Annotated in this window: 80 protein-coding genes, 1 tRNA gene, 1 pseudogene and 1 riboswitch (1 of these 83 cut by a window edge); of the genes and pseudogenes, 41 read left to right on the top strand and 41 right to left on the bottom strand. The window is 56.0% G+C overall.

Going from position 1 to position 85,691, the window contains the following annotated elements:
- Positions 1–98 precede the first annotated feature (98 nt).
- From E3U32_RS14775 to pnuC, 3 genes are all read left to right on the top strand, one after another.
- Positions 99–174 (top strand) — tRNA-Lys (locus E3U32_RS14775).
- A 189-nt stretch (positions 175–363) separates the two neighbouring features.
- The gene (nadA, locus tag E3U32_RS14770; RefSeq protein ID WP_134349386.1) at positions 364–1,407 is read left to right on the top strand and encodes a quinolinate synthase NadA; all 1,044 of its coding nucleotides are present in this window, start codon (positions 364–366) and stop codon (positions 1,405–1,407) included.
- Between the two features lie 22 nt (positions 1,408–1,429).
- Entirely contained in the window at positions 1,430–2,149 is a 720-nt protein-coding gene (gene pnuC / locus E3U32_RS14765) for a nicotinamide riboside transporter PnuC (protein WP_134349385.1), read from the top strand.
- Here the strand turns inward: pnuC and zitB are convergent.
- Positions 2,146–3,084 carry a CDF family zinc transporter ZitB gene (gene zitB / locus E3U32_RS14760; protein ID WP_134349384.1) on the bottom strand — a complete coding sequence of 313 codons (939 nt, stop codon included), beginning with the start codon at positions 3,082–3,084 and terminating at the stop codon, positions 2,146–2,148. The genes pnuC and zitB overlap by 4 nt on opposite strands.
- 105 nt (positions 3,085–3,189) lie before the next feature.
- Positions 3,190–3,570, bottom strand: coding sequence for a protein YbgS (locus tag E3U32_RS14755; protein ID WP_134349398.1), 381 nt, complete (start codon positions 3,568–3,570; stop codon positions 3,190–3,192).
- 304 nt (positions 3,571–3,874) lie between these two features.
- Between E3U32_RS14755 and aroG the strand changes: the two genes are divergently transcribed.
- Entirely contained in the window at positions 3,875–4,927 is a 1,053-nt protein-coding gene (aroG, locus tag E3U32_RS14750; protein WP_134349383.1) for a 3-deoxy-7-phosphoheptulonate synthase AroG, read from the top strand.
- A 58-nt stretch (positions 4,928–4,985) separates the two neighbouring features.
- Here aroG and gpmA read toward each other — a convergent pair whose 3' ends face one another.
- The 7 genes from gpmA to modE all read right to left on the bottom strand — a co-directional run bounded on the left by gpmA (position 4,986) and on the right by modE (position 12,733).
- Positions 4,986–5,738, bottom strand: a complete 753-nt coding sequence (gene gpmA / locus E3U32_RS14745) for a 2,3-diphosphoglycerate-dependent phosphoglycerate mutase (RefSeq protein WP_023310804.1) — start codon at positions 5,736–5,738, stop codon at positions 4,986–4,988.
- A 206-nt stretch (positions 5,739–5,944) separates the two neighbouring features.
- Positions 5,945–6,985, bottom strand: a complete 1,041-nt coding sequence (gene galM / locus E3U32_RS14740; protein ID WP_134349382.1) for a galactose-1-epimerase — start codon at positions 6,983–6,985, stop codon at positions 5,945–5,947.
- Entirely contained in the window at positions 6,979–8,127 is a 1,149-nt protein-coding gene (gene galK / locus E3U32_RS14735; RefSeq protein WP_134349381.1) for a galactokinase, read from the bottom strand. Before galK ends, galM begins: the two co-directional genes overlap by 7 nt.
- 3 nt (positions 8,128–8,130) lie before the next feature.
- Positions 8,131–9,177: a galactose-1-phosphate uridylyltransferase gene (gene galT, locus E3U32_RS14730; protein WP_134349380.1), complete on the bottom strand. Its 1,047-nt coding sequence runs from the start codon at positions 9,175–9,177 to the stop codon at positions 8,131–8,133.
- Between the two features lie 9 nt (positions 9,178–9,186).
- Positions 9,187–10,203, bottom strand: coding sequence for a UDP-glucose 4-epimerase GalE (gene galE / locus E3U32_RS14725; RefSeq protein WP_126544206.1), 1,017 nt, complete (start codon positions 10,201–10,203; stop codon positions 9,187–9,189).
- Positions 10,204–10,404: 201 nt separating this feature from the next.
- A complete protein-coding gene (gene modF, locus E3U32_RS14720) occupies positions 10,405–11,877 on the bottom strand; it encodes a molybdate ABC transporter ATP-binding protein ModF (protein ID WP_134349379.1) in 1,473 nt (490 codons plus the stop codon).
- 67 nt (positions 11,878–11,944) lie between these two features.
- Complete coding sequence (modE, locus tag E3U32_RS14715; protein ID WP_134349378.1) at positions 11,945–12,733, bottom strand: molybdenum-dependent transcriptional regulator; 789 nt, start codon at positions 12,731–12,733, stop codon at positions 11,945–11,947.
- Between the two features lie 127 nt (positions 12,734–12,860).
- On the opposite strand from modE, the gene E3U32_RS14710 reads away from it, so the two are divergent.
- The 4 genes from E3U32_RS14710 to modC all read left to right on the top strand — a co-directional run bounded on the left by E3U32_RS14710 (position 12,861) and on the right by modC (position 15,712).
- Positions 12,861–13,010 (top strand): AcrZ family multidrug efflux pump-associated protein, encoded by a 150-nt coding sequence (locus E3U32_RS14710; RefSeq protein ID WP_008501118.1) that lies wholly within the window; start codon positions 12,861–12,863, stop codon positions 13,008–13,010.
- Positions 13,011–13,188: 178 nt separating this feature from the next.
- Positions 13,189–13,962, top strand: coding sequence for a molybdate ABC transporter substrate-binding protein (gene modA / locus E3U32_RS14705; RefSeq protein WP_134349377.1), 774 nt, complete (start codon positions 13,189–13,191; stop codon positions 13,960–13,962).
- The gene (gene modB, locus E3U32_RS14700; protein ID WP_023326931.1) at positions 13,962–14,651 is read left to right on the top strand and encodes a molybdate ABC transporter permease subunit; all 690 of its coding nucleotides are present in this window, start codon (positions 13,962–13,964) and stop codon (positions 14,649–14,651) included. Before modA ends, modB begins: the two co-directional genes overlap by 1 nt.
- A gap of 2 nt (positions 14,652–14,653) precedes the next feature.
- Entirely contained in the window at positions 14,654–15,712 is a 1,059-nt protein-coding gene (gene modC / locus E3U32_RS14695; protein WP_134349376.1) for a molybdenum ABC transporter ATP-binding protein ModC, read from the top strand.
- Here the strand turns inward: modC and E3U32_RS14690 are convergent, their stop codons facing one another.
- A complete protein-coding gene (locus tag E3U32_RS14690; protein WP_134349375.1) occupies positions 15,713–16,531 on the bottom strand; it encodes a pyridoxal phosphatase in 819 nt (272 codons plus the stop codon).
- Positions 16,532–16,671: 140 nt separating this feature from the next.
- On the opposite strand from E3U32_RS14690, the gene pgl reads away from it, so the two are divergent.
- Positions 16,672–17,667 (top strand): 6-phosphogluconolactonase, encoded by a 996-nt coding sequence (gene pgl / locus E3U32_RS14685; RefSeq protein ID WP_134349374.1) that lies wholly within the window; start codon positions 16,672–16,674, stop codon positions 17,665–17,667.
- A gap of 90 nt (positions 17,668–17,757) precedes the next feature.
- Here pgl and E3U32_RS14680 read toward each other — a convergent pair whose 3' ends face one another.
- On the bottom strand, positions 17,758–19,041 hold the full coding sequence (locus E3U32_RS14680) for a putative acyl-CoA thioester hydrolase (RefSeq protein WP_047347046.1): 1,284 nt from the start codon (positions 19,039–19,041) through the stop codon (positions 17,758–17,760).
- A 226-nt stretch (positions 19,042–19,267) separates the two neighbouring features.
- Between E3U32_RS14680 and hutI the strand changes: the two genes are divergently transcribed.
- From hutI to hutH, 5 genes are all read left to right on the top strand, one after another.
- Positions 19,268–20,491, top strand: a complete 1,224-nt coding sequence (hutI, locus tag E3U32_RS14675; RefSeq protein WP_134349373.1) for an imidazolonepropionase — start codon at positions 19,268–19,270, stop codon at positions 20,489–20,491.
- Positions 20,488–21,426, top strand: coding sequence for a formimidoylglutamase (gene hutG, locus E3U32_RS14670; RefSeq protein WP_134349372.1), 939 nt, complete (start codon positions 20,488–20,490; stop codon positions 21,424–21,426). Before hutI ends, hutG begins: the two co-directional genes overlap by 4 nt.
- 19 nt (positions 21,427–21,445) lie before the next feature.
- Entirely contained in the window at positions 21,446–22,180 is a 735-nt protein-coding gene (locus E3U32_RS14665; protein WP_134349397.1) for a histidine utilization repressor, read from the top strand.
- A 126-nt stretch (positions 22,181–22,306) separates the two neighbouring features.
- Positions 22,307–23,992 (top strand): urocanate hydratase, encoded by a 1,686-nt coding sequence (hutU, locus tag E3U32_RS14660; RefSeq protein WP_134349371.1) that lies wholly within the window; start codon positions 22,307–22,309, stop codon positions 23,990–23,992.
- Complete coding sequence (gene hutH / locus E3U32_RS14655; protein ID WP_134349370.1) at positions 23,992–25,512, top strand: histidine ammonia-lyase; 1,521 nt, start codon at positions 23,992–23,994, stop codon at positions 25,510–25,512. The genes hutU and hutH overlap by 1 nt, the downstream gene beginning before the upstream one ends.
- Before the next feature lie 84 nt (positions 25,513–25,596).
- On the opposite strand, the gene E3U32_RS14650 is transcribed toward hutH, so the two are convergent.
- A complete protein-coding gene (locus E3U32_RS14650) occupies positions 25,597–26,073 on the bottom strand; it encodes a kinase inhibitor (protein WP_047347040.1) in 477 nt (158 codons plus the stop codon).
- 48 nt (positions 26,074–26,121) lie between these two features.
- Complete coding sequence (gene bioA, locus E3U32_RS14645) at positions 26,122–27,411, bottom strand: adenosylmethionine--8-amino-7-oxononanoate transaminase (RefSeq protein WP_435659346.1); 1,290 nt, start codon at positions 27,409–27,411, stop codon at positions 26,122–26,124.
- 86 nt (positions 27,412–27,497) lie between these two features.
- On the opposite strand from bioA, the gene bioB reads away from it, so the two are divergent.
- The 4 genes from bioB to bioD are packed head-to-tail and all read left to right on the top strand — an operon-like array spanning position 27,498 to position 31,125.
- Positions 27,498–28,538 carry a biotin synthase BioB gene (bioB, locus tag E3U32_RS14640; protein WP_134349368.1) on the top strand — a complete coding sequence of 347 codons (1,041 nt, stop codon included), beginning with the start codon at positions 27,498–27,500 and terminating at the stop codon, positions 28,536–28,538.
- Entirely contained in the window at positions 28,535–29,692 is a 1,158-nt protein-coding gene (bioF, locus tag E3U32_RS14635) for an 8-amino-7-oxononanoate synthase (protein ID WP_134349367.1), read from the top strand. The genes bioB and bioF overlap by 4 nt, the downstream gene beginning before the upstream one ends.
- Entirely contained in the window at positions 29,676–30,431 is a 756-nt protein-coding gene (gene bioC / locus E3U32_RS14630; protein ID WP_134349366.1) for a malonyl-ACP O-methyltransferase BioC, read from the top strand. The genes bioF and bioC overlap by 17 nt, the downstream gene beginning before the upstream one ends.
- Complete coding sequence (gene bioD, locus E3U32_RS14625; RefSeq protein ID WP_166790944.1) at positions 30,424–31,125, top strand: dethiobiotin synthase; 702 nt, start codon at positions 30,424–30,426, stop codon at positions 31,123–31,125. The genes bioC and bioD overlap by 8 nt, the downstream gene beginning before the upstream one ends.
- Here the strand turns inward: bioD and E3U32_RS14620 are convergent.
- Positions 31,088–31,810, bottom strand: coding sequence for an ABC transporter ATP-binding protein (locus E3U32_RS14620; RefSeq protein ID WP_134349364.1), 723 nt, complete (start codon positions 31,808–31,810; stop codon positions 31,088–31,090). The genes bioD and E3U32_RS14620 overlap by 38 nt on opposite strands.
- A gap of 751 nt (positions 31,811–32,561) precedes the next feature.
- Between E3U32_RS14620 and uvrB the strand changes: the two genes are divergently transcribed.
- Positions 32,562–34,577, top strand: a complete 2,016-nt coding sequence (uvrB, locus tag E3U32_RS14615) for an excinuclease ABC subunit UvrB (protein WP_134349363.1) — start codon at positions 32,562–32,564, stop codon at positions 34,575–34,577.
- A gap of 86 nt (positions 34,578–34,663) precedes the next feature.
- Here uvrB and yvcK read toward each other — a convergent pair whose 3' ends face one another.
- Positions 34,664–35,572, bottom strand: coding sequence for a uridine diphosphate-N-acetylglucosamine-binding protein YvcK (yvcK, locus tag E3U32_RS14610; RefSeq protein ID WP_134349362.1), 909 nt, complete (start codon positions 35,570–35,572; stop codon positions 34,664–34,666).
- 226 nt (positions 35,573–35,798) lie between these two features.
- Positions 35,799–35,933: riboswitch (molybdenum cofactor riboswitch) on the top strand.
- On the opposite strand from yvcK, the gene moaA reads away from it, so the two are divergent.
- The 6 genes from moaA (at position 35,921) to E3U32_RS14575 (ending at position 39,400) form a co-directional block, all read left to right on the top strand.
- Positions 35,921–36,910, top strand: a complete 990-nt coding sequence (moaA, locus tag E3U32_RS14600; RefSeq protein ID WP_134349360.1) for a GTP 3',8-cyclase MoaA — start codon at positions 35,921–35,923, stop codon at positions 36,908–36,910. (Overlaps the previous riboswitch by 13 nt.)
- Before the next feature lie 24 nt (positions 36,911–36,934).
- Positions 36,935–37,447, top strand: a complete 513-nt coding sequence (moaB, locus tag E3U32_RS14595; protein ID WP_134349359.1) for a molybdenum cofactor biosynthesis protein B — start codon at positions 36,935–36,937, stop codon at positions 37,445–37,447.
- A gap of 3 nt (positions 37,448–37,450) precedes the next feature.
- Positions 37,451–37,936 (top strand): cyclic pyranopterin monophosphate synthase MoaC, encoded by a 486-nt coding sequence (moaC, locus tag E3U32_RS14590; protein ID WP_049008689.1) that lies wholly within the window; start codon positions 37,451–37,453, stop codon positions 37,934–37,936.
- Entirely contained in the window at positions 37,929–38,174 is a 246-nt protein-coding gene (gene moaD / locus E3U32_RS14585; RefSeq protein ID WP_134349358.1) for a molybdopterin synthase sulfur carrier subunit, read from the top strand. Before moaC ends, moaD begins: the two co-directional genes overlap by 8 nt.
- Before the next feature lies 1 nt (position 38,175).
- Positions 38,176–38,628 carry a molybdopterin synthase catalytic subunit MoaE gene (moaE, locus tag E3U32_RS14580; RefSeq protein WP_134349357.1) on the top strand — a complete coding sequence of 151 codons (453 nt, stop codon included), beginning with the start codon at positions 38,176–38,178 and terminating at the stop codon, positions 38,626–38,628.
- 64 nt (positions 38,629–38,692) lie between these two features.
- The gene (locus E3U32_RS14575) at positions 38,693–39,400 is read left to right on the top strand and encodes a Bax inhibitor-1/YccA family protein (RefSeq protein ID WP_063430017.1); all 708 of its coding nucleotides are present in this window, start codon (positions 38,693–38,695) and stop codon (positions 39,398–39,400) included.
- Between the two features lie 89 nt (positions 39,401–39,489).
- Here E3U32_RS14575 and E3U32_RS14570 read toward each other — a convergent pair whose 3' ends face one another.
- Genes E3U32_RS14570 through E3U32_RS14560 form a run of 3 tightly spaced genes read right to left on the bottom strand, consistent with a single transcriptional unit; the run spans position 39,490 to position 42,448 of the window.
- Positions 39,490–40,452, bottom strand: coding sequence for a lysylphosphatidylglycerol synthase domain-containing protein (locus E3U32_RS14570; RefSeq protein WP_134349356.1), 963 nt, complete (start codon positions 40,450–40,452; stop codon positions 39,490–39,492).
- The gene (clsB, locus tag E3U32_RS14565; RefSeq protein ID WP_134349355.1) at positions 40,452–41,690 is read right to left on the bottom strand and encodes a cardiolipin synthase ClsB; all 1,239 of its coding nucleotides are present in this window, start codon (positions 41,688–41,690) and stop codon (positions 40,452–40,454) included. The genes E3U32_RS14570 and clsB overlap by 1 nt, the downstream gene beginning before the upstream one ends.
- Positions 41,687–42,448 (bottom strand): endonuclease/exonuclease/phosphatase family protein, encoded by a 762-nt coding sequence (locus E3U32_RS14560; RefSeq protein WP_134349354.1) that lies wholly within the window; start codon positions 42,446–42,448, stop codon positions 41,687–41,689. Before E3U32_RS14560 ends, clsB begins: the two co-directional genes overlap by 4 nt.
- Before the next feature lie 133 nt (positions 42,449–42,581).
- Between E3U32_RS14560 and E3U32_RS14555 the strand changes: the two genes are divergently transcribed.
- Positions 42,582–42,992 (top strand): YbhQ family protein, encoded by a 411-nt coding sequence (locus E3U32_RS14555; RefSeq protein ID WP_014883088.1) that lies wholly within the window; start codon positions 42,582–42,584, stop codon positions 42,990–42,992.
- Here the strand turns inward: E3U32_RS14555 and E3U32_RS14550 are convergent.
- The 5 genes from E3U32_RS14550 to cecR are packed head-to-tail and all read right to left on the bottom strand — an operon-like array spanning position 42,954 to position 48,642.
- The gene (locus tag E3U32_RS14550; RefSeq protein WP_039261395.1) at positions 42,954–44,060 is read right to left on the bottom strand and encodes an ABC transporter permease; all 1,107 of its coding nucleotides are present in this window, start codon (positions 44,058–44,060) and stop codon (positions 42,954–42,956) included. The genes E3U32_RS14555 and E3U32_RS14550 overlap by 39 nt on opposite strands.
- A gap of 57 nt (positions 44,061–44,117) precedes the next feature.
- A complete protein-coding gene (locus tag E3U32_RS14545) occupies positions 44,118–45,251 on the bottom strand; it encodes an ABC transporter permease (protein WP_134349353.1) in 1,134 nt (377 codons plus the stop codon).
- The gene (locus E3U32_RS14540) at positions 45,244–46,980 is read right to left on the bottom strand and encodes an ATP-binding cassette domain-containing protein (protein WP_134349352.1); all 1,737 of its coding nucleotides are present in this window, start codon (positions 46,978–46,980) and stop codon (positions 45,244–45,246) included. Before E3U32_RS14540 ends, E3U32_RS14545 begins: the two co-directional genes overlap by 8 nt.
- Positions 46,973–47,968 carry a secretion protein HlyD gene (gene hlyD / locus E3U32_RS14535; RefSeq protein ID WP_134349351.1) on the bottom strand — a complete coding sequence of 332 codons (996 nt, stop codon included), beginning with the start codon at positions 47,966–47,968 and terminating at the stop codon, positions 46,973–46,975. The genes E3U32_RS14540 and hlyD overlap by 8 nt, the downstream gene beginning before the upstream one ends.
- Positions 47,965–48,642: a transcriptional regulator CecR gene (cecR, locus tag E3U32_RS14530; RefSeq protein WP_134349350.1), complete on the bottom strand. Its 678-nt coding sequence runs from the start codon at positions 48,640–48,642 to the stop codon at positions 47,965–47,967. Before cecR ends, hlyD begins: the two co-directional genes overlap by 4 nt.
- Positions 48,643–48,847: 205 nt before the next feature.
- Between cecR and rhlE the strand changes: the two genes are divergently transcribed.
- Positions 48,848–50,233, top strand: a complete 1,386-nt coding sequence (gene rhlE / locus E3U32_RS14525) for an ATP-dependent RNA helicase RhlE (protein WP_134349349.1) — start codon at positions 48,848–48,850, stop codon at positions 50,231–50,233.
- 97 nt (positions 50,234–50,330) lie between these two features.
- Positions 50,331–52,507, top strand: a pseudogene (gene dinG / locus E3U32_RS14520) (ATP-dependent DNA helicase DinG).
- On the opposite strand, the gene E3U32_RS14515 reads toward dinG, so the two are convergent.
- Genes E3U32_RS14515 through E3U32_RS14495 form a run of 5 tightly spaced genes read right to left on the bottom strand, consistent with a single transcriptional unit; the run spans position 52,494 to position 57,844 of the window.
- Positions 52,494–52,973, bottom strand: coding sequence for a fimbrial protein (locus tag E3U32_RS14515; RefSeq protein WP_407057607.1), 480 nt, complete (start codon positions 52,971–52,973; stop codon positions 52,494–52,496). The pseudogene dinG and the gene E3U32_RS14515 overlap by 14 nt on opposite strands.
- A 28-nt stretch (positions 52,974–53,001) precedes the next feature.
- Positions 53,002–53,982 (bottom strand): fimbrial protein, encoded by a 981-nt coding sequence (locus E3U32_RS14510; protein WP_134349347.1) that lies wholly within the window; start codon positions 53,980–53,982, stop codon positions 53,002–53,004.
- A gap of 23 nt (positions 53,983–54,005) precedes the next feature.
- Positions 54,006–56,549, bottom strand: a complete 2,544-nt coding sequence (locus E3U32_RS14505; protein ID WP_166790943.1) for a fimbria/pilus outer membrane usher protein — start codon at positions 56,547–56,549, stop codon at positions 54,006–54,008.
- Positions 56,550–56,575: 26 nt separating this feature from the next.
- Positions 56,576–57,250, bottom strand: coding sequence for a fimbrial biogenesis chaperone (locus E3U32_RS14500; protein ID WP_134349346.1), 675 nt, complete (start codon positions 57,248–57,250; stop codon positions 56,576–56,578).
- A 60-nt stretch (positions 57,251–57,310) separates the two neighbouring features.
- Positions 57,311–57,844 (bottom strand): fimbrial protein, encoded by a 534-nt coding sequence (locus E3U32_RS14495; RefSeq protein ID WP_134349345.1) that lies wholly within the window; start codon positions 57,842–57,844, stop codon positions 57,311–57,313.
- 223 nt (positions 57,845–58,067) lie between these two features.
- On the opposite strand from E3U32_RS14495, the gene ybiB reads away from it, so the two are divergent.
- The gene (ybiB, locus tag E3U32_RS14490; RefSeq protein WP_134349344.1) at positions 58,068–59,030 is read left to right on the top strand and encodes a DNA-binding protein YbiB; all 963 of its coding nucleotides are present in this window, start codon (positions 58,068–58,070) and stop codon (positions 59,028–59,030) included.
- Between the two features lie 117 nt (positions 59,031–59,147).
- Here ybiB and ybiJ read toward each other — a convergent pair whose 3' ends face one another.
- The 3 genes from ybiJ to mcbA all read right to left on the bottom strand — a co-directional run bounded on the left by ybiJ (position 59,148) and on the right by mcbA (position 60,349).
- A complete protein-coding gene (ybiJ, locus tag E3U32_RS14485) occupies positions 59,148–59,408 on the bottom strand; it encodes a DUF1471 family protein YbiJ (RefSeq protein WP_047347013.1) in 261 nt (86 codons plus the stop codon).
- Between the two features lie 285 nt (positions 59,409–59,693).
- Positions 59,694–59,960: a DksA/TraR family C4-type zinc finger protein gene (locus E3U32_RS14480; RefSeq protein ID WP_134349343.1), complete on the bottom strand. Its 267-nt coding sequence runs from the start codon at positions 59,958–59,960 to the stop codon at positions 59,694–59,696.
- Positions 59,961–60,082: 122 nt separating this feature from the next.
- Positions 60,083–60,349: a DUF1471 family periplasmic protein McbA gene (gene mcbA, locus E3U32_RS14475; protein ID WP_134349342.1), complete on the bottom strand. Its 267-nt coding sequence runs from the start codon at positions 60,347–60,349 to the stop codon at positions 60,083–60,085.
- 243 nt (positions 60,350–60,592) lie between these two features.
- On the opposite strand from mcbA, the gene rlmF reads away from it, so the two are divergent.
- Positions 60,593–61,504, top strand: coding sequence for a 23S rRNA (adenine(1618)-N(6))-methyltransferase RlmF (gene rlmF / locus E3U32_RS14470; protein WP_166790942.1), 912 nt, complete (start codon positions 60,593–60,595; stop codon positions 61,502–61,504).
- A 45-nt stretch (positions 61,505–61,549) separates the two neighbouring features.
- On the opposite strand, the gene ybiO is transcribed toward rlmF, so the two are convergent.
- The 6 genes from ybiO to rhtA all read right to left on the bottom strand — a co-directional run bounded on the left by ybiO (position 61,550) and on the right by rhtA (position 68,147).
- Positions 61,550–63,763, bottom strand: coding sequence for a mechanosensitive channel protein (gene ybiO / locus E3U32_RS14465; protein WP_134349340.1), 2,214 nt, complete (start codon positions 63,761–63,763; stop codon positions 61,550–61,552).
- Positions 63,764–63,887: 124 nt separating this feature from the next.
- Positions 63,888–64,610 carry a glutamine ABC transporter ATP-binding protein GlnQ gene (gene glnQ, locus E3U32_RS14460; protein ID WP_134349339.1) on the bottom strand — a complete coding sequence of 241 codons (723 nt, stop codon included), beginning with the start codon at positions 64,608–64,610 and terminating at the stop codon, positions 63,888–63,890.
- On the bottom strand, positions 64,607–65,266 hold the full coding sequence (gene glnP / locus E3U32_RS14455) for a glutamine ABC transporter permease GlnP (protein ID WP_010428919.1): 660 nt from the start codon (positions 65,264–65,266) through the stop codon (positions 64,607–64,609). Before glnP ends, glnQ begins: the two co-directional genes overlap by 4 nt.
- 84 nt (positions 65,267–65,350) lie before the next feature.
- Complete coding sequence (glnH, locus tag E3U32_RS14450) at positions 65,351–66,094, bottom strand: glutamine ABC transporter substrate-binding protein GlnH (RefSeq protein ID WP_023310880.1); 744 nt, start codon at positions 66,092–66,094, stop codon at positions 65,351–65,353.
- 362 nt (positions 66,095–66,456) lie between these two features.
- A complete protein-coding gene (gene dps / locus E3U32_RS14445) occupies positions 66,457–66,960 on the bottom strand; it encodes a DNA starvation/stationary phase protection protein Dps (protein WP_134349338.1) in 504 nt (167 codons plus the stop codon).
- Positions 66,961–67,259: 299 nt separating this feature from the next.
- Positions 67,260–68,147: a threonine/homoserine exporter RhtA gene (rhtA, locus tag E3U32_RS14440; protein ID WP_134349337.1), complete on the bottom strand. Its 888-nt coding sequence runs from the start codon at positions 68,145–68,147 to the stop codon at positions 67,260–67,262.
- A 354-nt stretch (positions 68,148–68,501) separates the two neighbouring features.
- Between rhtA and ompX the strand changes: the two genes are divergently transcribed.
- Positions 68,502–69,020, top strand: a complete 519-nt coding sequence (gene ompX, locus E3U32_RS14435; protein WP_024908709.1) for an outer membrane protein OmpX — start codon at positions 68,502–68,504, stop codon at positions 69,018–69,020.
- Positions 69,021–69,111: 91 nt separating this feature from the next.
- On the opposite strand, the gene E3U32_RS14430 is transcribed toward ompX, so the two are convergent.
- Together E3U32_RS14430 and mntS are read right to left on the bottom strand one after the other, a co-directional pair.
- Positions 69,112–70,695 carry a phosphoethanolamine transferase gene (locus E3U32_RS14430; RefSeq protein ID WP_134349336.1) on the bottom strand — a complete coding sequence of 528 codons (1,584 nt, stop codon included), beginning with the start codon at positions 70,693–70,695 and terminating at the stop codon, positions 69,112–69,114.
- Between the two features lie 282 nt (positions 70,696–70,977).
- Positions 70,978–71,106 (bottom strand): manganase accumulation protein MntS, encoded by a 129-nt coding sequence (gene mntS / locus E3U32_RS14425; RefSeq protein ID WP_014831181.1) that lies wholly within the window; start codon positions 71,104–71,106, stop codon positions 70,978–70,980.
- A gap of 183 nt (positions 71,107–71,289) precedes the next feature.
- Here mntS and mntR point away from each other — a divergent pair, with 183 nt between their 5' ends.
- From mntR to E3U32_RS14380, 9 genes are all read left to right on the top strand, one after another.
- On the top strand, positions 71,290–71,763 hold the full coding sequence (mntR, locus tag E3U32_RS14420) for a manganese-binding transcriptional regulator MntR (protein ID WP_134349335.1): 474 nt from the start codon (positions 71,290–71,292) through the stop codon (positions 71,761–71,763).
- Entirely contained in the window at positions 71,760–72,869 is a 1,110-nt protein-coding gene (locus E3U32_RS14415; RefSeq protein WP_134349334.1) for an anion transporter, read from the top strand. The genes mntR and E3U32_RS14415 overlap by 4 nt, the downstream gene beginning before the upstream one ends.
- 101 nt (positions 72,870–72,970) lie before the next feature.
- Positions 72,971–74,065, top strand: coding sequence for an HlyD family secretion protein (locus E3U32_RS14410; protein ID WP_134349333.1), 1,095 nt, complete (start codon positions 72,971–72,973; stop codon positions 74,063–74,065).
- Positions 74,062–75,633 carry a DHA2 family efflux MFS transporter permease subunit gene (locus E3U32_RS14405; protein WP_134349332.1) on the top strand — a complete coding sequence of 524 codons (1,572 nt, stop codon included), beginning with the start codon at positions 74,062–74,064 and terminating at the stop codon, positions 75,631–75,633. Before E3U32_RS14410 ends, E3U32_RS14405 begins: the two co-directional genes overlap by 4 nt.
- On the top strand, positions 75,633–77,156 hold the full coding sequence (locus tag E3U32_RS14400) for an efflux transporter outer membrane subunit (protein WP_134349331.1): 1,524 nt from the start codon (positions 75,633–75,635) through the stop codon (positions 77,154–77,156). The genes E3U32_RS14405 and E3U32_RS14400 overlap by 1 nt, the downstream gene beginning before the upstream one ends.
- Positions 77,157–77,260: 104 nt before the next feature.
- Positions 77,261–78,301, top strand: coding sequence for an aldo/keto reductase (locus E3U32_RS14395; protein WP_134349330.1), 1,041 nt, complete (start codon positions 77,261–77,263; stop codon positions 78,299–78,301).
- Between the two features lie 147 nt (positions 78,302–78,448).
- Positions 78,449–79,825 carry a glycoside hydrolase family 1 protein gene (locus E3U32_RS14390; RefSeq protein ID WP_134349329.1) on the top strand — a complete coding sequence of 459 codons (1,377 nt, stop codon included), beginning with the start codon at positions 78,449–78,451 and terminating at the stop codon, positions 79,823–79,825.
- A 51-nt stretch (positions 79,826–79,876) separates the two neighbouring features.
- Entirely contained in the window at positions 79,877–81,199 is a 1,323-nt protein-coding gene (locus E3U32_RS14385; protein ID WP_134349328.1) for a PTS sugar transporter subunit IIC, read from the top strand.
- A 15-nt stretch (positions 81,200–81,214) separates the two neighbouring features.
- A complete protein-coding gene (locus E3U32_RS14380; RefSeq protein ID WP_134349327.1) occupies positions 81,215–81,931 on the top strand; it encodes a GntR family transcriptional regulator in 717 nt (238 codons plus the stop codon).
- An 8-nt stretch (positions 81,932–81,939) separates the two neighbouring features.
- On the opposite strand, the gene E3U32_RS14375 is transcribed toward E3U32_RS14380, so the two are convergent.
- Both E3U32_RS14375 and ldtB read right to left on the bottom strand, forming a co-directional pair.
- Positions 81,940–82,749, bottom strand: coding sequence for a glycosyltransferase (locus E3U32_RS14375; protein ID WP_134349326.1), 810 nt, complete (start codon positions 82,747–82,749; stop codon positions 81,940–81,942).
- A gap of 243 nt (positions 82,750–82,992) precedes the next feature.
- The gene (gene ldtB / locus E3U32_RS14370) at positions 82,993–83,913 is read right to left on the bottom strand and encodes a L,D-transpeptidase (RefSeq protein ID WP_134349325.1); all 921 of its coding nucleotides are present in this window, start codon (positions 83,911–83,913) and stop codon (positions 82,993–82,995) included.
- Between the two features lie 223 nt (positions 83,914–84,136).
- Between ldtB and E3U32_RS14365 the strand changes: the two genes are divergently transcribed.
- Positions 84,137–85,691 carry the 5' portion of an ABC-F family ATPase gene (locus E3U32_RS14365; RefSeq protein WP_134349324.1) on the top strand. Its footprint extends 41 nt past the window's final position, so 1,555 of the gene's 1,596 nt are visible here — the first part of the coding sequence; the start codon lies at positions 84,137–84,139; its stop codon lies beyond the right edge, outside the window.

Raw genomic sequence — 85,691 nt, 5'->3', positions numbered from 1 at the left:
GTCGTTAGCTCAGTTGGTAGAGCAGTTGACTTTTAATCAATTGGTCGCAGGTTCGAATCCTGCACGACCCACCACTTCGAAGAAAAAAATCCCGCAAGGGGTCGTTAGCTCAGTTGGTAGAGCAGTTGACTTTTAATCAATTGGTCGCAGGTTCGAATCCTGCACGACCCACCAGTGTAAAAAAGCGCCCTAAAGGCGCTTTTTTGCTATCTGCGACAACAAATGCTCCGCACATCTATTCCCGGTGACTTTTCACTCCAGATTCGCTATCTTGTTTAGTATACAAAACACAATTGCCGTGCGTTTTGCTATGTCAGGCAAAAGAAAGGCAATATTGTTAAGCCAGTAAAACGAGAAGCCATAATGAGCGTGATGTTTGATTCTGAAGCCGCAATCTATCCGTTTCCGCCAAAACCTGTCCCGCTGAGCCGGGATGAAAAGCAATTCTACCGCGAAAAGATCAAGCGTCTTCTTAAAGAGCGAGATGCGGTGATGGTGGCGCATTACTACACCGATCCGGAAATTCAGCAGCTGGCGGAAGAGACCGGGGGGTGTATTTCTGACTCACTGGAGATGGCGCGCTTCGGTGCAAGACATCCAGCTTCCACGCTACTGGTCGCAGGCGTGCGTTTTATGGGCGAAACGGCAAAGATCCTCAGCCCTGAAAAAACCATTCTGATGCCAACGCTTAATGCGGAGTGTTCACTGGATCTCGGCTGCCCGATTGACGAATTCACGGCCTTCTGTGATGCCCATCCTGACCGTACCGTGGTGGTTTACGCCAACACCTCCGCGGCGGTAAAAGCGCGGGCAGACTGGGTGGTCACGTCGAGCATCGCCGTTGAATTGATTGAGCACCTGGACAGTCTGGGTGAGAAAATTATCTGGGCGCCTGACCGCCATCTTGGAAATTATGTCCAGAAGCAGACGGGTGCTGACGTTCTCTGCTGGCAGGGCGCCTGTATTGTGCACGACGAATTCAAGACCCAGGCGCTGGCCCGTATGAAGGCGCTTTATCCTGACGCTGCCATTCTTGTTCATCCTGAATCACCGCAGTCGATTGTTGACATGGCGGATGCCGTGGGTTCAACCAGCCAGCTTATCAACGCTGCCCGGACGTTGCCTCACACGCAGCTTATTGTGGCGACCGATCGCGGTATCTTCTACAAGATGCAGCAGGCCGTGCCGGAGAAGGAGCTCCTCGAAGCGCCAACGGCAGGCGAGGGCGCAACGTGTCGCAGCTGCGCGCATTGCCCGTGGATGGCGATGAACGGCCTGAAGGCAATTGCCGAAGGGCTCGAGACCGGCGGTGCAGCGCATGAAATCCATGTGGATGCTGCTCTGCGTGAAGGTGCGTTAATTCCGCTTAACCGCATGCTGGATTTTGCAGCTACACTACGTACGTAATTCAACACGCCCTGGGGAAAAGATGGATTTTTTTAGCACACAGAACATTCTGGTTCATATACCGATTGGTGCAGGTGGCTATGACCTGTCATGGATTGAGGCCGTTGGCACGCTGGCGGGATTACTGTGTATCTGGCTCGCAAGCCTGGAGAAGATCAGTAATTACGCGTTCGGGCTCATAAACGTCACGCTGTTTGCGATTATCTTCTTCCAGATCCAGCTCTACGCAAGCCTGCTTTTGCAGCTGTTCTTCTTCGCGGCCAATATTTACGGCTGGTATGCGTGGTCGCGCCAGAACAGTCAGCAGGAGGCCGAGCTTCAAATCCGCTGGCTGCCGTTGCCGAAAGCGATCGCCTGGCTTGTCGCCTGCGTGGTTGCCATTGGTTTAATGACCGTCTACATCAACCCGGTGTTTGCGTTCCTGACCCGCGTTGCCGTTTCGGTCATGTCCGGCATCGGTTTAAATGTGACGATGCCAGAGCTCCAGCCGGATGCCTTCCCGTTCTGGGATTCCTGCATGATGGTGCTGTCGATTGCGGCGATGATCCTGATGACCCGTAAATACGTTGAGAACTGGCTGCTGTGGGTCATTATCAACGTCATCAGCGTGGTGATTTTCGCGCTACAGGGCGTCTATGCCATGTCGCTGGAATATCTGCTGCTGACCTTCATCGCGCTGAACGGCAGCCGGATGTGGATTAACAGCGCGCGTGAGCGAGGCTCTCACGCGCTTTCCAGCTAGTGGTGATGATGATGTGAATGACCGGACTGCGCCTCGTTAAGGTGGCAGTCCGGGCCGTTACAAGGCTGATACTCCATCTGAATGGTGACATGGCCAATTTCGTAGTGATGTTCAAGAAAATGCTGGATACGTTCAAGCAGCGCATCATGGTCGTTAGGCGGGATCACCTGGACGTGCAAGGTCATGACCGGTTTCTCCCCCACCAGCCAGACGTGCACATGATGAACATTGCGGACTTCCGGGACAGAACGGCGCAGGTTACGTTTCAGCTCGTCAATATCCATGGATGCCGGTGCCCCTTCAAGCAGTTCATTGACGCTCTCCTTCAGCAACCGCCAGGCGCTGCGCAAGACCAGACACGATACCAGCACGGACAGAATCGGATCGACAGGCGTCCAGCCGGTATAGAGGATCACCAGCGCGGCCACAATCGCCCCGACTGAACCGAGCAAATCACCCAGGACATGCAGAGCCGCAGCCCGCACGTTGAGGTTCTTCTCCCCGCTGCCGCGGTGCAAAATCCAGAATGCCAGGATATTCGCCAGCAGCCCTGCCACAGCAATCACCATCATTGTCGCCCCGGCGATCGGCTGAGGGTGTCTGAAACGCTGTACCGCCTCCCAGACGATAAGAACGGTAATGACCACCAGCGCAATAGCGTTAACAAACGCGGCAAGGGTTGTCAGCCTCAGCCAGCCGAAGGTATGGCGCGCATTTGGAGGTCGACGTGCAAACTGCACGGCCAGCAGGGCGAAGAGCAACGCGGCTGCATCGGTCAGCATATGCCCGGCATCAGCCAGAAGCGCCAGAGAACCGGAAACCAGCCCGCCAATGACTTCGATAACCATGAACGTTGCCGTGACGCCAAAGGCCAGCATAAGTCGTTTAGCGTTGTCGTTGCCCGGAGTTTGTGAGTGTGAATGGGTGTGCGCCATGTCTGCTTTCCTGATTTATTATTGTTTTTAGTGTAGCGTTTTTAATGGGTTGCTCCAAAAAGAAAGGAGAGCCTGAGCTCTCCTTTTTCTTCCGATCACAGCGGATTATTGGGTAGTGCCATCGGTTTTGGTATTGGCGTCATTACCCACCTTGTCGTTAGGATTCGGGCATTTGCCGTCTTTGCACATAGAGTTCTTATGAACCTCATCCGAACTCATATTGTCATGATTCATAGTGCCGGAACCGCTACCGTTCGGATGCAGCATGGTGCCGCCGGTGTTGGTATTGCCGGTGTTGATCTGGTTGTTATCGACATTATTCGGGGCGATATTTTGTTTCGCATCAGGGGCGACCTGGCCTGCTGACGCTGCCGCATTGGCATCACCGTTGTTGTCTGAGCTACCCGTTTCCGCAGCAAGGACGCTGCCGCTTGCCAGGGTAAGTGTGGCTGTAAGGAAGAGGGTTGCCAGTTTTGTCATTTTCATCATGGTGCTCCTGTTCTTGTCGTTACGCTGGATAACATTCTCCAACAGTGCATCTTTTTCAGAGGCGAAAGCTCCCGCCTTACCGACTTATGTCAGTAGGGAATCGCGTTTAAGCGTGTAAAATTGGTTGTTACAGTTAAAAAGCTTAGGTTAGATCTCATTTTTCGCTATTTTGTGGCGATTTTTAGGCGAATTCCAGGAATTATCTGCGTGAAGTGTAAAACCGTGTTTACACTTCCTGAACGACAAGATAGATTGAAAGGATTGCTTTCATTACTAAAGATATGGCAGAGCTGGAAAGAAGATGAATTATCAGAACGACGATTTACGCATTAAAGAGATCAATGAGTTATTACCTCCTGTAGCACTCCTTGAGAAATTCCCCGCCACTGAAAATGCCGCAAACACGGTTTCTCATGCTCGTAAAGCGATCCATAAGATCCTGAAAGGTAATGACGATCGTCTTCTGGTGGTGATTGGCCCGTGCTCTATTCACGATCCTGCGGCGGCAAAAGAGTATGCAGCAAGACTGCTCCAGTTACGTGAAGAGCTGAAGGGCGAGCTGGAAATCGTGATGCGCGTTTACTTTGAAAAACCGCGTACCACCGTGGGCTGGAAAGGGCTGATTAACGATCCGCACATGGATAACAGCTTCCAGATCAACGACGGTCTGCGCATCGCGCGCAAGCTGCTGCTGGAGATCAACGACAGCGGCCTGCCTGCGGCCGGTGAGTTTCTGGACATGATTACGCCTCAGTATCTGGCAGACCTGATGAGCTGGGGCGCAATAGGTGCCCGTACCACTGAATCTCAGGTTCACCGCGAGCTGGCTTCCGGCCTCTCTTGCCCGGTTGGTTTTAAAAACGGGACGGATGGCACGATGAAGGTGGCCATTGATGCCATCAATGCTGCGGGAGCGCCGCACTGCTTCCTCTCCGTGACCAAATGGGGTCACTCCGCCATCGTTAACACCAGCGGTAACGGTGACTGCCATATCATTTTGCGCGGCGGCAAAGAGCCAAACTACAGTGCAAAGCATGTGGCTGAAGTGAAGGTCGGGCTGGAAAAAGCCGGGCTGCCACCGCAGGTCATGATCGATTTCAGCCATGCCAACTCCAGCAAGCAGTTCAAAAAGCAGATGGAAGTGGGTGCAGACGTCTGTCAGCAGATTGCCGGCGGTGAGAAGGCGGTGATTGGGGTGATGATCGAAAGCCATCTGGTTGAAGGTAACCAGAACCTGGAAAGCAGCGAACCGCTGGTGTATGGCAAGAGCGTGACGGATGCCTGCATTGGCTGGGACGATACCGACACGATCCTGCGTCAGCTGGCGAATGCGGTAAAAGCGCGTCGCGGTTAATCCGATGCGGAAATAAAAAAGCGCGGAAGGTTCCGCGCTTTTTTATGTCTTGCGAAAATTACTTCGCTTTACCCTGGTTCGCGACAGCCGCTGCTTTCGCCGCGATTTCTTCCGCGTTACCCAGATAGTAATGTTTGATTGGTTTGAAGTTTTCGTCGAACTCATATACCAGCGGTACGCCAGTCGGGATGTTCAGTTCGAGGATTTCGTCTTCACCCATGTTGTCCAGGTATTTTACCAGCGCACGCAGGGAGTTACCGTGAGCGGCGATAATCACGCGCTCACCGCTTTTCAGGCGTGGCAGAATGGTTTCGTTCCAGTAAGGCACAACGCGGTCGATGGTCAGCGCCAGGCTCTCGGTGGTTGGCAGCTCAGCGTCGGTCAGTTTTGCATAACGTGGGTCGTGGCCCGGGTAGCGCTCGTCATCTTTGGTCAGCTCCGGTGGCGTAATTGCGAAACCGCGGCGCCACTGTTTAACCTGCTCGTCGCCGTATTTTTCAGCGGTTTCTGCTTTGTTCAGACCCTGCAGCGCACCGTAGTGACGTTCGTTCAGTTTCCAGGATTTCTCAACCGGCAGCCAGGCCTGATCCAGTTCGTCAAGAACGTTCCACAGGGTGTGGATGGCACGTTTCAGCACAGAGGTGTAAGCAAAATCAAAGCTGAAGCCTTCTTCCTTCAGCAGTTTACCTGCTGCTTTTGCTTCGCTTACGCCTTTCTCGGACAGATCAACGTCGTACCAACCGGTAAAGCGGTTTTCGTTGTTCCACTGACTTTCGCCGTGACGCACCAGGACCAGCTTAGTTATAGCCATCTCTTACTCCTCAAGCATTTTTAGAATGATAACAATTCTCATTATATTGCCGTGGCTATGCCAGCAGCAACGCTTAACCCTAACCATAGCGAAAATAGTCTCTGAGTGTAAGATGCTTGTGAATCCAGGGTTATGATTTTGTCTGCGATCGGCGCTATTTTCAGCAAGGCGTGCAGAAAAAAGCCCTCCGATGGGAGGGCTTGAAATCAATGCGGAATAAAATGGTATTCCGTCACGCTAACATACTCTTCACCCGGGCGCAGCACACAGTCTGGCTGCGGCCATTCCGGATGATTCGGGCTGTCCGGCAGGAACTCGCTCTCCAGCGCCAGGCCTTGCCAGTCGCTGTACTCATCGTGTTCGCGCGCCGTCGTGCCGCCAAGATAGTTGCCTGAGTAGAATTGCAGCGCAGGTGCGGAGGTATAAACCGTCATCTGCAGCTTTTCATCCGCAGACCAGACCTGTGCTGCAGGTTGCTTCACATCACCTTTTGCCTGCAGCAGGAAAGCGTGGTCGTAGCCTTTCACCTTGCGCTGATCGTCATCGCTCAGGAAATCCTGTGCGATGGTTTTCGCACTGCGGAAGTCAAAGCTGGTGCCGCTCACGCACTTCAGCCCCTGATACGGAATGCCCATCTCGTCAACCGGCAAATAGTCATCCGCAAAGATTTGCAGCTTATGGTTACGCACGTCGCACTGGTTACCGTCCAGATTAAAATACGCGTGATTGGTCAGATTGACCGGACATGGCTTGTCGACTGTCGCACGGTATTCAATAGCGATACGGTTGTCGTCGGTCAGCGTAAAGCGTGCGGAGGCGATAAGATTCCCCGGGAAACCCTGATCCCCATCAAGCGAATCCAGTGAGAACTGCACTTCGCTGTCGTTTTGGCGGACAATTTTCCAGCGACGTTTGTCAAAGCCTTCCGGGCCGCCGTGCAGCTGGTTCTCACCCTGGCTTGGGAGCAGGTCGTACTGCACGCCGTCGAGTTCAAAGCGGCTTTTCGCGATGCGGTTAGCATAGCGCCCTACGGACGCGCCCAGATAGGCGGACTGATTGATATACTGCTCAGGCGAGGCGCAGCCGAGAAGGGTTTCGCGTACGCTGCCATCCGGCATGGGAACGCGGGCGGAAAGCAGCGTGGCTCCCCAGTCCATCAGCGTAACCACCATCCCTGCGCTGTTGCGCAGGGTTAACAGGCGATACGGCAGACCATCCGGTGCAAGGGTGGGTGTTTCATTTAGCACTGTCCGGCTCCTTGTGATGCTTTACACACGTAGAAAGTTTCTTTAATACCCGTTTTTGCTTCGTACTGTTTTTCTACCGCCTGCTGGACGGCAGGAACAAGTTCTTCCGGCACCAGGGCAACGATGCAGCCCCCGAAACCGCCGCCGGTCATGCGCACACCGCCTTTATCGCCAATTGTTGCTTTTACGATCTCAACCAGCGTGTCGATTTGCGGCACGGTGATTTCAAAGTCGTCGCGCATGGAGGCATGGGATTCCGCCATCAGCTCACCCATACGTTTCAGGTCGCCTTTCGCCAGCGCGGACGCGGCTTCAACGGTACGGGCGTTCTCTGTCAGTACGTGACGAACGCGTTTGGCAACGACCGGATCCAGCTCGTGTGCCACCTTATTGAACTCATTGAGCGTCACATCGCGCAGGGCGGGCTGCTGGAAGAAGCGAGCGCCGGTCTCGCATTGTTCGCGGCGCGTGTTGTATTCGCTACCCACCAGCGTGCGTTTAAAGTTGCTGTTGACGATCACGACAGCCGCACCTTTTGGCAGGGGAACGGCTTTGGTGCCAAGAGAACGGCAGTCGATCAGCAGCGCGTGTTCTTTTTTGCCCAGCGCAGAGATCAGCTGGTCCATGATGCCGCAGTTACAGCCCACGAACTGGTTTTCTGCTTCCTGACCATTCAGGGCGATTTGCGCGCCGTCCAGCGGCAGATGATAAAGCTGCTGGAAGACGGTTCCTACGGCGACTTCCAGAGAAGCCGAGGAGCTTAAACCCGCACCCTGCGGCACGTTGCCGCTAATAACTAAATCCGCACCGCCAAAGTTCTTGTTACGCTTCTGCAGATGCTTCACCACGCCGCGCACGTAGTTAGACCACTGCTGGCTGTCGTGCGTCACGATCGGGGCATCGAGGGAAAACTCGTCCGTCTCATTACCGTAATCCGCGGCAATCACGCGGACTTTACGGTCGTCACGCTTCGTACAGCTGATGACGGTCTGGTAATCAATGGCGCAGGGCAGAACAAAGCCGTCGTTGTAGTCGGTGTGTTCACCGATCAGGTTGACGCGGCCAGGCGCCTGGATAACGTGGGTGGCAGGGTAGCCAAATTTTTCAGCAAACAGGGATTGTGTTTTATCTTTCAGACTCATTTATTAGACTCCTGATTCGCGATAATGGACGTCGCTAACGGCCCGCAGACGTTCTGCCGCCTGTTCCGCCGTCAGGTCACGCTGCGTTTCCGCCAGCATTTCATAGCCCACCATAAATTTACGTACTGTCGCAGAGCGCAGCAGCGGCGGATAGAAATGGGCGTGCAGCTGCCAGTGCTGATTCTCTTCCCCGTTAAACGGTGCACCGTGCCAGCCCATTGAGTACGGGAAGGAGCACTGGAACAGATTGTCGTAACGGCTGGTCAGTTTTTTCAGCGCCAGAGCAAGGTCGTCGCGCTGCGCGTCGTTGAGTTCGGTAATGCGCTGTACGTGCGCTTTCGGCAGCAGCAGCGTTTCAAACGGCCAGGCGGCCCAGTAAGGTACGACGGCCAGCCAGTGTTCGGTTTCCACCACGGTACGGCTGCCGTCGGCCAGCTCACGGCGGGTGTAATCCACCAGCATTGGGGAACCGTTTTCCGCGTAATACGCTTTTTGCAGGCGGTCTTCACGCTCGGCTTCGTTGGGCAGGAAGCTGTTCGCCCAGATCTGACCGTGCGGATGCGGGTTAGAGCAGCCCATGGCTGCGCCTTTGTTTTCGAACACCTGTACCCACGGGTAAGTCTGACCCAGCTCTGCGGTTTGCGTCTGCCAGGTGCTCACTACTTCTTTCAGCGCCTCAACGCTCAGCTCCGGCAGCGTTTTGCTGTGGTCGGGCGAGAAGCAGATCACGCGGCTGGTACCGCGCGCGCTTTCGCAGCGCATCAGCGGGTCGTGGCTTTCCGGCGCGTCCGGCGTGTCGGTCATCAGGGCCGCGAAATCATTGGTGAAAACGAAGGTGCCTTTGTAATCCGGGTTCTTATCTCCCGTCACGCGCGTATTGCCCGGACAGAGGAAGCAGTCCGGGTCGTGCTGCGGCAGCGTTTGTTTCGCAGGCGTTTCCTGCGCCCCCTGCCAGGGGCGCTTTGCGCGATGCGGAGAAACCAAAATCCATTGCCCGCTTAACGGGTTAAAACGACGATGCGGATGATCGACGGGATTAAACGAAGTCATGACGGATCCTTAGTCCGGATAACCCTGCGGATGGCGCGACTGCCAGTGCCAGGTATCCTGTGCCATTTCATCAAGCGTGCGGGTAACACGCCAGTTAAGCTCTTTATCGGCTTTGGTGGCATCGGCCCAGTAAGCAGGCAGGTCGCCATCACGACGCGGGGCGAAGTGGTAGCTCACCGGCTTACCGCAGGCTTTGCTGAAGGCATTAACCACATCCAGCACGCTGCTGCCGACCCCGGCACCGAGGTTGTAAATATGCACGCCAGGTTTGTCAGCCAGCTGCTGCATCGCCGCCACGTGGCCGTCGGCCAGATCCATCACGTGGATATAGTCACGCACGCCGGTGCCATCTTCGGTTGGATAGTCGTTACCAAAAATAGCCAGCGAGTCGCGGCGCCCTACGGCAACCTGGGCGATATACGGCATCAGGTTATTTGGAATGCCCTGCGGGTCTTCACCCATATCGCCAGACGGATGGGCGCCGACCGGGTTGAAGTAGCGCAGCAGGGCGATGCTCCACTCAGGCTGTGCTTTTTGCAGATCGGTCAGGATCTGCTCCACCATCAGTTTGCTTTTGCCATACGGGCTTTGCGGCGTACCGGTAGGGAAGCTCTCAACGTAAGGAATTTTGGGCTGATCGCCGTAGACGGTGGCGGACGAGCTAAAGATGAAGTTTTTGACGTTGGCCGCACGCATGGCGGAGATGAGACGCAGCGTACCGTTGACGTTGTTGTCGTAATACTCGAGCGGTTTCGCAACGGATTCACCGACGGCTTTCAGGCCGGCGAAGTGGATCACCGCTTCAATGGCGTGGTCGTGAAGGATCTCGGTCATCAGCGCTTCGTTGCGGATGTCGCCTTCCACGAAAGTCGGCTGTTTACCGCCAAGACGTTCAATCACAGGCAGCACGCTGCGCTTACTGTTGCACAGGTTATCGAGGATGATGACATCATGGCCGTTTTGCAGCAGCTGCACGCAGGTATGACTACCTATGTAACCGCTACCACCTGTTACCAGAACTCGCATATTTAGCTCCATTGGGCTTATGGTATGTAATAACCATAGCATAACAGAGACGCGAAAAGTGTGACATGGGATAAAATAGTGGAATCGTTTACACTGTTTTTAAAATCCGATTTTCAACCGCAATGGGGTATTGTAGATCAACGGGATAGAGAAGTCTTAGTGCAGGTTATCTGAAAAACGGAGGGCAGTGCCCTCCGGGGATTAATCGATTTTGCTTTGCAGATAATGATAGTGTTCACCGTCCGGAACAAACTCCAGGCGATGGGTGATGCAGGAGGGGGCATCTTCGGCGTGGTGAGAAACAAACAGCAGCTGCGTTTCGCCTTCGCCAATCAGTACATCCACAAAGCGGCGGATCAGCTGGCGGTTTAGCGGATCCAGCCCCTGCAGCGGTTCATCCAGAATAAGCAGCGTAGGATGTTTCACCAGCGCGCGCACGATAAGCGCCAGGCGCTGCTGCCCCCACGACAGGCTATGAAACGGCGCGTCAGCGACCCGGTTGTCCATGCCGAGAATATCCAGCCACTGCTGGACCAGCTTGTGCTGTTTGTCCGACACCGCCTGATAAATACCGATGGAATCAAAATAGCCGGAAAGGATCGCGTTGCGTACCGTGGTACTGACCCGGTAGTCCAGATGCAGGCTGCTGCTGACGTAGCCAATGTGCTTTTTGATATCCCAGATGGTCTCGCCGCTGCCGCGACGCCGGCCAAACAGCGTGAGATCGTTGCTGTAGCCCTGCGGGTGATCGCCGGTTATCAGGCTCAGCAGCGTTGATTTTCCCGCGCCGTTGGGGCCGACAATCTGCCAGTGCTCGCCAGGATTGACCGTCCAGCTGAGGTGGTTAAGGATCGGGCGATCGTCATAAGAGACCACCCCATCGCGCAGCACGATGCGCGGCTGGTTGGGGTCAAGCGCATGGAGGGCCGAAGGAGCGTCGGGTTCCGGAAGGGTAATACCGTCAAGCCGTTCGCTATGGGCGAGCTGGGCAATGAGCGCCTGCTTAAGGAGCGCCGATTTTTCGCCAGTCTCTGTCAGGTTACAGTCGGCCAGTACGCCTGCATGCTGGATAAAATCCGGAATTTCATCAAAACGGTTAAGCACCAGCACGAGGGTATACCCCTGCTGATTAAGGGACTCCAGCAGGGATGCCAGCTGCGCACGGGATTGTACGTCAAGGCCGTCGAACGGTTCGTCGAGGATCAGCAGCTCAGGCTCGCTCATTAGCGCCTGACAAAGCAGCGTTTTTCGCGTCTCGCCGGTAGAAAGGTATTTAAAGCGTCGGTCCAGCAGGCCGGTGATGCCGAACCGTTCTGCCAGGCGCTGACAGCGGGCAGGATCTTTCACCTCATCCTGAATAATTTCCGCCGTCGTGCGGCCGGTATCTTCTTCACCAGGGCTGAGCAAATCGGTGTTGTTGCGCTGCCACTCGTCGCTCACCAGCTTTTGCAGTTGTTCAAATGACAGACGCGTCAGGCGCGTAACGTCACGCTGATAGTCACCCTTGAGGAGGGTGAGCTCGCCGGCCAGCGCGCGGGCCAGCGCAGATTTACCGCTGCCGTTAGTGCCGACAAACGCCCAGCTTTCACCCGCGCGTATTGTCAAATCAGCAATCGTCAGCGTTCGGGTATCGCCAAGACGAAACGTGCCTTGCGAAATATGCAATGATGACATGATTTATCCCTGTTTTTGCAGCAATAGATATCAGGGATACGCACTGTTGGTACGATTGTCAATGCACTCAGCACAATGTGGCGATAATCACCCGGTCTGCGTTGAACCAGGCGGTGACAACATCCCCTTCTTCTAAACCGTCCGCCTCGCTGAGCGGTATCGTCGCGCAAAGCTTTTGTCCGTCTGCCAGAGTCATCAACACTTCGCACTGCTCCTTGCCGCGTTCGATATGGCTGATTGCGCCCTGGAGCTGGTTATCTGCTGCTTTTGCCGCGTCGGCATGGCGTGTGATATTGACCCACGGCGCTTTCAGCAACACCAGCACCTCTTTACCTTCATCCAGTTCAAGCCGTTCTGCGCTTTGTGCCGTTATCGCGGCTTTCAGACGGGTGGTGCCATCTGCAAGCAGGATCTCTATATGCTGCTGTACCTGGAGATTATCGCGCGCCGTCACCGTACCAAACCACTGGTTGCGGGCGCTGGTTTGCAACGAGAAGCGGGAAATGGCGGCCAGCAAACTGTCCAGCGGCACGTTATCGTCATCGCTTAACGCATCGAAGGCTTTCTGCTGGATCAGGCCCAGGAGATCGTAAAGCTGAATAAGACGCTGGCCATAGCGTGTCACGATTGCACCACCGCCGCCTTTGCCGCCTGTGGCTCTGTCTACCAGCGGTTGCTCGCTCAGGGTGTTCATGTCGTTGATGGCATCCCAGGCGCTTTTATAGCTAATCCCGGCGTTTTTCGCCCCCTGGCTAATCGAGCCGGTTTGTTCTATTTGTTTAAGCAGGGCGATACGTCGCGGATCGGCGAAAAGCTTTTGCTGAAGTCTGAGAGTGAGGAGAATTTCGGCCTGCATAACAGTATCCTGGCAAAAAGAGTATTGTGACCCAAATGGTGCAGGGCGCAAAGGGTACCGCACAAAAGGGGATGTTTTTCTCACCTGAAAGGGTAGAATAAGCTGTTCACAATATCTGGAGAAAACCATGTTAGAGTTGTTGAAAAGTCTGGTATTCGCCGTGATCATGGTACCAGTAGTGATGGCCATCATCCTCGGTGCCATCTACGGCCTGGGTGAAGTGTTCAACGTCTTTTCGAACATTGGTCACAGAGACCAGGCTAAAAAGCAGCATTGATTCCCCACAAAACGCCCGGCTTGTCCGGGCGTTTTGCTCTCAAGATTTTCTCACTTTCGCCGATATCATTTAATGTATCACGCCGGTTTACCCCTTGAGCGGTACGATTAAACGCTGGGATCTCCCTGACGTTACCGTTATATTGGTATGTATATAACGATACTCACAGGAGCTACAAATGGCACGTACATGGGTACGCCTTTTCGCAGGGGCAACGCTGACGCTTTCACTTACCGGACACGCGCTGGCGGACGACGGTAAAATTACGGTCTTTGCGGCGGCGTCGTTGACTAATGCAATGCAGGATATCGCGGCGGCGTATAAAAAAGAGAAAAACGTCGAGGTGGTCTCCTCGTTTGCGTCTTCCTCTACGCTGGCGCGCCAGATAGAAGCGGGCGCACCGGCGGATCTGTTCATTTCGGCTGACCAGAAGTGGATGGATTACGCAGCGGAGAAGAAAGCGATTGATGCGGCAACCCGCGAAACGCTGCTGGGCAATAGCCTGGTCGTTGTGGCGCCAAAAGCCAGCTCACAGGCCGACATCACCATCAACAAAGAGACAAACTGGACCCGCCTGCTGAACGGTGGTCGTCTGGCGGTGGGGGACCCGGAGCACGTTCCGGCCGGGATTTACGCCAAAGAAGCGCTACAAAAGCTGGGCGCGTGGGATACCCTGTCGCCGAAACTGGCGCCAGCCGAAGACGTTCGCGGCGCGCTGGCGCTCGTGGAACGCAACGAAGCCCCGCTGGGCATTGTGTATGGCTCTGATGCCGTTGCCAGCAAGGGTGTTAAAGTGGTCGCAACGTTCCCGGAAGACTCCCACAAGAAAGTGGAATACCCTGTTGCGATTGTTGATAGACATAATAATGCGACCGTGACGGCCTTCCGCGATTATCTGAAGGGGCCACAAGCGTCCGCAATCTTTAAACGTTATGGATTTACGACTCACTGATGATATTGACCGATCCTGAATGGCAGGCTGTTCTGCTGAGCCTGAAAGTCTCTTCCCTGGCGGTTGCGCTGAGCTTGCCCTTTGGGATCTTCTTTGCCTGGCTGCTGGTGCGCTGTCGGTTTCCCGGCAAAGCGCTGCTCGACAGCGTGCTTCATCTTCCGCTCGTGTTGCCGCCCGTGGTGGTCGGTTATCTGTTGCTGATTTCGATGGGGCGACGCGGCTTTATCGGCGAGAAACTCTATGACTGGTTTGGGCTGACGTTTGCGTTTAGCTGGCGCGGTGCGGTGCTGGCGGCGGCGGTAATGTCATTCCCGCTGATGGTGAGGGCGATCCGCCTCGCGCTGGAAGGCGTGGACATGAAACTCGAACAGGCGGCCCGCACGCTGGGCGCCGGGCGCTGGCGCGTCTTTTTCACCATCACGCTTCCCCTAACGTTACCCGGCATTATTGTCGGCACGGTGCTGGCCTTCGCCCGCTCGCTCGGCGAGTTTGGCGCGACGATCACCTTTGTGTCGAATATTCCCGGCGAGACGCGAACCATCCCGTCGGCGATGTATACCCTGATTCAGACGCCGGGGGGAGAGGGGGCCGCGGCACGACTTTGCATAATATCAATTGTGTTAGCCCTGGTATCGCTGCTGGTGTCTGAATGGCTGGCACGGCTCAGCCGCGAGCGGATGGGGAAATAGACATGCTTGAGCTTCATTTTACTCAGACGCTGGGAAACCATACCCTGACGCTTAGCGAGACGCTGCCTGCAAGCGGCATCACCGCCATCTTTGGCGTATCCGGGGCGGGGAAAACGTCGTTAATCAACGCGATAAGCGGCCTGACCCGCCCCCAGTCAGGACGGATTGTATTGAACAACCGCGTCTTAAACGACGTGGAAAATAAGGTGTATCTGTCGCCTGATAAACGCCGTATTGGCTATGTTTTCCAGGATGCGCGCTTATTCCCGCACTACAGCGTGCGCGGCAACCTGCGCTACGGCATGGCGAAAAGCATGGCCGGGCAGTTTGATAAGCTGGTGACGCTTTTAGGTATCGAACCTCTGCTCGACAGACTGCCTTCTTCGCTTTCCGGCGGAGAAAAACAGCGTGTGGCGATTGGCCGCGCGTTGCTGACCGCACCCGAGCTGCTGTTGCTCGACGAACCACTTGCCTCGCTGGATATTCCGCGTAAACGTGAGCTCCTGCCCTACCTGCAGCGGCTGACGCGTGAAATTAATATTCCGATGCTCTACGTCAGCCATTCGCTGGATGAGATCCTGCATCTGGCCGATAACGTGCTGGTGCTGGAAGAGGGTAGCGTTAAGGCCTTCGGCAAACTGGAGGAGGTATGGGGCAGCAGCGTGATGCACCCCTGGTTACCAAAAGAGCAGCAGAGCAGCATTCTGAAAGTGAGCGTTCTGGAACATCACCCGCACTACGCGATGACCGCGCTGGCGCTGGGTGACCAGCATCTTTGGGTCAATAAGATCGATAAACCGCTGCAGTCCGCTCTGCGAATTCGCATCCAGGCGTCGGATGTCTCGCTGGTGCTGCAACCCCCGCTGCAGACCAGTATTCGAAATATTCTGCGCGCCAAAGTGGCGGAGTGTTTTGATGATAACGGTCAGGTGGAAGTGAAGCTTGAGGTGGGAAGCCGAACGCTCTGGGCGCGCGTCAGCCCGTGGGCCAGGGATGAGTTAGGGATCAAACCCGGCCTGTGGCTTTACGCGCAAATCAAGAGCGTCTCTATCACCACCTGATTACAGCAGATGGGTATAAATGTACTGCGCGATGCTGTCGGTTGTGTTGTCGCCAATCACCACGTTGGCGCGCGCCTTCACGGCGTCATCGGCGTTACCCATCGCCACGCCCGTACCGGCGGCCTCCAGCATGCTGATGTCGTTGTAGTTATCGCCAAAGGCAATCACATCCTGCATCGACCCGCCCTGTGACGCCACGTACTGCGTCAAACGCTTGCCTTTGCTGTTGCCTTTGCGGGCAATATCGACCTGATCGTGCCAGGACCACTCGCACTCCAGACCCAGCGTCTGTTCCACGTGTTTCGCGAAGGCATTCAGTTTGGTGGTATCTTCATCCGTCAGGGCGAATTTCCAGATTGCCTCAACGTCCTGGGCTGCCTGACGCAGGGAAGAAACCTGGGTAAAGACCGGACGCTGCGCTTCAGGCAGGGACAGCGCCCAGTTGCTGGTGCGTACCACATGGCCAGTTGGGCGCTCGTACACCATCGCGTTGTCCACGTACATCAGACCGTGAACGTCATGCTCATCAAGCAGATCAATCAGTTGCAGCGCCTGGGGAACCGGCAGCGGGTCGGATTCTAAAACCTTTTTTGCCTGATAATCATACAAATAAGTGCCATTACAGCAAATTGCAGGTGTATCTAACGCCAGTGCCTGATAAAAAGGGTGAATGGCAACGTGATGTCGACCCGTTACGATAAGGAGTTGATATCCCACTTCCTGCGCGCGTTTTAGTGCTTCAAGGGAGGAGGGGAGAAGGGTTTTTTGCGGCGTCAGTAAGGTACCGTCTAAATCCAGAGCAATCACACGCGAGGTCATCTGTTTTCCCGGGTTAATATTGAATTTACGTTTTGATGGGATGGTACACCGAGAGGCGGACGCTTCAAAATTCCTGTCGACAATTCAGCATTCACCGTCAAAAGTTAATTACTTTCATGCGCAGTGAGGAGTGAATATTCATGAAACAAACCGTTTATACCGCCAGTCCTGAAAGCCAGCAGATCCACGTCTGGCGTTTAAATACCGAAGGGTCACTCACGCTGGTTCAGGTTGTAGATGTGCCAGGCCAGGTGCAGCCGATGGTCATCAGCCCGGATAAACGTTTCTTGTACGTGGGTGTGCGCCCGGAGTTCCGCGTGCTGACCTATCGCATTTCTCCGGACGATGGCGCGCTGACCTATACTGCCGAAGCACCATTGCCGGGCAGCCCAACCCATATCTCTACCGATCGTAAAGGCAACTTTGTCTTCAGCGGCTCGTATAACGCGGGCTGCGTCAGCGTAACGCGTCTGGAAGATGGCATTCCGGTTGAAACCGTAGATGTGGTGGAAGGGCTTGAAGGCTGCCACTCGGCGAATATCTCTCCGGATAACCGCACGCTGTGGGTGCCTGCGCTGAAGCAGGATCGTATCTGCCTGTTCACCCTGAGCGACGATGGTCACCTGGTGACGCAGAATCCTGCTGAAGTCACTACCGTTGAGGGCGCGGGCCCGCGTCATATGGTCTTCCATCCGAACCAGCAGTACGCCTACGTGGTCAATGAACTGAACAGCTCAGTGGACGTATGGGAACTGAAAGATCCTAACGGCCAGATTGAGTGCGTGCAGACGCTGGATATGATGCCGTCTGACTTCTCCGACACCCGCTGGGCGGCTGATATTCACATTACGCCGGATGGCCGTCATCTGTACGCCTGTGACCGTACCTCCAGCCTGATTACCGTCTTCAGCGTCTCCGAGGATGGCAGCGTGCTGGCCATTGAAGGTTTCCAGCCAACGGAGACCCAGCCGCGCGGCTTTAACATCGATCACAGCGGTAAATACCTGATTGCGGCAGGGCAGAAATCCCACCACATCGCGCTGTATGAAATCAAAGGTGAGCAGGGGCTGCTGGAAGAGAAAGGGCGCTACGCCGTCGGCCAGGGGCCGATGTGGGTTGTCGTTAACGCTCACTAAGCTGCTTAAAACAAAAAACCTCGCAAATGCGAGGTTTTTTTTATCTCTGTAGGCCGGGTAAGGCGAAGCCGCCACCCGGCAAAAAACAGATTACTGCTTAGGCTCAGCAACCACTTTGCTACCCAGACCGCGGTTGTTGTATTCCCACATGCGGTTGAAGTTAGCGTCGTTCAGGTTGCGCTGCACGTTCCCTTTATCATCCACCGCGCCGGTATTGCCGGAGAACGGACGTTTAGAGATTGCGGCATCAGCCCACGGCTTCGCCATGTTGAAGCCTTCGTTGATCACGCTGTCGCGGATCACCACCTGGCCGTTGGTCGCAGAGTCCACATCCAGGGAGCGACCCAGCTGCGCCACACCGTCACCGGCAGCGTTAAAGCGGCTGTTTACAGCCAGGAAGCCGTAGAACAGGTTAGACTGGGTTGCCGGAGCAAACACATAGCCTTCCTGTTGGGTACGTGAGTTCACCACGCGGAAATCGGTATTATCAAACACCACCGCGCCGCGACCGGACACTAGATCCACGTCACCTTCAACGTAGCTATTGGTTACCAGCGTACGGGTCAGACGGTTATTCTGCAGGGTGTTCTGCACGCCGCTGTTGGTTACGAAGAAGGTGTTCTGACGGCCGAGAATGTTCACGTTGTTAATCTGAACCTGGTCGCCATCGCTACGCAGCGCTACCGCCTGATGGTTACCGGCATCAACGCTGTCACCCAGGGTATTCTGAATGGTCAGGTTCTGTAGCTGCAGACCGTTATTCTGAGACCAGAATACCGCGGAGCACATCACGCCAATGGTGGCGGAACGCTTGCTCTGGCAGTTATCAAACATATACCACGCCGGTTTGCCTGGCATATATTTACCGGCCGGGTTCACCAGACGACGCCAGGTGTTGCTGTCGATTTCAGAGTCAATCGCCAGGCCAATTTTCACGTCGATCGCTTTTTCGCCCAGACCGTACAGCGTAATGCTGCCCGGTGCCGCCGGAACATACACGGTGCCTTCATATTCGCCAGGCAGGATCGCGATGTACTGGCGAGACGCGCTGTGTTTAGTGATGGCAGCATCAACCGCAGCCTGAATAGAGGTATGCGTTACGCCCTGCGCCCCCGCCGGGCCAACCACGAAGTCTGGCTGTTTAGGCAGGTTAATAGAAGACGGTGTCCACGGCGCAGCGTTTGGATCCATCGCCGAGAAGTAGTGGGCACGGTCGAAATTCTTCGCTTCATCAGCGGACAAAACCGGGCGGGAGGCGGTACCGGGTGCAACCTGCTCAGAAGGTCGCTGATCCGGTGGTGTTGAACTGCATGCGGATAAGGTCACGCCAAAGGCGAGTGCTAACGCCAGACGGGAAATCCTGGAAATGTTCAAGGTAGAGCTCCTGGGTATGCAAGTCTTAAACGGGATAGACGAAATAGCCTGCTTTTTTATACTAAGTTGAGCGAAACGGGAAGATAAAAAGGGTAAAAGTTGCATTTTTAGCCCTGGAGCGGCAGGTAAGTGATCACAAATAAATAACAATTTCCACAAAGTCGGTTGACAGCAGACAGCAGATGAAAATAAATGTCTATACAACCCATGACAAGTGGAATGCCCCATGCAGCAGCTTCATCCCGACGATGTAATATGGCGAAATGCGCGACTGGCGACGATGGCTCCGGATGTCCATGCGCCTTATGGACTAAAAGAGCAACACGCCCTGGTCGTGCGCGGCCACACCATTGTTGCCGTGATTCCTGAATCTGATATTCCTGGCGGACACCGTCACTGCGTCGATCTTCAGGGGCGTCTGGTGACGCCGGGCCTGATTGACTGCCATACCCACCTGGTGTTCGGCGGCGATCGCGCGGCGGAGTGGGAGCAGCGTCTGAACGGCGTCTCTTATCAAACCATCAGCGCACAGGGGGGCGGGATTAACGCTACCGTGACGGCGACGCGCAGCAGCACCCCCGAAACCCTGCTTAAACTGGCGCAGCAGCGGTTGCAGCGGCTGATGAATGAAGGCGTCACTACGGTTGAGATCAAGTCCGGATACGGGCTTAACGCCGACGCCGAAGAGAAGATGCTGCAGGTCGCACGCCAGCTGAGCCTCAATAACCCGATCGATATCAGCCCAACGCTGCTGGCTGCGCACGCGGTGCCGGCGGAATACAGACAGGATCCGGATGCGTACCTCACGCTGGTCTGCGAGCAGATCATGCCCGCACTGTGGCAAAAAGAGTTGTTTGAAGCGGTGGACGTGTTTTGTGAAAACGTCGGCTTTACGCCGTCGCAAACCGAGCGCCTTTTCCAGGCGGCGACTGCGCTCGGCATTCCGGTAAAAGGTCATGTGGAGCAGCTTTCGAATCTGGGCGGAGCGGCGCTGGTCAGCCGATATCACGGGCTGTCGGCCGATCATATCGAATATCTTGATGATGCAGGCGTTCAGGCGATGGCGCAAAGCGGTACGGTGGCGGTACTGCTACCCGGCGCGTTCTATTTTCTTCAGGAGCGCCAGCGTCCGCCAGTTGAACTGCTCAGAAAACAGGGCGTGCCGATGGCCGTTGCCACCGACTATAACCCGGGCACCAGCCCGTTTGCGAGCCTGCACCTGGCGATGAATATGGCCTGCGTCCAGTTTGGCCTGACGCCTGAAGAAGCCTGGGCTGGCGTCACGCGGCATGCCGCGCAGGCGCTGGGCCGTGGCGCAACCCACGGGCAGCTGCGGGCAGGGTTTGTTGCTGATTTCATCGTCTGGGATGCACACCATCCGGTAGAGATGGTCTACGAACCGGGACGAAATCCGCTGTATCAACGTATTTTCCGTGGGGAGGCAGTATGAAGCTATGGCGGCCCGTTGCAGAAACGGTCTGGCAGGGGCGAGACGACAGCGCCGAGGCCAACAATGCAAAGCGTATTTTTCAGACGATACAACAGCAGGCGCAGTTTACTCCCCTGCCATCCGGCATCGCGCTGATAGGCTTTGAGTGTGATGAAGGGGTCAAACGCAATCAGGGCAGGCCCGGCGCCGTGCAGGCACCGGATATGCTGCGAAAAGCGCTGGCGAATATGGCCAGCCATCAGGGACATGATCGGCTGGCGGATATGGGCTCGGTGTACGTTGAAGGTGATGAGCTGGAAGCGGCGCAGCAGGCGTTAAGCGATGCCGTCACAGCCTGTCAGCAGTCCGGCATGCGCACGCTGGTCTTTGGCGGCGGGCATGAAACCGCCTGGGCGCACGGCCGGGGGATTCTGGATGCCTTCCCTGACGAGCGCGTGGCGGTGATTAACCTGGATGCACACCTTGACCTGCGCAGGGCCGACCGCGCGACGTCCGGCACGCCGTTTCGCCAGCTGGCAAACTACTGTGAAGCAGGCGGGCGGGAATTTCGCTACGCCTGCTTTGGCGTGAGCCGGGCGGCGAACACCCAGGCATTATGGGATGAGGCCGAACGCCTGAACGTCACGCTGGTGGAAGATCTCCATTTCAGGCGCGATGCGTTATCTGCGCTGGAAAAGGTGCTGGCGCAGGCCGATCGCATCTACCTGACGATCGATCTGGACGTCCTGCCCGCCAGCGAAATGCCCGCCGTTTCCGCACCGGCAGCGTTAGGCATACCGGCCCTGGATCTCTTGCCCATCATCGAACATATCTGTCGTAGCGGTAAGCTACAGGCCGCCGATCTGGTAGAGTTTAACCCGCAGTACGATCGGGACGGACAGGGCGCAAAGCTTGCCGCCCGTCTGGCCTGGCAAATTGCTCACTGGTGGGCATAACACCCTTTAAGGAGTCATGATGTTTTCACGCTCACCGTTGCCGCAGTCGAGCCCTCCCGCGCCTTTCTACGAGAAGGTGAAGCAGGCGATAAGCGAAAAAATCGCCACCGGCGTCTGGCGGCCGCACGATCGTATTCCGTCGGAGGCCGAACTGGTGGCGCAGTTTGGTTTTAGCCGAATGACCGTCAACCGGGCGCTGCGCGAACTAACCGACGAAGGTCTTCTGGTGCGTCTGCAGGGCGTCGGAACGTTTGTGGCGGAACCGAAAGGGCAATCCGCTCTGTTTGAAATCCGCAGTATTGCGGACGAGATTGCCGCACGTAATCATCAGCACCGCTGTGAAGTGCTGGTGCTTGAGGAAACCCAGGCCAGCGCCGAGCAGGCCACAGAGCTTAACGTCAAGGAGGGAAGCCGTATCTTCCACTCCGTGATGGTGCATTTCGAAAACGACATTCCGGTGCAAATTGAAGATCGCTGCGTTAACGCTGAACGGATACCGGACTATCTGGACCAGGATTACACCCAAACCACGCCGCACGCGTATCTCTCGCTTGTCGCACCGCTGACGGAAGGGGAGCACATTGTGGAAGCGGTGCGCGCCACGCCGCAGGAGTGTGAACGGCTGCGCATTAAAGAGCACGATCCGTGCCTGTTGATCCGCCGTCGAACCTGGTCCTCGTCGCACATTGTGTCGCATGCCCGGCTGCTTTTCCCGGGTAATCGCTACCGGCTGCAGGGCCACTTTATGTCATAAGTTTTAAAAGCGTGATAGCTAACGCAATATAACAAAATTGTATCTTTTTTGTTAAATCTGATCTTGTGTGTGCTTGTCTATACAAGTATATCTAAATGCATCACTGTCCCGTATGAGGAGCACACAATGTCGTCAGGTAAATACCGCCAGCAGGATGTCCGCGCCGCGCGCGGCACCACACTTACCGCCAAAAGCTGGCTCACCGAAGCACCGCTGCGCATGTTGATGAACAACCTTGATCCTGAGGTGGCGGAAAACCCCCACGAGCTGGTGGTCTACGGCGGCATAGGCCGCGCCGCGCGCAACTGGGAATGCTATGACGCAATTGTAAAATCCCTGACCGAACTCGAACACGACGAAACCCTGCTGGTGCAGTCCGGCAAGCCGGTGGGCGTGTTTAAAACGCACAAGAACGCGCCGCGCGTGCTGATTGCTAACTCTAATCTCGTGCCGCACTGGGCCACCTGGGAACATTTCAACGAACTCGACGCCAAAGGGCTGGCGATGTATGGCCAGATGACCGCAGGTAGCTGGATCTACATCGGCAGCCAGGGGATTGTGCAGGGCACCTATGAGACCTTCGTGGAAGCCGGCCGCCAGCACTATAACGGTTCGCTGAAAGGCCGCTGGGTGCTGACTGCGGGTCTCGGCGGCATGGGCGGTGCGCAGCCGCTGGCCGCGACACTGGCCGGAGCCTGCTCGCTGAACATTGAGTGCCAGCAGAGCCGTATTGATTTCCGCCTGCGTACCCGTTACGTCGACGAGCAGGCGACCAGCCTGGATGATGCGCTGGCGCGTATCAAAAAATACACCGCCGAAGGGAAAGCGGTCTCGATTGCCCTGTGCGGCAACGCGGCTGATGTTCTTCCTGAGCTGGTTGCTCGCGGCGTGCGTCCTGATTTAGTGACCGACCAGACCAGCGCGCACGACCCGCTCCACGGTTACCTGCCGAAAGGCTGGACGTGGGAAGCCTATCAGCAAAAAGCGGAAACCGACCCGGAAGGCACGGTGCTTGCCGCTAAACGTTCCATGGCAGAACACGTCTCCGCCATGCTCGCCTTTAGCCGGATGGGCATTCCGACCTTTGATTATGGCAACAACATCCGTCAGATGGCGAAAGAGATGGGCGTGAGTAACGCCTTCGACTTCCCGGGGTTCGTCCCGGCCTATATCCGCCCGCTGTTCTGCCGCGGCATCGGTCCGTTCCGCTGGGTTGCCCTGTCCGGCGATCCGGAAGATATCTACAAGACCGATGCCAAAGTGAAGGAGATCGTCGCGGATGACGAGCACCTGCACCACTGGCTGGACATGGCCCGCGAGCGCATTAATTTCCAGGGCTTACCGGCGCGTATCTGCTGGGTAGGGCTGGAGTGGCGGCAAAAGCTGGGTCTGGCTTTTAACGAAATGGTACGCAGCGGCGAAGTCTCCGCGCCGATTGTTATCGGCCGCGACCATCTGGACTCCGGCTCCGTCGCCAGCCCGAACCGCGAAACGGAAGCCATGCGCGACGGCTCCGATGCGGTCTCCGACTGGCCATTGCTGAACGCCCTGTTGAATACCGCCAGCGGCGCGACCTGGGTATCGCTGCACCACGGTGGCGGCGTAGGAATGGGCTTCTCCCAGCATTCCGGGATGGTTATTGTCTGTGACGGAACGGATGAAGCCGCCGCGCGTATCGCTCGCGTACTGCACAACGACCCGGCAACCGGCGTGATGCGTCATGCGGATGCGGGCTATGAGATTGCGATTGACTGTGCCAAAGAGCAGGGCCTTAACCTGCCGATGATCCCTGCCACACAAGGAAAGCATTAATGAACGCGTTAACACTTACTCCCGGCTCACTGACGCTCAAACAGCTGCGTAACGTCTGGCGTAAACCGGTCACCCTTTCGCTGGATGAAAGCGCCCACGCCGCCATTAACGACAGCGTCGCCTGCGTCGAAGCCATCGTTGCCGAAGGGCGCACGGCCTACGGGATTAACACCGGCTTTGGACTGCTGGCGCAGACCCGCATCGCGACGCACGATCTGGAAAATTTACAGCGTTCGCTGGTGCTGTCACACGCGGCGGGCGTCGGCCAGCCGCTGGATGATGAGATTGTCCGTCTGATGATGGTACTCAAAATCAACAGTCTGGCGCGCGGCTTCTCCGGCATTCGCCTGAGCGTCATCCAGGCGCTGATGGCGCTGGTCAATGCGCAGGTCTATCCGTGGATCCCGGCGAAAGGTTCCGTCGGCGCTTCCGGGGATCTGGCCCCGCTGGCGCACATGTCGCTGCTGCTGCTGGGTGAAGGTAAAGCGCGCTGGCAGGGCGAATGGCTCCCCGCAAAAGAGGCGCTGAAAAAAGCCGGGTTAAACCCGATTACGCTGGCGGCGAAAGAGGGGCTGGCGCTGCTCAACGGCACGCAGGCGTCGACCGCTTTCGCGCTGCGCGGCCTGTTTGAAGCTGAAGACCTGTTTGCCTCGGCGGTAGTGTGCGGCGCGCTGACCACCGAAGCCGTGCTGGGCTCGCGTCGACCGTTCGATGCCCGCATCCACGACGTGCGCGGCCAGCGCGGGCAGATTGACGCGGCCAGCATGTACCGTCACGTGCTTACCGACAGCAGTGAAATTGCGGATTCACACCACAACTGTGACAAGGTGCAGGATCCGTATTCACTGCGCTGCCAGCCGCAGGTGATGGGCGCGTGTCTGACCCAGCTGCGCCAGGCGGCAGATGTACTGCTGGTGGAAGCCAACGCGGTATCCGATAACCCGCTGGTGTTCGCCGAGGAAAACGAGGTGGTCTCCGGCGGTAACTTCCACGCCGAGCCGGTGGCAATGGCGGCGGACAATATCGCGCTGGCGATTGCCGAAATCGGTGCGTTGTCCGAGCGTCGCATTGCGCTGATGATGGATAAACATATGTCCCAGCTGCCACCGTTCCTGGTGCGTAACGGCGGGGTCAACTCGGGCTTTATGATTGCGCAGGTGACCGCGGCGGCGCTGGCAAGCGAGAACAAAGCCCTGTCGCACCCGCACAGCGTGGACAGCCTGCCTACCTCTGCGAATCAGGAAGACCATGTCTCGATGGCACCGGCTGCCGGGCGTCGCCTCTGGGAGATGGCCTCCAACACCCGTGGCGTGCTGGCGGTAGAATGGCTGGCGGCGTGTCAGGGTATCGATCTGCGTGAAGGGCTAAAATCCAGCCCGCTGCTCGAGCAGGCGCGTCAGACGCTGCGCGAGCACGTATCGCATTACGATGATGACCGCTTCTTTGCGCCGGATATTGATAAGGCGATGCAGCTTCTGGAAGAAGGGCGCCTGGTGGGGTTGTTGCCTTCCATACTGTGATTTTTTGCCCGGTGGCGCTGCGCTTACCGGGCCTACGAATCCGAAATGTAGGCCGGGTAAGGCGTAGCCGCCACCCGGCTTTTTTTACGAGTACATCGCCGTAATCGACGCGCTCCCAAGCGTATGGAAATGCACGTTAAACCCTACCATCGCGCCGCTTGCGCCTTCATCGACCTCAATCTTGTCCACATCCAGCGCGTGCACCGTGAAGATATAGCGGTGGGTTTCCCCTTTTGGCGGCGCTGCGCCGCCGTAGCCCGCTTTACCAAAATCAGTGCGCGTCTGAATGGCGCCTTCAGGCAGGGCAACCAGGTCAGAGCCAGAACCCTGTGGCAGGACGCGCGTATCGGCAGGCAGGTTCGCCACAATCCAGTGCCACCAGCCGGAGCCGGTAGGGGCATCCGGGTCGTAACAGGTGACGACAAAGCTTTTGGTGCCAGCCGGAACATCGTCCCACGCCAGATGGGGGGAGATATTGTCTCCCTGATACCCCATGCCGTTGAATACGTGGCGTTCTGGCAGTTTTTCGCCGTCGCGCAAATCTTTACTGATGATTTTCATACGGTTTGCCCTCGTTAATCACGCGTACAGAAAGTGTAACCCATGGGGTTAAATCGTGAAATGCGCGGGGTTGTTAACGGCTTCGACAACCGCGGCGGTGAGCTTGCGCAGCTGAACGGGCGTAATGATATACGGCGGCATCAGGTAGATAAGCTTGCCGAAAGGTCGTACCCACACCCCCCGATCCACGAAGAAGCGCTGCAGCGCCGCCATATTCACCGGATGGGTGGTTTCAATCACCCCGATGGCGCCCAGCACGCGAACGTCCGCCACGAAATTCGCCCCCGAGGCGGCGGTCAGTTCCTCTTTCAACTGCGCTTCAATTGCCGCAACCTGCGTTTGCCACTCGCCGCTCGCCAGAATCGCCAGGCTTTCACTCGCGACCGCGCAGGCCAGCGGGTTGCCCATAAACGTTGGGCCATGCATGAAACAGCCCGCTTCGCCGTCGCTGATGGTATCGGCAACGTGACGGGTTGTCAGCGTGGCGGAGAGCGTTATGGTGCCGCCGGTGAGCGCTTTGCCCAGGCACAGAATATCCGGCGTAATACCCGCATGCTCACAGGCGAACAGCTTGCCCGTGCGGCCAAACCCGGTCGCGATCTCATCGGCAATCAGCAGAATGCCCTCGCGGTCGCACATCTTGCGAATACGCTTCAGCCATTCCGGGTGGTACATCCGCATTCCGCCTGCGCCCTGCACAATCGGCTCAAGGATCACCGCGGCGATGTCATGACGATGCGCCGCCATCAGCCGTGCGAAACCGACCATGTCCATCTCGTTCCACTCGCCGTCAAAGCGGCTCTGCGGGGCCGGGGCAAACAGGTTTTCCGGCAGATACCCTTTCCACAGGCTGTGCATGGAGTTGTCCGGATCGCAGACCGACATGGCACCGAAGGTATCTCCGTGATAGCCATTGCGGAAGGTGAGGAACCGCTGGCGCGTTTTGCCCTTTGCATGCCAGTACTGCAGCGCCATTTTCATCGCCACTTCTACGGCCACGGAGCCGGAGTCGGCAAGAAACACGCACTCCAGCGCGTCAGGCGTCATCGCCACCAGACGGCGGCAGAGGTCCACGGCGGGCTGATGGGTGATCCCGCCGAACATGACGTGCGACATCTGGTCAATTTGCGCTTTCATCGCCGCATTCAGACGCGGGTGGTTGTACCCGTGAATGGCCGCCCACCAGGAGGACATTCCGTCAACCAGCTGCTCGCCGCCGGCGAGGTGCAGCTCGCAGCCGTGGGCCGAAGCCACCGGATAGACGGGCAGGGGACGGGTGGTGGAGGTGTAAGGGTGCCAGATATGCTGCTTGTCGAAGGCGAGATCGTCCTGGGTCATAATCGACTTGTAAACCATTTTGAAAAGTTTTAGGTTTACGAGTATAAACCGAACCGAAAATTAACAAAACCCTTTGGAGAAGCCCAATGGCTCACCACGCACGCTGGACGATGTCGCAAGTTACTGAATTATTCAACAAACCTTTCCTTGAGCTGATGTTCGAAGCCCAACAGGTGCACCGTCAGCACTTCGATCCTCGCCATGTTCAGGTCAGCACGCTGCTGTCGATCAAGACCGGCGCCTGCCCGGAAGACTGCAAATATTGCCCGCAGAGCGCGCGCTATAAAACGGGCCTTGAATCCGAACGGCTGATGGAAGTTGAGCAGGTGCTCGACTCCGCGCGCAAGGCGAAGAATGCCGGCTCGACTCGCTTCTGCATGGGGGCGGCGTGGAAGAACCCGCACGATCGCGACATGCCGTATCTGGAGCAGATGGTGAAGGGCGTGAAGGAGATGGGTCTCGAAGCCTGTATGACGCTGGGCACGCTGAACGACGAGCAGGCGCAGCGCCTCTCGGCGGCCGGGCTGGACTATTACAACCACAACCTCGACACTTCGCCGGAGTTTTACGGCAACATCATCACTACCCGTACCTATCAGGAGCGTCTGGACACGCTTGATAAAGTCCGTGACGCGGGGATCAAGGTGTGCTCGGGCGGCATCGTGGGCTTAGGTGAAACGGTGAAAGACCGCGCCGGTCTGCTGCTGCAGCTGGCGAACCTGCCGACCCCGCCGGAAAGCGTGCCGATCAACATGCTGGTGAAGGTCAAAGGCACGCCGCTGGCGGATAACGAGGACGTCGATGCGTTTGACTTTATCCGCACCATCGCGGTGGCGCGCATCATGATGCCGACCTCTTACGTTCGCCTCTCTGCTGGTCGTGAACAGATGAGCGAGCAGACCCAGGCGATGTGCTTTATGGCCGGGGCCAACTCCATCTTCTACGGCTGCAAGCTGCTGACCACGCCGAACCCGGAAGAGGACAAAGACGTTCAGCTGTTCCGCAAGCTGGGGCTGAACCCGCATCAGACCGAGGTGTTGACCGGCGATAACGAGCAACAGCAGCAGCTGGAGCAGCAGATTTTCAACGCCGACACCGACCAGTTCTACAACGCGGCAGCCGTATGACCTGGGAGGCACGTATCCATTCCGCGCTCGACGAGCGGCGGGCGGCAGATGCGTTTCGCGTACGCAGGGTAGTTGAAAACGGCGCAGGCCGTTTTCTTACCCGTGAGAACCGGCAGTTTTGTAATTTCTCCAGCAATGATTATCTCGGGCTGAGCCAGCATCCGGACATTATCCGCGCCTGGCAGCAGGGCGCGGAGCAGTATGGCGTGGGCAGCGGCGGCTCTGGGCACGTCAGCGGATACACCACGGCGCACCGGGCGCTGGAGGAGGCGCTTGCCGACTGGCTGGGCTACCCGCGCGCGCTGCTGTTTATCTCGGGTTTTGCGGCCAATCAGGCGGTCATTGCAGCCCTGATGGGCAAGGACGACCGCATTGTCGCTGACCGCTTAAGCCACGCCTCTCTGCTGGAGGCGGCAAATTTAAGCCCGGCTCAGCTGCGCCGCTTTGCCCATAACGATGCGGGGCAACTCGCTGCGTTGCTGGATAAACCCTGTGACGGGCAGCAGCTGGTGGTCACGGAAGGGGTGTTCAGCATGGACGGCGACAGCGCGCCGCTTGCCGCGCTGCACGAGGCAGCAAAACGGCAAAATGCCTGGCTGCTGGTCGATGATGCCCACGGCATCGGCGTGATGGGCGACGAAGGGCGCGGCAGCGCGCATCTGCAAAACGTGAAGCCGGAGCTGCTGATTGTCACTTTCGGCAAAGGCTTTGGCGTGAGCGGGGCCGCCGTGTTGTGCAGCGAGCCCGTTGCTGACTATCTGCTGCAGTTTGCCCGGCATTTGATCTACAGCACCAGCATGCCGCCTGCGCAAGCCGTGGCGCTGTCAGCGTCCATGCGGGTGATCCGCAGCGCAGAAGGGGGTGAACGCCGGGCGCGTCTGGCGGAACATATCCTGCGTTTTCGTCAGGGCCTGGCTCAGCTTCCCTTCCGGAGCACCGATTCGCAGAGCGCAATCCAGCCGGCAATCGTCGGTGAAAACAGCCTGGCGCTCACGCTGGCACACGCGCTGCGCGAGTGGGGGATGTGGGTGACGGCCATTCGCCCGCCCACCGTGCCGCCGGGTACTGCCCGCCTGCGCCTGACGCTCACGGCGGCGCACGAAGCAGACGATATTGATGCACTTCTGGAGGCGCTGCATGTCGCCAGTCAATAAGCAGGCCATTGCGGCGGCGTTTGGCCGGGCCGCGCGCAGCTATTCACAGCACGATGAGCTTCAACGCCAGAGCGCAGAGGGACTGCTGGCGTTGCTCGGCGAGACGCGCTTTGCCCGGGTGCTGGACGCCGGGTGTGGCCCCGGCGGGAATAGCCGCTACTGGCGCGAAGCGGGAAGCCTGGTTACGGCTCTCGACCTGTCATCCGACATGCTTGCGGAGGCACGTCAGCGGCAGGCCGCGCACCACTATCTGGTCGCGGATATCGAAGCGATCCCGCTGGCGGATGCGCAATTCGACCTGGTCTGGAGCCATCTGGCCGTGCAATGGTGTAGCAGCCTGCAGCAGGCCTTAAGCGAGCTGTACCGCGTGGCGCGTCCGGGCGGGAGAGTGGCGTTTACCACCCTGCTGGAAAGCTCGTTACCGGAGCTGAATCAGGCCTGGCAGGCGGTAGATCGCCAGCCGCACGCCAACCGGTTTTTATCACACGAGCGGGTCACGCAGGCGCTGGCTGGTCTGCGCTATCGCAGTACGGTGCAGACCATCACCCTCAATTTCAGCGATGCGCTCAGCGCCATGCGATCGCTGAAGGGCATTGGCGCCACGCATTTGCATACCGGACGCGAGAAAAAACCGCTCACCCGGGGTCAGCTGCAGCGTCTGGAGCTGGCCTGGCCGCAGGAGCGAGGACAGTTCCCGCTCTCTTATCAACTTTTTCATGGGGTTATCGAACGTGACTGAACGCTATTTTGTCACCGGAACGGATACGGAAGTGGGTAAAACGGTTGCCAGCGCTGCGCTGCTGCAGGCGGCGCGACTGCTGGGAAAAAACACCGCCGGTTATAAGCCGGTTGCTTCCGGCAGCGAGATGACGGCGGAAGGATTACGCAACACCGATGCGCTTGCGCTCCAGCGGAACAGCACGCTTGAACTCGCCTATTCAGCGGTGAATCCGTATACCTTTGCCGAGCCGACCTCGCCGCACATTATCAGCGCCGACGAAGGTCGTCCGATTGATTTCGCCGTGCTGTCTTCCGGATTACGCACGCTGGAAAGCCAGGCGGACTGGGTGCTGGTGGAGGGCGCAGGCGGCTGGTTTACGCCGCTTTCGGACACGCAGACCTTTGCTGACTGGGTGCAGCGCGAGCAGCTCCCGGTCATTCTGGTCGTAGGGGTGAAGCTCGGCTGTATCAACCATGCGATGTTAACCTCGCAGGCCGTTTCGCAGGCAGGGCTGCGTCTGGCGGGCTGGATAGCCAACGACGTGGTTGCCCCCGGCAAGCGGCATCAGGAGTATCTGGCGACGCTCCTGCGGGTTCTTCCTGCTCCATTCCTCGGGGAGATCCCGTGGCTTGCGGACAATGCCGAACGTGCCGAAACCGGGCGCTATCTCGACCTCAGCGCCTTGCTTCCAGCGACATCCAGTGGGCAATAAGCTCATCATCCAGCTCGTTAACGTGGCCCTGGGCCACGTTACGCCCGCGATAAAGCATGCAAAAACGATCCGCGACCCGGCGAATAAACGACAGTTGCTGTTCAGCCAGCAGCACCGTCATCCCCAGCTCTCGGTTTAAGCGCACTAACAGTTGCCCCAGCTTATGCGTGAAACCGTGACCTGCGCCGTGCAGGGGCTCATCCAGAATCAGCATCCGCGGACGGTTTACCAGCTCATTGGCCAGCGCCAGCTGGTACTGATCGTCTGGCGAAAGGGCGTTTCCCCGGGTTTGACGTAACGCGTAGAGTTCCGGGAACAGATCATATATCTCACTTTTCGCTTCCGGATCGGGCTTGCCCATCGCCCTCATGGCGATATGCAAATTCTCCTCAATCGTCAGCTGGGAGAAGATCCGCCTGTCCTGCGGGACGTAGCCTATCCCCGGCCCTGAACGCTGCTCTGGCACCTGGCTGAGCAAATCACGCGGCGGTGCGCCTGCCTCATGCCAGATGATGGTGCCGCTTTCGACAGGCACTTTCCCGGCGATGCAATTCATAAGGGTGGTTTTACCCATACCCGGCAGGCCAACGACGCCTGTACACATCCCTTGTGGAAAATCTAAATCCACGTTCCATAGCGTATGTTGGCTTCCGTAAAACTGATTCACTGCACGCAGACTCAACATCTTTCTCTCCTTAAAAATGTGTGTAGGTGAGGCACGTTTGGGATAGTGCAAAACCCCTGCCAGAAAGCGCAAAGTGATTAAAAAAGCGACTTTTTTAGGAATAAGTCACAGGAGCGCGGTGTAAAACCAGCGGGATTGCACATCGACGGTGCTGGCGGCGTTGAGTTGTGGTGCAGGGCTATAAATGATGAAAATGTGAGCAAGATCCCATCGGTTGGTTATGAATGACTCAACTGTTAATCATCAAAAAATAGCTATAAAAATTTTTTCCTGCCGTTTCGTGGGAAAATCCGGGAATTTGCCGAGCGCCAGTCTGTATGGGCTGGAAGCAGTTATCCACTATTCCTGTGGATAACCATGTGCATTAGAGTTAGAAAACACGCGATAAGCGAGAGAAGACGCGGCTTTCGCCCAAATTGACGCGAAACGCGGCTTTAGAAAATATCGTTTATAATTTAACTGCTTAGATAAAAGCAATTCCCGTCATGAAAGTGTCACTCGTTGCCATAAAACTATCATTACCTGGCTTGACAAATGTTAAAAAAGAAAAAGTTCTGGGGATAACCTGACCTGACTGGTGTTTTATGTTGTCACAGTCCAAATTTTGGCCGCTATCGCGCTAATCATTCAGGCGCTACTCTAAATATCGTGACATGCTACTGGTTTTTCATCCAGTGTTTTTTACTGGCATTCCTGGCCACAAGGAGTAAAATTACTCCCTGCCGCTTATAACGTCATCAGGTTGTCGCCCATGAGTAAACCGTTCAAATTGAGTTCTGCTTTCCGTCCTTCGGGGGATCAGCCCGAGGCCATCCGCCGTCTGGAAGAGGGGCTGGAAGACGGGCTGGCACACCAGACGCTGCTGGGGGTAACCGGCTCCGGCAAAACGTTTACCATTGCCAACGTGATCGCTGACCTGCAGCGCCCCACGATGGTGCTGGCACCCAACAAAACCCTGGCCGCACAACTTTACGGTGAGATGAAAGAGTTCTTCCCGGACAACGCGGTGGAGTATTTTGTCTCCTACTACGATTACTACCAGCCCGAAGCCTATGTCCCGAGCTCTGACACCTTCATTGAGAAAGATGCTTCGGTAAACGAACACATTGAGCAGATGCGTCTGTCCGCCACCAAGGCGCTGCTTGAGCGTCGTGATGTGGTTGTCGTCGCGTCGGTTTCCGCTATCTACGGTCTGGGCGATCCGGACCTGTACCTGAAGATGATGCTCCACCTGACGCAGGGGATGATCATCGATCAGCGCGCCATTGTGCGCCGTTTGGCTGAACTGCAGTACGCCCGTAACGATCAGGCATTCCAGCGCGGGACGTTTCGCGTGCGCGGCGAAGTCATCGACATCTTCCCGGCGGAATCGGACGACATGGCGCTGCGCGTTGAGCTGTTTGACGAAGAGGTTGAGCGCCTCTCGCTGTTCGACCCGCTGACAGGACACATTGAGTCGGTGATTCAGCGTTTCACCATTTACCCGAAAACGCACTACGTGACGCCACGCGAGCGTATCGTGCAGGCGATGGAAGAGATTAAAGTGGAGCTGGCAGACCGCCGTAAAGTGCTGCTGGCGAACAATAAGCTACTGGAAGAACAACGACTGAGTCAGCGTACCCAGTTTGATCTGGAGATGATGAACGAGTTGGGCTACTGCTCCGGCATTGAAAACTACTCCCGCTTCCTCTCCGGACGCGGGCCGGGCGAGCCACCGCCGACGCTGTTTGACTATCTTCCGGCAGACGGTTTACTGGTGATTGACGAATCCCACGTCACTATCCCGCAGATTGGCGGGATGTATCGCGGTGACCGCGCGCGTAAAGAGACGCTGGTGGAGTACGGATTCCGCCTGCCGTCAGCGCTGGATAACCGTCCGATGAAGTTTGAAGAATTTGAGGCGCTGGCCCCGCAAACTATCTACGTCTCGGCAACCCCGGGCAACTACGAGCTGGAGAAATCCGGTGAAGACGTTGTCGATCAGGTTGTGCGTCCAACGGGGCTGCTCGACCCGATTATTGAAGTTCGTCCGGTGGCGACGCAGGTGGACGATCTGCTCTCCGAGATCCGTATCCGTGCCGCCATCAACGAGCGCGTGCTGGTGACCACGCTCACCAAGCGTATGGCGGAAGACCTGACCGAGTACCTCGAAGAGCACGGCGAGAAGGTGCGTTATCTGCACTCGGATATCGATACCGTAGAGCGAATGGAGATTATCCGCGACCTGCGTCTGGGCGAGTTTGACGTGCTGGTGGGGATCAACCTGCTGCGAGAAGGTCTGGATATGCCTGAAGTCTCGCTGGTGGCGATTCTGGATGCGGATAAAGAGGGCTTCCTGCGTTCTGAACGTTCTCTGATCCAGACCATTGGGCGTGCAGCGCGTAACGTCAACGGGAAAGCGATTCTGTACGGTGACAAAATCACCCCGTCGATGGCGAAAGCGATTGGCGAAACGGAGCGCCGTCGCGAGAAACAGCAGCGCTACAACGAAGAGCACGGTATTACACCGCAAGGGCTGAACAAGAAGGTGGTGGATATTCTGGCGCTGGGTCAGAACATTGCCAAAACCAAAGCGAAAGGCCGCGGCAAGGCGCGTTCAGTGGTGGAAGAAGATACCGTCGTGCTGACGCCAAAAGCGCTGCAGCAGAAAATCCACGAGCTGGAAGGGCAGATGATGCAGCACGCACAGAACCTGGAGTTCGAAGAGGCAGCGCAGATCCGCGACCAGCTTCATCAGCTGCGGGATCTGTTTATTGCAGCATCGTAGTTTTCTGCCCGGTGTCGCTGCGCTTACCGGGCCTACGGGTTAGCCCTTTGTAGCCCCGGTAAGCGCAGCGCCACCGGGGGTTTTTGTTAACCCAGCGCCTGAATCGCCTTCTCCAGCGCTTCGCGCAGCAGATGGCGGTCATGGCGATATTTAATATCGCTGGCCTCCAGCGGCTCCTGCACCACCAGGCGATCGCCAATCCCTGATACGTCGACTTTCGGTCCTACCACCACGCCGTCGATAATTTTCTTCCCGACGTACTGCTCCATCAGGCTCAGTTTATCCGCCAGCGACAGGCTTGCGGCTGCCGGGCTCAGTTCACGTCCCAGGTTACCGATGTAGACCATCGGGGCAGGGGTGCGGCGCAGCGCCTGCGCCAGCTCTTTCACCAGCAAAATGGGCATCAGGCTGGTGTAAAAACTGCCCGGGCCTATCAGGATCACATCCGCCTCGGCGATAGCCTCAACCGCTTCGCGCGTGGCGGGAACGCTTGGGTAGGTCATTAGCTCTTTTGGCGGCAGGATGAGCTGATCGATATTCACTTCGCCGTAAACTTCATGGCCTTCCACGTCAATAGCCATCAAATCAACCGGCTGTTCAGACATCGGGATCAGAAACGCATCCACTTTCAGCAGATTTCGTATCAAATTGATGGCTTCCAGCGGGCGCACGCTCAGGTGATCCAGGGCTTTAAGCATTAAATTTCCGAGGTTATGCCCGGAAAGTTCTCCATTACCCCCGAAACGGTACTCAAACATTGCTGATGCAACGCTCGGTTCGGTAATCAGCTGGTTCAGACAGTTGCGCATATCGCCCCAGGCGATACCCCCTTCTGCACGTCGGATACGCCCCGTAGAGCCGCCATTATCCGTTGTTGTCACTATCCCTGTCAGCCTTGAACCGAGTGAAGACAAAGAGGACATCACCCGGCCCAGACCGTGGCCTCCGCCGAGTGCGACCACACGGTCAAGATCCGCAAAAGTGCGATTGCGCATACACATTCCTTATCACGTTCAATCTGCGTAACACTACCTTAACTACCCCTAAAAGACGATGCCTCACCGGACGCAAAATGACGCATATCAATGCGAAGATGCTGTTTTTGAGTATTCTGTAGTGAAAATACACAATTATGTCGTTATGTATTTGTTTATATAGCGTTAAGCGAGAATAGCGAAGAGTCGATTTACGCGCTACTATCGCCATAACCACGTTTTCAAATTTGAAAACATACACTCTAGCCCTTGTGCCTGTGTCGAAAGATATGGCGCTCTGGCCGTGGCGACTATGCCACCAGGGTACAGAAAGAAATGACTGTGCCTCCCGTATCTGGAAAGGTGTACATGGCTTCACAACTTACTGATGCTTTCGCGCGTAAGTTTTATTACTTACGTCTGTCGATTACCGACGTGTGCAACTTCCGTTGCACCTACTGCCTGCCCGATGGCTACAAACCGGGCAGCGTCACCAATAACGGCTTTCTCTCCGTAGATGAAGTGCGCCGCATCACGCGCGCCTTCTCTGAGCTCGGCACCGAAAAAGTGCGTCTGACCGGCGGAGAACCTTCTCTGCGACGCGATTTCCCCGACATCATTGCCGCCGTGCGTGAAAACGAACGCATTCGCCAGATTGCGGTAACCACCAACGGATACCGTATGGCCCGCGATGTGGCCTCCTGGCGTGATGCGGGCTTAACCGCCATCAACGTCAGCGTGGACAGCCTTGATGCCCGCCAGTTTCACGCCATTACCGGACAGGATAAATTCCGCCAGGTGATGGACGGCATCGACGCGGCGTTTAGCGCCGGGTTCGAGAAGGTCAAAGTCAACACGGTGCTGATGCGTGACGTCAACCACCATCAGCTGGACACCTTCCTGGCGTGGATAAAATCCCGCCCCATCCAACTGCGTTTTATCGAGCTGATGGAAACGGGCGAGGGGAGCGACCTGTTCCGTCGCCATCATATCTCCGGCATGGTGCTGCGCGACGCGCTGCTGAAACGCGGCTGGATCCATCAGATTCGCCAGCGCAGCGACGGCCCGGCGCAGGTCTTTTGTCACCCCGACTACGACGGGGAAATCGGGCTGATCATGCCCTATGAGAAAGACTTCTGCGCCAGCTGTAACCGTCTTCGCGTCTCCTCCGTGGGCAAGCTGCATTTATGTCTGTTTGGCGATGGCGGCGTCGAGCTGCGCGATCTGCTGGAAGATGATGCCCAGCAGAGCGCGCTTGAAGCGCGTATCTCAGAGGCTCTGACGCATAAAAAACAGACCCACTTCCTGCATCAGGGCAACACCGGCATTACTCAAAACCTGTCTTACATCGGCGGGTAATCAGGCTTAAGAGGGAATCATAAGATGAGTCAGGTCAGCGCGGAATTTATCCCGACACGCATTGCCATTCTTACCGTTTCCGACCGCCGTGGCGAAGAGGATGATACCTCCGGCCACTGGCTGCGCGAGGCGGCCCATGACGCGGGGCATCACATCGTCGATAAAGCGATTGTGAAGGAGAACCGCTATGCCATTCGCGCGCAGGTTTCGCAGTGGATCGCCAGTGATGAGGTGCAGGTGGTGCTGATCACCGGCGGCACCGGCTTTACCGCAGGCGACCAGGCGCCCGAAGCGCTGCTCCCGCTGTTCGACCGCGAGGTGGAAGGCTTCGGCGAAGTGTTCCGTATGCTCTCATTTGAAGAGATTGGTACCTCCACGCTGCAGTCTCGCGCGGTGGCTGGCGTGGCAAACAACACGCTGATTTTCGCCATGCCTGGCTCGACGAAAGCTTGCCGCACCGCATGGGACAATATTATTGCCCCGCAGCTGGATGCCCGTACCCGTCCGTGTAATTTCCATCCTCATTTAAAGAAATAAGTTATGTCGCAATTGACCCACATTAACGCCGCTGGCGAAGCGCATATGGTGGATGTCTCCGCCAAAGCGGAAACGGTGCGCGAGGCGCGTGCCGAAGCGTTCGTCACCATGCTGCCGGAAACCCTGGCGATGATTATCGACGGCAGTCACCACAAGGGTGACGTGTTTGCTACCGCGCGCATTGCGGGGATTCAGGCCGCCAAGCGCACCTGGGATCTCATCCCGCTGTGCCATCCGCTGATGCTGAGTAAAGTGGAAGTAAATCTTCAGGCGCAGCCGGAGCACAGCCGCGTGCGCATTGAATCGCTCTGCCGCTTAACCGGGAAAACCGGCGTGGAGATGGAAGCTCTGACGGCGGCCTCTGTCGCCGCGCTGACCATCTACGACATGTGCAAAGCGGTGCAGAAAGATATGGTGATTGGCCCGGTTCGCCTGCTGGCAAAAAGCGGCGGCAAATCCGGCGATTTTAAGGTGGACAGCCATGATTAAGGTGCTCTTTTTTGCGCAGGTGCGTGAGCTGGTCAACACCGACAGCCTGACGCTGGATGCCCCTTTTGAAAACGTTGCCGCCCTGCGCGCGCATCTGGCGGCACAGAGCGACCGCTGGGCGCTGGCGCTGGACGAAGGCAAGCTGCTGGCCGCCGTTAACCAGACGCTGGTGGAGTTCACCCATCCTCTGAAGGCAGGGGATGAAGTGGCCTTCTTCCCGCCGGTAACAGGGGGCTAAGATGGCTGAGACCCGAATTCTGGTCGGTCCTGAGCGCTTCAGTGTCGGTACAGAATACAGCTGGCTGGCAGAGCGTGACGAAGATGGTGCGGTCGTGACCTTCACCGGTAAAGTGCGCAACCACAACCTCGGCGACAGCGTGAAGGCGCTGACGCTGGAGCACTATCCAGGCATGACCGAGAAATCTCTGGCGGAGATTGTGGACGAAGCGCGAGGCCGCTGGCCGCTCGGACGCGTCACGGTGATTCACCGCATCGGTGAGATGTGGCCCGGCGAGGAGATTGTTTTTGTCGGAGTGACCAGCGCACACCGCAGCAGCGCGTTTGCGGCAGGGGAGTTCATTATGGATTACCTCAAAACCAGAGCGCCGTTCTGGAAGCGTGAGGCCACGCCGGAAGGCGATCGGTGGGTTGAATCCCGCGACAGCGATAAACAGGCCGCCAGCCGTTGGTAGTCGGTTTACGTGGATGTGTTAATCTTAACGTGTGTGTCTACTTAATCTTAATCAGGAGTGAATCATGGACCGATTTCCGCGTTCCGATTCAATAGTACAGCAGACCCGTAGCGGGCTGCAGACGTATATGGCTCAGGTCTATGGCTGGATGACGGTCGGCTTACTGCTTACCGCATTTATCGCGTGGTATGCGGCCAATACGCCTGAGCTGATGATGTTTATTTTCTCCAGTAAAATCACCTTCTTTGGGCTGATTATCGCGCAGCTGGCGCTGGTGTTTGTGCTTTCGGGCCTGGTGCAAAAGCTGAGTGCCGGAATGGCGACCACGCTGTTTATGCTCTATTCGGCGCTAACGGGGCTGACGCTTTCCAGCATTTTCATCGTTTACACCTACTCTTCCATCGCCAGCACCTTTGTGGTGGCCGGCGGGATGTTCGGTGCGATGAGCCTCTACGGTTACACCACTAAGCGCGATCTGAGCGGCTTCGGCAGCATGCTGTTTATGGGGCTGATCGGGATTGTGCTGGCGTCGCTGGTGAACCTGTGGCTGAAGAGCGAAGCGCTGATGTGGGCCGTGACCTACATCGGGGTGGTGATCTTCGTTGGTTTGACGGCGTATGACACCCAGAAGCTGAAAAACATCGGCGAGCAGATTGACGTACGCGACAGTTCGAACCTGCGCAAATACTCAATTTTAGGCGCGCTGACGCTGTATCTGGACTTCATCAACCTGTTCCTGATGCTGCTGCGGATTTTAGGCAACCGTCGTTAAGGTTGCTTTGCCGGGTGGGGGCTTCGCCTTACCCGGCCTACGAAACGCGAACCGTAGGTCGGGTAAGGCGAAGCCCCCACCCGACTTATTTACTTCGCCATTACTTTTTCGTTCTTCGCCCTCAGCTTCTTCGCCCGACCCTCCAGCACCAGATAACAGACCGTTGCCAGCGCCAGCGGCAGGAAGTAATAGATCATGCGGTACGCCAGCAGGGCGGCGATAATCGTTCCCTGAGAGACATGCTCCCCCGCAAGCAACGCGATAAACACCGCCTCCAGCACGCCGATCCCCGCCGGAATATGCACGATCACCCCGGCAATACTGCTCACCAGCAGTACGCCCAGCACGAAGAAGTAATTCACGTCTTCACCAATCAACAGCCAGATAATCGCCCCCATCGCCATCCAGTTGGCGCTGGAGACGACCATCTGCAGCACCGCGAACTTCCACGAGGGTAATACCAGCTTTTGTCCTTTGATGGTCATATGACGACGTCTGGCAAACGCGCAGGCCCAGAGATAAACGGCGATAATCAGCAGCAGTACGATGCCCAGAATGCGTAGCGTGGTTTCGTCGATATACCAGTGCGCGGGCAGCTGTACCACGCCGATAGTAAAGATCACCCCGCCAAGCAGAATATAGCCCAGCCAGTTGGTGGTGATGCTCAGGGAAAAAATGCGCGTAATCGTCCCGCCAGGCAGCCCCAGACGCGAGTAAAGGCGATAGCGCATGCCAATCCCACCAACCCAGGTGCTCAGCGTCAGGTTAAAGGCATAGCAGATAAACGACACCAGCATCACCTGCCGTTTGGCCAGCTTGTGGCCGCAGTAGGCCCGGCCAAGCAGGTCATAGCAGCCGTACATCAGGTAGCTCACAATAACCAGCCCAAGCGCCCCCAGCAGCACCAACCGGTTATAGTTGCGGATAACTTTCCACACCTCTTCCCAGTCAACTTTCTGCGCGTAGACCACCAGCAGAACCGCGACGGCGATGAAAAACAGCCAGGTCAGGATCTTTTTTGCCAGCCGCCAGCGCGGATGTGATTTCGACATCAGGGTTTGCCTCCATCTTCCGCTTCAATACGGTCCTGGGTTTCCATTTCGGGTTGTACCGGCGGGTCCACTTGCGCGAGCTTCGGCGTATGTGCCGGCAGCCAGCCGACCATCGCCGGGAAGTGACGCAGGAAGTGGAACACCACCACGCTGATGCCCAGGTTCCACCAGGTGCGTTTGGGAACCATGGATTCATCCACGCGCACGCAGTCGTTGACGATCAAGGCCTGCAGGTTATCCCGCAGGGTTTGATTAAACTGGCGATCGTGAATGATCAGGTTAGCTTCAAGGTTGAGCGATAAGCTCAGCGGATCGAGGTTACTGGAGCCCACGGTAGCCCAGTGATCGTCCATCAGCGCGACTTTGCCGTGCAGCGGCCGACGGCGATATTCGTAAATCTGTACGCCGCCCTTCACCAGGTAGTTATACAGCAGCCGAGCGCCGACTTTGACGATTGGCATATCCGGCTCGCCCTGCACAATCAGCTTCACGCGTACGCCGCGTCGGGCCGCATTGCGCATGGCATGCAGCAGGCGATAGCCCGGGAAAAAGTAGGCGTTAGCGATGATGACCTCTCGCTTCGCGTTGGCAAGCATCTTGAGATAATGACGTTCAATGTCGTCCCGGTGCTCACCGTTATCCCGCCAGACGAAAAGCGCCTGCGCTTCGCCGGGCTTGCGGTTCTCTTCCGGGCGATGGCGGCGTTTCCACCAGCGGCGAACGGCCTCTTTACCCGGCAGGTTCTCCAGTTCAAACAGTAAGATGTCCTGAACCACCGGGCCTTCTATGCGAATCGCGTAATCCTGCTTCGCTTCCGGGCCGAAGTCGGACATATGTTCAGCAGAGTAGTTGATGCCGCCGACAAACGCCACCGTCTCATCTACCACCACAATTTTGCGGTGCATCCGGCGGAAAAGATTGGTACGCATGCCGAAGAGGCGAGGGCCGGGATCGTAGTAGCGGAACACCACGCCCGCAGCGGTCAGTTCATTGACAAACGCGTCGCTGAGGTCCGGCGAGCCATAGCCATCAAGCAGCACTTCAATTTTGACGCCGCGCCGGGCGGCGCGCAGCAGCACGCTGTGCAGTTGTTTGCCGACGTTGTCTTCGAACCAGATAAAGGTTTCGAGGATCACTTTCTGCTGAGCGTTATCAATCGCTTTGAACACGGCCGGGTAATACTCGTCCCCATTGACCAGCAGCGTGATCCGGTTGCCTTCCTGCCAGGAACATTTCATAAGTGGATCTCCGCGCTGAGCGGGGCATGGTCGGAAAGATGCCGCCAGTTGAGGAGTGCCAGGGCGGTGGGGCTGCTGGCGTGTGCATTTTTCACGTAGATGCGGTCAAGCCGAAGCAGCGGGAAACGTACCGGAAAGGTCCGCGCAGGCCTGCCGTTCGCGCGGGTGAAAATTTCCTCCAGTCCGGCATTCACTTTCAACGGATGGTTGGCCCGCTGTCGCCAGTCGTTGAAATCGCCGGCCACCACCACCGGTTCACCCTCGGGAAGTGCATTGGCCCATTCGGCCAGCATGTTCAGCTGCGCCTGACGATGGGCTTCGCGAAGGCCCAGATGGACGCAGCCGACATGGATGGGCAGCGCAAGATCGGGCGGTGTAATACGGCAGTAAAGCAGCCCGCGTTTTTCGCTCTCCCCGACGGAAACGTCGCGGTTCTCGTAGTGTTCAATGGGATAGCGGGACAGCACCGCATTCCCGTGATGCCCTTCCGGATAGACCGCGTTGCGGCCGTAGGCGTAATCACTCCACATGGTGTCGGCCAGAAATTCATAGTGCGGCGTGTCGGGCCAGTTTTCGAAATGCATCGGATGAACTTCGTGTGCGCCCATTACCTCCTGCAGACAGACGATGTCCGCGCTGACGGTGCGCACGGCGTCGCGCAGCTCCGGTAAAATGAAGCGGCGGTTAAATGCTGTGAAGCCTTTATGAATGTTTATCGTCAGCACTTTAAGCGAGAAATGCTGCATTTTTTTCGTCATAAGCTCCTTCCTGAGTGACTATCCCAATGAAAATAAAGTGTAGTCGGCGTCACAAAAAGATGCGGCGTTACGGAATTTTCCGTAAAGTGCGGTAGTCTGATTAAGCAGAGAAAAATCCTTCAGGAGAGAAGCCATGAAGTGGCAACAACGTGTTCGTGTCGCAACTGGCCTGAGTTGCTGGCAGATAATGTTGCATTTACTGGTCGTGGCCGTACTGGTGATGGGCTGGATGAGCGGCACGCTGGTGCGTGTTGGCCTGGGACTATGCGTCCTTTATGGCGTCACCGTGCTGTCGATGCTGTTTTTACAGCGACACCATGAAGCGCGCTGGCGCGAGGTGGGTGATGTGCTCGAAGAGCTCACCACCACCTGGTATTTTGGTGCAGCGATGATTGTGCTTTGGCTGCTGTCGCGGGTGTTGCAAAACAACCTGCTGCTGGCCCTGGCCGGTCTGGCTATCCTTGCAGGGCCTGCGGTAGTCTCGTTGCTGACCAAAGAGAAAAAGCTACGCAATGTTGCGTCTAAACATCGCGTACGCCACTGAGCCCGTCGTGGCCGCGATGACCAGTAGCGGCCACAAACTTCCCCAGACAATATCCAGACTCGCATCCTTCAGATAGATTTGCTTGGTGATGTCCGTAAAGTGCCGAATCGGATTTACCCACGTCAGATCCTGTAACCACACCGGCATATTCTCAACCGGCGAGACATAGCCCGAGAGCAAAATCGCGGGCATCATAAAGACGAATACCCCGATAAACGCCTGCTGCTGCGTCGAACAAAGCGCCGAAATCAGCAGCCCAAATCCTACCAGCGACAGCCCGTAAATCACCATCGTGAAGTAAAACAACGCCAGCGAACCGGCGAACGGGATCTGATAGGCCCAAATTCCTACGCCCAACACGATGGTGGCCTGGAAGGTGGCGACAATCAGCGCCGGCACCGCTTTGCCGACGAAGATTTGCCAGGTGGCGAGCGGGGAAACCAACAGCTGATCCAGCGTGCCTTGTTCGCGCTCGCGGGCAACGGACAGGGAGGTCACGATCATCACACCAATGGTGGTGATCATGGCGATCAGCGACGGTACCACAAACCATTTGTAGTCCAGATTCGGGTTGTACCAGTTACGCACCACCAGTTCGCTGTTGTTGGGCTTCGGTTTGCCGTCCATCAGCTCCTGCTGGTAATCCTTCACCACCTGCTGCAAATAGTTGGCCGCTATCTGGGCGCTGTTGGAGTTACGTCCGTCGAGGATCAGCTGCATCGGCGCGGTCTGGAAGGTGTCCAGATTGCGGGAAAAATCCGCCGGGAAACGGACCAGCAGCAGCGCTTTTTGCGTGTCGATAGTGGGCTGGATCTCCTGCGGGCTTTTCAGCAGCAGGATGTGGGTAAAGGCTTTCGCACGGGCAAAGCGCTGCGTCAGCTCGACGGAATGTTTGCCGTTGTCTTCGTTGTAAATGGCGATGGTGGCGTTGGTCACCTCAAGGGTGGCGGCAAACGGGAACAGTAAAACCTGGATCAGCACCGGCAATACCAGAATGGCGCGCGTTTGCGGCTCGCGCAGCAGGGACTGCAGCTCTTTGCGTATTAACGTCCATAAACGGTGAAACATTGCATCGTCCTCCTGTCGGGTGGCGCTTGCGCTTACCCGACCTACAAAATCCGTTGGCTAATCTAATCTTCTTTTCGTTTTCATCCACGTCAACCCGATAAACATTACCGCCGACGCCATCAAAAACAGCGTGTTGATAATCAGCACCACCGGAATATTCCCCGCCAGGAACAGGCTTTGCAGCGTGCTCACAAAGTAGCGAGCCGGAATAACATAGGTCACGGCGCGGATCACGGCAGGCATGCTGTCTATCTGGAAGATAAACCCGGACAGCATAATCGACGGTAAAAAAGCGGCGTTGAGGGCCACCTGCGCGGCGTTAAACTGGTTGCGGGTAATGGTGGAGATGAGCAGCCCCATGCCCAGCGTGCTGAGTAAAAACAGGCTGGTGATAAAGAACAGCACGACCAGCGAGCCGCGGTACGGCACGCCGAGGATAAAGACTGCGACAAGCATACAGAGCAGCATCGCCAGCATGCCGAGGAAGTAATAAGGGATGAGTTTACACAGCAGCAGCTCGACGCGCGTCACTTCGGTTGAAAGCAAGGCCTCCATGGTGCCGCGCTCCCACTCGCGGGCTATCACCAGCGAGGTCAGAATCGCGCCAATCACCGTCATGATAATCGTCACCGCGCCCGGAATAATAAAGTGCTGGCTGATGGCTGCCGGGTTAAACCAGTAGCGCGTCTGCACGTCGATCAGCGGTTTAAATTCTTCGCCCCGATCTTCCGCCCGCTGCATTTGCCACAGCTGCCAGATCCCCTCCACGTAGCCCTGCACAAAGTTCGCGGTGTTCGGCTCGCTGCCGTCGGTGATCACCTGGATCGGGGCATCGGTATTCGCACGCGCCATATTGGCGGCGAAATCCACAGGGATCACCACCAACCCGCGAATTTTCCCGGCCTGCATTTTCTGGATTAATTCCTGCCGGTTATCGCTGATGGTGGCATCGATGTAGGGCGAACCGGTCATGGCGTGGGTGAAGTCCAGCGCCTCTTCGCTCTGCTGTTCCAGCAATATCCCGACCCGCAGTTTGCTCGAGTCGAGGTTGATCCCGTAACCGAAGATAAACAGCAGCAGCAGGGGGATTACCACCGCAATCAGCCAGCTGCTGGGATCGCGCACGATCTGACGCGTCTCTTTGATACACAGCGCGCGTACCCTGCGCCACGAAATCGCGTTATTACGCATGGGCGTTCTCCTTATCCCACTCGTGGATGAGGGTGATAAAGGCCTGCTCCATGGTTGGGTCCGGAACCTCATCGTCGGCGGCCTGTTCTTTCAGGTCATCCGGGGTTCCGTGGGCAATCAGCTTGCCGCGGTACACCAGCCCGATACGGTCGCAGTACTCCGCCTCGTCCATAAAGTGCGTGGTGACCATCACCGTCACGCCTTTTTCCACCATGCTGTTGATATGCAGCCAGAACTCGCGGCGGGTGAGGGGGTCAACGCCGGACGTCGGCTCATCAAGAAAAAGAATATCGGGCTCGTGCATCAGCGAACAGGCCAGCGCCAGCCGCTGCTTAAAGCCGAGCGGCAGTTCGTCGGTCGCGTGGGAGGCAATGCTGGTTAATCCAAAGGCGTCGCTCATGCGGCGGATTTTCTCGCTCTGCGCGCGCCCGCGCAGGCCGTACACCCCGGAGAAAAAGCGCAGATTCTGCTCGACGGTCAGGTTGCCATACAGCGAGAACTTCTGTGCCATATAGCCCAGATGCTGACGCGCTTTGCCAGAGCTGACCTTCAGGTCCATATCCAGCACCAGCGCTTTGCCGGAGGTGGGGACCAGCAGGCCACACATCATCTTAAAGGTGGTGGATTTTCCCGCACCGTTCGGCCCGAGCAGGCCGAAAATCTCGCCGCGCTTCACCGCAAAATTGACGTTGTCGGTGGCGGCGAAATCCCCGAACTTCTTGGTCAGGGCTTTGGCTTCGATCACCGTTTCGCCGGGCGTGCCTTCCACCGTGTGCAGGATTGCGCCGAGGGGGGACTCCGACGTTCCCGCACCGCCCAGCAGGTCGATAAACGCATCTTCAAAACGCGGCGCTGTTTCTTCCATCTCGAGCTCAGGCATGCCTGGCGCACGGCGAATGTCGTTGACGGTGGCCTCTTTTTTGAGGATCACCCGCACTGAGCGCCCCTGGATCATCCCGTCGCTAACCTGGGGCAGTTTCAGCACCCGCTGCAGCAGCGTGCGGGTGGATTCCTGCGGGCTATGCAGCAGGAAACTGCGCCCGGCCATGCTCAGCGTCAGCGTCGTCGGCTCGCCCTGATAAAGCAGTTTGCCTTCGTTCATCAGCAGCACGTCCCGGCACTGCTCGGCTTCGTCAAGGTAGGAGGTGCTCCAGAGGATCAGCATGCCGTCGCCCGCCAGCTCGTGCACCATCTGCCACAGCTCGCGGCGCGAAATCGGGTCCACGCCGACGCCGGGCTCATCCAGCAGCAGCACCTTCGGTTCCCCCACCAGCGTGCAGGCCAGCCCCAGCTTCTGCTTCATCCCGCCGGAGAGCTTGCCCGCCAGCCGGTCGGTGAACGGGCCGAGCGAGGTGAACTCCAGCAGGCGGGCGAAAGTCTTCTGTCGGGTTTCTCCGGTGACGCTGCGCAGATCGGCATACAGGTTAAGGTTTTCCATCACCGTCAGATCTTCATACAGACCAAACTTCTGCGGCATATAGCCGAGCATGGCGTGGAGCGCACCGTCATCCTCGATCGGGTCAAGCCCGAGCACGCGGGCCGATCCTTCATCCGGTTTCAGCAGACCGGCCAGCATGCGCATCAGCGTGGTTTTGCCTGCGCCGTCCGGGCCGACCAACCCGGTGACATAGCCTTTCTGGATGGTGCAGTTCAGCGGCGCGACGGCCGGTTTCTCCATCCCTCTGAAGCGTTTAACGAGATTGTTGAGCTGAATAACCGCGTCATTCATGTCGTTCCCCGTTGTTCACTTTTACGGTGACAGGCATGCCCTGACGCAGCGCGTCGTCCGCATCAGTCACGATGATGCGCAGGCGATACACCAGGTCGGTACGCAGGTCCGGTGTTTCAACGGTTTTCGGCGTGAACTCGGCAGTTGGCGAGACAAAGCCCACTTTGCCATGGTACGGCTTGTCCGGGCGGCCGTCGGTATAGAGCAACAGCTCGCGGCCCGGCTGCATCTGGCCGAGATTCGGCTCGTCGATGTAAGCGCGTACCCAGACCGGGCGGGTCAGGGAGAGCGTTAAGACGGTGCTGCCCGCGCTGAGCATGCTGCCCGGCTCCACGGCGCGGGTCATCAGCGTGCCGTCAGACGGGGCGATTAAGGTGGTGTCGTGCAGATCCAGTTCCGCCTGGGCCAGCTGCGCCTGCGCCTGTTCAAGGCTGGCTTTGGCCTGGGCAATATCCTGCGGGCGGTTACCGGTGCGGTACTGGCTCAGTTTGTCCTGGGCGGATTTCAGCGTCGCCTGGGCCTGGTCGCGCGAGGAACGGGCATTTTCCAGATCGTTAGCGGAAATGGTGCGGCTTTTCCACAGCCCCTGCTGGCGGGCATAGAAGTTCTGCGCGTAGTCATAGGCCGCCTGCGCCTGTTTGACCGCCGCAGCGGCCTGGGCAATCTCTTCGTCGCGATAGCCAGCCAGCATCAGGTCATATTCTGCCTGGGCGACCGACACGCCTGCTTTGGCCTGCTGCAGCGCATTTTCAAAGGGCGCTTTGTCCAGCATACCCAGCGTCTGCCCCGTCTTAATGGCATCTCCTTCGTCAACGCTCAGCGAGGCGAGACGCCCGCCGACGCGGAAACTCATATTTACCGTGCGAATATCAACGTTACCGTACAGCGTCAGGCCCCGGTCCTGATGGCTCTGATACCACAGCCAGCCACCGATTCCCGCAGCAAGCAAAACAACAACCACCAGAATGATGGCGACAGGTTTTTTCATGACTTCAGGCTCCTTTGCGTTAAGCCTTGCAGGATCAGATCGAGATGACAGGCGATGACCTGGCTAATCTGCGCGGCTTTATCCTCATCAAATTGTGTCCAGCCGGTGCGTAACAGGATGGTTTCCCGGCCCAGACGGAAGGCCAGGATTTCACCCAGCAGGGCGTGGGTATGCAAAACTGTCTCGGTATCGTTGGCATCTCGCCCGGTATAGGCGGCGATCAGCCGGGTCAGGTGGGTATGCATCGGGTCAATCACCCGATCGTGTACCCGCTGGTAGGCGGCAGTGGGGGAGAGCTGCTCGCGGGAGATAAACTTGCTCAGGTTGAGCGTATCGTCATGCGTCAGCAGGCGGATCATGTTGTGGCAGGCATTGAGGATCAGCTGGCGAATGGTCTCGCGATCGGGCGACGGCTGGCTCAGCAGCGCGGTGGCTTCCTCAACGTGCGGGCGAAATTGCGTGCCAATAAAATCGGCGATCCACTCGGCGCAGGCGAGATATAAATCCTCTTTTGAGCCAAAATAGTAGGTAATGGCCGCAATGTTCTGCCCTGCCTGCGCCGCGATATCCCGCGTGGTCGCATGCAGTCCATACTCGCCAAACTGCGCCAGCGCGGCGGCAATAAGCTGGCTTTTGGCCTGTTCACCTTTTGATGTCGTCGGGGTCGTATTCATCGCGGCATTAAAAATTAATCAATCGATTGATTAAGACTATGCCTGATTCTCGTCCTCGTCGAGGGAACTGAGGGATATTTTATGCGCCACGTCACAAAAGCTGCTACACTCCGCCCCTTCGCGACATTGTGGTTTTTGTCCTCCCCTATTCGTTATATCTCCCTGAAAACTACACCTGTGATGGTCGGGGCGGTTCGGAGTTTTTATGTCTTTTGATTCCCTTGGCCTGAACCCGGAAATTCTGCGCGCGATCGCAGAACAGGGCTACGTTGAGCCAACCCCAATCCAGCAGCAGGCTATTCCTGCCGTCCTGCAGGGCCGCGACCTGATGGCCAGCGCCCAGACCGGCACCGGCAAAACCGCCGGTTTTACCCTGCCGCTGCTGGAACTGCTGGTAAAAAACCAGCCGCACGCCAAAGGCCGTCGTCCGGTTCGGGCCCTGATCCTTACCCCAACCCGTGAGCTGGCAGCCCAGATTGGTGAGAACGTGCGTGAGTACAGCCGCTATCTCAACATTCGCTCGCTGGTGGTCTTCGGCGGAGTCAGCATCAACCCGCAGATGATGAAGCTGCGCAGCGGCGTCGACGTTTTGGTTGCTACCCCGGGTCGCCTGCTGGATCTGGAACATCAGAACGCGGTTAAGCTGGATCAGGTTGAAATTCTGGTGCTGGACGAAGCCGACCGCATGCTCGACATGGGCTTTATTCACGACATTCGCCGCGTGCTGGCTAAACTGCCGTCACGCCGTCAGAACCTGCTCTTCTCCGCGACCTTCTCCGACGAGATCAAGGCGCTTGCTGAAAAGCTGCTGCATAACCCGCTGGAAGTGGAGGTCGCGCGCCGCAACACCGCCTCCGAGCAGGTGACGCAGCACGTGCACTTCGTGGATAAGAAGCGTAAGCGGGAACTGCTCTCCCAGATGATCGGTCAGGGCAACTGGCAGCAGGTGCTGGTCTTTACCCGCACCAAGCACGGCGCTAACCACCTGGCGGAACAGCTTAATAAAGATGGCATCCGCAGTGCGGCCATCCACGGCAACAAGAGCCAGGGTGCGCGTACCCGTGCGCTGGCTGAATTCAAATCTGGCGACATCCGCGTGCTGGTGGCAACTGACATTGCTGCGCGTGGCCTGGACATTGAAGAGCTGCCGCACGTGGTGAACTACGAGCTGCCAAACGTGCCGGAAGATTATGTTCACCGTATCGGCCGTACCGGTCGCGCGGCGGCCACCGGTGAAGCGCTTTCTCTGGTCTGTGTGGATGAACACAAACTGCTGCGGGATATCGAACGCCTGCTGAAAAAAGAGATCCCGCGTATCGAAATCCCGGGCTACGAAGTGGATCCGTCCATCAAAGCCGAGCCGATTCAGAACGGCCGTCAGGGCGGCGGTGGTCGTGGTCAAGGAGGCGGCGGCCGCGGTCAGCAACCGCGTCGTGCTGAAGGTGGCGCGCCAAAATCATCAGGCAAACCGCCGCGTCGTAACAACGACGCAAAACCGGCGGGTGAAAACCCGTGGCGCAGCGGCGAAGGGAAACCGGCAGGGGAAGGCCAACGCCGACGCCGCCCGCGTAAACCTGCTAACCCGCAGTAATCTGGAAGCCCGGTCGTAAAGCCGGGCTTTTCTTTTTGCGACAGCCAACAGAAAGTGCCACAATAGTGGCTGTTTATACAGTATTTCAGGTTTTCCAATGGCTTTAACCGCTGCGCTCAAAGCGCAAATTGGCGCATGGTACAAGGCGCTACAGCAACAGATCCCCGATTTTATCCCCCGATCGCCACAGCGTCAGATGATTGCTGACGTGGCAAAAACGCTCGCCGGGGACGACGGACGACATCTGGCGATTGAAGCCCCGACCGGCGTCGGGAAAACCCTGTCGTATCTCATTCCCGGCATCGCGATTGCGCGGGAAGAGGACAAAACGCTGGTGGTCAGCACCGCCAACGTGGCGCTGCAGGATCAGATCTTCAGCAAGGATTTACCGCTGCTGCGCAAAATTATCCCCGACCTGCGGTTTACGGCGGCCTTTGGACGTGGACGCTATGTTTGTCCGCGTAACCTGGCGGCGCTCGCCAGCAGTGAGCCTAATCAGCAAGATTTGCTGGCGTTTCTCGACGACGAGCTGACGCCGAACAACAAGGCCGAGCAGGAGCAGTGTGCAAAACTTAAAGCCGAGCTCGATGGCTATAAGTGGGATGGCCTGCGCGATCACACCAGCCTGGCGATTAACGACGACCTATGGCGCAGACTCAGCACCGATAAAGCGAGCTGTCTGAACCGCAACTGCCACTACTACCGGGAGTGCCCGTTCTTTGTCGCCCGGCGTGAGATTCAGGAAGCTGAAGTCGTGGTCGCCAACCATGCGCTGGTGATGGCCGCGCTGGAGAGCGAAGCCGTTTTGCCTGAGCCCAAGAACCTGCTGCTGGTGCTCGACGAAGGCCATCATTTGCCGGACGTGGCGCGGGACGCACTGGAGATGAGCGCCGAAATTACCGCACCCTGGTTCCGTCTTCAGCTCGATCTCTTCTGCAAGCTGGTGGCAACCTGCATGGAGCAGTTCCGCCCGAAAACGACTCCGCCGCTGGCGGTACCCGAGCGGCTGAGCGACCACTGCGAAGAGGTCTACAGCCTTATCTCGTCGCTGAATAACATCCTGAATCTTTATCTTCCGGCCACGCAGGAGGCGGAACATCGCTTTGCGATGGGTGAGCTGCCTGAAGAGGTGATGGAGATTTGCCAGCAGCTGGCGAAGCACCTGGAAAAACTGCGCGGTCTGGCGGAGATGTTCTTAAACGATCTCAGCGAGAAGACAGGCGCTCACGACGTCGTGCGTCTGCACCGTATTCTGCTGCAGATGAACCGCGCGCTGGGCATGTTTGAAGCGCAGAGCAAACTCTGGCGGCTGGCCTCGCTGGCGCAGGCGTCTGGTGCGCCGGTGACCAAATGGGCCACCCGCGAAGTGCGAGACGGGCAGGTCCATCTCTTTTTCCACTGCGTGGGCATTCGCGTGGCCGATCAGCTGGAAAAGCTGATCTGGCGCAGCGTGCCGCACGTGGTAGTCACCTCTGCGACGCTGCGTTCTCTCAATAGCTTCTCCCGTTTGCAGGAGATGAGCGGCCTGAGAGAGAAAGCGGGCGACCGCTTTGTGGCGCTGGACTCACCGTTTAACCACTGCGAGCAGGGTAAGCTGGTTATTCCCCGCATGAAATATGAGCCGCTGATCGACAACGAAGAGCAGCACATCGCGGAGATGGCGGCCTACTTCCGCGAACAGGTCGAGAGCAAAAATACCCCGGCATGCTGGTGCTGTTTGCCAGCGGACGCGCCATGCAACGCTTCCTCGAGCACGTCACCGATCTGCGTTTGCTTTTGCTGGTGCAGGGCGATCAGCCGCGCTACCGGCTGGTGGAAACACACCGCAAGCGGATCGATAACGGCGAGCGCAGCGTGCTGGTGGGTTTACAGTCGTTTGCTGAAGGTCTGGATCTGAAAGGTGATTATCTGACGCAGGTGCATATTCATAAAATCGCCTTCCCGCCTATCGACAGCCCGGTGGTGATCACCGAAGGGGAGTGGCTGAAAAGCCTCAACCGCTATCCGTTTGAAGTGCAAAGCCTGCCGGCGGCGTCGTTTAACCTGATTCAGCAGGTCGGGCGTTTGATTCGTAGCCACGGCTGCTGGGGCGAGATTGTGATTTACGACAAGCGTCTGCTGACGAAAAACTACGGTCAGCGGCTGCTGAATGCGTTACCGGTATTCCCGATTGAACAGCCAGAGGTGCCGGAAGTGAAAAAACGCCCGGCAAAACCGGCCGCCGGGCGTAAAAAAAGCATCCGTGCTAAGGGGCGCGGTCCTACTGGTAAGTAAAGGTGGCCTGAACAACGCTCTCGAACGTGCCAGCGGTCACCGGCATGGCGGTAGCGTAATAGCGTGCAGCCATTGGAAAATCAGCGGTATGGGTTCCGTTGTTTATTAAGGCATTAAAGCTGGACTGCGGGGCGAGAGTGATATAATCCGTCCTGTCCGCCAGCTCAAGCGCGATCCCTTTTGCTGTACCGGTGCTGGCAAATTTTGTTGGATGCTGCTCATCAGGCTGCCCATCTACGGTGATAGTGGCTAACATCAGGCTTGCGGGACAATTTGAGAGCGTAATGTCGAAGTTTTTCCACTTTCCCGTATCACCCACCGATTTAAAGTCCCCCGAAATTGCCTGACCTAAATCCACGACCATATTCTGACTGGCACTGTCGACCTGACAGGTGGTGTCATAGATATTGCCCTCTATGTTTAGTGTCACGTCAGTCGCAAAGCTGGCTGTGCTGGCAAGCATCATTACTAAAATTAATTCTCTTTTCATACAATTACTTATACTCAATATCGATTGTCATTACCGTATTGGCTTTTCCCGCCGTGACGGTAGAGGCTGTCTGGTAATACTGGATTGAGAAGGGAAGCGCCATCGGTACGCCGGGTTCGGCTGTGCCGCCAAAGGGGAGCGGGTAGTTGTACATTAAGTCAACACCGTCTATCAGCATACGCACGCCGACGCCCGTAGCACTGTCGCTACCCGGCGTCAGGTTGATGACATCGCCGTACTGGCTGTTAACCCCGTTGGCGCTGGTGACAGAGGCCGTCAGATTCACTTCTTCTGAACATGTTGCCGTAATAGTGAATGTCTTCCAGGCTGAGTAGCTACCGACATGAGTAAACTGGGTTACCGGGAAATTACCTAGCGTAACGGTTAGGTTAAGCGGATCGATGGAACAGGTGGCCGTTCTTTGCGAAAGGGTGGCTGAGTAGTGGCTCACGTTGTTGGCGCCGTTAATCCCGTTAGAGGCATAGTCACCAAATCCATAAACATTTAAAGCCTGAGAGAGGGTACCGCTACCGACAGATGGCCCTGTCTTGATGAGTTTTATCGTATAGCTAAACGAAAATGTCTGATTACTGTCAGTGCCGATCGTCCCCATCGGGGTGGATGTAGTATTACATCCCATCCCTTTACCCCGTATGATCTGTCCACTGCTGTTAAGCAATTCAATTCCCACACCTGCTACCCCCGTTGCGTAGACGCCCGGAAAACCGTCGACTTCATTTCCGGTTCCGTAGTAGCAGGAAATAATAGTGCGGTTCGAAACAGTTCCCGTGCAGCTGCCGTTGACGATATGCGTCTGCGTTGAACCCGGTATCACACTGCCGGTGGACAGGGTTGTTGGAACGGCAAGGGTGCCGGCGTTGAGTGTGTAGGGCAAATCGGCGCTGGTGCAGTTTTCCGCATGGGCGCGCGGCATCATAAATGTACATGACACCAGCAGGAGTAGCGTGAAAGCATATTTGAACATCTTCTGTTGTTCCTGAAAAAGGGTTACACGCACTGCGCAGTAACGTTAAGGATTTGACTGTTATCAGTCCCCGGCAGACGGTAAGACGCCGTACAGTGAGCATCACTCGATTTACCCCAACTGACGTTGAGAGTTCCCTTTGGATGCATTCCGGTCAGATAGACCTGTCCACCGTCTCCAACGATGAATTCACCGTCTTCATGCGCTTGCGAAGCGGTTGCCCCAAACGGGATCGGACGTCCGTCGGCGCGCTGCAGGGTCATCAGAACACGGCTGCCCACATGGGTTGTGTAATGCGCGCGTACCACCGCTCCGCGTGTTGGCGTGACGGTTTTGGCCGCCTGGTCTATGTCTGCGTTACCCGGCAGGGTTTCGGTATTCAGGGCGAGCGTGTTATGGCGATATGGCGAAACATAGGGCACGATGGCGTAGCCGCGGAAATCGGTACTGACTCCGGTCTGGTTGGTGATGTCGGTACCACTTGCGCCTGGCGCTTCAACCAGCGCCACGGTTTCCCCCATTGGCTGACCCAGCGTGACGCCGTGCGCATGGGCGATCATGCTTCCCTGAAGGCCGACGTTGAGCTGCTGCTGTTGGTTATCCTGCGAATACCCGGCGTTCACTTCACCGTAGGTACCTTTGTAATCGGCATTCAGACTGGTGCTGTCGCCGCTGCTCTGACTGTGGCCCTGCTGAACGCCCCAGCTGAGGTTATTGCCAGCAAGCGCGGTGCCGTTCAGGCCAACACTTTGGGTCGTGTCGTGTTTCGTGCTGCTCAGGTTGTAGTTCACCCAGGTGTTGCTGAGCCAGCGATCGAGCGGTACAGAGACGTTGAAGGCGATGGTCTGCTCGCTGGTTTTTTCGCTATTGTTGTCGCTGCCGTCACGGGTGTTTTTATCCAGCCCGTAGCTCAGGCCGTAGCTGATCCCGTGCCAGGAATTGTTGTAACCCAGGTTCATTGAGGTCATCCCCTGGCTTGCATTCCAGTAGCTCTCTTTGACCAGGCTTAAGGTCAGCGAACCAAACGAGCCGCCCAGGGACTGGTCGACAGTGGCCTCTTCGCGGCTGCGTCGGGTGTCCGGCGTTTCCCAGTCGTCATTGCGGGTATGCGAGTCCAGGGTGTCCTGCAGGGTGTAGAATCCCTTGCTGTTATAGCGATAGCCGGCAAGGGAAAAATGGGTGCCGGTGGTGGCAAAATCTTTGCTGTAGCGAATGCGCCAGGCGCGGCCGTGAGTCGGATCCTTGTCCTGCATCTCTGACTTCGCGTCGGTAACGTCCACCGAAAACGCGCCGAGATCGCCAATGTTCTTACCGACCCCCAGCGCCAGGGCATCGTAGTACTGGCTGGCCTGCACGCCGCCGTAGGCCGTAAAGCCGTAAGGCAACCCGTAGATTGCCGTGCCCTGCATGAAAGGCGTTTTCTCAACGTCACTGTCGTAGCTGCGATAGCGCCCAGCAGTAAGGCTGTATTTAAAGCGGCCTTCACGCTGCAAGACCGGCACCGACGCGTAGGGCACCACAAAATGTTGTTCGCTGCCGTCCGTCTCTTTAACGGTGACGTTCAAATCACCGCTGCCGCCGGTGGGGTAGAGATCGTTAATTTCAAACGCGCCGGGGGCGACATAGTTCTGATAAATGACGTAACCGTTCTGGCGGACGATGACCTGGGCGTTGCTGTGCGCTGTTCCGCGGATCACCGGTGCAAAGCCTTTCATGCTGTCCGGGAGCATGTCGTCGTCCGAAGCGATCTGCGCCCCGGTGTATGAGATGCTGTCGAATACATCGGAGGGGGACGAGCTTTGCCCGAATTTGACGTTGCTGCCAAGGGCGATGATATCGCGTTGGGCATAGGTGTAGACCGACGAAAACTCACTTTCTGCGTCCCCGTCACCGCTGGTTTTGCTCCAGGTGGAGTAGTTACGCAAGCGCCACGCCCCAAGGTTAAGACCCGGGCGCAGATTAAGAAATTCGCTGCGCTGGTCGGTACCGTTTTCGCCCTTGCCGTGGTTGTCCCCGGCGGTGAAGCTGTAGTTCAGCAGCAGGGCATTTATCCCTTCGTCGTATTCCTGCGGGTCGACGTAATCGCGCGGTACCTGGGTGATAGCGGTTTGGGGAATGGTTAACAGCAGCTGCTGCGGATTTACGTGAAACGTGGCGCTGGCGGAAGGGATAAGGCTCAGGTCAATACACTGAGCCTTATCATCCGGCACGAATTTATCAATGTTAACGCCGAAGCTTTTTAGCTGGGCCGCGCTCAGGCACGGTTGCAGGATCGATTTTCCGCTGGCATCTTTTTTCAGCGTAAACGTAATTTCTTTGCTTGCCACTTTATTATTGTTCACGAAGACGTCGACGTGATATTTACCCGGCGCCTGGCCGGGGCCGATCTCATAAATACTGAGATCCGTCTTCCCCTGACTGGGGTTGTCGATATCCAGCAGCGCCGGGTTGAAATAATCTTCGGCCAGAACTTTTTGCGCGCAAACACCCAGCAAGGTACACCCCAGTGCAATAAGCATTGAGCGTCCGTGTTGTTTGGGTGGTTTGGTGGTATATTCCCAGCTCATAATTATTTCCAGCTATCCCTGGATGATTATTTAATTTGCGCGGTATATGACTGGCTGATACCGCCGTAGTCATTAATGATTTTCCAGCTTACCGAGTGTGCGGTGATATTTCCCGGCGTGGTGAAATGTGTTTCACTTTTAGGTGCGGCATAGGTGGTTTTGTCGACTTTTTTACCGTCCAGCTTTATCTCCTGGAAGTTCATATAAAACGGCGTGGGGTTTTCGACAATAAGCTGGTTACCCTGCACGTGCCAGGATAATTGCGTGGTGACATCTTCCGGTTTTCCGGTAATACTTGTCGGGCGATAGAGGAGCTTAATTCGGGTTTTAATCGCGATCTGCAGCGTGTTGGTGTTTTCATTGCGCGCGGAAGAGGGAATAGATTTAATATTCAACCAGAACAGGGATTCACGATCGCCAGGTAAATTCCCCCCGGTTCTGATGATGCGCAGAACGTTGTCCTGCTTCGCATCAAGGCGGAACAGAGGTGGTGTAATCAGGAACGGTGCTTTTTCGCGTGCCTTATCTTCCGTTTCGACCCATGACTGAACCAGATAATCGAGATTGTCCGGGTTTGCGATCCCAATGGAGGATTCTTTTTTATTTTCCGGGTAAACCACGCGCGTGCCGCCGATGGTAATACCCGCATGGGCGACAGAAGCGATGAATAAAAAGGAGGAAGCAAGAAGATATTTTCGCATAGTGAAACCGTAATAAAAAATAACAGATATTAGCTACCGGAGTAGCTAATATCTGTTTTATTAGTTGTAAACAATGGTGAAGGTTGATGCGGCATTCGCCAGTCCGGCAGAAATAGTCTGTCCGGTCTGGATATAGCGTGCACCAAACTGCAGATCGTTCGTTGTTGTTCCTGAGGTGAGGGTATATGCGGCGGAAGCCGTATATAAACTCAGTGGGTTTTCTGTTTTATCCAGCAACTGAATACCCACACCGGATGCAGCACCGGTACCGGACGTCACAGCAAGGACATCCTTATTGCCACTATCCGGCGTCCCGCCGAACGTCACCGAGGCGCTGGTAACGGTTTCGGGACAATCTTTAAGCTGAATACTAAAGCGGGTTGTCGACGTCGTCGAACCACTTCCGGTAAATGCAGATTTAGCAACCTTACCTAATGAAACATCAAGTGGGTTACTTAAACCATTTACGACCGTGCATGCAGAGTCAATAATTTCACCTGTGAAATTAATTTGCCCTTCACCACCGGATGCAAATGCAGAAACCGAAGCACACGCCATCCCGGCAGCGATGCCCGCAATAATAATTTTTTTCATTTTAATCCTCTGAATGAAAGTAAGACACTTATGACTTTAATCATCACGTGGCTGATTAATTCGGTGTGAACTATCGCTGAGAATTATTTTTTGCTCAATTTAACTTCAGACCATTTTTATCCTTATTGCGTGTTGCGACCGTTTCCCGGTGTCTGGGAAATGATTACCCGCTCGACATTTATCGGCGCTATAGTAACTGCAAAGAGCCGCAAGGAGAGATGTCGTGGATTATCGTAAAATTATCAAAGAGGTGGGGCGCGGAAAGAACCACGCCCGTGACCTGGATCAGGAAACGGCCCGTGCCCTGTACACCCATATGCTGAACGGTGATGTGCCCGATCTGGAGATGGGTGGGATCCTTATTGCGCTACGTATTAAAGGTGAGGGTGAAGCGGAGATGCGCGGCTTCTATGAAGCCATGCAGGTGCAAATGCTGCGCTTAACGCCACCGGTGGCAAAACCGATGCCGATCGTTATCCCTAGCTATAACGGTGCGCGTAAGCAGGCAAATTTAACCCCGCTGCTCGCTATCTTATTACACAAGCTGGGTTTCCCGGTGGTGGTGCACGGTGTAAGTGAAGATCCCACGCGCGTGCTGACGGAAACTATCTTCGAGCTGCTGGGCATTGAGCCAACGCTGCATGCCGGACAGGCGCAGGCGAAGCTGGACGGGCACCAGCCGGTCTATATTCCGGTCAAGGCGCTGTGTCCGCCGCTCGAAAAGCAGCTTGATATGCGCTGGCGCATGGGCGTGCGTAACAGTGCGCATACCCTGGCGAAGCTGGCAACACCGTTTGGCGAAGATAATGCCCTGCGTCTTTCCAGCGTCTCGCACCCGGAATACGTGGCGCGCGTGGGGCAATTTTTTGACGACATCGGCGGCAGAGCATTGCTGATGCACGGCACGGAAGGCGAGGTTTATGCTAACCCGCAGCGCTGCCCTCAGGTGATGCTGATTGATTCTGCGGGTACGCGCGTCCTTCAGGAACGTGGGGAAGAGAATACCGGTGTGATATTGCCTGAGGCAAAAGATCCGCATACGACGGCACACTGGATTGAGCAGTGCCTTGCCGGGAATGTGCCTGTTCCACATTCGATCAAACTCCAGATGGCCTGCTGTTTGCTCGCCACAGGCGAAGTTGACTCGGTGGAAGCCGGGTTGAAACGCGTTAATGATGCTTTTTAATTAAAAAAAAGCCCGTCCAGTGGCGGACGGGCAAGCAAGGGTAACAACAACAGGGTCAATGAGGGTTGGAGCAGCTCACCAGAGGGTATGGCGAGGGTACAGCATTCATTCGGTCGATTATTTGTAGATAACCGCAGTACCGCTCAGCTTGTTATTGGTGTTCGCGGAGGTGATGCTGTACCCGCTTGCACCGGCAGCTGCGGCTTTCTCAGCCAGTTTGGCTTCCAGACCGTCCAGCGTGGTCGCGCCTTCTGCACTTACCACACCGATTTTATTCATATTTTGCGCCTGAGCAGATGAAACAGGCTCTGCAGCGAAAGCGCCGAAAGACAGAGCGGACAGGGCAACAGCAGCAACAGCATATTTGATGGTTTTCATAATTAATCTCTCGCAGGTTATTCTGTTAAGGGGACGATGTTCCGTCGATGTGATAAGTATCACGTTTTTCTGCGGAAGATAAAATCGAAGAGAATTGACGTGGTTGCTCAAAAAAATTGAATGACAAATAACTTATTGAATATTAATAAATTCAGAGCATCGCTTTACACTTCTTGTTGATGCGCTTTACAGAAGCGAGATCAACGGCACGTTTTGCTACGCGTGTGGCTAAAAATCGTGAGCGTAAAGCAACGCAGTTACGCGGTTAGCTTACGTAAAGGAAGGTCAACGTAACTGGCTGTCTTTCGATCCTCTGCGATTATATCCTGAGTGTGATAAATTTTTTGAATCTTTATCCTGCTGACAGGTTATGCAAAGCCGTACGCCGAGGATGGCTTTTCTGCGCGCCTCCGGAATAGGTTCCCCACATTCTTCGCATTCAGATAAGCTTTCCCCGCGCGGGATTTCACCGCGAGCGCGTGCAACCGCATCTTCAATCGTACTGTTGATCTGTTCGTTGACGGCATCGTCATTTGCCCAACCGGAAGCCATGATGTCCTCCATCACTTGATTAAGTTATACATTTCACTATGGGGTCAAAAAATGAACAGTCAAGGCGAGGTGGGAAGAGAACTGCATCCGTTGGGCAGATGCAGTCTGATAGAACAGGCAGGTTATTTATAGATGGTCGCTGTACCGTACATATGGTTATCTCCGCCAGCGGAGTTCACCACGAATCCTTTTGCACCTTCCTGGCGGGCTTTTTCGGCCAGTTTATCCTGCAGATCGTCAAGGTTACTTGCACGGCTTACCGAGACGGTGCCCGCGGGTCGCAGCTGGCTGGTATCGGTACTCTGGTTAAGGGACTGAACGGCCATGGCAGAGAATGACGCGGCCGCCAGGACGCCGGCGAGAACAGCAAGGGTCAGATACTTTTTCATAATCACATCCTCATGAGGAAACAACAGGTGATTCCCTTTAAGTTTAGAAGCCCGACGAGTGTGACTTAGCGCAAATATTTGATGATGATCTGCTTATTTTTTGAACGATGTTAATTGACAATTCGCTGACAGATCATAGACATAAAGGTGTTTGATTTATGGTGATTTTTTGAGCTTCGCAGAGAAAGATTTACCGTTGGGCCAGCAAAGGGTATCTTACGCCGCTGTTTAAAGGAGAATGCCATGACTTCCCAAAAGCCGGGATTGCACCCGCGAAATCGCCACCGCAGCCGCTACGACATGAATGCGTTATGCCTGAGCTGCCCTGCGCTGCAGGATTACATTGTCCAGACCCCAGCGGGTGAACCGTCGGTCAACTTTGCTGACCCGCAGGCAGTTAAAATGCTGAACAAAGCTCTGCTGGCGCATTTTTACGGTGTGGCTCACTGGGATATTCCGGAAGGCTTTCTCTGCCCGCCCGTGCCGGGCCGCGCTGATTACGTCCATCATCTTGCCGATCTCCTCGCAGACGATCGTGACGGAGCGGTTCCCCAGCAAGCCTCCGTGCTGGATATCGGTACCGGGGCGAACCTGATTTACCCGCTAATCGGCGCGCATGAATACCACTGGCGCTTCACCGGAAGCGAAATCGGTGACGAGGCCTTTGCCAGCGCCCAGGCGATTATCAGCGCAAACCCTGGATTAAGCCGCGCGATTCGCCTGCGCCGTCAGAAAGATGCGGCCTCGATTTTCAACGGCATTATTCACAAAAACGAAAGTTATGACGCGACGATGTGCAATCCGCCGTTCCATGATTCGGCGGCAGCGGCCCGCGCGGGCAGCGAGCGCAAGCGTCGCAATCTGGGTCAGGCTGAAGACGCCGCGCTGAACTTCGGCGGACAGCAGCAGGAGCTCTGGTGTGAAGGGGGCGAAGTGGCGTTTATCCTGCGCATGATTGCGGAAAGCAAGCAGTTTGGCCGCCAGGTGAAATGGTTCACAACGCTGGTTTCCCGGGGGGATAACCTGCCGCCACTCTACCGCGCCCTGACCGAAGCGGGTGCCGTTAAAGTGGTGAAAAAAGAGATGGCGCAAGGCCAGAAACAGAGCCGCTTTATCGCATGGTCGTTTATGGACGATAACAAACGTCGCAAATAGCACTCCGTCGTAGGCCGGGTAAGGCGAAGCCGCCACCCGGCTCGGTTACAGCGTCGGCTCCTGCGGAGGGAGCGGCGAGGCGGGCGGCGGCAACACCTGATACGTCTGCACCGGCATCCGCACGTTCGCCAGATCAAAGTGCTTTTTCACCATGCTGTCGAGGGCAAAACGCACCGTCCACTGCTTCAGCGGCTGCGTGGTGAACGACACGCGCAGGGTAAATGCCGTGTTCGTCAGCCCGACAATGCCGGCAAACGACGGTTCTCCAATCACCAGCCCGCGAATATCATCCATCTGCATTAGCTCTTCTACCGCATCTTGCAGCGCCTGCTTCGCTTTGTCTGCATCCTCATGACGATCCACATCGTAGTTCGCCACGACGGAGCCAATACCGCGCACAAAGTTGGCGAAGGTGGTGATCGAAGACCAGGGAATAATATGGTACGCCCCGGTGTCCTGGCGCACGCCGACAGAACGAATGGACATCCGCTCTACCGTGCCGGTTAACGGCCCAATCGTGACCAGATCCCCCGTGTTCATCCCGTTCTCAAACTGGATAAAGATGCCGGTAATAATATCCTTCACCAGCGTTTGCGAACCGAAGGAGATTGCCAGACCCAGCGCACCAGCACCCGCCAGCAGCGGGGCGATATTCACCCCGATTTCCGACAGCACAATCATGATGGTAATGGTGCTGATAATCACCGCCAGCGCGTTGCGGAACAGGGTCAGTAACGTACGGGCGCGGGCGCTGGGCAGCGGTCTGCCGTGAATATCCGATACCAGACGGTTCTCGATAAGACTCGCCAGCAGCGTCCAGCCGACGGCGGAGAAGAACAGGATCAGGGCAATGCGAATTAAAATATCGACGGTCTTTTCGCCTGCGCCGTTATGCAGCCAGTTCCAGAAATCAAACAGGCTCCACGCATTCAGGAGTAGCATAATCGCCACGCAGACGGTGAGAATGCGCGCCACCTTAAGCGATACTGACATCCAGCCGTTGACCCGTTTTTGCAGTTCAGGGTAGCTACGCTGCACCTGCGGCGACAGGGTGATGGTTTTCGAGATCCAGCGAGACAGCAGCCCCGACACAAAGGCCGCGATACCGATAATGGCCAGGCTTTTGAACGTCGCCCCCATCATAAATTTCAGGCTATTTCCCGGGTCAAACAACGAGAAGAAGCATAGTACGATGAAGTAAGCGCTTGCCAGCCAGTGCCACACCAGGGCGAACGCGCGAATAAAGAGGCTAAAGAACGAGAGGGAGCGGTCGGCCAGATTCAGCAGGCTTTGGGTAATGGTTTTTTTATTGTGGAAGATAAGATACAGCGACCAGACGGTAATGCAGATCATGATAATCACGTTTGCCAGGGCGCCAAACTGGACGTTCACCTGGTTGGAAATGATCGGCACCGCCACCAGCAGACCGTAGCCAATCAGCCCGCTGAGCACGCTCAGACGCAGTGCCCAGTATTTTGCGCTCTCATCCCGTATGGAGAAAGGACGCAACGCCGGGACGTGTGGACAAAAGAGTAACCGCAGCAGCGCCTTGAAGAACTCAATCAGCGCAAAGGCATTCAGGAAAAGCGATTGCTGGAAGGCGATGGTTCTGTTGCCTGCATTCAGCCTGTCGGCCAGCATCTGGCCTAAAAACAGCGTCAACGCCAGCAGCAGTAAATCGATGATAAATGCTGAGGCGATCATCAACGGCAGGTGTAGCCAGCTGCTTTTCTGCTGATTCTTCCTGCGTCCCCATTGCCCCATTTTGCGGTACAGCGGCCACGCGCACAGACGCACCAGCCAGTAAAAAAGAAATACTGCACCCGCCAGCATCAGGAACTGCGTGGCGGCGGCGGTAAATGTTTGAGGGTTAAATGCCTTATGCGGTGAGCCAATCAGGTTGCGATAGAGCTGCGCAAAGCGCGAGGAGAGCGCTTCACCATAGTGGCGGCTGACGTCGGTGACGTTTTCGAGCACCGTTTTTTGCTCCTCAACCTGCGCAGGAGTGAGAGTGGGCACCGGCTCCTGCGGCGGTGTGGCGGCGGCTTTTCGCAGCTGGCCGATGAGCTCCTGCCGGGAGGTGTCGTTCTCCAGGACATCGGCAAGGGCGCTGTAGGCGGCTTTTTTCTGTTCGACATCGGGCTCCGGTGGCGGCGTGCTGCTCTTCGTCGCAGTCGTTCCGGTGGTAACGCCGGGGATCGCGACGGCGAACGATGGCGCACTAAACAGGCTAATCAACAGCAACAGGATCCACGGCACGGCGTCCTCCGGTGAAAATGTCGAACAAAATGATAAGTATAGAAGTCGGGGCGAGGAGGGGGATTTTTGGGAACAATCTGGCGTAAAAAAGCCGGGCATGCCCGGCTTAGCGTGAAGCGATGGATCAGGAGACGTGCTGCAGGAACTCCTGCAAGCGCTGGCTCGGCGGATTCGCAATTAATTCCTGCGGGTTACCGTCTTCGGCGATACGGCCTTTATCAATAAAGATCAGGCGGGAAGCCACTTTCTCAGCAAAGCCGATTTCGTGGGTCACGATAACCATCGTCATCCCTTCTTCTGCCAGATCCTGCATGACTTTCAGCACCTCGTGGCGCAGCTCCGGGTCGAGTGCAGAGGTTGGCTCATCAAACAGCATCATTTTCGGTTTGACCGCCAGCGCGCGGGCAATCGCCACGCGCTGCTGTTGACCACCGGACAGCTCGGATGGGTAATGATGCGAACGCTCGGCGAGGCCCACTTTCGCCAGCAGATCTTTCGCCAGCACTTCCGCTGCCGCCTTGCTGGCACCGCGCACGCGCAGCGGGCCAAACATCACGTTTTCCAGTGCCGTCAGGTGCGGGAAGAGGTAGAACTGCTGGAATACCATGCCCGCTTCCTGACGAATCAGGCGCTCATCCACTTTCGGATCATTTACCTTCAGGCCATCGACGATCAAATCGCCGCTGGTTATCTCTTCCAGCTTGTTAATGCAGCGCAACAGGGTGGATTTACCGGAGCCGGACGGCCCAATGATGACCACCACTTCACCCTGCTTAATGTTCAAATCAATATTGTGCAGCACCTGGGTTGGGCCAAAGTGCTTGGAAACGTTTTTAAATTCAATCACAGGATTTTCATCCTTCTTTCAAGACGACGCAGAACGAAGCTCAGAACCAGAGTAATAATCAGGTAGACAACGGCCACCGCACTCCAGATTTCCAGCGCGCGGAAGTTGCCAGCAATGATCTCCTGCCCCTGACGGGTCAGCTCAGCCACGCCGATAACGATGAACAGCGACGTATCTTTAATGCTGATGATCCACTGGTTACCGAGCGGTGGCAGCATGCGACGCAGCGCCAGCGGCAGAATAACGTGGCGGATCGTTTCGCGACGAGAAAGGCCTAACGCCAGACCGGCTTCGCTGAAACCTTTATGAATCGACAGCACCGCACCGCGGGTGATTTCCGCAATATAGGCGCCTGAGTTGATCATAATGGTGACGACGGCTGCGCTGAACGGGTCGATGCGCAGGTCATTGAATGCCATTGGCAGGGCGAAGTAGATGAACATGACCTGCACGACAATAGGAGTGCCGCGGATCACTTCGATGAAAACCAGTGCGATGTGGTTTGCGATCCAGCCGCCGTAGGTGCGGGCGAAACCGGCGACAAGACCGATAATCAACCCACCAACCAGACCCAGGACCGAAATCCACAGGGTCATTTTAGCGCCTTCAAGCAAGAGTGGAATGGCAGGCCAGATGGCGCTCCAGTCAAACTGCATGATAATTTCCTGTTACTGTTACCGTGTTTCAAAAATATCAGGGGCGAAAGGTCGCCCCCGAGTGAACGTCATTTTTACGTCTTATTATTTAGGCTCGGTACCGAACCATTTTTTGTAGATTTCGTTATAGGTGCCGTTCTCTTTCAGTGTTTTCAGCGCGCCGTTAACTTTCGTGCGCAGATCGTCGCTGCCTTTCGGGAACGCGATACCGTACTGCTGTGCTTCCAAAGACTCGCCAACAGCTTTGAACTTGCCGTTGCCCGCAGTTTTGATGAAGTACAGGATGTTAGGCGTGTCGTGCAGAACTGCGTCAGCACGGTTGGTGCCGAGTTCCATATACGCGTTGTCGATGTTCGGGAACTGGCGCAGATCTTTGGTTTTGATATTCGCTTTTGCGTAATCAACAGAACCGGTGCCGCTCTTCACTGCAACCACTTTGCCGTCGAGATCTTTCACGCTTTTTACGTCGTTATTATCGGCTTTGACCATGACCAGCAGGCCGCTTTTGTAGTAACCGTCAGAGAAGTCGATCGCTTTTTTACGTTCATCAGTGATGGTGATACCCGCCAGCGCCAGATCAACGTTTTTGGTTTGCAGTGCCGGGATGATGCCGCTGAAGTCCATTGGCTTCAGGGTGTAATCCAGTTTGAGTTCTTTTGCGACAGCGGCCCACAGATCCACATCAAAACCAACGTACTTATCACCCTGTTTGAATTCAAACGGAACGAACGCCGTGTCGGTCGCCACAACCAGTTTGTCGGCAGCCTGAGAGGACACCGCAAAAGCCAGGGTAAGTGCAGCCAGTGAAACTTTTAATACAGACTTCATAGCATTTCCTTTTATATCCACGGGGCGATCCCCTGCGAGAACAGGTGGCACAATGAAAAAATCGTGCCAACTTTACAAGCTATTGTTTTGCAAAGGGGATGATGTCATGCATTGCACAATAAATGGGGCAATGAGGTTTTATTGCACCAAAGTGGGGCACTGTTTTGGTGCGCTTCGTTTGGCTCAACTGACGGGGAGATATTTAGCGTAAATTCTGACGAAAAAACAATCTTCCGTTAACGGTTGTGTGAAGTGATTATTACATTTCGTTCACTTTTGCAGGTGTGCAGACAAAAACTGTGCACCATAGATGTGCAAAACCCTCACCGGAGGGCGAGGGTTTGATAGAACATTCGTATGAATTATTCGATGTTAGATTCGATAAACCACAGGAACTGATCAAGGTCGCGGGACGCGGCGGTAAAAATGTCTGCGGTATCTTCGTCTTTGGCTTCGCCAATCGCTTTGCGCACGTCATTGGCCACAATGGCGTAGCGATCCGCCAGCTCTTTCAGGTGATCCTGAACGGTATGGATATCCAGCGGATAACTCTTCAGTGGCGTTTTGCTGTTGAGCACCTGCGTGGTACCCAGCGCTACGCCGCCTAACTGAACGGCACGTTCGGCCATCGTATCGAGGTGGGTAACCAGTGCTGTGCGGAAGCCATCGAGCATTTCATGAACGGCAATAAAGTTTGCACCGCGCATATTCCAGTGGGCCTGTTTGGTGATCAGCGAAAGATCGATGAACTGGATCACCTGGCGATTCAGCAACTCAATAGTCGCTTTTTTGTCGCTATCCGATACATCGTTACGGGTATAAAGCAGATTAGACGCTTTCGTTTTCACCAGTTTAGCGGTACTCATAATCTCATATCCTCTTGATGTTTATGTCCCAGGTAATTACGGAACTAAGTATAGCACCGGATTTTTTGTCTGCGGTCTGGCTGTACCTATCGGTTTAATAGCGAAAAGGAGGTTGAGAATTTAATCTATTGAAATGAATGGTTATTTTGAAAATTGATGCAGATCAATCTTAATTTCTGAACGGGGAAGTCAATGCGGGGGGATATTTCGCTAATATGACAAAGTATGTAAGAAATTATAATGTACCACTTTCTGGCCTTTATTCTGCATGGCATGGAAGCCATGCAGAATATATGGCCTTAGTTGATATCAACCTTCTCAACTTTAGGTTCAGATCGCATGGTGAGCGTTGAGCCCATTGATGCCGCGATAATTGAGCAGAGCGCCAGCGTCTGGGTCAATGTCAGGGTTTCGCCGAGAAAGACCATCCCGGAAATCGCGGCAAGCGCAGGCTCCATGCTCATCAGTGTGCCAAAAATGCGTGTCGGCAGACGCGTGAGGGCAATCATCTCCAGAGAATAGGGGAGTGCGGTAGAGAGAATCGCGACCGCCAGCCCGATGGGCATGACGGACCATTGCCAGATAGATTCCGTCGCCTGCGCCATGCCGATGGGCACAAAGACGATAGCGGCGATGAGTGAACCCAACGCGACTGTCGCCGGTCCATGCTCTTCCCCTGCGCGCTGGCCCGTTAATATATAGATAGCCCAGCAGGCACCTGCACCCAGTGCCAGCGCTGCGCCCGTCATATCAATCTCAGCGACACTCTGGCCCAACGGGAGCAAGAACCATAAGCCCAGCACGGCTAATACGACCCAGATGAAATCAACCGGACGTCGTGAGGAGAAAAGCGCCACGGCCAGCGGACCGGTAAACTCCAGCGCGACGGCAATCCCCAGCGGTATCGTCTGGATAGAAAGGTAGAACAGATAGTTCATCGCCCCGAGGGACAGTCCATAAAACAGCAGAGGCAAACGCTGCTCTTTTTTGAAGCGCAGACGCCAGGGTTTGAAAATGACCACCAGTATCGCCGTGCCCAGAACGATTCGCAGGGCGGTGACCCCAGGCGCGCCAACCAGCGGAAAAAGCGATTTTGCAAGCGAAGCGCCGCTTTGAATGGACAACATGGCAATGAGTATGACGGCTACCGGTAACCAGACCGACGACGTGCGGGATAACCCAGGCATCCTTTCTCCTGTCAGCTTATGTCAAATGAGGTAAAGGTTGCAGTGTAAAGGAAATAAGCGGCAACGGTTGAGGCGCTGTTGAAAAAAAACCACGTGAAATCCGTAAAATGGTTAAGCGCTGGTGGATTTATCGCCTGATAGATTAGGAATAATCTGGATGAATGTAACGGCGCGTACGCGCACTATGCGCATTTAGTAGTGAAAATTGCATGTGATTTGAAAGAGATAGCTTAGGCTGGAAACGTTCTGTTACAGGAAAGGTTTCATTAGACATCACGAATCACAAAGAGTTTCGCAAATTTTTTTGATATATTTAAAACTTACGGACTTACTTGAAGCACATTTGAGGTGGTTATGAAAAAAATTGCATGTCTTTCAGCACTGGCCGCTGTACTGGCTGTTTCCGCAGGTACCGCTGTAGCTGCTACTTCTACTGTTACTGGTGGTTACGCTCAGAGCGACTATCAGGGCGTGATGAACAAAGCTAACGGTTTCAACCTGAAGTATCGCTACGAGCAGGATAACAACCCACTGGGCGTGATCGGTTCTTTCACCTACACCGAGAAAGATCGTTCTGAAAACGGCGCATACAACAAAGGCCAGTACTACGGTATCACTGCTGGTCCAGCTTACCGTCTGAATGACTGGGCAAGCATCTACGGTGTTGTAGGTGTTGGCTACGGTAAATTCCAGCAGACCGAAAACCAGGGTCTGAACCGTACTGCAAGCAACAGCGACTATGGCTTCTCCTATGGCGCAGGCCTGCAGTTCAACCCAATCCAGGACGTTGCTCTGGACTTCTCCTATGAGCAGAGCCGTATCCGCAACGTTGACGTTGGCACCTGGATCGCGGGCGTAGGTTACCGCTTCTAATCACTCCGGTGAGCTAATAAAAAATCCGCCCAATGTGGCGGATTTTTTTTGTGTTTTGTGCCCCCTCCCTGTGGGAGAGGGCATCAGGCCGCTACTTGCTCTTAATATCAAAAATATCCGTACCCAGATGGTTGTAGTCAACTTTCTGTAACTTGAAGTTGGTAACGTACACTGGGGAAGCTTTTTTGTTTGAGACAAACGGGTAAGCACTTTTTATCTGCTCGGCCTTAATCCCCGTCCACTGCGAGAAGAACTGCAGGAAATCATTAGCTGAACGACGCGCTTTAATGATGCGATGCGTTTTATCGTCACTCGACAGCACCATAAACGGCACCTGGAAGTTCTGCTGGAACTTGTCATCGTGCGCCAGATACTGCACCTCTTTACCACGCTCTTTAAACGCCAGTCCGTGATCCGAGAAATAGACCATGGAGAAGCTGTCGCCCGTATTGCGTAGCTGCTCGTACAGCTTGCTGAGCAGGTCGTCGGTTTGCGTCATGGTGTAGAGATAGCACGAGGTCTCTTTAGACTGCACAAACTCCGCGTACTTTCCGCCAGTTCGATCGCAGGCTTGCGGGTGTGACCCCATCAGGTGCAGGACGATGAGCTGAGGCTGGGTGCGCGGGGTGGCGAAGACCTGTGCCGTCATTTTCAGCAGCGCTTCGTCTTTGGTGTTTTTGTCGGCTTCAAAGTCGCCGTTCTTCAGGAACTGCACTTCGTCAGCACGCTTGGCGATGCTGGCGATGGCCGTATCGTATTCGCCAATCTGCCCCTGATTGGAGAACCACCAGGTCTGATAACCCGCGCGGTTTGCCAGGGTCACAAAATTATCCTGATACTGCGGTTTGCCATCCACCACGCGGTTGAGCGTCAGGCCAAGCGATTTCTGCGTCGAGCCGCTGGCCGCAACATAATCGGTAAACAGGGTGCCTTTGACCGTGTTCGCAAAGGGTGTGTTATCCCAGTGTCCTCCAAACGCCCCCATGGCATCGCGACGTGCGCTTTCGCCAATCACCACTACATAGGTGTGATATTTCGGCTTCACGGCCAGCACGTTCCAGGTGTCTTTCATATTGGAAAGCTCAGCCATGCGCGCCTGTTCGTCGAGAACCTCTTTATTATTTACAACGACGTCTTTCACAAAGCGGAAAACCGGATAGCCGATATTGATGAGCCTTAGCTTACCGTCCCAGGGAATATTCTGGATAGGGGCGACAAACGCCACGGCAATGCTGAACACCAGACAGAGTATTTCGATCTTACCCCAGGATTTTTTCTCGCCCGGCTGACGGCGGATGGCGATAACGCCCAACGCGAAGATAAAGAGCCCTACCACGTAGCTGTACCACGGGAAAATAGTCAGGATCTCCGTCGACTCTTCCATATTGGTAGAGTGCAGCGCCAGCAGGGTATTAAAGTTTGGCGCGCCGTAAGCCTGACCAAACGGGAAATAGAGTGCAGCGACCAGCGAACAGATCCCGATAAACGTTTTTTGCACGCGCGGTGCGGCTCGCCACAGCACATGCAGAACGCAGGTGAAAGCCACCGCGTAGAGCAGACTAAAGGGATAACCCAGCGCAAAGTTAATCAGTAATGACTGTAAAAAGTAAAAACCCGTCCACGGGCTTAAGGCCCGGCTGCGGGTCACAACGGTATCTATCAGGGTTACATTCATAGGTCACTATCATGGATGAAAACGCCATGTGCTCACCCTGGCGTCAAGGGTCATAACCTGCCTGACAGTGCGTGGAGAGGGAATAGGGTCCGCTTCAGCGAGCCGCAAATTGTGCAGGGCTGCAAGAAGATAGTGCGAGCGCTAAATAATATCAACAGTTGCTAAGCAGATGTTTTGCGAAGGGGACTGCAAATCCGTAAAAAAGATCGGGAATAAGGCGGCTGGAGGCCAGTTTACAGCGGGATTATGACGGGAAAATGACGCGGCGTACCGCAACGCCGCTTAGTGGGAAGGTTTGTCGTCCTGATGCGGTTTGTTGTTAAACATATCGCACAGCATGTTCAACAGCATCAAGCGCACTTTAAAGGGAGAGTGGGTAAACACGGTCATACACCTCTTGAATTCGTTCATAAGACCTCCTGATTTTTGATCCCTTCGATCCGTGAAGGGTGACTGCATTACATACAGATATAGCACAGGCTATATTGTATAGCTATGGCTATTTCGTTAATTTTTTGTGCTTGCAGAGCTATGGTTTACAATGTGCGCTCTCGAAACCGGGCGCTGGAAGCGTCACCCCACTGAGGAAGTACAATGAACCGTCGCGCAGGTAATCCGACAATGAGGAAAACGACGCAACTGGTGAATGTTGAAGAACATGTCGAAGGTTTTCGCCAGGTCCGTGAAGCGCATCGGCGTGAACTGATTGATGACTATGTTGAACTCATTTCCGATCTGATCCGTGAGGTTGGTGAAGCGCGCCAGGTCGATATGGCCGCCAGACTGGGGGTTTCGCAGCCTACTGTCGCTAAAATGTTAAAACGTCTGGCCTCCGTGGGCTTAATTGAAATGATCCCCTGGCGCGGTGTTTTTCTGACGCCGGAAGGGGAGAAACTCGCGCAGGAGAGCCGCGAGCGCCATCAGCTTGTCGAGAATTTTTTACTGGTGCTGGGCGTCAGCCCGGAGATTGCCCGCCGGGATGCGGAAGGAATGGAGCACCACGTTAGCGAAGAGACGCTGGTGAAGTTTCGTGAATTTACGCTTAAATATGGTTCCTCCGCTGAATGAAAATCCCTGGACTGCAGGCCCTGGCACGCGATCGTTTCTTCCATCTCTTATTACTCACTGGCGCAGGGTTAAGCCTCTTTGTGCCATTCGCGCCACGCGCCTGGCCTGCCGCAATTGACTGGCGCACCATTATTACCCTGAGCGGTTTAATGATGCTCACCAAAGGGGTCGAGCTGAGCGGCTATTTCGACGTGCTGGGACGTAAAATGGTGCGCCGCTTTGCCACCGAGCGCAGGCTGTCCCTGTTTATGGTTTTCTCCGCCGCGGTGCTGTCGACGTTTCTGACCAACGATGTGGCGCTGTTTATCATCGTGCCCCTCACGCTGACGCTGCGTAAGCTTTGCGAGATCCCGGTAAGCCGGTTGATTATCTTTGAAGCGCTGGCCGTCAACGCAGGCTCGTTGTTAACGCCTATCGGCAACCCGCAAAACATCCTTCTCTGGGGACGTTCCGGGCTGTCGTTCGCCGCGTTCACCTGGCAGATGGCCCCGCTGGCGCTGGCGATGATGCTGTCGCTGCTGGCAGTTTGCTGGTTTGCGTTTCCGGATAAAAAACTGCAATACCACAGCGGAACAACCGGCCCGCAGTGGCAGCCGCGTTTGGTCTGGAGCTGTCTTGGGTTATACATTGTCTTTCTGTTCGCGCTGGAGCTGAAGTACGAACTGGCGGGCGTCCTGCTCGTTGCTGCGGGGTTTGTCTTGCTGGCGCGCCGCGTGCTGGTGAGCGTGGACTGGACGCTTTTGCTGGTCTTTATGGCGATGTTTATTGATGTGCATCTCCTTATCCAGCTTCCGGTGCTGCAAAACGTTCTGCACAGCGTCAGTACGCTGTCTCAGCCGGGATTATGGCTGACGGCAATTGGCCTGTCGCAGTTTATCAGCAACGTGCCTTCCACTATTCTGCTGCTCAACTATGTTCCGCCGGACACCCTGCTGGCCTGGGCCGTTAACATTGGCGGGTTTGGGCTGCTGCCCGGTTCGCTGGCCAACCTGATTGCCCTGCGGATGGCTAACGACCGTCGTATCTGGTGGCGCTTCCATCTCTGGTCGATCCCGATGCTGATATGGGCCGCGGCGATCGGTTTCGGAATATTCCTTCTCATATAGTGCGCAATTTGTCAGTTTTTCCTGGCAAACGTATAGCAACGTCCTAGCTTTAGTGAACGGCATTGTGTGATGCCGCTCACTGACAGGACCGTTGCTGACCTATGGCTGAAGATCAAAATCCGCCTGCTGACGAGCAGGTCAAAAACAATAATGAGCGTAAGCGCCCGGGCAAAAAACCGTTAATTATCCTCGGCATTGTCGTGGTGGTAATGGTCGTCGTGGCGCTCGTCTGGTGGTTTTTAACCCGTAACGAAGAGACGACTGACGACGCCTTTACCGACGGCGACGTGGTGACGATTGCCCCCAAAACGGCAGGCTATGTCACCGAGCTGCGCGTGCGCGATAACCAGCGCGTGAAAAAGGGCGATCTGCTGGTGGTCATCGATCCGCGCGATACCACCGCACAGCGCGATCAGGCTCAGGCCCAGCTTGGGCTGGCCATCGCGCAGCTGCACCAGGCCCAGGCGCAGCTCGCGCTCTCAAAAGTTCAGTATCCCGCGCAGCGTGACGAAGCCAAAGCGCAGGTGCTGAAAGCGCAGGCCGATCTGGCGAACGCGCAGGCTGAGTATCGTCGCCAGCGCGGTGTGGACCCTCGCGCAACCACTCAGCAGAGTATTGATTCCGCGAACGCTCAGTTGCGTAGCGCACAGGCAGGGCTGGCCAGCGCCCAGGCGCAGCTGGAAGTGGCGGAGCAGGTACAGCTGCAAATCCGTCAGCAGGAAACCAACGTTGAAGCGCGCGAGCGTCAGGTCGATCAGGCTAAAGCCCAGCTGGAAACGGCAAATCTGAACCTCTCCTATACCGAAGTTCGCGCCCCGTTCGACGGCGTTGTCACTAAACGCAACGTTCAGCCCGGTACGCTGGTGCAGGCGGGAACGGCGCTATTCTCGCTGGTTTCCCCGAACGTGTGGGTGGTGGCGAACTTTAAAGAGTCGCAGCTCGAGCGCATGAAGCCGGGTGATAAGGTCACCGTGTCCGTTGACGCGTGGCCGGATATGGAGCTTGAGGGCCACGTAGACAGTATTCAGCAGGGCAGCGGCTCGCGTTTCTCCGCCTTCCCGGCAGAAAATGCCACCGGCAACTTCGTTAAAATTGTGCAGCGCGTGCCGGTCAAAATCGTGATTGATAAAGGCCTCGATCCGAACAAACCGCTGCCGCTTGGGCTGTCGGTTGCACCGAAGGTGACGGTGGAATGACCGATCACAGCCACGACAGCTGGAAACCCGCCAGTAATCCGTGGGCGGTGGCGATTGTCGTCACCCTGGCGGTGTTCATGGAAATTCTGGACACCACCATCGTCAACGTGGCGTTGCCCCACGTGGCGGGTTCGCTCTCGTCCAGCTATGACGAATCCACCTGGGTATTAACCAGCTATCTGGTCGCGAACGGCATTGTACTGCCCATCTCAGCATTTCTGAGCCGAGTGTTTGGGCGCAAGCAGTTCTTCCTGATTTGCATCGTCATGTTCACCGTCTGCTCGTTCCTGTGCGGGATCGCCACCGAGCTGTGGCAGATCATCCTGTTCCGCGTGATGCAGGGCTTTTTTGGCGGTGGACTCCAGCCCACGCAGCAGTCGGTGCTGCTCGACTACTTCAAACCCGAGGATCGTGGCAAAGCGTTTGGGCTTTCCTCCATTGCGATCATCGTTGCGCCGGTCCTCGGCCCGACGCTGGGGGGCTGGATCACCGATAACTACTCGTGGCGCTGGGTGTTCTTTATCAATATCCCGGTAGGAATTGTCACGGTGCTGGCGATTTACCAGCTGCTGGAAGATCCGCCGTGGGAGAGCAAATCAAAAGAGAAATTGACCATCGACTGGACCGGGATCGGCCTGATCGCGTTGGGGCTGGGCTGCCTGCAGGTGATGCTCGACCGGGGAGAAGACGAAGACTGGTTTAACTCGAACTTTACCCGCACTTTCGCCGTGTTGACGCTTGTCGGCATTATCGGCGCCATCTACTGGCTGGTGTATGCCAAAAAGCCGGTGGTGGATCTGCACTGCATGAAAGACCGCAACTTCTCCGTCTCCAGCCTGTTAATGGCAGGAATGGCGATGATTTTGTACGGCAGCTCGGTGGTGATCCCGCAGCTGGCGCAGCAGGACCTGGGTTATACCGCCACCTGGTCCGGGCTGGTGCTGTCGCCCGGGGCGGTGCTGATCGTCTTAACGATCCCGCTGGTATTGAAGCTGATGCCGGTGGTGCAGACGCGCTGGATTATTGCCTTTGGCTTTACCTGTCTGGCGGTGTCGTTCTTCTGGTCGCGCACGCTCACCCCGGATATTGATTTCGAAACCCTGGTGCTGTTCCGCAGCGCCCAGTCGATAGGTCTCGGGTTCCTGTTTGTGCCGCTGACTACCATTGCCTTTATTTCGATTCCAAGGCGGCTGAACGCCGATGCCGCAGCGTTATTTACCATGTTCCGCAACGTCGCGGGCTCGGTTGGGATATCGCTGTCGACGGCGGCCATCACCGAGCGCTCGCAGGCGCACAGCGCGCACCTTGCGTACCACGCCTCGCCGTTTAACGAGCAATTCCAGCAGGCGATACGCGAAAGCGCCCAGGCAATCCAGAACTTCACCACCCAGGTGGGGGACCCAACCGGGATTGCCACCGGGCGCATGTACCAGACCATGATTGAGCAGTCGCGCTTTCTGGCCTACATCGACGTCTTCACCATTCTGAGCGCGGTGGCCTTGTTATTGATTCCGTTTTGTTTGTTGCTCTCGCCGGTTAAGAGCGAGGGGAGTGCAGGAGCACATTGATGATACACAGACGTTTACACCCTCTGATGATAATGATGCTACTGGCGGGCTGCGCCGTCGGGCCGGATTATCAGCAGCCCGCGCCACCTGCCGTCACGCACTGGAACGATAAGGGCGACAGCGCGGTGAAATCGCAAACCACCTCCGCCGCGACTAACCCGCGCTGGTGGAAAACATTCGGCTCCCCGCAGCTCGACAGCCTGGTTGAACGCGCCATCGCCGGAAACCTGACGCTGCAGCAGACGGTGCTGCGCATCGCGGGAGCGCGCGAACAGATTAACCAGGCGGGCGGGGCGTTTTACCCGTCGGTGAACGGCAATTTGCAGGCGACGCGCCAGCAGCTCGGCCTGGAAGGGGAGCTGAAATCCCACGGCGTGTATGACCAGCTTGATAATGTCGACCCTGAACTGCGGGGCGCGTTAGGCCCGCTGACGCAGCCGATCAACCTCTACCAGGGCAGCTTTGACGCCCAGTGGGAAATTGACCTGTGGGGCAAGGTGCGCCGGCAGGTGGAGGCGGCAGAAGCGCAGCAGAAGGCGGCGATAGAGCAGCGTAACGACGCGCTGGTGTCGCTGGAAGCGGAAGTGGCGCGCGCCTGGCTGCAGCTGCGCGGGGCGCAGAGCATTATCGCCACGCTGAATACCCAGATAAAAAGCGCCCAGCAGACGCTGGATCTGACCGAAAGCCGCCAGCGCGGCGGGCTGTCTCCGCAGATGGATGTGGAAAATGCCCGGGCGCAGCTGGGGAATCTTGAAGCACAGCTGCCGCAGTATCAGGCGCAGGAGCGGCAGGCGATGAACGGCCTGGCGATCCTGCTCGGCAAGCCTCCCGGCGCGCTGGATGCGGAATTGCAAAGCGTGCAGCCGATGCCAGACCTGCCGGATATCGTGCAAACGGGCATTCCGTCGACGCTGGCGCGACGCCGCCCGGACGTGCGCGAAGCAGAGGCGAATCTTCATGCCGCCACGGCGCAAATCGGCGTTTCGGTGGCGGAGCTGTTCCCGAGTTTTACCCTTTCCGGACAGTTTGGCCTGCGAAACAGCGAAACCAACTGGCTCACCGACTGGAGCAGCCATTTCTATAGCTTTGGCCCGCAGGTCTCTATCCCTATCTTCCAGGGGGGCAGGCTGGTCTCCAGCGTGAAGGTCGCGCGTGCGCAGCAGGGGGTGGCGGTGCTGGACTATCGCCAGACGGTGCTGACAGCGCTCGGTGATGTCGAAAACGCGCTGGTGAGCTATCGCACCGACCAGCAGCGTGAAGCGGGGCTGGCGAAAACCATCAACGCGCTGCAAAACGCGTTTGACCTGGCGAGCGACAGCTACCGGCAGGGCATCGCCAGCTTTATCGACGTGCTGGACGCGCAGCGGCAACTGGCGCAGGCCCAGCAGCAGCGCGCCCAGGCTCAGGTGCAAAGCGCGCTCGATCTGGTCGCGCTCTACAAGGCGCTTGGCGGTGGCTGGGAGCCGTATCAGCAGGTGCAGTTGCCGGACTACAGCGTCTTTGGCGACGCCCCGCGCGGATAAACTTTCAGAGGATTGGGCAAGAAACGGACAGGAACGCCACATTCGCGATGGGCGCGGGGCGGGTATAACTATCGGGTACCCAATCGACATGCGAGGAATCACTTATGCGTTATCAAAAACTGGGCAATACCGGACTGTTTGTTTCTGAACTCTGCCTCGGCACCATGACGTTCGGTGGTGAAGGCGGCATGTGGGGCAAGATTGGCCAGCTCCAGCAAAATGAAGCCGAGCAGCTGGTGGGCCGCGCGCTGGACGCGGGCATCAACTTCATCGATACCGCCGACGTCTACTCTGAAGGCCGCTCGGAAGAGATCACCGGGCAGGCGCTGAAAAACCTGAAAATCCCGCGTGAGAATGTGGTGGTTGCCACCAAAGTGTTCGGCGAAACGGGAACGGCAGGGGTGAATTCGCGCGGCAGCTCGCGCTATCACATCATTAGCAGCGTGAAGGAGAGCCTGCGCCGCCTGCAGCTCGATCATATCGATCTCTATCAGCTGCACGGCTTCGACCCCGCAACGCCGATTGAAGAGATGCTATACGCCCTTGATAACCTGGTGCAGCACGGCCACGTGCGCTATATCGGCGTTTCAAACTGGGCGGCGTGGCAAATCACCAAAGCGCTCGGTATTTCTGAACGTCTCGGCCTTGCGCGTTTCGCATCACTCCAGGCGTATTACACCATCGCCGGACGCGATCTGGAGCGCGAACTGGTGCCGATGATGCAGAACGAAGGCGTCGGGCTGATGGTCTGGAGCCCGCTGGCGGGTGGCCTGCTGAGCGGAAAATATGGCCGCGACGGGCAGAGTGAAGCCGGTGGTCGTCGTCTGGAGTTTGACTTCCCGCCGGTGGATAAAGAACGTGCCTTCGACTGCGTGGATGTGATGCGCATCATTGCCGAGCGTAAAGGCGTTTCCGTGGCGCAAATCGCGCTGGCGTGGCTGCTGCACCAGAAAGCGGTGACCAGCGTCATCATCGGTGCCAAGCGTGTCGATCAGCTGGATGACAATATCGCCGCGACCGGGATCCGCTTAAGCGAAGACGAGCTAAAACAGCTTGATGCGGTCAGCGCGCTGCCGCGCGAATATCCCGGCTGGATGCTGGAGCGGCAGGGGGAATATCGCCGCAATCAGCTCGCGCAACAATAACCTTCCTTGCCCCGGTAGCGCATCGCTTACCGGGGCTTTTTTTCCGCATTGCTCACAAAAAACGATCCTCCTCTTTGATCGACCTTTCATCTTCGCTTATATGACTAGTCATGAAATTTTAAATGACTAGTCATATAGGGAGAGAACATGAACAATCAGCTGCCGGCCAACTTTTTATGGGGCAACTCGGTGTCCAGCATGCAGACGGAAGGTGCCTGGAATGAGGGTGGGAAGGGGATGTCGGTGTATGACATTCGGGAAGCCGGGGAGAACATCTCCGACTGGAAAGTCGCGACAGACTCCTACCACCGCTACCGGGAAGATTTCGACCTGATGCAGGATCTGGGCATGAACTGCTACCGCTTCCAGATCTCATGGAGCCGCGTCTGCCCGCAGGGTGACGGCGAGTTTAACGACGAAGGCATCGCGTTTTATGACCGTTTTATCGACGATCTGATCGCTCGCGGCATCGAGCCGATGATCTGCCTCTACCACTTCGATATGCCGCTGGCGCTGGCGCAGGAGTACAACGGCTTCAATGACCGCCGGGTAATGGACGCCTTTATCCGCTACGGCAAAAAGATGATCGACTGCTTTGGCGACCGCGTGAAGTACTGGCTGACCTTTAACGAGCAGAACATCTTCCATATGCCGGAAGCATTCCGCATTTCCGGCTACATGAAAGGTGAGAAAACCCTGCGCGAGTTGTACGAGTTACAGCATCACACCATGGTGGCGCACATGGCGCTCACCGAGTACCTGCACCAGACCAAACCGGGCCAGCTGATGGGCGGTATGCTGGCGCACCAGCTGATTTACCCGGCCACCTGCAAACCGCGCGATATCTTCTGTGCCCAGCAGTACGACGAGTTCCTCAACCAGAACCTGCTGCGCGTCTTTGCCGGTCAGGGCTACAGCCCGGCGGTGATGGCGGTGGTGGAGCAGGAAGGCTTTGGCGATATCTATCGCGCCGAAGATTTAGCTCTGTTTGCGCGCACCAAAAACGACTATATGGCCTTCAGCTATTACGCCAGTAAAACGCTGGACAGCGATGCGATCCCGGAAGATACCCCGGTTAACTACTACCTGCTGCACGGTGAAAAAAACAACCCGTACCTGCAAGCCACCGAGTGGAACTGGCAGATCGATCCGCTGGGCTTTCGCACCATCATTACCCGCTACGCCAACGACTGGCGCCTGCCGGTATTCCCGATCGAAAACGGTATTGGGGTGATTGAGTCCTGGGACGGCGTAAACCCGATAGAGGATACCTACCGTATCGACTACCACCGGGCGCACATCGAGGCGATGAAAGCGGCGATGTTCGAAGACGGGGCTGAGGTGATCGGCTACCTCGGCTGGGGCTTGATCGACATTCTCAGCTCCCAGGGCGATATGCGTAAGCGCTACGGCGTGGTCTATGTCAACCGTGAAAACCATGACCTGAAAGACCTGAAACGCGTGCCGAAGAAGAGCTACGCGTGGTTAAAACAGGTTATCCATACCAACGGACGCGAGATGTAAGCCGTACGCTGCCGGGCCGTTTTTGTGACTGATTGATGGGAACTATCCGCTATGTCTGAAACAAAAATAACACCGCATATGCAGTCCTTTGTCGACAAATTTGTAGAGTTCTCGGCGCGCCTGGCAAACCAGGTGCACCTGCGTTCCCTGCGCGACGCCTTCGCCACGGTGATGCCCATTTTCATCCTCGCTGGTCTGGCGGTGCTGGTGAACAACGTGGTGTTTCCGTGGATTTTTCACGGTGACACGCTGGCGCACTTCAAGGTGTGGGGTGAGGCGATTATCAACGGTACGCTGAACATCGCCGCGCTGCTGCTGGCGCCGATGATTGCCTGGTCGCTGGCGCGCAACAAAGATTTCGACAATCCGGTCTCGGCAGTGGTTATCGCCGTCAGCAGCTTTATTATCATGATGCCGATGCGCTTGCAGATTACGCCCGTCGGCAGCGATACCACGGTGAACGTCACCCAGGTGCTGACGTTCGCCAATATCGGCTCCACCGGGATTTTTGCCGGCGTGCTGATTGGCCTGCTCTCCACGGAAGTGTTTATCGCCATTTCGCGGCTGAAGAGGCTGCACATTTCGCTCGGTGAAAACGTGCCGCCAGCGGTGAGCAAATCCTTTACCGCGCTGATCCCGACCATTCTCACGCTCTCCCTGTTTGCGGTGCTGGCGGCCATACTGGCAAACGTGCTGCATACGGATCTGATCCATCTCATTACGACCTTTATCCAGCAGCCCCTGCGGCTGATCAACACCAGCCTGCCGGGGACGATTTTTATCTACAGCTTCGGTAATTTCCTTTTCACGCTAGGGATTCATCAGTCGGTGGTGAACAGCGTGGTGCTGGAGCCGTTCCTGCTGATTAACACCAATGAAAACATGCTGGCCTTTGCCAACGGCCAGCCTATCCCGCATATCATCAACAACATCTTCGTGCCGACGTTTGGCATGGTGGGCGGCACGGGCAGCACCATCTCGCTGCTGATCGCCATCTTTATCTTCTCCCGACAAAAGTCGGCGAAGCAGGTGGCGCGTCTGTCGCTGGCGCCTGGTTTGTTCAACATCAACGAGCCGGTGATCTTCGGTCTGCCGATTGTGTTTAACCTGCCGCTGATGATCCCGTTCGTGCTGCTGCCCGCCATTGGTATTTACTTCGCCTGGCTCTGTACCACGCTGGGGTTAATGTCGCGCTGCGTGGTGATGATCCCGTGGACAACGCCCCCGATCCTGAGCGCCTGGCTGGCGACGGCGGGGGACTGGCGGGCGGTGGTGGTGCAGTTGGCAATCATCGTATTTGGTGTATTCTTCTACCTGCCTTTCCTCAAGATTGCCGAGAGAGTGGCATTAAAAAACAGCGGGATAGAAAACTAACTGAAAGGAAGGACGATGGCGGCGAAGTACATCACCATAGCGCGGGAAATTAAGAAACGCATCATCAGCCAGCAGTACGCCGCCAATGAACCACTGCCGGACCAGTTTGCGCTGGCAGCGGAGTTCAACTCCAGCCGGATGACCATTCAGCAGGCCATGCGCCAGCTGATTGTCGAAGGGCTGGTCTACACCCGTCAAGGGCAGGGAACGTTCATCCGTAAAAATTTCCTCCAGCTCTCGCAGTGGGATCTTTCCGGCAGCGACTACTTTGGCGCAACCAAAACCTGGGAACACCTGGGTAAGGTGACCAGCCAGGTGGTGCATTTCGAACTGCGCTTCTCGAACGAGAAAGAACAGGCGTCGCTGATGATTAACGCCGATGCGCCCGTGTATGACTTTATCCGTCTGCGTTTGCTCAACGGCGAACCTATGTCGCTGGATTCCACTGTAATGCCGATGAATCTGGTGCCCGGCCTGACGAAAAGCCATCTTGAAGGTTCGGTGTTCCAATACGTTCAGGAGACGCTGGGGCTGAAAATTATGGGGTCGTATCGGGTGGTGCGGGCGCTAAAACCGAGCGAGCTGGACAGACAACATCTTGTCTGCGAGCAGACCGATCCGGTACTGGAAGTGGAGCAGGTGATTTATCTTGAGGATGGCACACCGCTGGAGTATGCCCACTGTCACTATCGATACGACCACGGCGGGATCGTGATCGTGAATAACGGATAATCAGACTTTCAGGCGCATGACTCGAAATAGCTGTCCGTGTCTTTTATGTAAAGATCGTTCTGACACAGATGCTGGATTTGACCAGGCTTAAAAGTAAAACGGATTTTTTGAAGCCAGGAACGTTTTATTTTGCTGGTATTGTCGCGTGATAATCCATAATCATGGATTATTTCATGAACAAAACGAATACTTTGCGCAGAAACATAGACTGGTGTTTTGGTTAGCTGAATCAGTTTACTGATCCAAATATCATCCGCGCGAGGACAGACCTTAATAAAATCTTCGTTAAAATGGAAATATTCCGGGATCATACTTTTCTTGAGCACAACGCCACCAAGGCCAGTGATGATATAGTTTTGCTCAACAACTCTCGGCACGGTTATAAGCGGAAAATTACGATAGGTATCAAGGAGTTCTTTCTTCTTCTTTACTGTTTCACGCACGCGTGCAGCAACGACATATTCCTGATTGTGGCGGTAAAAATCATCCAGCAGGGTTTCTGCCCAAACTTCGTTATAAATAGCGTCATCGTCGGCATAAATCAGAATATCGTCTTCGGTTGCTGCTTGTAGCGCCGGAAATAATTTACGATAAGGCCCGGTGTTTTTAACCCATTTAAAAACCAGGTTTGTACCCGTCTGGCGAATTTTCTGCGCCCATTCAGGTTCTTCAGTGATGCCTTCGTCACTGAGATAAGGTGTGCTGGAGACCCACACAACAATTTGATCGACCTTCTTACTCTGGTTCGCCAGTGACCACACTGTTTGCGAACAGAGATAAAGGCGCGATTTTGTTGTTGTTAAGTTAATGCTGATCATCGAACTAAATGTGCTCCAGGAAATAAAAAAGACCCTATAAATACAGATAAAACTGATTTTATAAGTAGGCGCATCATAACACTTAGAGGATCAGATGTAACCCCGCTGACTTAGCAGAAAATGGCAAGAATGGGACTTACGGCAATAATTGCTGTTCAGAAAAGAGGAGCGTGGTGGATATTGCGGAGTAATAAGACCCCGATGATTCGGGGTCTTATTAGATACTTTAATGATTCTGATTGATCAGTTCAAACGCACTGGCATACCGGAGCGGTTCTGAACGGCCTGATCAACAATCGCCGTTTCTACGTCAGGCTGAGAGGTCACCGACTGCACCGCGCTGTTCAGCGTAACCGGCACGATTTCGTTGTTGTTGATCTGGTCTTCGCTGGTGGACAGCGGGTTGTGCACTTCGATGTAACGGCTGCCGTCTGGCTCAGACGTCGCCTTCACCGGTTCGTTGATGAACTGCACACGCGTACCGACCGGCACGTTTTCGAACAGGAACTTGATGTCGTCGTTACGCAGACGCACGCAGCCGTGGCTTACGCGCAGGCCGATACCGAAGTTAGCGTTGGTGCCGTGAATAGCATACAGACGGCCAATGTACAGCGCGTACAGACCCATTGGGTTATCCGGGCCTGCCGGAACAACGGCTGGCAGCGGTTCACCCGCGGCAATGTATTCCGCGTGCATTTTGGCAGTCGGCGTCCAGGTAGGACCCGCTTTCTTACGCTCAACTTTGGTCGTCCAGTTCATTGGGGTGTCTTTACCCAACTGGCCGATACCAATTGGCAGCACGATAACGGTGTTGGTGCCTTTCGGATAGTAATACAGACGCATTTCCGCGCTGTTAATCACGATACCTTCGTGAACGGTATCTGGCAGGATTAGCTGCTGAGGAATATTCAGCACGGTACCCGCTTTCGGCAGATACGGGTCAACACCCGGGTTCGCTTCCAGCATGTTAGACAGGCCCAGCTGGTACTGCGCAGCGAAATACTCGAGTGGCTGAGAGTTACCTTCAGGAACTGTTACCACCTGGTTTTGACCCACCAGACGGCTACCGTCTGTTGGCAGCGGATAAGTCACCGCAGACGCGGTCTTACAAAAACCTACTACGGCTAACGCCGCCGCAAAAAGCGTTGTTAATTTCATGTTCATGTTATGCGAGGTATCTGAGCCACTCTGGCGATTAGTTGAATAAGTCTGAATCTGTGATGGGAGCGCATTATATGTGCATTCCCGCTAACAGGGAATTCAGATGTGTACGAAATCACACTTTTTTCGATTTTGTTAAAGTTTAGTGGAGAGCCGCAACACGGGATCTCAATTCGGAATTGTGGCATAATGCCGTGTTTATCACATTTTTCGCAGGAATCTCCCCGTGTTAGTTACCAGCAACGTCACTATGCAGTTTGGCAGTAAGCCGCTGTTCGAAAACATTTCCGTCAAATTTGGCGGCGGCAACCGTTACGGCCTGATTGGTGCCAACGGTAGCGGTAAATCCACCTTTATGAAGATCCTCGGCAGCGATTTAGAGCCGACTCTTGGCAACGTATCGCTCGATCCTAACGAGCGCATCGGTAAGCTGCGTCAGGATCAGTTCGCCTTCGAAGAGTTCACCGTGCTTGATACGGTGATCATGGGACACGGAGAGCTGTGGGAAGTGAAGCAGGAGCGCGATCGTATTTACGCCCTGGCTGAAATGAGCGAAGAAGATGGCTACAAAGTGGCCGATCTTGAAGTGCTGTACGGTGAGATGGACGGTTACTCTGCTGAATCTCGTGCGGGTGAGCTGCTGCTGGGCGTGGGTATTCCTGTTGAACAGCATTACGGCCCGATGAGCGAAGTCGCGCCAGGCTGGAAGCTGCGTGTGCTGCTGGCTCAGGCGCTGTTCTCTAACCCGGACATTCTGCTGCTCGATGAACCGACGAACAACCTGGACATCGACACCATCCGCTGGCTGGAGCAGACGCTGAACGACCGCGACAGCACCATGATCATCATCTCGCACGACCGTCACTTCCTGAACATGGTCTGTACGCACATGGCGGATCTGGACTACGGCGAGCTGCGCGTGTACCCGGGCAACTACGACGAATACATGACGGCGGCCACCCAGGCGCGCGAGCGTCTGCTGGCCGACAACGCCAAGAAGAAAGCGCAGATTGCTGACCTGCAATCCTTCGTCAGCCGCTTCAGCGCCAACGCCTCTAAATCACGTCAGGCGACCTCGCGCGCCCGTCAGATTGACAAGATCAAGCTCGACGAAGTCAAAGCCTCCAGCCGTCAGAACCCGTTCATCCGCTTCGAGCAGGACAAAAAACTGTTCCGTAACGCGCTGGAAGTGGAAGCCCTGGCAAAAGGTTTTGAAAACGGCCCGCTGTTTAAAAAATTCAACCTGCTGTTGGAAGTCGGAGAGAAGATTGCCATTCTGGGTGCCAACGGCGTGGGTAAATCCACCATGCTGAAAACCCTGGTCGGCGAACTGCAGCCGGACCACGGCACCGTGAAGTGGTCTGAAAACGCGCAAATCGGTTACTACGCGCAGGATCACGAGTATGAGTTCGAAAACGACCTGACGGTGTTCGACTGGATGAGCCAGTGGAAGCAGGAAGGCGACGACGAGCAGGCGGTGCGCAGCATTCTCGGACGTCTGCTGTTCAGCCAGGACGACATCAAAAAGCCTGCTAAAGTGCTCTCCGGTGGTGAGAAAGGCCGTATGCTGTTCGGCAAGCTGATGATGGAAAAACCCAACATTCTGGTGATGGACGAACCGACCAACCACCTGGATATGGAATCTATCGAATCGCTGAACATGGCGCTGGAGATGTACCAGGGCACGCTGATCTTCGTCTCTCACGACCGTGAGTTTGTCAGCTCGCTGGCAACCCGCGTGATCGAAATTACGCCAGAGCGCGTGGTGGACTTCACCGGTA

The sequence above is a fragment of the Lelliottia nimipressuralis genome (assembly GCF_004402045.1).
Lineage (GTDB): Bacteria > Pseudomonadota > Gammaproteobacteria > Enterobacterales > Enterobacteriaceae > Enterobacter > Enterobacter chinensis.
The sequence above is the reverse complement of the archived record's forward strand: the minus strand, read 5'-3'. Positions and strand labels throughout refer to the sequence as shown.

What these genes read in the sequence shown, in the direction of transcription:
- yvcK (WP_134349362.1), bottom strand. Translation starts at nt 35,572, where the DNA reads ATGCGCAATCGCACTTTTGCGGATCTTGACCGTGTGGTCGCACTCGGC.
- modB (WP_023326931.1), top strand. Translation starts at nt 13,962, where the DNA reads ATGATATTGACCGATCCTGAATGGCAGGCTGTTCTGCTGAGCCTGAAA.
- E3U32_RS14375 (WP_134349326.1), bottom strand. Translation starts at nt 82,749, where the DNA reads ATGATCAGCATTAACTTAACAACAACAAAATCGCGCCTTTATCTCTGT.
- E3U32_RS14575 (WP_063430017.1), top strand. Translation starts at nt 38,693, where the DNA reads ATGGACCGATTTCCGCGTTCCGATTCAATAGTACAGCAGACCCGTAGC.
- galE (WP_126544206.1), bottom strand. Translation starts at nt 10,203, where the DNA reads ATGCGAGTTCTGGTAACAGGTGGTAGCGGTTACATAGGTAGTCATACC.
- zitB (WP_134349384.1), bottom strand. Translation starts at nt 3,084, where the DNA reads ATGGCGCACACCCATTCACACTCACAAACTCCGGGCAACGACAACGCT.
- pnuC (WP_134349385.1), top strand. Translation starts at nt 1,430, where the DNA reads ATGGATTTTTTTAGCACACAGAACATTCTGGTTCATATACCGATTGGT.
- dps (WP_134349338.1), bottom strand. Translation starts at nt 66,960, where the DNA reads ATGAGTACCGCTAAACTGGTGAAAACGAAAGCGTCTAATCTGCTTTAT.
- mntS (WP_014831181.1), bottom strand. Translation starts at nt 71,106, where the DNA reads ATGAACGAATTCAAGAGGTGTATGACCGTGTTTACCCACTCTCCCTTT.
- moaE (WP_134349357.1), top strand. Translation starts at nt 38,176, where the DNA reads ATGGCTGAGACCCGAATTCTGGTCGGTCCTGAGCGCTTCAGTGTCGGT.
- E3U32_RS14430 (WP_134349336.1), bottom strand. Translation starts at nt 70,695, where the DNA reads ATGAATGTAACCCTGATAGATACCGTTGTGACCCGCAGCCGGGCCTTA.
- E3U32_RS14410 (WP_134349333.1), top strand. Translation starts at nt 72,971, where the DNA reads ATGGCTGAAGATCAAAATCCGCCTGCTGACGAGCAGGTCAAAAACAAT.
- rhlE (WP_134349349.1), top strand. Translation starts at nt 48,848, where the DNA reads ATGTCTTTTGATTCCCTTGGCCTGAACCCGGAAATTCTGCGCGCGATC.
- E3U32_RS14495 (WP_134349345.1), bottom strand. Translation starts at nt 57,844, where the DNA reads ATGAAAAAAATTATTATTGCGGGCATCGCTGCCGGGATGGCGTGTGCT.
- hutH (WP_134349370.1), top strand. Translation starts at nt 23,992, where the DNA reads ATGAACGCGTTAACACTTACTCCCGGCTCACTGACGCTCAAACAGCTG.
- E3U32_RS14510 (WP_134349347.1), bottom strand. Translation starts at nt 53,982, where the DNA reads ATGTTCAAATATGCTTTCACGCTACTCCTGCTGGTGTCATGTACATTT.
- E3U32_RS14390 (WP_134349329.1), top strand. Translation starts at nt 78,449, where the DNA reads ATGAACAATCAGCTGCCGGCCAACTTTTTATGGGGCAACTCGGTGTCC.
- moaD (WP_134349358.1), top strand. Translation starts at nt 37,929, where the DNA reads ATGATTAAGGTGCTCTTTTTTGCGCAGGTGCGTGAGCTGGTCAACACC.
- bioC (WP_134349366.1), top strand. Translation starts at nt 29,676, where the DNA reads ATGTCGCCAGTCAATAAGCAGGCCATTGCGGCGGCGTTTGGCCGGGCC.
- E3U32_RS14550 (WP_039261395.1), bottom strand. Translation starts at nt 44,060, where the DNA reads ATGTTTCACCGTTTATGGACGTTAATACGCAAAGAGCTGCAGTCCCTG.
- E3U32_RS14415 (WP_134349334.1), top strand. Translation starts at nt 71,760, where the DNA reads ATGAAAATCCCTGGACTGCAGGCCCTGGCACGCGATCGTTTCTTCCAT.
- moaB (WP_134349359.1), top strand. Translation starts at nt 36,935, where the DNA reads ATGAGTCAGGTCAGCGCGGAATTTATCCCGACACGCATTGCCATTCTT.
- E3U32_RS14570 (WP_134349356.1), bottom strand. Translation starts at nt 40,452, where the DNA reads ATGTCGAAATCACATCCGCGCTGGCGGCTGGCAAAAAAGATCCTGACC.
- modF (WP_134349379.1), bottom strand. Translation starts at nt 11,877, where the DNA reads ATGTCATCATTGCATATTTCGCAAGGCACGTTTCGTCTTGGCGATACC.
- E3U32_RS14395 (WP_134349330.1), top strand. Translation starts at nt 77,261, where the DNA reads ATGCGTTATCAAAAACTGGGCAATACCGGACTGTTTGTTTCTGAACTC.
- E3U32_RS14500 (WP_134349346.1), bottom strand. Translation starts at nt 57,250, where the DNA reads ATGCGAAAATATCTTCTTGCTTCCTCCTTTTTATTCATCGCTTCTGTC.
- bioB (WP_134349368.1), top strand. Translation starts at nt 27,498, where the DNA reads ATGGCTCACCACGCACGCTGGACGATGTCGCAAGTTACTGAATTATTC.
- hutG (WP_134349372.1), top strand. Translation starts at nt 20,488, where the DNA reads ATGAAGCTATGGCGGCCCGTTGCAGAAACGGTCTGGCAGGGGCGAGAC.
- E3U32_RS14560 (WP_134349354.1), bottom strand. Translation starts at nt 42,448, where the DNA reads ATGACGAAAAAAATGCAGCATTTCTCGCTTAAAGTGCTGACGATAAAC.
- moaA (WP_134349360.1), top strand. Translation starts at nt 35,921, where the DNA reads ATGGCTTCACAACTTACTGATGCTTTCGCGCGTAAGTTTTATTACTTA.
- ompX (WP_024908709.1), top strand. Translation starts at nt 68,502, where the DNA reads ATGAAAAAAATTGCATGTCTTTCAGCACTGGCCGCTGTACTGGCTGTT.
- pgl (WP_134349374.1), top strand. Translation starts at nt 16,672, where the DNA reads ATGAAACAAACCGTTTATACCGCCAGTCCTGAAAGCCAGCAGATCCAC.
- glnP (WP_010428919.1), bottom strand. Translation starts at nt 65,266, where the DNA reads ATGCAGTTTGACTGGAGCGCCATCTGGCCTGCCATTCCACTCTTGCTT.
- ybiJ (WP_047347013.1), bottom strand. Translation starts at nt 59,408, where the DNA reads ATGAAAACCATCAAATATGCTGTTGCTGCTGTTGCCCTGTCCGCTCTG.
- E3U32_RS14545 (WP_134349353.1), bottom strand. Translation starts at nt 45,251, where the DNA reads ATGCGTAATAACGCGATTTCGTGGCGCAGGGTACGCGCGCTGTGTATC.
- E3U32_RS14380 (WP_134349327.1), top strand. Translation starts at nt 81,215, where the DNA reads ATGGCGGCGAAGTACATCACCATAGCGCGGGAAATTAAGAAACGCATC.
- mcbA (WP_134349342.1), bottom strand. Translation starts at nt 60,349, where the DNA reads ATGAAAAAGTATCTGACCCTTGCTGTTCTCGCCGGCGTCCTGGCGGCC.
- E3U32_RS14385 (WP_134349328.1), top strand. Translation starts at nt 79,877, where the DNA reads ATGTCTGAAACAAAAATAACACCGCATATGCAGTCCTTTGTCGACAAA.
- ldtB (WP_134349325.1), bottom strand. Translation starts at nt 83,913, where the DNA reads ATGAACATGAAATTAACAACGCTTTTTGCGGCGGCGTTAGCCGTAGTA.
- aroG (WP_134349383.1), top strand. Translation starts at nt 3,875, where the DNA reads ATGAATTATCAGAACGACGATTTACGCATTAAAGAGATCAATGAGTTA.
- mntR (WP_134349335.1), top strand. Translation starts at nt 71,290, where the DNA reads ATGAACCGTCGCGCAGGTAATCCGACAATGAGGAAAACGACGCAACTG.
- glnH (WP_023310880.1), bottom strand. Translation starts at nt 66,094, where the DNA reads ATGAAGTCTGTATTAAAAGTTTCACTGGCTGCACTTACCCTGGCTTTT.
- E3U32_RS14555 (WP_014883088.1), top strand. Translation starts at nt 42,582, where the DNA reads ATGAAGTGGCAACAACGTGTTCGTGTCGCAACTGGCCTGAGTTGCTGG.
- E3U32_RS14650 (WP_047347040.1), bottom strand. Translation starts at nt 26,073, where the DNA reads ATGAAAATCATCAGTAAAGATTTGCGCGACGGCGAAAAACTGCCAGAA.
- E3U32_RS14690 (WP_134349375.1), bottom strand. Translation starts at nt 16,531, where the DNA reads ATGACCTCGCGTGTGATTGCTCTGGATTTAGACGGTACCTTACTGACG.
- bioF (WP_134349367.1), top strand. Translation starts at nt 28,535, where the DNA reads ATGACCTGGGAGGCACGTATCCATTCCGCGCTCGACGAGCGGCGGGCG.
- E3U32_RS14540 (WP_134349352.1), bottom strand. Translation starts at nt 46,980, where the DNA reads ATGAATGACGCGGTTATTCAGCTCAACAATCTCGTTAAACGCTTCAGA.
- uvrB (WP_134349363.1), top strand. Translation starts at nt 32,562, where the DNA reads ATGAGTAAACCGTTCAAATTGAGTTCTGCTTTCCGTCCTTCGGGGGAT.
- nadA (WP_134349386.1), top strand. Translation starts at nt 364, where the DNA reads ATGAGCGTGATGTTTGATTCTGAAGCCGCAATCTATCCGTTTCCGCCA.
- moaC (WP_049008689.1), top strand. Translation starts at nt 37,451, where the DNA reads ATGTCGCAATTGACCCACATTAACGCCGCTGGCGAAGCGCATATGGTG.
- E3U32_RS14505 (WP_166790943.1), bottom strand. Translation starts at nt 56,549, where the DNA reads ATGAGCTGGGAATATACCACCAAACCACCCAAACAACACGGACGCTCA.
- E3U32_RS14480 (WP_134349343.1), bottom strand. Translation starts at nt 59,960, where the DNA reads ATGGCTTCCGGTTGGGCAAATGACGATGCCGTCAACGAACAGATCAAC.
- E3U32_RS14620 (WP_134349364.1), bottom strand. Translation starts at nt 31,810, where the DNA reads ATGTTGAGTCTGCGTGCAGTGAATCAGTTTTACGGAAGCCAACATACG.
- rlmF (WP_166790942.1), top strand. Translation starts at nt 60,593, where the DNA reads ATGACTTCCCAAAAGCCGGGATTGCACCCGCGAAATCGCCACCGCAGC.
- bioA (WP_435659346.1), bottom strand. Translation starts at nt 27,411, where the DNA reads ATGACCCAGGACGATCTCGCCTTCGACAAGCAGCATATCTGGCACCCT.
- rhtA (WP_134349337.1), bottom strand. Translation starts at nt 68,147, where the DNA reads ATGCCTGGGTTATCCCGCACGTCGTCGGTCTGGTTACCGGTAGCCGTC.
- E3U32_RS14405 (WP_134349332.1), top strand. Translation starts at nt 74,062, where the DNA reads ATGACCGATCACAGCCACGACAGCTGGAAACCCGCCAGTAATCCGTGG.
- E3U32_RS14515 (WP_407057607.1), bottom strand. Translation starts at nt 52,973, where the DNA reads ATGATGCTTGCCAGCACAGCCAGCTTTGCGACTGACGTGACACTAAAC.
- hlyD (WP_134349351.1), bottom strand. Translation starts at nt 47,968, where the DNA reads ATGAAAAAACCTGTCGCCATCATTCTGGTGGTTGTTGTTTTGCTTGCT.
- modE (WP_134349378.1), bottom strand. Translation starts at nt 12,733, where the DNA reads ATGCAGGCCGAAATTCTCCTCACTCTCAGACTTCAGCAAAAGCTTTTC.
- hutI (WP_134349373.1), top strand. Translation starts at nt 19,268, where the DNA reads ATGCAGCAGCTTCATCCCGACGATGTAATATGGCGAAATGCGCGACTG.
- modA (WP_134349377.1), top strand. Translation starts at nt 13,189, where the DNA reads ATGGCACGTACATGGGTACGCCTTTTCGCAGGGGCAACGCTGACGCTT.
- modC (WP_134349376.1), top strand. Translation starts at nt 14,654, where the DNA reads ATGCTTGAGCTTCATTTTACTCAGACGCTGGGAAACCATACCCTGACG.
- E3U32_RS14710 (WP_008501118.1), top strand. Translation starts at nt 12,861, where the DNA reads ATGTTAGAGTTGTTGAAAAGTCTGGTATTCGCCGTGATCATGGTACCA.
- E3U32_RS14665 (WP_134349397.1), top strand. Translation starts at nt 21,446, where the DNA reads ATGTTTTCACGCTCACCGTTGCCGCAGTCGAGCCCTCCCGCGCCTTTC.
- galT (WP_134349380.1), bottom strand. Translation starts at nt 9,177, where the DNA reads ATGACTTCGTTTAATCCCGTCGATCATCCGCATCGTCGTTTTAACCCG.
- cecR (WP_134349350.1), bottom strand. Translation starts at nt 48,642, where the DNA reads ATGAATACGACCCCGACGACATCAAAAGGTGAACAGGCCAAAAGCCAG.
- E3U32_RS14400 (WP_134349331.1), top strand. Translation starts at nt 75,633, where the DNA reads ATGATACACAGACGTTTACACCCTCTGATGATAATGATGCTACTGGCG.
- E3U32_RS14755 (WP_134349398.1), bottom strand. Translation starts at nt 3,570, where the DNA reads ATGAAAATGACAAAACTGGCAACCCTCTTCCTTACAGCCACACTTACC.
- clsB (WP_134349355.1), bottom strand. Translation starts at nt 41,690, where the DNA reads ATGAAATGTTCCTGGCAGGAAGGCAACCGGATCACGCTGCTGGTCAAT.
- galK (WP_134349381.1), bottom strand. Translation starts at nt 8,127, where the DNA reads ATGAGTCTGAAAGATAAAACACAATCCCTGTTTGCTGAAAAATTTGGC.
- hutU (WP_134349371.1), top strand. Translation starts at nt 22,307, where the DNA reads ATGTCGTCAGGTAAATACCGCCAGCAGGATGTCCGCGCCGCGCGCGGC.
- gpmA (WP_023310804.1), bottom strand. Translation starts at nt 5,738, where the DNA reads ATGGCTATAACTAAGCTGGTCCTGGTGCGTCACGGCGAAAGTCAGTGG.